General features: G+C 33.8%; 92 protein-coding genes. 44 read left to right on the top strand and 48 right to left on the bottom strand.

Translation table 11 applies throughout. The features are described 5' to 3' along the window. Positions 1–149 precede the first annotated feature (149 nt). The 4 genes from ABZP37_RS12650 to ABZP37_RS12665 all read right to left on the bottom strand — a co-directional run bounded on the left by ABZP37_RS12650 (position 150) and on the right by ABZP37_RS12665 (position 4,151). Complete coding sequence (locus ABZP37_RS12650; protein WP_366183487.1) at positions 150–695, bottom strand: lysozyme inhibitor LprI family protein; 546 nt, start codon at positions 693–695, stop codon at positions 150–152. A gap of 20 nt (positions 696–715) precedes the next feature. After that, a complete protein-coding gene (locus ABZP37_RS12655; RefSeq protein WP_366183488.1) occupies positions 716–1,579 on the bottom strand; it encodes a bestrophin family ion channel in 864 nt (287 codons plus the stop codon). A 4-nt stretch (positions 1,580–1,583) separates the two neighbouring features. Then, on the bottom strand, positions 1,584–3,689 hold the full coding sequence (gene recG, locus ABZP37_RS12660) for an ATP-dependent DNA helicase RecG (protein ID WP_366183489.1): 2,106 nt from the start codon (positions 3,687–3,689) through the stop codon (positions 1,584–1,586). 249 nt (positions 3,690–3,938) lie between these two features. Beyond that, on the bottom strand, positions 3,939–4,151 hold the full coding sequence (locus ABZP37_RS12665) for an acetate uptake transporter (RefSeq protein WP_366183490.1): 213 nt from the start codon (positions 4,149–4,151) through the stop codon (positions 3,939–3,941). Between the two features lie 248 nt (positions 4,152–4,399). Here ABZP37_RS12665 and ABZP37_RS12670 point away from each other — a divergent pair, with 248 nt between their 5' ends. Further along, complete coding sequence (locus tag ABZP37_RS12670; protein WP_366183491.1) at positions 4,400–4,948, top strand: DUF1697 domain-containing protein; 549 nt, start codon at positions 4,400–4,402, stop codon at positions 4,946–4,948. A gap of 300 nt (positions 4,949–5,248) precedes the next feature. Here ABZP37_RS12670 and ald read toward each other — a convergent pair whose 3' ends face one another. Together ald and ABZP37_RS12680 are read right to left on the bottom strand one after the other, a co-directional pair. Further along, positions 5,249–6,331: an alanine dehydrogenase gene (gene ald, locus ABZP37_RS12675; RefSeq protein WP_366183492.1), complete on the bottom strand. Its 1,083-nt coding sequence runs from the start codon at positions 6,329–6,331 to the stop codon at positions 5,249–5,251. 259 nt (positions 6,332–6,590) lie between these two features. Further along, on the bottom strand, positions 6,591–7,325 hold the full coding sequence (locus ABZP37_RS12680) for a diphthine--ammonia ligase (protein ID WP_366183493.1): 735 nt from the start codon (positions 7,323–7,325) through the stop codon (positions 6,591–6,593). Between the two features lie 336 nt (positions 7,326–7,661). Between ABZP37_RS12680 and ABZP37_RS12685 the strand changes: the two genes are divergently transcribed. Further along, positions 7,662–9,743: a M1 family metallopeptidase gene (locus ABZP37_RS12685; RefSeq protein ID WP_366183494.1), complete on the top strand. Its 2,082-nt coding sequence runs from the start codon at positions 7,662–7,664 to the stop codon at positions 9,741–9,743. Between the two features lie 2 nt (positions 9,744–9,745). On the opposite strand, the gene ABZP37_RS12690 is transcribed toward ABZP37_RS12685, so the two are convergent. Continuing rightward, a complete protein-coding gene (locus tag ABZP37_RS12690; RefSeq protein WP_366183495.1) occupies positions 9,746–10,267 on the bottom strand; it encodes a hypothetical protein in 522 nt (173 codons plus the stop codon). 109 nt (positions 10,268–10,376) lie between these two features. Here ABZP37_RS12690 and ABZP37_RS12695 point away from each other — a divergent pair, with 109 nt between their 5' ends. Next, positions 10,377–11,147 carry a TSUP family transporter gene (locus ABZP37_RS12695; RefSeq protein WP_366183496.1) on the top strand — a complete coding sequence of 257 codons (771 nt, stop codon included), beginning with the start codon at positions 10,377–10,379 and terminating at the stop codon, positions 11,145–11,147. Positions 11,148–11,224: 77 nt separating this feature from the next. Here ABZP37_RS12695 and ABZP37_RS12700 read toward each other — a convergent pair whose 3' ends face one another. The 6 genes from ABZP37_RS12700 to hxpB all read right to left on the bottom strand — a co-directional run bounded on the left by ABZP37_RS12700 (position 11,225) and on the right by hxpB (position 17,752). Continuing rightward, positions 11,225–12,385 (bottom strand): MFS transporter, encoded by a 1,161-nt coding sequence (locus ABZP37_RS12700; RefSeq protein WP_366183497.1) that lies wholly within the window; start codon positions 12,383–12,385, stop codon positions 11,225–11,227. 306 nt (positions 12,386–12,691) lie between these two features. Further along, a complete protein-coding gene (locus ABZP37_RS12705; RefSeq protein ID WP_366183498.1) occupies positions 12,692–13,528 on the bottom strand; it encodes a hypothetical protein in 837 nt (278 codons plus the stop codon). A 61-nt stretch (positions 13,529–13,589) separates the two neighbouring features. Then, complete coding sequence (locus tag ABZP37_RS12710) at positions 13,590–14,414, bottom strand: mechanosensitive ion channel domain-containing protein (protein WP_366183499.1); 825 nt, start codon at positions 14,412–14,414, stop codon at positions 13,590–13,592. Positions 14,415–14,549: 135 nt separating this feature from the next. After that, entirely contained in the window at positions 14,550–16,292 is a 1,743-nt protein-coding gene (locus tag ABZP37_RS12715; protein WP_366183500.1) for an APC family permease, read from the bottom strand. 184 nt (positions 16,293–16,476) lie between these two features. Continuing rightward, the gene (locus ABZP37_RS12720; RefSeq protein WP_366183501.1) at positions 16,477–16,965 is read right to left on the bottom strand and encodes a nuclear transport factor 2 family protein; all 489 of its coding nucleotides are present in this window, start codon (positions 16,963–16,965) and stop codon (positions 16,477–16,479) included. Positions 16,966–17,101: 136 nt separating this feature from the next. Continuing rightward, positions 17,102–17,752, bottom strand: coding sequence for a hexitol phosphatase HxpB (hxpB, locus tag ABZP37_RS12725; RefSeq protein WP_366183502.1), 651 nt, complete (start codon positions 17,750–17,752; stop codon positions 17,102–17,104). A gap of 493 nt (positions 17,753–18,245) precedes the next feature. Between hxpB and ABZP37_RS12730 the strand changes: the two genes are divergently transcribed. Both ABZP37_RS12730 and ABZP37_RS12735 read left to right on the top strand, forming a co-directional pair. Beyond that, positions 18,246–20,162 (top strand): DUF294 nucleotidyltransferase-like domain-containing protein, encoded by a 1,917-nt coding sequence (locus tag ABZP37_RS12730; RefSeq protein WP_366183503.1) that lies wholly within the window; start codon positions 18,246–18,248, stop codon positions 20,160–20,162. A gap of 23 nt (positions 20,163–20,185) precedes the next feature. Beyond that, a complete protein-coding gene (locus ABZP37_RS12735) occupies positions 20,186–20,761 on the top strand; it encodes an exonuclease domain-containing protein (protein ID WP_366183504.1) in 576 nt (191 codons plus the stop codon). On the opposite strand, the gene ABZP37_RS12740 is transcribed toward ABZP37_RS12735, so the two are convergent. The 13 genes from ABZP37_RS12740 to ABZP37_RS12800 form a co-directional block, all read right to left on the bottom strand. Continuing rightward, entirely contained in the window at positions 20,754–21,713 is a 960-nt protein-coding gene (locus ABZP37_RS12740) for a putative sulfate exporter family transporter (protein WP_366183505.1), read from the bottom strand. The genes ABZP37_RS12735 and ABZP37_RS12740 overlap by 8 nt on opposite strands. Before the next feature lie 74 nt (positions 21,714–21,787). Continuing rightward, positions 21,788–22,684, bottom strand: a complete 897-nt coding sequence (locus ABZP37_RS12745; protein WP_366183506.1) for a LysR family transcriptional regulator — start codon at positions 22,682–22,684, stop codon at positions 21,788–21,790. A gap of 30 nt (positions 22,685–22,714) precedes the next feature. Further along, positions 22,715–24,742 (bottom strand): hypothetical protein, encoded by a 2,028-nt coding sequence (locus ABZP37_RS12750; RefSeq protein WP_366183507.1) that lies wholly within the window; start codon positions 24,740–24,742, stop codon positions 22,715–22,717. Positions 24,743–24,821: 79 nt separating this feature from the next. Further along, a complete protein-coding gene (fabG, locus tag ABZP37_RS12755) occupies positions 24,822–25,568 on the bottom strand; it encodes a 3-oxoacyl-[acyl-carrier-protein] reductase (protein ID WP_366183508.1) in 747 nt (248 codons plus the stop codon). A 125-nt stretch (positions 25,569–25,693) separates the two neighbouring features. Then, entirely contained in the window at positions 25,694–26,119 is a 426-nt protein-coding gene (locus ABZP37_RS12760) for a hypothetical protein (protein WP_366183509.1), read from the bottom strand. A 217-nt stretch (positions 26,120–26,336) separates the two neighbouring features. Further along, the gene (gene sucD, locus ABZP37_RS12765; protein WP_366183510.1) at positions 26,337–27,209 is read right to left on the bottom strand and encodes a succinate--CoA ligase subunit alpha; all 873 of its coding nucleotides are present in this window, start codon (positions 27,207–27,209) and stop codon (positions 26,337–26,339) included. Positions 27,210–27,305: 96 nt separating this feature from the next. After that, positions 27,306–27,668 (bottom strand): nuclear transport factor 2 family protein, encoded by a 363-nt coding sequence (locus ABZP37_RS12770; RefSeq protein WP_366183511.1) that lies wholly within the window; start codon positions 27,666–27,668, stop codon positions 27,306–27,308. A gap of 2 nt (positions 27,669–27,670) precedes the next feature. Next, complete coding sequence (locus tag ABZP37_RS12775) at positions 27,671–28,600, bottom strand: UDP-3-O-(3-hydroxymyristoyl)glucosamine N-acyltransferase (protein ID WP_366183512.1); 930 nt, start codon at positions 28,598–28,600, stop codon at positions 27,671–27,673. 82 nt (positions 28,601–28,682) lie between these two features. Then, the gene (efp, locus tag ABZP37_RS12780) at positions 28,683–29,249 is read right to left on the bottom strand and encodes an elongation factor P (protein WP_366183513.1); all 567 of its coding nucleotides are present in this window, start codon (positions 29,247–29,249) and stop codon (positions 28,683–28,685) included. A gap of 85 nt (positions 29,250–29,334) precedes the next feature. After that, positions 29,335–30,123 carry an acyl-ACP--UDP-N-acetylglucosamine O-acyltransferase gene (lpxA, locus tag ABZP37_RS12785; RefSeq protein WP_366183514.1) on the bottom strand — a complete coding sequence of 263 codons (789 nt, stop codon included), beginning with the start codon at positions 30,121–30,123 and terminating at the stop codon, positions 29,335–29,337. Between the two features lie 52 nt (positions 30,124–30,175). Continuing rightward, entirely contained in the window at positions 30,176–31,570 is a 1,395-nt protein-coding gene (locus ABZP37_RS12790) for a bifunctional UDP-3-O-[3-hydroxymyristoyl] N-acetylglucosamine deacetylase/3-hydroxyacyl-ACP dehydratase (protein WP_366183515.1), read from the bottom strand. Continuing rightward, the gene (lpxD, locus tag ABZP37_RS12795; protein WP_366183516.1) at positions 31,563–32,606 is read right to left on the bottom strand and encodes a UDP-3-O-(3-hydroxymyristoyl)glucosamine N-acyltransferase; all 1,044 of its coding nucleotides are present in this window, start codon (positions 32,604–32,606) and stop codon (positions 31,563–31,565) included. The genes ABZP37_RS12790 and lpxD overlap by 8 nt, the downstream gene beginning before the upstream one ends. Positions 32,607–32,716: 110 nt before the next feature. Then, a complete protein-coding gene (locus ABZP37_RS12800; protein WP_366183517.1) occupies positions 32,717–33,958 on the bottom strand; it encodes an HD domain-containing protein in 1,242 nt (413 codons plus the stop codon). 189 nt (positions 33,959–34,147) lie between these two features. Here ABZP37_RS12800 and ABZP37_RS12805 point away from each other — a divergent pair, with 189 nt between their 5' ends. From ABZP37_RS12805 to ABZP37_RS12820, 4 genes are read left to right on the top strand one after another with little or no spacing between them, the layout of a single operon-like run. Next, complete coding sequence (locus ABZP37_RS12805; RefSeq protein WP_366183518.1) at positions 34,148–34,642, top strand: hypothetical protein; 495 nt, start codon at positions 34,148–34,150, stop codon at positions 34,640–34,642. Between the two features lie 9 nt (positions 34,643–34,651). Then, entirely contained in the window at positions 34,652–35,764 is a 1,113-nt protein-coding gene (locus ABZP37_RS12810; protein ID WP_366183519.1) for an efflux RND transporter periplasmic adaptor subunit, read from the top strand. Between the two features lie 20 nt (positions 35,765–35,784). Continuing rightward, positions 35,785–38,937, top strand: a complete 3,153-nt coding sequence (locus tag ABZP37_RS12815; RefSeq protein ID WP_366183520.1) for an efflux RND transporter permease subunit — start codon at positions 35,785–35,787, stop codon at positions 38,935–38,937. A 1-nt stretch (position 38,938) separates the two neighbouring features. After that, entirely contained in the window at positions 38,939–40,339 is a 1,401-nt protein-coding gene (locus tag ABZP37_RS12820) for an efflux transporter outer membrane subunit (RefSeq protein WP_366183521.1), read from the top strand. A gap of 618 nt (positions 40,340–40,957) precedes the next feature. Here the strand turns inward: ABZP37_RS12820 and ABZP37_RS12825 are convergent. From ABZP37_RS12825 to ABZP37_RS12835, 3 genes are all read right to left on the bottom strand, one after another. Beyond that, positions 40,958–42,148, bottom strand: coding sequence for a thioredoxin family protein (locus tag ABZP37_RS12825; protein WP_366183522.1), 1,191 nt, complete (start codon positions 42,146–42,148; stop codon positions 40,958–40,960). A gap of 152 nt (positions 42,149–42,300) precedes the next feature. Next, positions 42,301–42,900: a transposase gene (locus ABZP37_RS12830; RefSeq protein ID WP_366183523.1), complete on the bottom strand. Its 600-nt coding sequence runs from the start codon at positions 42,898–42,900 to the stop codon at positions 42,301–42,303. Between the two features lie 3,897 nt (positions 42,901–46,797). Further along, the gene (locus ABZP37_RS12835; RefSeq protein ID WP_366183524.1) at positions 46,798–48,213 is read right to left on the bottom strand and encodes a HEPN domain-containing protein; all 1,416 of its coding nucleotides are present in this window, start codon (positions 48,211–48,213) and stop codon (positions 46,798–46,800) included. A 525-nt stretch (positions 48,214–48,738) separates the two neighbouring features. Here ABZP37_RS12835 and ABZP37_RS12840 point away from each other — a divergent pair. The 7 genes from ABZP37_RS12840 (at position 48,739) to ABZP37_RS12870 (ending at position 56,898) form a co-directional block, all read left to right on the top strand. Next, positions 48,739–50,094: a Na(+)-translocating NADH-quinone reductase subunit A gene (locus tag ABZP37_RS12840; protein ID WP_366183525.1), complete on the top strand. Its 1,356-nt coding sequence runs from the start codon at positions 48,739–48,741 to the stop codon at positions 50,092–50,094. A gap of 1,165 nt (positions 50,095–51,259) precedes the next feature. Then, a complete protein-coding gene (locus tag ABZP37_RS12845) occupies positions 51,260–52,441 on the top strand; it encodes an NADH:ubiquinone reductase (Na(+)-transporting) subunit B (RefSeq protein WP_366183526.1) in 1,182 nt (393 codons plus the stop codon). Then, positions 52,434–53,165, top strand: coding sequence for an NADH:ubiquinone reductase (Na(+)-transporting) subunit C (gene nqrC / locus ABZP37_RS12850; RefSeq protein ID WP_366183527.1), 732 nt, complete (start codon positions 52,434–52,436; stop codon positions 53,163–53,165). The genes ABZP37_RS12845 and nqrC overlap by 8 nt, the downstream gene beginning before the upstream one ends. A gap of 11 nt (positions 53,166–53,176) precedes the next feature. Further along, positions 53,177–53,857, top strand: coding sequence for an NADH:ubiquinone reductase (Na(+)-transporting) subunit D (locus ABZP37_RS12855; RefSeq protein ID WP_366183528.1), 681 nt, complete (start codon positions 53,177–53,179; stop codon positions 53,855–53,857). Positions 53,858–53,886: 29 nt separating this feature from the next. Next, complete coding sequence (gene nqrE / locus ABZP37_RS12860) at positions 53,887–54,501, top strand: NADH:ubiquinone reductase (Na(+)-transporting) subunit E (RefSeq protein ID WP_366183529.1); 615 nt, start codon at positions 53,887–53,889, stop codon at positions 54,499–54,501. Between the two features lie 19 nt (positions 54,502–54,520). Beyond that, positions 54,521–55,786 carry an NADH:ubiquinone reductase (Na(+)-transporting) subunit F gene (gene nqrF, locus ABZP37_RS12865; RefSeq protein WP_366183530.1) on the top strand — a complete coding sequence of 422 codons (1,266 nt, stop codon included), beginning with the start codon at positions 54,521–54,523 and terminating at the stop codon, positions 55,784–55,786. Between the two features lie 116 nt (positions 55,787–55,902). After that, positions 55,903–56,898, top strand: coding sequence for an FAD:protein FMN transferase (locus ABZP37_RS12870; protein WP_366183531.1), 996 nt, complete (start codon positions 55,903–55,905; stop codon positions 56,896–56,898). Here the strand turns inward: ABZP37_RS12870 and ABZP37_RS12875 are convergent. The 6 genes from ABZP37_RS12875 to ABZP37_RS12900 all read right to left on the bottom strand — a co-directional run bounded on the left by ABZP37_RS12875 (position 56,895) and on the right by ABZP37_RS12900 (position 61,333). Further along, positions 56,895–57,080, bottom strand: a complete 186-nt coding sequence (locus ABZP37_RS12875) for a membrane or secreted protein (RefSeq protein ID WP_366183532.1) — start codon at positions 57,078–57,080, stop codon at positions 56,895–56,897. The genes ABZP37_RS12870 and ABZP37_RS12875 overlap by 4 nt on opposite strands. A gap of 34 nt (positions 57,081–57,114) precedes the next feature. Beyond that, entirely contained in the window at positions 57,115–57,552 is a 438-nt protein-coding gene (locus ABZP37_RS12880; RefSeq protein WP_366183533.1) for a CBS domain-containing protein, read from the bottom strand. A gap of 336 nt (positions 57,553–57,888) precedes the next feature. Then, positions 57,889–58,839, bottom strand: coding sequence for a hypothetical protein (locus ABZP37_RS12885; protein ID WP_366183534.1), 951 nt, complete (start codon positions 58,837–58,839; stop codon positions 57,889–57,891). A gap of 11 nt (positions 58,840–58,850) precedes the next feature. Continuing rightward, the gene (locus tag ABZP37_RS12890) at positions 58,851–59,555 is read right to left on the bottom strand and encodes a DUF3307 domain-containing protein (RefSeq protein ID WP_366183535.1); all 705 of its coding nucleotides are present in this window, start codon (positions 59,553–59,555) and stop codon (positions 58,851–58,853) included. Continuing rightward, positions 59,549–60,151: a transcriptional regulator gene (locus tag ABZP37_RS12895; protein WP_366183536.1), complete on the bottom strand. Its 603-nt coding sequence runs from the start codon at positions 60,149–60,151 to the stop codon at positions 59,549–59,551. The genes ABZP37_RS12890 and ABZP37_RS12895 overlap by 7 nt, the downstream gene beginning before the upstream one ends. Before the next feature lie 258 nt (positions 60,152–60,409). Then, the gene (locus ABZP37_RS12900; RefSeq protein WP_366183537.1) at positions 60,410–61,333 is read right to left on the bottom strand and encodes a LysR family transcriptional regulator; all 924 of its coding nucleotides are present in this window, start codon (positions 61,331–61,333) and stop codon (positions 60,410–60,412) included. 100 nt (positions 61,334–61,433) lie between these two features. On the opposite strand from ABZP37_RS12900, the gene ABZP37_RS12905 reads away from it, so the two are divergent. After that, positions 61,434–61,715, top strand: coding sequence for a hypothetical protein (locus ABZP37_RS12905; RefSeq protein WP_366183538.1), 282 nt, complete (start codon positions 61,434–61,436; stop codon positions 61,713–61,715). 61 nt (positions 61,716–61,776) lie between these two features. Then, the gene (locus tag ABZP37_RS12910) at positions 61,777–62,739 is read left to right on the top strand and encodes a sodium-dependent bicarbonate transport family permease (protein WP_366183539.1); all 963 of its coding nucleotides are present in this window, start codon (positions 61,777–61,779) and stop codon (positions 62,737–62,739) included. Positions 62,740–62,919: 180 nt separating this feature from the next. On the opposite strand, the gene ABZP37_RS12915 is transcribed toward ABZP37_RS12910, so the two are convergent. From ABZP37_RS12915 to ABZP37_RS12925, 3 genes are all read right to left on the bottom strand, one after another. Beyond that, positions 62,920–63,504: a porin family protein gene (locus ABZP37_RS12915; protein ID WP_366183540.1), complete on the bottom strand. Its 585-nt coding sequence runs from the start codon at positions 63,502–63,504 to the stop codon at positions 62,920–62,922. Positions 63,505–63,678: 174 nt separating this feature from the next. Further along, positions 63,679–64,455 (bottom strand): membrane metalloprotease, encoded by a 777-nt coding sequence (locus ABZP37_RS12920; RefSeq protein ID WP_366183541.1) that lies wholly within the window; start codon positions 64,453–64,455, stop codon positions 63,679–63,681. An 81-nt stretch (positions 64,456–64,536) separates the two neighbouring features. Continuing rightward, positions 64,537–65,574 carry a hypothetical protein gene (locus ABZP37_RS12925; protein ID WP_366183542.1) on the bottom strand — a complete coding sequence of 346 codons (1,038 nt, stop codon included), beginning with the start codon at positions 65,572–65,574 and terminating at the stop codon, positions 64,537–64,539. Between the two features lie 543 nt (positions 65,575–66,117). Between ABZP37_RS12925 and ABZP37_RS12930 the strand changes: the two genes are divergently transcribed. The 17 genes from ABZP37_RS12930 (at position 66,118) to ABZP37_RS13010 (ending at position 86,955) form a co-directional block, all read left to right on the top strand. Next, the gene (locus ABZP37_RS12930; protein WP_366183543.1) at positions 66,118–66,633 is read left to right on the top strand and encodes an RNA polymerase sigma-70 factor; all 516 of its coding nucleotides are present in this window, start codon (positions 66,118–66,120) and stop codon (positions 66,631–66,633) included. Positions 66,634–66,696: 63 nt separating this feature from the next. Further along, complete coding sequence (locus tag ABZP37_RS12935; RefSeq protein ID WP_366183544.1) at positions 66,697–67,611, top strand: FecR family protein; 915 nt, start codon at positions 66,697–66,699, stop codon at positions 67,609–67,611. After that, positions 67,598–70,108 carry a TonB-dependent receptor gene (locus ABZP37_RS12940; protein ID WP_366183545.1) on the top strand — a complete coding sequence of 837 codons (2,511 nt, stop codon included), beginning with the start codon at positions 67,598–67,600 and terminating at the stop codon, positions 70,106–70,108. Before ABZP37_RS12935 ends, ABZP37_RS12940 begins: the two co-directional genes overlap by 14 nt. A 233-nt stretch (positions 70,109–70,341) precedes the next feature. Next, entirely contained in the window at positions 70,342–71,895 is a 1,554-nt protein-coding gene (locus ABZP37_RS12945) for a bifunctional response regulator/alkaline phosphatase family protein (RefSeq protein WP_366183546.1), read from the top strand. A 105-nt stretch (positions 71,896–72,000) separates the two neighbouring features. Further along, on the top strand, positions 72,001–72,408 hold the full coding sequence (gene tsaE / locus ABZP37_RS12950) for a tRNA (adenosine(37)-N6)-threonylcarbamoyltransferase complex ATPase subunit type 1 TsaE (RefSeq protein WP_366183547.1): 408 nt from the start codon (positions 72,001–72,003) through the stop codon (positions 72,406–72,408). Between the two features lie 297 nt (positions 72,409–72,705). Continuing rightward, positions 72,706–73,911 carry an alanine dehydrogenase gene (locus tag ABZP37_RS12955; RefSeq protein WP_366183548.1) on the top strand — a complete coding sequence of 402 codons (1,206 nt, stop codon included), beginning with the start codon at positions 72,706–72,708 and terminating at the stop codon, positions 73,909–73,911. 38 nt (positions 73,912–73,949) lie between these two features. Beyond that, complete coding sequence (locus tag ABZP37_RS12960) at positions 73,950–74,327, top strand: DUF4258 domain-containing protein (RefSeq protein WP_366183549.1); 378 nt, start codon at positions 73,950–73,952, stop codon at positions 74,325–74,327. A 495-nt stretch (positions 74,328–74,822) separates the two neighbouring features. Then, a complete protein-coding gene (locus ABZP37_RS12965; RefSeq protein ID WP_366183550.1) occupies positions 74,823–75,212 on the top strand; it encodes a DUF1398 family protein in 390 nt (129 codons plus the stop codon). A gap of 161 nt (positions 75,213–75,373) precedes the next feature. Next, the gene (locus tag ABZP37_RS12970; protein WP_366183551.1) at positions 75,374–75,673 is read left to right on the top strand and encodes an HPF/RaiA family ribosome-associated protein; all 300 of its coding nucleotides are present in this window, start codon (positions 75,374–75,376) and stop codon (positions 75,671–75,673) included. A gap of 223 nt (positions 75,674–75,896) precedes the next feature. Next, positions 75,897–76,715, top strand: a complete 819-nt coding sequence (gene panB, locus ABZP37_RS12975) for a 3-methyl-2-oxobutanoate hydroxymethyltransferase (protein ID WP_366183552.1) — start codon at positions 75,897–75,899, stop codon at positions 76,713–76,715. Position 76,716: 1 nt separating this feature from the next. Further along, positions 76,717–77,406, top strand: coding sequence for an RNA pseudouridine synthase (locus ABZP37_RS12980; protein WP_366183553.1), 690 nt, complete (start codon positions 76,717–76,719; stop codon positions 77,404–77,406). 63 nt (positions 77,407–77,469) lie between these two features. Then, positions 77,470–78,837 carry a hypothetical protein gene (locus ABZP37_RS12985; RefSeq protein WP_366183554.1) on the top strand — a complete coding sequence of 456 codons (1,368 nt, stop codon included), beginning with the start codon at positions 77,470–77,472 and terminating at the stop codon, positions 78,835–78,837. 154 nt (positions 78,838–78,991) lie between these two features. After that, positions 78,992–79,729 carry a nitroreductase family protein gene (locus ABZP37_RS12990; RefSeq protein WP_366183555.1) on the top strand — a complete coding sequence of 246 codons (738 nt, stop codon included), beginning with the start codon at positions 78,992–78,994 and terminating at the stop codon, positions 79,727–79,729. A gap of 27 nt (positions 79,730–79,756) precedes the next feature. Then, positions 79,757–80,509 (top strand): hypothetical protein, encoded by a 753-nt coding sequence (locus tag ABZP37_RS12995; RefSeq protein WP_366183556.1) that lies wholly within the window; start codon positions 79,757–79,759, stop codon positions 80,507–80,509. Between the two features lie 838 nt (positions 80,510–81,347). Beyond that, entirely contained in the window at positions 81,348–84,692 is a 3,345-nt protein-coding gene (locus tag ABZP37_RS13000; protein ID WP_366183557.1) for a PAS domain S-box protein, read from the top strand. A 38-nt stretch (positions 84,693–84,730) separates the two neighbouring features. Then, positions 84,731–85,591, top strand: a complete 861-nt coding sequence (locus ABZP37_RS13005; protein WP_366183558.1) for a neutral zinc metallopeptidase — start codon at positions 84,731–84,733, stop codon at positions 85,589–85,591. A 428-nt stretch (positions 85,592–86,019) separates the two neighbouring features. After that, positions 86,020–86,955 (top strand): phosphatase PAP2 family protein, encoded by a 936-nt coding sequence (locus ABZP37_RS13010; RefSeq protein ID WP_366183559.1) that lies wholly within the window; start codon positions 86,020–86,022, stop codon positions 86,953–86,955. Between the two features lie 275 nt (positions 86,956–87,230). Here ABZP37_RS13010 and ABZP37_RS13015 read toward each other — a convergent pair whose 3' ends face one another. After that, the gene (locus ABZP37_RS13015) at positions 87,231–90,371 is read right to left on the bottom strand and encodes a DUF3427 domain-containing protein (protein WP_366183560.1); all 3,141 of its coding nucleotides are present in this window, start codon (positions 90,369–90,371) and stop codon (positions 87,231–87,233) included. Beyond that, entirely contained in the window at positions 90,368–90,754 is a 387-nt protein-coding gene (locus tag ABZP37_RS13020) for a (deoxy)nucleoside triphosphate pyrophosphohydrolase (protein WP_366183561.1), read from the bottom strand. Before ABZP37_RS13020 ends, ABZP37_RS13015 begins: the two co-directional genes overlap by 4 nt. A gap of 67 nt (positions 90,755–90,821) precedes the next feature. Here ABZP37_RS13020 and ABZP37_RS13025 point away from each other — a divergent pair, with 67 nt between their 5' ends. Beyond that, positions 90,822–91,091, top strand: coding sequence for a hypothetical protein (locus ABZP37_RS13025; protein WP_366183562.1), 270 nt, complete (start codon positions 90,822–90,824; stop codon positions 91,089–91,091). Positions 91,092–91,109: 18 nt separating this feature from the next. Here ABZP37_RS13025 and ABZP37_RS13030 read toward each other — a convergent pair whose 3' ends face one another. Beyond that, entirely contained in the window at positions 91,110–92,645 is a 1,536-nt protein-coding gene (locus ABZP37_RS13030; protein ID WP_366183563.1) for a YifB family Mg chelatase-like AAA ATPase, read from the bottom strand. A 717-nt stretch (positions 92,646–93,362) separates the two neighbouring features. Here ABZP37_RS13030 and ABZP37_RS13035 point away from each other — a divergent pair. The 7 genes from ABZP37_RS13035 to ABZP37_RS13065 all read left to right on the top strand — a co-directional run bounded on the left by ABZP37_RS13035 (position 93,363) and on the right by ABZP37_RS13065 (position 102,440). Further along, on the top strand, positions 93,363–94,835 hold the full coding sequence (locus tag ABZP37_RS13035; RefSeq protein WP_366183564.1) for a sodium:solute symporter family protein: 1,473 nt from the start codon (positions 93,363–93,365) through the stop codon (positions 94,833–94,835). Continuing rightward, positions 94,816–95,250 carry a GNAT family N-acetyltransferase gene (locus ABZP37_RS13040; protein ID WP_366183565.1) on the top strand — a complete coding sequence of 145 codons (435 nt, stop codon included), beginning with the start codon at positions 94,816–94,818 and terminating at the stop codon, positions 95,248–95,250. Before ABZP37_RS13035 ends, ABZP37_RS13040 begins: the two co-directional genes overlap by 20 nt. A gap of 7 nt (positions 95,251–95,257) precedes the next feature. After that, positions 95,258–96,412, top strand: a complete 1,155-nt coding sequence (locus tag ABZP37_RS13045) for an amidohydrolase (protein ID WP_366183566.1) — start codon at positions 95,258–95,260, stop codon at positions 96,410–96,412. Continuing rightward, positions 96,402–97,553, top strand: coding sequence for an alanine racemase (alr, locus tag ABZP37_RS13050; protein WP_366183567.1), 1,152 nt, complete (start codon positions 96,402–96,404; stop codon positions 97,551–97,553). Before ABZP37_RS13045 ends, alr begins: the two co-directional genes overlap by 11 nt. Beyond that, positions 97,553–98,626 carry an alanine/ornithine racemase family PLP-dependent enzyme gene (locus ABZP37_RS13055; protein ID WP_366183568.1) on the top strand — a complete coding sequence of 358 codons (1,074 nt, stop codon included), beginning with the start codon at positions 97,553–97,555 and terminating at the stop codon, positions 98,624–98,626. Before alr ends, ABZP37_RS13055 begins: the two co-directional genes overlap by 1 nt. A 667-nt stretch (positions 98,627–99,293) precedes the next feature. Further along, complete coding sequence (locus ABZP37_RS13060; RefSeq protein ID WP_366183569.1) at positions 99,294–100,607, top strand: ammonium transporter; 1,314 nt, start codon at positions 99,294–99,296, stop codon at positions 100,605–100,607. A gap of 678 nt (positions 100,608–101,285) precedes the next feature. Further along, a complete protein-coding gene (locus ABZP37_RS13065; RefSeq protein ID WP_366183570.1) occupies positions 101,286–102,440 on the top strand; it encodes a T9SS type A sorting domain-containing protein in 1,155 nt (384 codons plus the stop codon). An 85-nt stretch (positions 102,441–102,525) separates the two neighbouring features. Here ABZP37_RS13065 and ABZP37_RS13070 read toward each other — a convergent pair whose 3' ends face one another. The 3 genes from ABZP37_RS13070 to ABZP37_RS13080 form a co-directional block, all read right to left on the bottom strand. Beyond that, positions 102,526–104,544 (bottom strand): cytochrome c biogenesis protein CcdA, encoded by a 2,019-nt coding sequence (locus ABZP37_RS13070; RefSeq protein ID WP_366183571.1) that lies wholly within the window; start codon positions 104,542–104,544, stop codon positions 102,526–102,528. Next, positions 104,544–105,854, bottom strand: a complete 1,311-nt coding sequence (gene tilS, locus ABZP37_RS13075) for a tRNA lysidine(34) synthetase TilS (RefSeq protein ID WP_366183572.1) — start codon at positions 105,852–105,854, stop codon at positions 104,544–104,546. The genes ABZP37_RS13070 and tilS overlap by 1 nt, the downstream gene beginning before the upstream one ends. 140 nt (positions 105,855–105,994) lie before the next feature. Then, positions 105,995–107,281, bottom strand: coding sequence for an anthranilate synthase component I family protein (locus ABZP37_RS13080; protein WP_366183573.1), 1,287 nt, complete (start codon positions 107,279–107,281; stop codon positions 105,995–105,997). 210 nt (positions 107,282–107,491) lie between these two features. Between ABZP37_RS13080 and ABZP37_RS13085 the strand changes: the two genes are divergently transcribed. After that, positions 107,492–107,872, top strand: a complete 381-nt coding sequence (locus tag ABZP37_RS13085) for a DoxX family membrane protein (RefSeq protein ID WP_366183574.1) — start codon at positions 107,492–107,494, stop codon at positions 107,870–107,872. A 239-nt stretch (positions 107,873–108,111) separates the two neighbouring features. On the opposite strand, the gene lpdA is transcribed toward ABZP37_RS13085, so the two are convergent. The 4 genes from lpdA to ABZP37_RS13105 all read right to left on the bottom strand — a co-directional run bounded on the left by lpdA (position 108,112) and on the right by ABZP37_RS13105 (position 115,319). Further along, positions 108,112–109,515 carry a dihydrolipoyl dehydrogenase gene (gene lpdA, locus ABZP37_RS13090; RefSeq protein WP_366183575.1) on the bottom strand — a complete coding sequence of 468 codons (1,404 nt, stop codon included), beginning with the start codon at positions 109,513–109,515 and terminating at the stop codon, positions 108,112–108,114. An 809-nt stretch (positions 109,516–110,324) separates the two neighbouring features. Then, the gene (locus tag ABZP37_RS13095; RefSeq protein ID WP_366183576.1) at positions 110,325–110,933 is read right to left on the bottom strand and encodes an alpha-ketoglutarate-dependent dioxygenase AlkB; all 609 of its coding nucleotides are present in this window, start codon (positions 110,931–110,933) and stop codon (positions 110,325–110,327) included. Between the two features lie 483 nt (positions 110,934–111,416). Beyond that, positions 111,417–114,332, bottom strand: coding sequence for an FAD-linked oxidase C-terminal domain-containing protein (locus tag ABZP37_RS13100; RefSeq protein WP_366183577.1), 2,916 nt, complete (start codon positions 114,330–114,332; stop codon positions 111,417–111,419). A 270-nt stretch (positions 114,333–114,602) separates the two neighbouring features. Then, positions 114,603–115,319 carry a hypothetical protein gene (locus ABZP37_RS13105; RefSeq protein ID WP_366183578.1) on the bottom strand — a complete coding sequence of 239 codons (717 nt, stop codon included), beginning with the start codon at positions 115,317–115,319 and terminating at the stop codon, positions 114,603–114,605. Positions 115,320–115,343: the final 24 nt, after the last annotated feature.

Genomic DNA, 115,343 nt, shown 5'->3' on the forward strand with positions numbered 1-115,343 from the left:
AACCCTTTTTCTGAGGTGTTGCAGGAGCTTCTTTCAGTCGCTCTGCAACACCAAGAAAAAAGTGGTTTTCATCCCCTAAAGACTTTTCACGGCTGTCAGGACTAGGAGCGAGAGTTGGTATTTTTTTAAGACGATTTTTAAGTAGTGATTTATTTTTTTATTAAAGCGTCATAATAATTAAAAACCGCAATGGTTCTTTGAATTACTATATCAGAGTAAGAAGCCGTTGCGATATTTGATTGAATTGTTCCGCCACCAGAATACTGTTCTTTTGTCAAAGTGTTTATGAGTTTTGCTTCAGTATCCCGGAAAACTAACCACGATTTTTGAGCTTTAATAAGTACTTTTTTGTCGTTTACATTCAGTGACTTCAATAGTTTGTAATAATACCTATTCATCAATTTATCGTATGAATTAGTTTTCTCCATTACTGTAGTATTCATGCCAAATGTAGTGTAATCAATATCCATTCTTTTGGAAACTAATTGCTCAATACGAAAAGTATCTATCGAAAACTCGATTTGTTCAGCAGTAAATTCTTTTTTTAAAAGCATTAATTTTAAAGCAGGAACTTCTTTGTCAATTTCTGTATTTAGTTTTAGTAAAATCTGTGGTGATATTTCTTTTGGACCATTATTTTGGCTAATAAGAACAGTTATGGTAAAGAAAAATTGGAATAAAAAAACATGTTTCATAACATAAACTTATTTAAAAATTAAATCAATTCCTCCACATGCTTCTTGATATTCTCTGCTATTTTTCGAGTAGGTAAGTCATTGTCATCATGTCCAAAAGGCTCTTCGATTTCTTCGGCAATTAATTCTAAACTTGCCAAAACATAAAATATAAAAACAACGACTGGAACTACAAAATATCCCAAATTAAAAACATATCCAAAAGGCAAAGTCATCACGTAGAAAAAGATAAACTTCTTCAAGAAAACACTATAAGAATAGGGTATAGGGGTGTTTTTTATTCGCTCACAAGCACCACAAATATCGGTAAAAGATTGGATTTCGCTATTGAGAATAATCAACTGATCACCAGTTATTTTTTGCCTTTTGTATAAATCATTGATTCTCATAAACATCATTTTGGCTACTTGATTCGGACGATGTGTATGATGATTTTCCGGAAAAGAAATTTCATCGAATAATTGTTTACCTGTTTCTTCATCTTTTAAATGTTTATTTAAAATAGAAGTGTAACTCGGAATCATTTTTCTAAAAAAAGCTTTATCTTTTTCATCTTCCAAAATTGCATGTAATTTTATCGCCAAATTCCGACTGTTGTTGACCAAAGCACCCCATAATTTACGACCTTCCCACCAACGGTCGTAAGCCGTATTAGTTCTAAAGACCAATAACAACGAAATCACAAATCCCAACATGCCGTGCATCATCGAGATGTTCTTAACATGGCTATCATCTGGTAAATTCCAATATTCCAGTTCGAGATAAGCCACACTTGCTGAATACAGTCCAATGACTACCATCAATACAAACAATTGACGAAAAGTATCGGCTTTGTGGAAACGAAAAATAAAAATAATCCAGTCTTTAGGGTTGTAACTTATCATGTTTTTAACTTATATAATTCCAAATATTCTTCTTTTTGGTCAGTTCAAAATAGATGCTTTTGATAATTGCATTTTCTGGTTTTGCCAAGGGTTTATCATCAGTAAGAACACGTTGCGCATGATTACGCGCTAGAGCTAAAATATCTTTATCTCTAACAATATCAGCAATTTGCAGGTTCAAAATACCACTTTGCTGGGTTCCCATCAAGTCTCCAGGACCTCGGAGTTTCAAATCGACTTCGGCAATTTCAAAACCGTCATTCGTTCCTACCATCGTTTCCATTCGGACTTTACTGTCGGAGCTCATTTTGTGGCTTGTCATCAAGATACAATAACTTTGTTCAGCACCACGCCCCACACGGCCGCGCAATTGATGAAGTTGTGAAAGTCCAAAACGTTCCGCACTTTCAATAATCATCACGCTGGCATTGGGAACATTAACTCCAACTTCAATCACTGTTGTGGCAACCATAATATTGGTTTTTCCTTCCGAAAAACGTTTCATTTCGGCATCTTTATCAGCGGGTTTCATCTTTCCATGCAAGATCGAAATCGAGTACTGTGGTAACGGAAAATCACGAGAAATACTTTCGTATCCATCCATCAAATCCTTATAATCCATTTTCTCCGATTCTTGAATCAACGGATACACAATATAAATTTGGCGTCCCAAAGCTATTTCGTCTCTCAAAAACTTCCAGACTTTCAAGCGGTTGCTATCGTAGCGATGCACGGTTTGAATGGGTTTTCGACCTGGTGGCAATTCGTCAATCACGGAGATATCTAAATCACCGTACAAACTCATCGCCAATGTTCTCGGAATAGGAGTGGCAGTCATTACTAAAATATGAGGAGGAATCAAGTTTTTACGCCACAAACGCGCACGTTGTTCTACTCCAAAACGGTGCTGTTCATCAATTACCGCCAAACCTAAATTCTGGAATTTCACCTTGTCTTCCAACAAAGCATGTGTACCGATTAAAATTTGTAAACTACCGTTTTCAAGCTCTTCGTGAATGATTCTTCGAGCGGCAATTTTGCTAGAACCCGTTAATATTTTGATGTTTAAATTCAGCTTGTTAGCCAATTCCGAAAGTCCTATAAAGTGTTGATTAGCCAAAATCTCAGTTGGTGCCATCAAACACGCTTGAAAGCCATTATCTATAGCCAACAAAATACTCATAAACGCCACTATTGTTTTCCCAGAACCTACATCTCCTTGCAGTAAGCGGTTCATTTGGGCATTACTGCCCATATCAGTTCGAATTTCTTTTATAACTCGTTTTTGCGCTCCTGTGAGACTAAAAGGCAAGTGATTTATATAAAAATCATTGAATAGATCACCAACTTTGGTAAATGGATGCCCTTTTATTTTGTGTTTCTGAATTAAGTTTTTCAGAATCAATTGAATCTGAATATAAAACAATTCTTCAAATTTCAAACGGTATTCGGCTTTCGCCAAAGTATCCGTACTTTTAGGGAAATGAATATTGAACAAGGCTTCACGTTTAGAAATCAGCTTCAACTCTTCAATTAAGTAATCTGGTAAAGTCTCTGTAAATAAAGCTTTTGACTCGATAAAAAGTTGTTGCATCAACTTATTCACTGTTCGATTGGTTATACCACGATTAGCCATTTTCTCGGTTGAAGGATAAACAGGTTGCATGGCAGAACGCAGACTTTGCTGGTGCTCTGTGAGTAACTCAATTTCGGGATGCGCCATATTAAATGCGCCGTTAAACGAAGTACATTTTCCAAAGATCACAACCACTTCATTGAGCTTCAAAGATTCCTTAATCCATTTTTGACCTTGAAACCAAACTAATTCCATTTGCCCAGTATCATCTACAAAACTAGCCACTAAGCGTTTTTTGTTCTTGCCAAATTCGACCGTTTTTATATGGATTATTTTTCCTATAATTTGGACTTCGGCAGTAGTGTTTTGTAGTTCGTTGATTTTATAATATCGGGTGCGATCAATATATCTGTTGGGATACAAATTAATCAAATCTCCATACTTATGGATCCCTAATTCCTTCCTAAAAAGCTCACCCCTGCTAGGACCAACGCCTTTGAGGTATTCGATAGGAGTGAGGAGAAGATTGTTCATTTATTATTAACGATTTTTTATTTCAGATTTAGGAGTTGAATGACATCTTAGGAATATTCCCTGTTTTTCAAGCCATCTTACTTGTAAATCTATTAAAAAACGAAGATAGTTTTTTAATAGCGATTTTGAAAATTAGAATCTACAGAATTTATTACAGATGAAACGTAGATAATGTAAAAAAACAAAACAATAAAGCCTCGTTTGTCAACAAAATCAAACGAGGCTTTTAGTAGTTGTATAAAGTATATTTTAGTAAGGAAGTACTCTTTTATTTTTCATTTCTTCAAGTAATTCGGCACCTGCAAAGGTTTTTTCTCGTTTGAAAGCTAAAATTCCAGCAATAATTTGTGCTATACCACCATAAAATATCCCCATGGATAAGATTACAGCGCTAACAGGAAAGAATCCTAAATTGTGAAGGTTGAGTAAAATTGTTGTCATTCCAAAACCCATCAAGTACAAGGGGAGCTGGGTTTGCTAATTTGTTTTCCATAAATAGTTGATTTGGTTAGTCTTTTTCAAAATAAGTTTTATTTTGTTATTTCCTAAAAAATTACCGTAAATACTAAGAAAAAGCATGAAAAAACACGGACTAAACTTTGGTTTCGCATAGTATTAGCTTTTTAGTTCAGGAATGAAAACAAAGAAAATTAATGTCCTTATGTGTTTCGATAAAAAGTGAATATCTTTGAGCAAATAAATTTTATAAAATGACAACTCACTTAGCTTTACTTCGAGGAATTAACGTATCTGGTCACAACATGATTAAAATGGAGGCATTGAAAAGCTGTTTGGAAGCTGTTGGTTTTCAAAATGTAGTAACATATATTCAGTCTGGAAATGTTTTTGTAGACTCCGAAGAAGAAAATGCACCTAAAGTAGGTTTTCTAATCAAACAGGAAATTTTCAAGGTATTTGGTCATGAAGTACCTGTTATTGTGATTAATAAATCAGATTTGGCTGCTTGTTATACTAACAACCCTTTCTTGAAAGAGAAAGAAGCAGACACTAAAAAATTATATGTGGCTTTTATCTCTACAGCTTTACGAACAGATAGTATTAATGATTTAAGGATTAGTCAATTCAAACCTGATGAAGCGAGTATTGATGAAAATCGTATTTTTATTAAATATGCAGTTGGTGCTGGAAAAACTCGTTTTGACCAAAAGTATATCGAGAAGAAACTGAACGTTTCGGCTACGATTCGGAATTGGAATACCGTTACGCAGTTGTTAAAAATGTATGAGGAACGATTATAAAATAAAACAGATTTATAATCTTCAAAACAATAGATACTAAATTTAACAAATTACCACAAATTTTCGAAATGTATATCTATAATTTCTATGCTCTGACACGGCTTTTAAACGCAAATGAATCTGTATTTTGGCGAGTTTCAAAATAATGGCCTAATTATCTGAAAGTAATTTTTAAAAGATAATACTTATTTATATTTGTGACTACAAAGATATGAGCCCGACCCGCTCCCGACATTTCGGGATTTCAGCGGGTCACGCCCAAACTACTGTTATTCTGTTTATTGATAATGAGATTAAAACCTATTCAAAACCTTCCATTATTCCTGGGTAAATGCATTCTCCGTTCACTATATTTAATCCGAGCGAGAGGGAAGCATTTGTTTCGCAAGCTTTTTTCCATCCTTTGTTCGCAATTTGTAAAACATAAGTTAACGTAACATTTGTTAACGCCAAGGTTGATGTGTGAGGTACGGCACCGGGCATATTGGCAACACAATAGTGTACAACGTTGTCAATGATATAGATTGGGTCTTGGTGTGTGGTGGCTTTAGTAGTTTCAAAACAACCGCCTTGATCTACGGCAACATCAACCATTACTGTTCCTGGTCGCATATCTTTAAGCATGTCTCTTGTAATTAATTTTGGTGCTCTAGCTCCTTTTAACAATACGCCGCCAATGATTAAATCATGAGTTTGTATGTTTTTTCGAATGTTATACTCGTTAGAGTATTCCGTTGTGACATTATTTGCCATAATATCATTAATATAACGTAATCTCTTCATATTTACATCCATGATGGTTACGTGAGCACCTAAACCAGAGGCTTTTCGGGCAGCTTGCATTCCAACTACTCCTGCACCAAGAATCAATACTTTGGCAGGTGGAACTCCAGGAACTCCTCCTAACAATATTCCTAAACCACCGTAGGTTTTTTCTAAATATTTTGCACCTTCTTGTATGGACATCCTACCAGCGACTTCAGACATTGGTGTTAATAATGGTAAACTTCCATCAGGATCTTCTACGGTTTCGTAGGCGATGCAAATGGAATTACTTTTTAGCATTGCTCTTGTTAACGTTTCACTACCTGCAAAATGGAAGTAGGTAAATACAATTTGATCTGATTTTATTAAATTATATTCAGATTCAATTGGTTCTTTAACTTTGACAATCATTTCACTTTTCGCATAGACATCTTCAATGGTAGGGAGTATTTGTGCGCCAACGTCTATAAAATCCTGATCTGAAAAACCGCTACCTATGCCGGCAGTTTGTTGTATGTAAACGGTGTGATTGTGTTTTACTAATTCAAAGACACCTGCGGGTGTCATTCCAACGCGACTTTCATTGTTTTTAATTTCTTTGGGAACTCCTACTATCATAAATATGTTTTTAGTTATTAAATAAATTGTGAAATAAAATCACCTTTATAGGCGATATGTTGATAAATTTACAAAAAATCAACAGTAAAAACAATATTTATTGCGATAAATACATGAATTTTAACAAAAATTAAATATAAATACAGAGGTTTGTTAAATTATAAAATTTGATATAATTTACTTTTCGTATAGGAGCGAAGAGCCTTTTTGACTTAAATAAAATTCTATGTTTATATTTTTTAAAAAAGTATAGCGTAAATTATTTAGCTACCAAATCACAATACCAGAAACCAAAATCAAAAGTCGTATCAACCGTATCACAAGCTGTGTTAGACGGTTTTTGTTCTTTAGGTTTTTCGTATTTTCGATAGACAACCTCTCCAATTTTGAAATCGATAGGCTTAGAGAAAATGGGGCCAGCAAAGGTAAAAGTATGAAACTCTCCGTTTTCACCACAAACATCCACATTGTCGGGTAAATCATTGATGAAATCTTGGTCGATTATGCGACCAACAAAACTTTCGTCCAAATATTTTTCATTCACACAAACGACAATAGTCTTGAACCCTAAATCAATAAATTCGTGAATCAAGTCGGTTGTTGGGGTTTTCCAAAGCGGAAAAACACCTTTAAATCCCATTGTTGCTAGTTTATCTTCACGGTATTTACGTAGATCCTCTAAGAATATATCTCCAAAAATAGATTGGGTAATACCTTGGTTCTTTAGTTTTGTCAAAGTTTCAGTCATAACAGACTCGTAAACCTCCATAGTTGGCATTTCAGGAATTATCATAATTTCTAGTGGTAAACCGATGCTTTGGGCTTGTTGGTGCAGTAATTCAACTCGTACGCCATGCATGGATATGCGTTGGTACTGCTGATTGACGCTGGTAAGCAAACAGCTAATTTCTATTTCTGGGTTTTGTAGTGTTTTATATAAGGCTAAAGCAGAGTCTTTGCCGCTGCTCCAGTTGAATAAGGCTTTTGTTTTCAAAGAGATTAATTTGTGAGTATGATTGGTAAACTTACAAAATTTTAATGTTTTTTTGAAACACATAGAATCCTAGGGTTTTCTTTGCACTTATTTTTAGTTCTGTCGCTTAGAGAGAGAACATAGGATATCTGAATTAGACTTACGGAATTATGAGCCTTCTATTTTCTATGATTCTATGTATTTAAAATTTTAACATCCAGATAGTAATTTAAATTTCTCTAATCTGTGTTCTAAATATTAAACATCTGGCATACTAAATCTCCAATAGATTCTTCCTTACTAAATAAACATTCAAAACCTTTTGTAACTTTGGATTTTAAAAAATTAATTCAGTCTATGAAATACCTTTTTTTATTTATTTCCTATATAACTATTGCCCAGCAAATTAAATCGGTGGATTTTACAGAATCTTGTGGTAAAATAGCAATGAACACCAAAGAAAAATCTATTTCTGGAAAGGTGATTTATGAGTTTAAAGTGTTGAAAGCTATTGACACCATTAGTATTGATGCACAAAATATGATTTTTGAAAATGTACTGGTTAACGGAAAATCATTAGTTTATAGAAATACAGACAAACAATTGCAGCTAATCGCTCCGTTTAAAAAAGGAAAGTATACGTTACAATTGGATTACAAAGCAATTCCAAAACAAGCTTTGTATTTTGTAGGTAATTTTGAAGCTTCGGGAGACTCTAAAATTCCGTCACAAATTTGGACACAAGGACAAGGTCGATATACGAGTAATTGGTATCCGAGTTTTGATAATGTGAATGAAAAGGTAATTTTTAATCTTGAAATTACTTTTGACAAAGGATATCAAGTAGCCGCCAATGGTGTTTTGAAATCTAAAAAAGAGCAAAACGAAAAAACAGTTTGGCAATACCATATGAATAAACCTATGAGTTCATATTTACTAATGTTAGGAATTGGACAATATGATATTTACAAAGAAAAATCCAAAAGTGGAATTCCGTTAGAAATGTATTTAGAAAAAGTTGATGCTTCCAAGTTTGAAACTACCTACAGAGGTTCTAAAGAAATTTTTGATTTTGTAGAAAAGAAAATAGGAGTAAAGTACCCTTGGAAAGTCTATCGCCAAATTCCAGTTCATGACTTTTTATATGCGGGAATGGAAAATACTTCTTCGACCATTTTTGCAAGTCGGTATGTGGTGGATGCAATCGGTCTTGAAGATAGAAGTTACACAAATGTCAATGCACACGAATTAGCGCACCAATGGTTTGGAGACTTAATTACGGCAGAAAGCGGAAAACACCATTGGTTACAAGAAGGCTTTGCAACATATTATGCATTACTGACTGAGAAAGAATTAAAAGGCGAAGATTATTTTTATGCTAAAATGTATGAATCAGCGCAGCAGTTAAAATATGCTTCCCGAACGGATACTATTCCTGTTTTGAATGCCAAAGCAAGCTCATTGAGTTTTTATCAAAAAGGGGCTTGGGCTTTGTTTATTTTACAAGATGCTATTGGCGAACAAGCTTTTGCAAAAGCGGTACAATCGTACTTAAAAAAGCACCAATACGAGTCGGTTACAACGGCTGATTTTTTTGCTGAAATTAAAAAAGTATCTGATTATGACTTAGTTAATTTTAGTAAAGTATGGCTAGAAGACTATCGTTTTAATACACAAGAAGCCAATGAGTTATTGTTTAAAAATAAAATGATAAAAATGCTATTTGATGTGGAATCAAAAAAGAAAGTCACATTGACTGAAAAAGAAACTTTTTTTAAAAACATCTTACTATCGAATGCCAATATATTGATCAAAAAAGCTATTCTTAATCAATTGAAAACTGAAAAATGGGAAGACAAAAAGAGATTGTTTCAAGAAGCAATAAATACAAAAAATATTGAATTAAGACAGCAAATTGCTATTTTAACTCCAAAGATTCCAGAAGATTTTCGATTAGATTATGAAACCTTATTAAATGATAAATCGTATCAAACTCAAGAAATAACTTTATACTATTTGTGGAAAAATTTTCCAGAACATCGTTTTCAATATCTAGATCAGTCCAAAGAATGGATGGGTTTCAACGATTATAATTTGCGAACATTATGGCTATCTTTAGCGTTGTCAACGCCCAATTATATTACTGTCAAACAACCATTAATTGACGAATTGATTCAATATTCTAGTCCACAATATGAAGCGATTACAAGAGAAAATGCACTAGAGAAATTAATTGGATTTAAGATTATCAATGACAAAGTATTGATTAATTTGGTAAAAGCAACCACGCACCATATGTGGCAGTTTTCTAAATTTGGACGCGATACCATACGAAAAATGCTCAAAGAAGAAGATATGAAATCCTCCTTTGAGCACATTTTACTTCAATTGAACGAAACGGAAAAATTTCAGCTGAATCGTTTATTGAAAGAGTTATAGCATTACCACATTTCGCTTACTTCGTCTTTTATATATGCTATAGCGGTACTACTTGGAGCTGTTTTTTCGAATAAATCATTCAAAACTAATTCCCGTAAACCGTCAGCATCTATTACTTTTTCATTTTTGGTAGCTACTCGAATCATTTGGATTGTAGCATTTTTGGCGGTCAATAGTATGGACCAACACTTTGCTGAAACATAGATTTGTTGTGCCAAATTATGCTCAAACTCTTGTTCGATTTGGGCAATTAAATAGTTTTGATAATCGTTTTTATCTGTTGAAATAGGATGTACGCGAACTAATAATTGCGATGGATTAATACGTTCCATAAGTAAAGTCAGCCGTTCATAGGCTTGTAATCGTAATGGCAAAATTATAGGCTTGGTTTCCTTTTGCAATAACCAACGTCTCGTATTTTGTTGGTCTTTAAAATGTGCATCGAATAAGTAATATGCAACGCCTCCTGTAATTAATGAAGGAATAGTGTAGGAGAGAAGTTCTATCAAATGAGTTGAATCCATTGTAAAATCAATTTTAAGTCACAAAAATATACTTTTTTGAATAGAATATGTGTAGCATTATCAATTTTGGAATGTTATTTTTGCGAACTAAACTTTTCAAAAGTCGTTCATGGAAACCTATATTCTGATTTTGTTGTGTGTAGCGGCTTTTGTGGCTGGTTTTATTGATGCTATTGTTGGCGGAGGCGGATTGATACAAACACCAGCAGGACTAATTTTATTGCCAAATTTACCCGTTTCGACCGTTATTGGAACCTTGAAAATTCCTGCTTTTAGTGGTACTTCTTTTGCTGCTTTTCAGTATTTAAAAAAAGTTACTATGAACTGGCGGTTGTTGTTTTTGATGATGGCTATTGCAACACCATCTGCTTTTGCAGGCTCGACACTTTTAACTTATATGAGTAATGATTTCATGAAACCATTACTGTTGTTTATTCTATCGTTATTAGCGATTTATACGTATGCAAAGAAAAATTTCGGTCAACATATTGAAAAAAATCTGTCCAAACGAACTCAAATTATTAATGCTGTCCTTATTAGTTTTATAGTTGGGATGTACGACGGTTTTATTGGTCCTGGAACTGGTAGTTTTTTTGTAGTAGCATTTATTGCTTTGATGGGCTTTGATTTTTTACAGGCTTCCGCAAATGCCAAAATGGTTAATTTGGCGACCAATTTTGGTTCCATCGTATTGTTTATGATTAAAGGTAAAATCATTTGGATGATTGCGATTCCAATGGCAGTGAGCAATGCACTTGGCGGATGGTTTGGAGCAAAACTAGCAATTAACAAAGGGAATGGTTTTATCCGAATCTTCTTTTTGGTTGTGGTTGTGGGAACGTTGATTCGTTTTGCGTATGATGTTTTTTGGAATAAATGAAATTATTTATTGAATCATATCAATCTATATTAAGAGTGTAAGTGCATATAGTTTTGGGTATACTTCTTTCGAATTACTTAATTATCCTTTGTTTTAAGAAAATACAATCCAATTACCGGACCAATGGCTAAGATTGTAAACAAGTACAATTCATTACTGTCATCCATAAAATAGCTAATCAATTGGATACTTACAATCGTGATAAAAAAACCGATGCAATTGACCATTGTAATGACAGAGCCTTTCATATTTTGTGGTGCTTTTTGAGCAATTAATGTCGAAAAAAGCGGGGAATCTGCTATTACTACAAACGACCAAAAGAATAGAAATGCCAAAAACCATGCTTCTGAATTGACTTGTAAAAACAGTGGGGAGATTAAGCAGCAAAAGCCAGATAAGAACAAGATGATTTTGGAAAGTTTTTTGGTTCCAACAACTTTAGACAAATAACCACTAAAAACACAGGCTAAACTTCCAATAGCAATGACGTAAAAGCTTAGTAAAGAACTATTTGTTTCCAAGGGTTGATGGTGTCTGTAGTAATTTTGAATCATCAAGGGGACAAAAGTCCAGAACGCATACAGTTCCCACATATGGCCAAAATATCCAACAGCAGCCGAAGTTAATTCTTTGTTTTTGAAAGCGTCAAAAACTGCCATCATCCGAAAAGATTTACCGGCAGTTCTATAAGGTCCGTCTGGAACCAAAACAAACAGTAAAAGCCCGCCAATAACTGAAAACAGGGAAGTTGCATAAGTAACATATTGCCAAGGTAAATTGAGGGTAAAGCTTTTGATAAAATGAGGGAAAGCAGTTCCTAAAACTAAAGCTCCAACCAAATAGCCCAATGATTTACCTAAACCTTGTTGGTAATAATCTGCTGCAATTTTAATTCCGATGGGATAAATTCCAGCTAGAAAGAAACCGGTTAAAAAACGAACCATTAAAAGGAGCGTAGGAGTAAGCTCTGGAAGATTAACTCCCAAATTAAAAAAACCTGCTAAAAGCGCACTAATAAAAAAAACTAGTGAAGGTGAGTAGCGATCAGCAATTGAGAATAATGCATAAAACAAAGTTCCTAGAATAAATCCTAATTGAATTGCGCTAGTACTATGAGCTAAAAAATTATTAGAAACTCCTAATTTTTGTATCAATTCTGGTAAAATGGCGTTACCGGCAAACCAGAGTGAAGTACATAAAAATTGAGATAAAACAATGATGAATAATACTTTTTTCATTGGTTATAAAACAGTAGATCCCTTTTTGTTATGTGGGTATCTAAATTTAGTTGTTTTTTTATTTGAACGGGTATAATTAAAATTCACATCATTCAGATATTAAGATAAAATAGGCTAACATCTTAGATTTGTAAATATCAAAATAGTGATTTAAGGTGTGGTTTTGCGTGAGGGATAGTAGTGTAAAGCCCACAAACAAGTGGAGCGATAGCGGAACTTGCTGAGGACTTGTAACGAATAGCCCGACCCGCTTTTTCAGCGGGTCACGCCCAAATTAATTTATTTGATAAATTTAAACTTTTACAGCTATAACTTGGTATAAACTCCAAAATTTAAAGAAGGTGCTAGGGGAGCGTTATCGTTTCCAAAAGCACCAAAAACAGCAACGTTAGCACCAAATTTGTCTTGTTTGAATTCGTAATTAAATTTTGCTCCTAAGGCATTGTATGTCTGACGATCTAAATAGGATGGCCATTGTGTGGGATTGTTGTTATATGCTTTTTCGTTGGAAACTACATTTTTAGTATTTAAAGCTAAAATTAAATGTCCTTTAGGTATGATGTTGTAGCCTAGTTCAGCATCAAATTTCAAATAATCAGAGTAATCGTTACTCATATAACCATAACCAATATTTCCAAAATAGTACCATTTCCCAGAACTAGTTCCTGCAGAAACATAAGGAATCAAAGTATTCGCGGCAAATCCTGTACTTAACTTTTGGCCACCAATTCCAGACCCGGTATCAATGGTATTGGCTATATATTGTAAGCCAGAACTAATTTTCCAGTTTTGATCATAAATTTTATATTTAAGACCTAAAGTTATATTTCCTAATCCTGAAAGATTGGCGGTATTTGAGTTTAGATTTGACTCTACATTAGTAAATTTATATGGAAGTATTAATTGCGCTTCGAGTTTATTAGTAAGTCCATATTCAACATAGAGTTGGGTTGTAATATCTGAATAATCAGCATTTAAATCAACAGTTTTTCCATCAATTTCAGCTTGGTTGTAAAAGATCCCGGAAACTCCTAATTGTACATAAGCTTTTCCTTGTTCTCTTGTCCATGGGCTTTGTGCTTGTACAATTTGTGTAAAAAATGCTAAGGTAATCACGGAGAGGTATAAGGCTGTTTTTTTCATAATGTATAAATTTTACTGTTTAGTCGTTTGAAAATATAAAACCTGACACAATATACTAAATTTAATTATCACTTATTGACCCATCAAAATGAATAACGCTTTGTGGAAACGGAATCGTAATATTGTTTTCTTTGAAAAGTTTAAAAATCCTAATTCTAATTTCACTTTTGACATTTTCTACTCTAAAAACATTTTCGGACCAAAATATCACTGAAAAATCAAGTGAAGAATTCCCGAAATCCGAAAGTCGAATGAATGGTTTTGGGTCTTTTTGGACACCTTCTTGTTGCTCAACAGCTTCTTGAAGAACCTGTAAAACTAATGATACATCAGAGCTATAATCAACCCCTACATTAACTTCAAAACGGGAAGAAAGGTTACTGTGTGTCCAGTTAATAATCTGGTTACGAGTTAAATCAGTATTGGGTAGAATAATATATTTATCGTCTCGAGTCAGCACAGTTGTTGTTCTTAGATTGATTTCCTTTACGATACAAACTAATCCATTAGCATCAATGATATCATTCACTTTTACAGAGGAATCTACCAATAAAACGATACCTGAAACAAAGTCACTGAAGAGGTTTTGTAAACCTAATCCAATTCCAACTAATAAAGCTGCTGAACCTGCAACTAACACGGACAAGTTAAATCCTAAAAATTGTAATCCAAAAATGATAGCAAAAACAAGGACAAAATATTTTAATAAACTATAAATAGAATATTTTTTGGCAATATCAATTTTGTCGGTTTTGTAAATTCCTTTCTTAATTATTTTCAATAAAATTAAAGTAATAAAAACGAATACAATCAACGAAAGAATACTAGTAACGGTCATATTAAAATGTCCCGATTGGAATAGTGTGTAAGTTAAAATTTCATTCATTATAAGAAGTATTAATTCGTTTTATTGCTGTAAAATTACTGAATAAAAACACTTTATTTCGCTACGAAATAAAAATGCCACAGATTAAAATTCATAAATCATTTTAACCTGTGGCATTTTGTATAAAATCAATTATTACATAATCAATCGAACTCCACCTAATTCTGATACTCTATATGAGAAACGGTCACCAGGAGAACCGATAAACATAAAGTTTTTTGGGATATTCCATTCATTAGACAATGTATCGATTATTTCTGGACCAAAAACGCCCTCTAATTCAATAAATTCAATGTCAATTTCTGGATATGCTCTATCCAATACTTTTAAATCCGAGATAAGCAATTCATTGTTTTCGTGATCTTTATTGATGTTTACGATTTTTAACTTCTTTGTAGATTCGTTATTTTGAACATATTGCATTACTTTATTAATAATAGCAACATCATCCCCTTTAGTAAAAAACACAAACTCTTGTGATTCAATTTTTAGGTTCATTTTTAATAAATAGCGATTACTAAAAATAACCATTTTACGTAAAGGTTTGTAAAAATATTCCAAAGCATCTATTAAAAGTCTAATTAACAAAGAGCGGTTAAGCATAATAGCAACAAAACCAAAAGCAGGAATTAAATATTGTAAAAAGGTATAAAATGAATTGACATTCAGTTTTATATTTCCAATAAAGGCGGTAATGATTAATGCTACAGCAAACACTACTGCAATACCACGTGCTCTCTCTGGTCTAGGTAGTTTTCTTCTTTTAAATTTCAACAATAGATTTCCGATTCCGAATAACCCCATCACGGCCAAAAATGAAAAAGTATAAACACCTGCAAGTGCTATGATATCTCCTTTTGTTACTAGTAAAACCGAAATACAAAGGATTAAAAAGCTAATTATAATTCGGTAATTTGAACCTCTTTTATTTTGTTTTAAAAAATAATTGGGTAAAATTCTATCTAATGTCATACGATTTAATAATCCCGAAACCCCCACAAACGAAGTTAAAACCGCACCACATAATACTAAAACAGCATCAATTGAGATTAAATAAGCCAACCATGATCCTCCAGTAGTAGAACCTAAATGTGCTAAAAGCGATTCTTGATGTTCACCTACCTGAGCTAATGGAATGATACAGATAAGTAACAAAGCAATTACAGGGTTGAAAAAACTAACAATTGCCCACATGTTACGAAGTGTTTTTGGAAAAACACCTTGCTCTTGTTCTTCAACAAAGTTAGCTGAACTTTCAAAACCTGAAATCCCTAACATAGCTGCTGAAAAACCTAAAAATAAAGCATTTACAATGGTACCAGATGTAATAGGCATGCTCCAGTTCATATTAAAAACGTCTAGTCCATTCATGAAAATAAACCAAACAGAAGCTATAACCAACAGACTTAAGGTAGTTAAATGGGTAATAAAAATTACTACTGCTACAATTGCAGATTCACCGATACCAACTATAGCGAGCCCCGTAAATAATAATAAAATAATAATAGTAGCAATTGTTATATTGATACCAGGAGCTATATTGTGCAGATAATGCATCCCTTCAGATGCAGAAATTACTGCAGTAGCCATATAGGACAAAACGGTAAGCGTTGCTGCAACAGAAGCTAGTCTTTTGGAAGAAGTGTTTAAAAGTACATTGTAAGCACCTCCATTTAATGGTAAGGCCCCAACTACTTCACCATAAATTTTTCTAAATAAGAAAAGTACAACAGCAACAAATAATAATGAAATCCAGGCATATTGCCCAGCATACATAATGGTTAATGCTGATACATACAAACAGGAAGAACTAATATCATTTCCACAAATTGCTGTGGCTTGTAATTCATTTAATTTAGGGTGTAATACTTTTTTCATTATTTAATTTTTATATAAACCGACGCAAGGTAATGGTTTGTTAATTATTTCCCAATAATATTATTGTAAATTAATTAAAGGTCTTATTTCCTTCTATGGTAATATCTTTATTAGTAGATCAAATATTTTTATTCTTGTTGCATTCAATTTCTGACTTAAGGCAAATGGAATATTTATTGAAGAGTTAAATAGAATTATTATTTCTATGTAATGCTTTGTATTTATTTAATAAAAGCAAAGTTTTTTCTTGTATTTTTTCCTGCATAAAACCCGTCCATCCAAAAAGACTTCCTTTTAAACCTAAAGCTTGTCTTGACCATTTCCAAATATCAAAATCATCAGTATGTTTGATAATAAGTCCGTCTTTGAAATGAAAATTAGCAGAAATACTATTAACCACTTTTCTATTAGTTGCACTATAATAATATGTTGCAGTCCACAGAGCAGAGCCTAAAAATTCGTCAGCTTTTACATTTGATAAACTGATGTGTAAGTCTCCCTTGCTTTTTTCAATTAACATTGACCACATAGTCAAAACATCATTGCCTTTTAATAGCCCAAAAATGGGATCTCTGAATTTTACATCTGGGTGATAACATCTAAAAATAGTTGATGTATCAGAAGTAGATAAAGCGGAATAAAATTTATGAATCGTTTTCTCGTTTGGTGTCATCTTTTGGGGGCAAATTGTGTAGTAAAAATAGTTTTTTTTTTGTTTATTTTTACTTTTTTAATGTAATTTGGTAATTAATGAGTAGGAGAGGCTTATTTTATGAATTTTATTAAAAAAACATAATGACTATAAGTCCCTAATTAGAAACCTTTAAATAATCTATTACGTCAAACATGGAAGTTAAAATTTCATCAGCCAAAGTAAACCTAGGGTCTTTCGCGTTTTCAGGAATTACCAATGTTTTCATTGAAGCTGATTTAGCAGCAATCATTCCGGTTACACTGTCTTCCAAAACAAAACAATCATTAGTTGTAACTTTTAATTTTTTGGCAACATTCAAGTAAACTGCTGGATGTGGTTTACCATAATCTTCGTTGTCAGCGCTACATACTACCTTAAAATAGAAACTAATATTAAGTTTCCTAAAAACAGCGTTAATTATAGGAATACTTGAAGAAGTACCCAAAGCAATATTAAAACTATTATTGGTTAAGTAATCTAAAAGTTCATATAGACCTTCTTTTGCTTCTCCTTTTTCACCTATTAATGTAACTACAGAGTTTATAATTTCTTTTTCAATTACTTTGGGGTCTACCGATAATTGATATAGTTGGCACCATGTCAAGGCCACATCATCGATTCGTTTTCCCATGGTATATTGTATACAGTCTTGAGCAGTGATAGTTACATTTTGATTGGCCAAAACTTTAATTTGAGCATCTCGCCAAATGGGTTCAGAGTCAATAATTACTCCGTCCATATCGAATATAAAGGTGTTTTTTTTCAATTCTATATATAAATTTAGGTGTTTTTCTATATTTTACTTTGAACACAAAACTAACAAATTGCTTTTTGTCTAAAGTTAATTGTTTTGTAATTATTATTATTTGAATATGAATACGTTTTTCACGGGTACTTATTTTATATAAGTCTCAAAAGCTGGACAAGGAAATATATATAGAGGGATTGTTTTAGGTTTTGGAAACAATAAAGGTGTCAAAATAGAAAATATAACTGTTTCTATTTTGAACTATAATTTATATTATGTAAAATAGAAATTATTAAACACTATTCCATCTTAAGAACTATAGTAATCATTAAAAAATTAATGATTACTATAGTACCACACTCAATATCAATAAAAACGGCAAATTAATTTAGAAATTCTGATAAAAAACAGTGTAAAAAGCATTTTCAATAAAAGAACTATAATCATAGGTATTACTATGTTTTTTGATTGTTTAATTTATTAATTTTGCAAAACTCAATTAAATATTACTATGAATTCAATTGCTGCTCAAATTGCTGATTTTTTAAAAGAATGTGTACCATTTAATCATTTATCAATTCAAGAATTATCAGAAATCGCATCTAGCATTAGAGTGATAAATTTGGAGAAAAACAAAACGCTTTTCAAAGTAAACGAGCCTTTACAAGATTGTTTTTATGTGGTTGCTTCAGGTCTTATTAATCTTTATGCTACAGTGGATGCCGAAGAAACAATTTTAAATAAATGTCATCAGGGAACTATTTTTGGATTACGTCCATTTTTTGCTAAAAATAATTATATGATGACAGCAAAAGCACGTGAAGAAAGCATTGTTTATGCTATTCCAATTGCTGTTTTTAGACCTTTTGTGGCCAACAATCCAGATGTTTTGAATTTATTACTTGAAAATTTTGCTCTTGACAAACGTAATACAAATGACAAGGACAATTATGAAAATAATCTTATTTCTGAAAATGCTTTTTTTACAGGCCAACAATCTGGGATGCAAATTTTTCAAAATCTAACATTCAATACAACTCCTTTAATTACCTCGGGAAATAGTATTGTTAAAGATGTGGCGCAACTAATGGCCGAAATGAGAGTCAATAATGCTATTGTTGTAGAGAATAACCTTCCTGTTGGAATAGTTACTGATATGGATATGTCCTCCAAAATAGCAACTGGCCGCTACCCTATAACCGCCACAGTAGATACAATTATGACATGGCCAGTGATTACTGTATCCGAAAATGTTTCCTTGGCTGAAGCTCAATTGTTGATGTTAAAGAATAATGTAACACATTTATGTGTTACAATTGATGGTTCAGATAAGACTGAAGTTAAAGGAATTATAACCGAACATGATTTGATTTTGGCTCAAGCCAATAATCCGGGGGTATTAATCAAAGAAATAAAACGCTCCCAAACAGCAAGTGAATTAAAACAAATACGTTCTCGTTTAGGAGATATTATCCAGTCTTCTATTCAAAAAAATATTCCTTTGACGCATATTTCAAATATTGCTAGTGAGGTTAATTTTGCCATTTTGAAAAGAGCAGTAGAACAATCTATTTTGGAATTAGGCTCCCCTCCTGCTCGTTTTGCTTGGTTTAGCATTGGGAGTCAGGCTAGAAAAGAACAATTGTTGCTTACTGATCAAGATAGTTTTTTAGTCTTTGAAGATGTAGCCCCAGAAAAATATAGAGAAGTCAAAGATTATTTTTTGCAATTGGCAAAAAAATCAACTTTAAAATTAGAAAAAGTGGGGTATTCTGTATGTCCAAATGGACATGTAGCAAGTAATATGGTTTGGTGTAAATCATTGTCAGACTGGTTGAAACAATTCGATTCATGGATGAAGAATCCTGGTGAAAAGAACAATGAATTGAGTAGTATCTTTTTTGATTATGAAATTATTTTTGGAGATCAAAGGATTGAAGAAGCTTTAAATTCTATTGTTTTTGAAAATACGCTGAATAATATTCTTTTTTATGATTTTCTAGGTAATGACGCTTTGAGAAAAAATGCACCATTGAGCTTTTTTAAGAAATTCTTAGTCGAAGAAGAAGGTCCTAACAAAGATAAATTTGATATTAAAACAAGAGCGCTAATGCCGCTTATTGATGGTGCTCGTATGTTTACGTTAAGTTTTGGTATTAAAGGAATTAACAATACTTATGTGAGGTTCAAACAATTAGCTATTACAGATCCAAAACACTCTGAGGTATATCTTGATTGTGCTGACGCCTATTCAGCTTTAACAAAATTCAGAACTCTTGAAGGAATAAAAAATGATGATACGGGACAATTTATCAACATCGAGGAATTGTCAAAAAGTGATCGTGAAAAACTCAAAAATGCGCTCTTACCAATGAAAGAATTGGAAGATTTGATCAAACATAAATTTCAATTAACTCAATTTTCTTAATTATGCTAGATTGGTTAAAAACTATGAATAAAGTATATCCAGAATTCTGGAAAACATACTTAGCAACATTCAATAAAAAATCAAAAAGATATGTGGTCCTGTCTATTGAAGCTACAGGTGGAAATTTGCATAATGATGTGATTTTAACTATTGGAGCATTCTCAGTTATTGATGACAGTATTCATATTGGAGATAGTTTCGAGACGGTTTTGATGCAATACAAATATTTTCATGATAACAAACTTCCTTTTGATTTTATTGTTGAAAGTAAGTTAAAAAAAATGGGAGAACCCGATGCTATAAAAGCTTTTATTGATTATTTAGGAAATGCAATTTTAGTGGGCCATGATATCAGTTTTAGCTTAGAAATGATTAATGTAGCATTAGAACGTTTGGAATGTGGTCATTTAAAAAATGAAGCTTTGGATGTTACTATTATGCATCAAAAGTTAATTGAAATTACCGATCAAGATTTTACTTTTGATGAATTATTAAAAGTATATAAAATTCCAAATGATGAAAAAGGATCATCTCCTGATGCTGCTTATAAAACAGCTTTATTGTTTTTAAAATTAAAATCCAGATTGGGTATTAAATAAAATACATAATAGATACTAAAGACATAATAGCTATAAATAGCCATAATATAACACCATGTAATAAAGGTTTAAAACCAACTGAAACTAATACATTAAAATTTAGTCCTGAACCGATTAAAAATAAAGTTATTGTTAATCCAATTTTTGCCATCAAAACTACTTTTGGAGCAATGGTTGTAATTTCAGAAATGTACGTATTTAAAAGCATGGCGATAATAAAGAAGCCTATAAAATAAGGGATTTTAATTTTACTAGATTTATTTTTAAAGATGATTGTTGTTAATAATGCTACTGGAATTATCCACAACGCTCTTGCTAGTTTTACTGTGGTTGCAATAGCCAAAGCTTCTGTTCCATATTTATTTGCCGCTCCTACTACTGAACTTGTGTCATGAATAGCAATAGCACACCATAATCCAAATTCTTGTTGTGTAAGTTGTAACCAATGACCAATAGCTGGAAATAAAAAGAGAGCTATCGAGTTTAGTATAAAAATAACTCCCAAAGCAACAGATGTTTGCTTTTCATCTGATTTTATAATAGGTGCAATCGCAGCAATAGCACTACCTCCGCAAATTGCAGTACCACAAGATATTAAGTGTACTGTTTTCCTTTCGATTAAAAACCATTTTCCCAGTAGAACTCCAATAGTAATAGTACTTACAATTGAAATTATTGTAAATAAAAAACTTGTAGAACCTATGGCAACAGCTTGATATACATTCATCCCAAAACCCAAACCTACCACCGAGAATTGAAGTAAGTATCGAATAGCAATATGGTTAAAAGGTAAAAAGGGATGACCAGAAACATTGGCCACTACTAACCCAAGTAACAATGCTATTGGCGGCGTAATTCCTGCGGTCAAGCACAAAATTAGTAAAACAATAAAAATTAGTTTCTGAAATCTTGGATTTACTTTAATAAAAGGATGTGCATTTTCACTTTCCATTGTAACGAGTGTTAGGATTACATGTCAAAGGTGCATTGTTTATTTGGATAACAACCATTCAAAATAACGATATGCTATAACTTTAAGTTATAATGTTTAATCAGGTTTTTAATAAATAATGCTGTCAAAGCATTTTGACTTCCTTGTAGCGTAATAATATAAAAATAACGTTCAATCGCTAGATTATCAACATCAATAATCATTAATTCATTATTCTTCAGTTCTTTATTCACAGCATGAATAGACATAAAAGCAACACAATCAGAACTCGATAAATAAGATTTGATACTTTCAGTACTTCCTAGTTGCATTTCAATTGTTAACTTATTAAGTGAAATGTTTTCTTTCTTTAAACTGTGTTCAATCACTTCTAATGTACCTGAACCTACTTCTCTGGTCAAGAATTTTAGTGTTTCTAATTCAGTTATCGAAATATTCCTTTTCCGTGCTAATGGATGATTCGTTCTGCAAACCAAAACTATTTCATCTTTTAAAAATGCTGTGTATTTTATAGAAGGATTTTTAGATTGTCCTTCCACGATACCCACTTCAATTTCTTTGTTAATCAAAGCATTTTCAATATGTTCCGTATTTCCATTTCTTAAGTTTACCTTAATATCTTTTAATTTCGAATGAAAATCAGCTAACAACGGTGAAATCACATATTGAGAAATGGTAGTACTCGCGCCCAATCGAAGTGAACCTTGGCGTTCTTTTGTCAAAATACTCATATCAAAATCGATAGTACGGTAGATTTCAAAAATATTTCGGCTGTGTTTTAATAAAATTTCACCTGCTTGAGTCAGGGATATTTTAGAACCTTTTCGATCAAAAAGCTTTATTTTATAACTGTCTTCTAATTCTTGAATGTGTTTGCTTACCGCAGGTTGCGTAATATACAATTCACTTGCCGCTTTAGTAAAACTTAAGCGATTGGCAGCTGTAACAAAAACTTGAAGTCTATAATCCATTATTAAATATTAATTAAAAGAAAATCGTTCTTACAATAAGCCATTGTATTTTCTAACAAACCATTCGATAGAAAGAAAAAGAGTAATTAAAATCAATAGCCAATACCATTCAATTATAGGAGAACGACTGATAGTGTTTTTTTGGATTGCTTTATAATCTGAATCATTCAATAGAGACTGTTCTAATTGCTCCATTTGATTAGGATAATAAAGCTTCCCTCTTGTTTGGCTAGCCAGTTGATTTAGTTTTTCGGCATCGGAATTTACAAATTGTTTTTCAATGTCAAAATCCAAAATATCAAACGTACTGGTGTAATTATTATTGGTATTTAATTCCTTGACAGTAAAAGCATAGTTACCTGGTTCAAGTCCGTCCAGGTTAACTTTGTATGAACTATTTGATTTCAGTAAATCATAATTTTTAGTTTGTTTTGTCTTTGTGTTTCTAACTGCAATCGTTAAATGTGCTTTCTCATCAAACTCATAATTTTTATTAAAAAATTGAGCATTAATTTCTATCGATTCTCCCGAATTATAAAAATTTTCATGATTGACAATCAATGCTTTTTTGGAGTTGTTCAAAACTAAAAACTGAATAGTCTTGTCTATAAAAACATCATATTTATCAAATGACTGATTATTGATATTGGTTTGTAAACGCCATCTCCAACTGTTTTCTCCAAATAGAAAAGCCATACGTTTTCCTTGACTCTCTGCAAATGATAATAAAGGTGCATCGGTATCGATGTTTCTAATCTTGGAAGACAACAGAACAGAAACAGAACTTTTTGAAATAATTTTACCAAAAGGATTTTCTAAAGGAGGTAAATTTTCGAAACCAATATTTTCAATAGCAAACTGATTAAACTGCTCATTGAATTTACCAGTAAAATCTTCAGGTTGACCACTCATTTTAAACTCAAAATAATTTTGATTTTGATTCAAAAAACTAAAATCAGTGTGCATTCCTGTAATTATAAATGCATTAACTCCTGCTTTTTTAATTTGTTCAAAAACAGATTTAAAACTAATATTTGGCTGGTACAAAATACAAACAGCATAATCTTCTAATGCGTTGACTTCAATAGGCTTAATGATAGTTACTTTACGTTGTTCATTAGATTCTATAGAGCGTTTTAAAGCAGCAATATCAGGGTGAGTAATAGCTGAAATAATTGCAATATTTGTTTTTTGATTGAGAATCTCTACCGCAAAATTCTTAGTATTATTATAAGTGTTTTTTTCTTTTTCTACGGATAAAATAGTCACTTTGAATACTTGTACTCCTACTCTTTCAGCCGGTAAAAGTAAGTTGACAGTCGCACTTTTATTCGTACTTGAAAAAGAAACTTTTTGTTTTGCAATAATAGAATTTCCTTGTGAAATGGATAATTCAGCCTGAATGTTTTTATCTCCGGAATAGTTCATAAATACTTCTACAGGAAATTTATTCTTGTAAAAAGCATATTTATTCACATTGAGTTGGTTGATTTTTAAGTCTAATACTTTTGTAGTATCTCCCACCACAATTGGAAAAACTTTGTTGGTGTTGTCAAAAGTAAAAACATAATCATTACCTGAAGTTTGATTTCCATCGGTAATAATGACTGTTGGATAAATTAGATTGCGATTGTAATTTTTTAATTTTTCAGCAATTCCATCAAAATTGGTTTGAGTTCCTTTAAAATCAAAAATATCTAAATATTTAAATTCGGAATCAAATTGATAGGATTGGATATTGAATTTATCTGCTAACTTCTTACTATTACTCAAGTATTGGTAAGATTCTAAAGCTGTTTTAGAAGCATTTAAATGTACAATAGAACTAGAATTATCTACTACAATTGATAATGGAGGCTTAATTACTTCTAGTGTATTTCTTGTAATTACGGGATTTATTAATAAAATAAAAATTCCAAAAAGTGATAAAAAACGCAAAAAAGCCAAAAACAAATTCAGATTGGATTTGCTTTTGGCTTTATAATAATATTGAAAAAATGACAAACCTCCTGCTATTAGCAAAGAAAGTAAAAGTAGTAGTATTGTTGATTTATTCATATTTAGTAATACAATTTAGTCGCAGTGATCAGTTGCAGTGATCAGTTGAATACTGCAAACTGGGATTGTAAACTGTTTACTATGTTAGCATTCCTCCACACACATTAAGTGTTTGTCCTGTTATATAAGCACTCATATCCGAAGCTAAGAAAAGACAAGCATTAGCAACGTCTACAGTAGATCCACCACGTTTCAACGGAATTCCGTCTCTCCATCCTTGAACTACTTCTTCGCTTAATTTTGATGTCATTTCTGTTTCGATAAAACCTGGAGCAATTGCATTGCAACGAATGTTACGAGAGCCTAATTCTAAGGCTACAGATTTTGTAAAACCAATAACACCTGCTTTTGAAGCCGCATAATTCGTTTGTCCTGCGTTTCCTTGTACACCTACTACACTACTCATGTTGATGATAGAACCTGCACGTTTTTTCAAAAATGTTTTTTGAACCGCTTTGGTCATATTAAACACCGATTTTAAGTTAACTGCAATAACAGAGTCAAAATCAGCTTCTGAGATACGCATTAACAAATTATCTTTAGTGATTCCAGCGTTGTTGATTAAGATATCAATAGTTCCAAAATCTTCCAAAACTTTATCTACCAAAATTTGTGCTTCATTAAAATCAGCTGCATTAGATTGGTATCCTTTAGCTTTAATTCCTAAAGCGTTTAATTCATTTTCTAATTCTAAAGCTGATGCTGCGGAAGAACTGTATGTAAAAGCGACATTAGCACCATGTTTAGCAAAAACTTCTGCTACTCCTCTACCAATTCCGCGACTTGCTCCTGTTATAATGGCAACTTTTCCTTCTAGTAATTTCATATTTTTAGATGTATATTTATTGTATTTGGAAATACAAATATAGATTATTTAAGTGTTTTATAAAATTAGTTATATAAAAAAAGCCCCACAGATGCAGAGCTTTTTTATAATTTAATGGAAAATGACTAGAAAGCTACATTCCATCTTGGTAATTTCCCGTTTTTAGTTAAGAAATTTTGCAAAACTTGACCTTCTACAGAAGTTGGAATTCCTTTGTCTGCATCATTAAATGTTTCAAACCAAAGAACTTCTAGTCTTTCGATGTTTTCGATTTTCATTTGTGCTGGCCATGAATATTTTCTTCCTGTTTTAGCAAATTGATGTCCGTTTACAATTTTATCATACAAACCACCATTTTTACTTTTCAAAGAACCGTCATTTTGAACTGTTCCTGTAGAACCTACCATGATTAATTCTTTATCATCACCGTTGATTGCGTTTACAACAAATACTCCACTTCCTTCTGAAGCATTACAAGCATCTTCTAAACTGTCTTCGATAGTAAAAGTAAAACTATTGTTTTCTTTGTATTTTTCTAATTCTTTGTACATAATTGTTTGTTTATTATTTTGTGGTTTTCGACAAAAAAATACCCCACAAAATCGTGAGGATTCATCATAACCAATCGTTTATCAATCTTATAATTATTATTCGTACTGAATAATCAGTGTTTTTTAATAAAGTGCAAAGGTATTTCTTTAATTCTATTTTATACTAAAAAAGCCCCACAAAATGTGAGGCTTCTTATATTTTAATTTTAGAAAAAGATTATCCTAAAACTTCTTTTACTTTTTTACCAATTTCAGCTGGTGAATCAACAACGTAAATTCCGTTATCTCTCATGATTTGTTTTTTGGCAGCAGCAGTATCATCAGTACCTCCAACAATTGCACCAGCGTGCCCCATTGTTCTACCAGCAGGAGCAGTTTCTCCAGCGATAAAACCAATTACAGGCTTACGGTTACCATCAGCTTTGATCCATTTAGCAGCATCTGCTTCTAATTGACCACCAATTTCACCAATCATAATGATACACTCCGTTTCAGGATCGTTCATTAACAATTCAACCGCTTCTTTTGTAGTTGTTCCAATGATTGGATCTCCACCAATACCGATAGCAGTAGTAATTCCTAATCCTTGTTTTACTACTTGATCCGCAGCTTCATAAGTTAAAGTTCCAGATTTAGAAACGATTCCTACAGTTCCTTTTTTGAAAACAAAACCTGGCATAATACCAACTTTAGCTTCACCCGGAGTAATAACACCTGGACAGTTAGGACCAATTAATCTTGCATTTCTTGCCTTTACATAACCATTTGCTTTAATCATATCTGCAACAGGAATTCCTTCTGTAATAGCTATAATTACTTTGATACCTGCATCTGCAGCTTCCATAATTGCATCTGCAGCAAAAGCTGGCGGTACAAAAATGATAGTCGTATCAGCTCCAGCTTGTTCAACCGCATCTTTTACTGTATTAAAAACAGGACGGTCTAAATGTGTAGAACCACCTTTACCGGGTGTAACTCCTCCAACAACGTTAGTACCATATTCAATCATTTGAGAAGCGTGGAATGTTCCTTCACTTCCTGTAAATCCTTGAACAATTATTTTGGAATCTTTATTAACTAAAACACTCATGATATATATTTTATGTAGTTTTTAAATTTTGTGTTGCAAAAATAGAAAATAGTAGGCAGTAATCTGTATTGAAAATCCGATTTTTTAACACAAAATTCAGGGTTTTTGACTGATTTGAAACCCACGGAATAATTTATTGTCTTTTATCTCCCAAATTACCATAAAATATCCCAGTAACATATCTTCTCTAGGGTTTTCAATGGTTTTTACTAAGTGGGAATAACGAACTGAAATCGTATCTCCTTCTGCTACTATATGGCTTATTTTTACTTTTGAACGAACATATCCTTTGCTTAATTCCTTAGTAAAATTTATAATATCTTTATAATCAAATTTAGAAAATCCGCCACTATTATTCCAATCGAACGTAATTTCAGGATGTATATACTCCTTCATTATTTCACAATTGATTAAAGCATCTGATTTGTAAAAATCAACAACTAATTCTTTTGCAGTCATAACTATCGTAATTTGGTTAAGATTTCAGGGATTTTTTTAAGATTTGCTAACTGTTTAAGTTGTTCTCTTGATTCTTGAATTGGTGTCCCAAAATAGGATTTACCACCTACAACAGATTTTGTAACACCCGTTTGCCCCATGATAACGGCTTTAGCTCCTATGGTAATTCCACTAGTGGTTCCTACTTGTCCCCAAAGTGTTACTTCATCTTCAATTATCACACAACCTGCAATACCAGTTTGTGAAGCAATTAAACATTTTTCACCAATAACGGTATCGTGTCCAACGTGAACTTGATTGTCTATTTTAGTTCCTTCTCCAATAGTAGTATCTCCAGTAACTCCTTTGTCAATGGTACAAAGCGCACCAATGCCTACGTTATCCTTGATAACTACTCTTCCTCCAGAAACCAATTGGTCAAAACCTGATTCTCTTTTTTTATAATAAAAAGCATCAGCTCCTAAAATAGTTCCCGCATGAATAATTACATTATTTCCAATAACGGTATGGTCATAAATTGAAACATTTGAGTGAATCAGACAATTATCACCTATAACAACATTATTTCCAATGAAAACATTGGGTTGAATAATAGTTCCTTCACCTATTTTTGCCGAAGCAGCAATGGAAGTGGAAGAATATCGAAAAGGTTTGAAGTGATTGGTTAACTTATTAAAGTCTCTAAATGGATCATCAGAGATTAAAAGTGTTTTTCCATTTGGACAATCTACAATTTTATTAATCAATACAATAGTAGCAGCCGAATTAAGTGCTTTGTCGTAATATTTAGGATGATCCACAAAAACAATATCTCCAGATTCAACCACATGAATTTCGTTCATGCCTAGAACAGGAAAGTCCTTTGCTCCAACAAATTCGCATTGAAGCAAATTTGCAATTTCTTCTAAAGTATGTCCTTTTGGAAACTTCATATTATACTAATTGTATTTGATTAATAGTTTTACTTTTCCGTATTCAATATTAATTAGAATTGAATACGGAAAAGTATAAAAACTACTCTTTTACACGCTCCATGTAATTACCTGAAGCGGTGTCAATTTTAATTTTATCACCTTCATTAATAAATAAAGGAACGTTTACAGAAGCACCCGTTTCTACAGTTGCTGATTTTGTTGCATTTGTAGCTGTATTCCCTTTAATTCCAGGTTCTGCATAAGTTACTTCAAGTACCACTGATGAAGGCATATCTACAGAAAGAGGTAATTCGGTTTCAGTATTGATACTCACCATTACACTTTCACCTTCCTTTAATAAATCAGGAGAATCTAATATGTTTTTATTCAAAGAAATTTGTTCGAAAGATTCTACATTCATAAAATGGAATAAATCACCTTCTGGATATAAATATTGAAATTTATGGTTTTCAACACGAACTTCTTCGATTTTGTGTCCAGCCGAAAAAGTATTGTCTAAAACTTTACCATTTGATAAACTTCTAAGTTTTGTACGAACAAAAGCAGGTCCTTTCCCCGGTTTAACATGAAGAAATTCGATTATTTTATAAATATCATTATTGTATTTTATACACAATCCGTTTTTAATATCTGATGTAGATGCCATTTATTTTGCTTTTGGCTAATAGCTTTTACTATTAGCAGTTTATATTTAATTTTTCATCTTTTGGCCAAAAGCCAAAAGATATTTATTACGAAGTACTACTTGTATATCCTTTCATCACTCCTCTTGATGAGTTTCTAATAAAATCTAAAATTTCATCACGTTCTGGAGTCGCTTCCATTTCTGCTTCAATGATACCGATTGCTTGTGTAGTATTGTAATTTTTTTGGTAAAGAATGCGATAAATATCTTGAATTTCTCTGATTTTTTCAGTGGTAAATCCTCTTCTTCTCAATCCAACAGAATTGATTCCTACGTAAGATAATGGTTCTTTAGCAGCTTTGGTATATGGAGGAACGTCCTTTCTTAATAAAGAACCTCCTGAAATCATAGAATGAGCTCCAATACTAATAAATTGATGTACGGCCGATAATCCACCAATTACCGCGTAATTACCTACTGTAACATGACCTCCTAATAAAACTCCATTAACGATAATTGCATTGTCTCCAATGTGGCAATCGTGTGCAATATGGGCAGTTGCCATAATCAAACAGTTGTTTCCAATGGTAGTTTGCCCTGAAGCAATTGTACCTCTATTGATTGTAACACATTCTCTGATAGTACAATTATCACCTATAATGGCTAGAGAATCTTCTCCACCAAACTTTAAATCTTGAGGAACAGCAGAAATAACGGCACCTGGAAAGATGTTGCAATTTTTACCAATTCTAGCACCTTCCATAATGGTTACATTGGATCCAATCCAAGTACCATCACCAATAATAACATTATTATGGATGGTTGTAAAAGGTTCTATAACCACATTTTTTGCGATTTTTGCACCTGGATGAACATAAGCTAATGGTTGATTCATCTACTATTTTTTAAATTAGATTATCTACGGAGTAAAACTCCTAAAATGATTCTTAGTGTTTTGGTTTTAGAGCAATTTGAGCCATTAACTCAGCCTCTGCTACTAATTTTCCATTAGCATACGCATTAGCCTGCATGTGACAAATTCCTCTACGAATAGGTGTAATCAAATCACATTTGAATAACAAGGTATCCCCTGGTAATACTTTGTGTTTGAATTTTACATTATCCATTTTCATGAAATAAGTCAAATAATTTTCTGGATCTGGAACAGTACTTAAAACAAGAATCCCTCCTGTTTGTGCCATCGCTTCAACGATTAATACTCCAGGCATTACTGGTGCTTCTGGAAAGTGTCCTACAAAGAAATTTTCATTCATAGTTACGTTTTTCATCCCTACCACATGGTTTTCTGACATTTCGATGATTCGATCAATCAATAAAAATGGAGGTCTATGAGGTAAAACCGACATGATTTTATGAATATCCATTAATGGCTCTGCATGTAAATCAAAAGAGGGAACAAAATTACGTTGTTCTATTTTTATGATTTTTGCCATTTTTTTAGCAAATTGGGTATTTACAAAATGTCCTGGTTTATTAGCAATAACTTTTCCTTGGATTCTAGTTCCAATCAAAGCCAAATCTCCTACTACATCAAGCAATTTATGCCTAGCTGCTTCGTTTGGATAGTGCAAAGTAAGATTGTCTAATATCCCATTTGGTTTTACTTTCAAAGTTTCTTTACCAAAAGATACTTTCAATTTTTCCATAGTACTTTCAGATATGTCTTTGTCAACATAAACGATAGCATTATTTAAGTCACCTCCTTTAATCAAACCATTTTCTAATAATGATTCTAATTCATGCAGGAAGCTAAAAGTTCTAGAATTTGCGATTTCCGTTTTGAAATCATTCATGTTTTTTAGCGTAGCATTTTGAGTACCTAAGATTTTAGTACCAAAATCCACCATAGTAGTTACACTGTAGGAATCACTAGGCATCACAAGAATTTCACTTCCAGACTCTTCGTCGGTAAATGAAATTACTTCTTTGACTACATAAACGTTTCGTTTAGCATTTTGTTCTTCAACTCCTGCTTTTTCAAGAGCTTCAACAAAATATTTAGATGAACCATCCATTATAGGTAATTCTGAAGCATTTAGCTCAATGATAACATTGTCTAAATCACATCCGACTAGTGCCGCTAAAACATGCTCAGGGGTTTGAATTTTGACACCTAATTTTTCTAAATTAGTCCCTCTTTGTGTATTAACAACATAATTTGCATCTGCTTCAACAACAGGATGTCCCTCTAAATCAACTCTTACAAAAGTAAAACCATTATTTACTGGAGCAGGTTTGAAAGTCATACTAACTTCTTTACCTGTGTGTAATCCAACCCCAGTTAGGGAGATTTCTGTGTTGATGGTCTTCTGTTTAACCATTGTTTACGTTTTTTGTGTTTAAAATTTGTTTCTTTAACTCTTCTAATTCAGTAATTATTTTAGGTAAGTTCTTGAAATGAACATACGATTTACTAAAATCATTATATCCAAAAGTAGGACTACCTTGTAATACCTCATTATCTTTTATATTTCTACCAACTCCTGATTGTGCTTGAATGCGAACATTGTTTCCAATAGTCAAATGCCCCGCAATACCTACTTGTCCGCCAATCATTGCATTTTTGCCGATTTTTGTAGAACCTGCAATTCCCGTTTGTGCTGCAATTACAGTATTTTCACCAATTTCGACATTATGGGCTACTTGTACCTGATTATCTAATTTTACTCCTTTTCGAATAATAGTAGACCCCATAGTTGCTCTATCAATAGTAGTGCAAGATCCTATTTCTACATCATCTTCAATAACTACATTTCCTATTTGAGGTATCTTCTTGAAAGAACCATCAGGATTTGGTGCAAAACCAAAACCATCAGAACCAATAATAGTTCCCGAATGTATTTTACACTGATTGCCTATTTCTGTTTCAGAGTATATTTTAGCTCCTGAATATAAGGTTACGTTGTTCCCTATTTTTACATTATCTCCTATATAACAATTGGGGTAAATTTTTACATCATCCCCTATTTTTACATTGTTACCAATATAACTAAAACTACCTAAATAAAAATTATCTCCATAAGTTACACTATCCGAAATCACAGAGGGCTGTTCAATACCATCTTTTTGCCCCTTAACTTGGTCGTAAAACTCAAGTAGTTTTGTGAAAGAAAGATAAGCGTCCTCTACTTTAATTAATGTTGTTTTAATTTCGTTCTCAGGCACAAAAGTCTTATTAACAATCGTAATTGATGCTTCTGTAGTATATATATAACTGTTGTATTTAGGATTGGATAAAAAAGTTAAAGAACCGTCTTTACCTTCTTCAATTTTAGATAATTGATAAACTTCAGCATTCGGATTACCAACTACTTCTCCTTCTAAAATACCCGCTATTTGTTCTGCTGTAAATTTCATCTTGTTAAAATTATTTTTATATAGCCTTAATAAATTTTTGTATAATCATAAACAGCTATTAAAAAATGATTGTCCTTTTCCATTCCGACAAAAATATAAAAAATATGATGTTAAATCTTTATTTGTTCGAGTTGTTTTGGGAAACAAATATAGTATTTAGTTACTGATTTTGATAATGATTTTAAATTCAACTGATCTGGTGATTCAAAAACGTCTTCAACGGACCGGTCTTTTTTTAATATTCGAATGGGTTCTGCCTCCATACTGTAAGCTTGATTTTTTATTTTTCCCTTAAAAATAAAATAATTAGTATCCTGTACGCTTATATTATTTTCAATAGCAAACTTTTCCCTTAATAGCTCTAAATCAGTAATAGTAGGTTTTTCGCTAGATAATATAATTTTTAATAAATCCCGATTAATAATCATACTACTCAACGTAGATAATATAAAATCCTCGTTATTCTGCCAAGCTTTTAAGGCACTAATTACATCAAAATCATCCAATTGAGCAAATAAATCTAAATTTTTTGAATTGAAAGTTTCAAGAGTAATTCTATTTTGCATAAAATACATCAATGGCTCGCTACAAGGTAATTCGATTCCTTTGGTAGTTAACTCTTTGGCGCGTTTTAATACTTTGGTCAAAATCAACTCTGCAACTAAACTAGTTTTATGTAAATATGCTTGCCAGTACATTAATCGTCTGGACATCAAGAACTTTTCAACTGAATATATTCCTTTTTCTTCAATCACTAAAACATCATCAACCACATTCATCATCTGAATGAGACGCTCTGAGTTAACATTGCCCTCTGCAACACCTGAATAAAAACTATCTCTTTTTAGATAATCCATTCGATCCATATCCAACTGACTTGAAATCAATTGTAGCATGAACTTCCTGTGATATTCTCCTTTGAAAACCTGAATAGCTAAATCTAATTGTCCTTCGAATTCCTTATTTAAATGTTCCATGAATAAAAGAGAAATTTCTTCATGATGCACTTCTTCGACTATGGTTTTTTCCATGGTGTGTGAAAAAGGGCCGTGTCCAATGTCATGAAGTAAAATAGCGATATATAAAGCGTTTTTCTCTTCTTCACTAATAAAAACTCCTTTAAAACGCAAAACATCTACGGCTTTTTGCATCAAGTGCATGCAGCCTAAAGCGTGATGAAAACGAGTATGATTAGCTCCCGGATACACTAGATAAGACAGGCCCATTTGGGTAATTCGACGCAAACGTTGAAAATAAGGGTGCTGAATTAAGTCGTATATTAATGTATTGGGTATGGTAATAAACCCATAAATAGGGTCATTAAATATTTTTAGTTTATTAATTTCAGTCACCAGATCTTCTATTTTAGGTCCACAAATATATACAAATTAGTGTTTAAATCCGGTAGTAAACCGCTTTCGTTTCAATATTTATTCATTTATATTCATATTAATTTAGGTATTTAACCTTTAACAAAAAATTAAGTTCGTTTAGTTCGGTAATTACCGAACCAGTTGTAAATTTGCAAAAAATAATTTATAATGAATATTGAAAAAGACAGAGCAGAAATCATTGAGTTGTTTGGTGTTCATTTTGCCCAACTTTACAACATACCTCCACTTGCCTCAAGGATATTGGGTACATTAATTATAGACGGATGTAAAACAGGACTCACTTTTGAATCCTTAGTAGAGAAAATGGGTGCTAGTAAAAGTTCTATTTCTACTAATTTGAATTTACTACTTAAAATGGATAAAGTCACTTATTTTACAATTGCAGGAGATCGTAAAAAATATTTTAAACCTGCGGATTTAAGTGAACGCTTGGCAAATTACCACAAACTCATTGATTCAGAAATGGACATTATGGATCGAATGGTTAATTATAGAGAAGCAACAGCATCCTGTCCCGAAGAAATATGCAACTTAGAAAACGTGAAAGCCTATCGGACGCACGTTATCGAGGTTGGGAAATTGTTTACCAAAACAATCAATGAATTTAAAACAATTGAAAGCAATAATAAAAACAATAAATAAGCAATTACAATGAAGAAAATTTCATTAACCATTATAAGTTTAGTACTCCTAGTAGCTTGTGGAAAGAAAAACGAAGCACCTAAAGCGCCTCCAATTATGCCTTATAAAGTAGTGGAAGTCGCAGCATCTAGCACTACTCTACTAGCTGAATATCCAGCTACATTAGAAGGAATTACAGATATTGACATACGTGCAAAAGTAGACGGTTATATCGAGAAAATATATGTTCAAGAAGGTCAAGAAGTTCGAAAAGGACAACTACTTTTTAAACTAGAAACTCAAACTGCGAATCAAGAAGCGAGTGCGGCCAAAGCAAAAGTGACTGCTGCACAAGTAGAAGTTAATCGTTTGAAGCCATTAGTAGAGCGCAATATCATTAGTGATGTGCAATTGGCAACCGCTAAAGCAAATTTAGCAAGTGCAAACAGTACGTATCAAGGAATTGTTGCTAAGATCAATTATGCATCTATCAAAAGTCCTGTAAACGGAATTGTGGGAACATTGCCTTTGCGAATTGGTAGTTATGTAAGCAGTCAAACGGCTGAACCATTAACTCGTATTTCAGATGTTAGTACCATTTATGCTTATTTTTCTGTGAATGAAAAGCAACAGTTGGACATTATGATGAATGCTGCAGGAACTACTTTTCAAGATAAAATTTCCAAAATGCAAAAGGTAAACTTAATCCTAAGCAACGGAATGGAATACGAGCAAAAAGGTAAAATTGAAACTTTTAGTGGTCAAGCGAATACTCAAACCGGTTCGTTTAATGTAAGAGCCAGTTTTCCTAACGCTAACAAATTATTGCGTTCTGGAGGAAGTGGAACGATTCAAATTCCTACTGATTTAAAAGATGTGATTTTGATTCCACAAAATGCAACTTTGGAGTTACAAGACAAACGTGTCGTTCTAATTGCCGATAAAGACAACAAAGTAAAAGCCATTCCTGTAGTGGTTCGTGCAGTACCTGGAGGACAATTTTTTGTAGTTGATAAAGGATTAAATATAAAAGATAAAATTTTGATAGAAGGAGTTGGAATTGTTGCTGAGGGCACTGAAATCAAACCAGAATTAGTGAATTATGCTACTATAATCAATCCAGAAAAAAAAGCAATTAACTAACTCGAATAAAAATAAACAATATGTTTTCAAAATTCATTGACAGGCCCGTATTGTCAACGGTGATTTCTATTATCATTGTCATACTGGGAGTATTAGGATTGATCTCGCTTCCCGTTTCACAATATCCAGAAATAGCGCCACCTACAGTATCCGTTTCTGCAACTTACCAAGGAGCAAGTGCCGAAGTGGTAATGAACTCGGTAGTAATTCCATTAGAAGAACAAATTAATGGTGTAGAAGACATGACTTATATGACTTCTACTTCCAATAATGATGGTTCGGCATCGATAAACATTTATTTCAAATTGGGTACCAATCCCGATTTGGCGGCGGTAAATGTTCAAAACCGTGTTGCTCGTGCAGCTTCTTTGTTACCACAAGAAGTTACAAAAGCAGGGGTTACTACGTCAAAAAGACAAAGTGATAATATCTTGATTTTATCTTTATACAGTGAAAATCCTGAATATGATATTACTTTTCTTCAAAACTACGCCAACATAAACCTTATTCCGAAAATGAAGCGTGTACCAGGTGTTGGAGAAGCGATCATATTTGGACAAAGAGATTACTCGATGCGTATTTGGTTAAAACCAGACGTAATGGGAGCTTATGGTTTAGTACCGTCTGATATTACTGCTTTATTAGCAGAACAAAATATTGAGGCTGCTCCTGGACAATTAGGAGAAAATGCCGATCAATCTTTTCAATATACCTTAAAATACAAAGGGCGTTTACAAAGTACCCAAGAGTTTGAGGAAATCATTGTTCGCTCTACTCCAAATGGAGAAGTACTAAAATTAAGTGATGTTGCTCGAATTGAATTAGGAGCGGTAAACTACGCTAGTAATTCGTACACCAACGGAAATCAATCTATTGCGATTGCGATTGCACAAACAGCAGGTTCCAATGCGCAGGAAGTGATTGAAGGTTCATTGAAAGTATTAGAGCAGTCGTCTGCAAACTTTCCAAAAGGAGTAAAATATGCTACCTTAATTAATGCCAACGACTTCTTGGAAGAGTCGATTACCAAAGTGGTTCATACATTAATTGAAGCTTTTATATTGGTGTTTTTAGTAGTTTTCGTCTTTTTACAAGATTGGAGATCTACTTTGATTCCTGCTATCTCAGTACCCGTTGCTATTGTTGGAACGTTCTTTTTCCTAAGTTTGTTTGGCTTTACCATCAATTTATTGACACTTTTTGCCTTAGTACTCGCGGTCGGAATTGTAGTCGATGATGCCATTGTAGTCGTCGAAGCCGTGCATGCCAAAATGGAAGCTGGAGAAAACGATCCCAAAAAGGCGGCTCATAGCGCCATGGGTGATATTAGTGGTGCCATCATTTCGATAACCTTAGTAATGGCAGCGGTATTTATTCCGGTTTCGTTTATTAGTGGTTCGGCTGGGGTTTTCTACAAACAATTCGGATTAACATTGGCGATTGCCATTGTACTTTCTGCAATTAATGCCTTGACCTTATCCCCTGCTTTGTGTGCTATTTTCTTAAAACCTCATGATAAAAAGACGCATAGCGGATTTATGGACCGTTTTTATACGGCCTTTAACGTTGGTTTTGAAAGCACAACGTCGAAATACAAAAGATCGGTTGAATTTTTGGTAAAACGTAAATGGTTAGCATTCCTTGGAATTGCCGTTTTTGCTGGAATATTTGTTTTATTATTAAACATCACTCCAAAAGCCTTCGTACCTAGTGAAGATACTGGAGCAATCCTTTCAGATGTTTCATTGGCACCAGGAACTTCATTAGAAAGAACCGAAGAAATCTTGGTACAAATTCAAGATAAAGTAAAAGATATGCCAGAAGTAAAAGAAGTACTTCGTATCTCTGGACGTAGTTTGATTAGTGGAACTGGTAGTAACTACGGAATGGTTATTTTGAAATTAAAACCATGGGCAGATCGTAAAGAAGCCAATCAAGAAGCAGGTGCCTTAGTCCAAGAATTGTTCAAACGTGCTGCTACTATAAAAGATGCTAAAGTATTGTTTTTTGCTCGTCCTACTTTGACTGGTTTTGGTTATTCGAATGGTTTCGAATTCCAATTGCAAGATCAAAAAGGGGGAACGATTCAAGAACTAAACGAGGTGAAAAATAAATTCTTGGCAGACTTAAATAGTCGTCCAGAAGTGAAATATGCGGCAACGAACTTTTCACCAAATTTCCCTCAGTATCGAATTGATTTGAATGTGGCAGCGATCAAAAAATCGGGACTTACAGTGACCGATATTTTAGGAACCATGCAAGGATATTACGGTGGAGTTTATGCTTCCAATTTCAATAAATTCGGAAAACAATACCGTGTAATGTACCAATCAGAGCCTCAATTTAGAAGCGATCCAGAATCGTTGAATAAAGTAATGGTTCGAAATAATAACGGACAAATGGCGCCTATTTCGCAATTTGTTACACTAGAAAAAACTTTTGGACCTCAAGCAATTGATCGTTTCAACTTGTTTACTTCTGTTAAAGTTACGGGAGCGCCAAATGAAGGATTTAGTAGTGGAGATGCGATTAAAGCGGTTGAAGAAGTAGCTGCTCAAAGTTTACCACTTGGTTATGGATATGAGTACTCAGGAATGACCCGTGAGGAAATTAGCGCAGGTAGTCAAACCTTGTTCATTTTCTTATTGTGTTTAGTATTTGTTTATTTCTTACTAGCGGCACAATATGAGAGTTACATCTTGCCATTTGCAGTATTAATTTCGTTGCCAATTGGTTTAGCAGGAGCTTATATTTTTGCTTTTTTCTTTAATATTAGTAACAATATTTACCTCCAGATTACCTTAATCATGTTGATTGGTTTACTAGCCAAGAATGCGATTTTGATCGTAGAATTTGCTGCCGATGCACGTCGAAAAGGATTGAGCATTACCCAAGCAGCAGTGCAGGGTTCTGTAGCTCGTTTACGTCCTATTTTGATGACTTCATTTGCTTTTATCCTTGGTTTATTACCATTGATGTTGGCTCAAGGAGCAGGAGCTGTAGGAAACAAAGCGATTGGAACAGGAGCAATTGGCGGAATGTTAATCGGTACTATTTTGGGAGTATTCGTAGTTCCAATTTTGTTTATCGTTTTCCAAACGTTGCAAGAAAAGGTTTCGATCAAACCGTTACCGGTAGCTAATGAAACAGATGTTAATACTTTAGAAAATTAAAATGAAAAATAAAATATATAAAGTAGGTGTTCTCGTTGTCACGGCAACCCTAATGCAAGCGTGTTTTGTTGCCAAAGACTATCAACGACCGGATGTAAAAACATCCGATTTGTACCGCACAGAACAAGCTACAACCGATTCACTTTCGATGGCCAATCTAAGTTGGGACAAAATCTTTACAGATCCTCTTTTGCAAGGATATATCCAAAAAGGGTTAGAAAACAATCTAGATATTCGCATTGCCATGCAAAATCTCGCGGCTGCTGAGGCAACCATGAAACAAGGAAAATCAGGTTACTTCCCTACCCTAAGTGTTTCTACAGACTGGACGCATACTGAACTGTCAAAAAACAGTCAGTTTGGTGCTATTGTAAACAACACTTCGGTAGACCAATACCAACTGTATGGAAGTTTGTCTTGGGAAGCGGATATTTGGGGGAAAATAAGAAGTAACCAAAGAGGAACGCAAGCTTCCTTTTTGCAAACACAAGCAGCCAATCAAGCGATTAAAACGCAACTTATTGCTTCTATAGCTTCTACATATTATCAGTTGTTAGCCATCGATGAGCAAATTAAAATTGCCGAAAACACGTTGGTAAACAGAGAGCAAAGTATCGAAACCATTCTTGCTTTGAAAAAAGCAGGATCGGTTACGGAAGTAGGTGTCAAACAAACCGAAGCGCAAAAATTCGCAACAGAATTGATTCTAGCGGATTTAAAAAACAGCACTATTTTACTAGAAAATACGCTTAGTGTACTTTTAGGACAAGGACCTACAAAAATAGAGCGATCTACTTTTAGTGCTTATCCCCTGCAGTCAGATCTTAATGTAGGTGTGGCAGCCAGTTTATTACGTAACAGACCCGATGTTATTGCTGCAGAGTACAATTTGATCACCAATTTTGAAATGACAAATGTGGCCAAAAGCAGTTTTTATCCTTCTTTGAAAGTCAATGCAAATGTAGGTTTGCAAAGTATTGATATCCAAAAATGGTTGAGCGCCAATTCTATTTTTGCCTCTGTAATTACAGGATTAACACAACCAATTTTTAATCAAAGACAAATTAGAACCAAGCATGAAATTGCCATAGCCAATCAAGAAAAAGCTTATTTACAGTTTGAGCAATCGCTCTTAACCGCTGGTAAAGAAGTTTCAGATGCTTTAGCGCAATACAAAAACGAGTCGTACAAGATTTCTGTTAGAGAAAAACAAGTAGCCTCGTTGACAAAAGCTTCTAGCTTTTCAGAAGAATTATTGACTTACGGACTAGCCAATTATTTAGAGGTTTTAACCTCCAAAAATGATGCACTCAACGCACAATTAAATCTCGCCGACAATAAATATCAACAATACAAAGCCGTTATACAATTGTATAGAGCCTTAGGTGGCGGATGGCAATAGTAAATTCCCTGTACGGAATTAATTTTGGTTAATTTGATTCTAAAGCCACTGAGTATTCGTACTTAGTGGCTTTTTTTTGTTTAGGAGCAGAAGATTTGATTTTCAAAATACGTTCCCTCCTGCTCTGCACTGTATCTTTATGGCTTTAAAAGAAAGCCATAAAGGATGCCGTTTCGATCAGGGCTAATTAGGAAGTTTTTGTTTTCATAATTACGATGGTTTGAAGCGTAAATCCAACTCAAAGTCATTGCAAGCTAAGCTTGGTAATCACACATTGCGCTTAATTTTTTTAACCATATAAGCCATATAAGTTTTTCCTTTTTGGTTTTCTAAAATTTTTAGACCTAAGTAAAACTAAGTGCATATAAGTTATTTTATAAAAGCATAAAAAATACACAAACTTGACATGAGATAGGAATCTCAGACAATCAATTAAAAAGAAGCAAAACTATGTAGAGTATTGCGAGCGAAGCGTGGCAATCACTTTGCAAAGAGCACAGAAAGTTGAACAAAACGAAAAATTGAAGTACGACTTAACAAACGTGATTACTTTCCCTAAAAACAGGAACTGGCTGTTCATCCTAATGACGAAAAGCAAAGGAATTTTAATGTGTAAAGTTATTTTATCCCCAACTCCCCATAAAAAGCATCAATTTCTTTAGTACTCCAACCCATAGCAACAATTGTAGCTTTTGCATTTCTGGCATTTTCAATGGCTGCCTTTTTATCACCAATTTTATGGTGTAATCGTGCCAATAGTAAAATAGTTTCAGCAGAATTGTTCAATTCTACCGCTCTTTTCGCCCATGAAATGGCAGTTTTCAAGCTTTCTGTTTCATTTATATAGCTGTTGTAATTTTTGGTGATTCCGTTAAGGATAGAATAATCGCTCCAAGCGAATTTTGAAACCGATTCTAGAGTCGTTTCTTGGTATTTTTTCCAATTCTTGATTCCCTCATACATTTGTAAATCATTTCTAAAAACCAAGGAATCTACTTTGGATAATTTAATATTTTTTGCAATTATTCGAGTTTTGGAATAGTTGATCGAATCCAAACTATTCATGCTCGTAGCAAACGTTCTCTTGACCACATCTACAATCTTGGTTTCGACTCTTTTGGGAGAAGAAACTTTGGCAAAATCGGCTTGATGGTTTACCATCAAATCAAAGGATTTCGAATTCAAATCGTTTACACCATAAGCTACAATTTTCCAATTCATAGGCGTAAAAAGTTGTTCTTTGGACTGCGTTGCCAAAAATTGGCCCGTCACTTCATCGCTTTTCTCGGCATCAATGCTTTTCTTTAAAGTATATAAATAGGCAAAACATTTATCAGGATTGCTTCTGTCTTGATTGAATTGCTTTTCCAAAAAAGGCAGCTGATTGTATGGATTTAACGCTTTTTGACCTTCTATTATAAAAGCTTCAGAAGTAAATTCACCGCCCGAACTGTAAATATGTGTTTCCTTTTCGTCCAGAAATACATAAGTGGGATAGGATTTTATGTTGAATCTTTTCATGAATTCTTTTCCTTGTAAGGTTTCAGAGTCCATCATTACATTGACAAAATTGTCGTTGAAAAATGTAATAACCGCAGGATCTGTCAAAACGGTACTTTTCATTTTATTGCAATGCACACACCAACTGGCATAAACCATTACAAAAATGTTTTTTTTCGTCGCTTTGGACTCCACCACAGCTGATTGTATATCGTTTTGTATAAAATCGATGGTTGTCTTTTGTGCGTTTACCGTTGCCGTAAAAAGCAAAATAATAAAGATAAAAGTATGTTTTATTGTTGTTTTCATGTACAATTATAGGATGCTAATACTATTTGTAATAAACGGCAATTTAAGATTTTTGACTGTACTTTGAAATGATAATTAAGTAAAGAGTTTTTTTTATATGACCGATACGCAACTAAGTCCCGCTCTAATTTTATATAGCAATTTACTTCGCTCTAATATTGATTATATTTAGTAAAATTATTCAAATTCAGGACATCAACTACTGGTAAATCAGCTTTATTAATTTTTAGTAATCCATTATCAGAAACATAATTACTGGCGCTAGAATAAAGATAGTGTGATGCTTTTTCTACAATTCCTGCACGAACAGGGTTTAGGTGAATATAATCTAATTTCGACCACATGAATTTGTCACTATAAATTTCTTCAGGATGATTGCCATATTGCCAAAACTGATAATTTTTGTTTCTACTGTGAGTTTCTGTTGAATTTTTAAATCGTTCTAACATCCATTCACGTCGACTCTCTGGATCTGTTTTTATTTTTTCAATAATTTTTGTTGCAGTAAATTTTTTAAAATCACGCAACAAATCAGACAACTTTCCATCGCTAGATTGTATAACTATATGAATATGATTACTCATAATAACATAACCGTACAAAATCATACTTTTATGCTTTATACAGTGCTCAATACTTTCTATAACTATGTCCCTATAGGTTTTTCTAGTAAACACGTCTACCCAATCAACAACAGTAGCAGTAATAAAATGTGGTAACGATTGGTCTCTAATTTTATATCCTTCTTGCATTTGTTTTTTTAATCTAATTTAAGAATTTATTTAAATAAATGTACGTTTGTTTGAACATCATTACGAGTACGAAGTCTCCCGACTTCGTACACAATCCAACTGGCCGTTCCAATTTTTTAAACTTCTTGAAAATAATGTAAAAAAGCACGGTTATTTTACTAACTGTGCTAATTGAAATTTGCATACTGTTGCGGGTGCGAAGTCAGGAGACTTTGGACAGCATTCCATAATTATATTTGGTTGATACAAGCATATTTGATTATTGTAACGTTTCAGGAAATAACATCATGAAAAAGTTCGTGAGGCTGAACGAATCCGTGTTGCTGTGCGAAGTCTCCCGATTTCGTATCCAATCCAATTGATCGTTCTTGTTTTTTAAGCTTCTTTAAACTAATGTAAAAAAGCACAGTTATTTTACTAATTGTGCTAATTGAAATTTGCATACTGTTGCGGGTGCGAAGTCAGGAGACTTCGCACAGCATTCCATAATTATATTTTGTTGATACAAGCATACTTAGTTATTGTAACGTTTCGTAAAATAGCAAAATTAAAAAGTTCGTGAAGCTGATCGAATCCGTGTTGCTGTGCGAAGTCTCCCGACTTCGTACACAATCCAATTAACCGTTCTAATTTTTTAAACTTCTAGATAACTAATGTAAAAAAGCACAGCTATTTTACTAATTGTGCTAATTGAAATTTGCATACTGTTGCGGGTGCGAAGTCAGGAGACTTCGCACAGCATTCCATAATTATATTCTGTTGATACAAGCATACTTAGTTATTGTAACGTTTCGTAAAATAGCAAAATTAAAAAGTTCGTGAAGCTGATCGAATCCGTGTTGCTGTGCGAAGTCTCCCGACTTCGTACACAATCCAATTAACCGTTCTAATTTTTTAAACTTCTAGATAACTAATGTAAAAAAGCACGGTTATTTTACTAACTGTGCTAATTGAAATTTGCATACTGTTGCGGGTGCGAAGTCAGGAGACTTCGCACAGCGTTCCATAATAATATTTTGTTGATACTAGAATATTTGATTATTGTAACGTTTCACAAAATAACAAAATTAAAAAGTTCGTGAGGCTGAACGAATTCGTGTTGCTGTGCGAAGTCTCCCGACTTCGTACCCAATCCAATTGACCGTTCCAATTTTTTGAGCTTCTAGAAACTAATGTAAAAAAGCACAGCTATTTTACTAACTGTGCTAATTGAAATTTGTATACTGTTGCGGGTACGAAGTCAGGAGACTTCGCACAGCATTCCATAATAATATTTTGAAGATACAAGGATATTTGATTATTGTAACATTTCCCAAAACAACATCATTAAAAAATTCGTGAGGCTGAGCGAATCCGTGTTGCTGTGCGAAGTCTCCCGACTTCGTACCCAATCCAATTGACCGTTCCAATTTTTAAACTTCTTGAAAATAATGTAAAAAAGCACAGTTATTTTACTAACTGTACTAATTTAAATTTGAATGCTGTTGCGGGTGCGAAGTCAGGAGACTTCGCACGGCATTCCAGAATTATATTTTGTTGATACAAGCATACTTAGTTATTGTAACGTTTCGTAAAATAACAAAATTAAAAAGTTCGTGAAGCTGATCGAATCCGTGTTGCTGTGCGAAGTCTCCCGACTTCGTACACAATCCAATTGACCTTTCCAATTATTTAAGCTTCTTGAAACTAATGTAAAAAAGCACAGATTTTACTAACTGTGCTTATTGGAATTTGAATACTGTTGCGGGTGCGAGTCAGGAGACTTCGCACAGCATTCCATAATTATATTTTGTTAATACATGAATATTTGATTATTGTAACGTTTCCCAAAATAACATCATGAAAAAGTTCGTGAAGCTGAACGAATCCGTCTTGCTGTGCGAAGTCTCCCGACTTCGTACCCAATCCAATTGACCGTTCCAATTTTTTGAGCTTCTAGAAACTAATGTAAAAAGCACAGCTATTTTACGAATTGTGCTAATTGAAATTGCATACTGTTGCGGGTACGAAGTCAGGAGACTTCGCACAGCATTCCATAATAATATTTTGAAGATACAAGGATATTTAGTTATTGTATCATTTCCCAAAACAACATCATTAAAAAGTTCGTGAGGCTGAAAAAAATCGTGTTGCTGTGCGAAGTCTCCCGACTTCGTACCCAATCCAATTGACCGTTCCAATTTTTTAAGTTTATTGAAACTAATATAACAAAGCACAGCTATTATACTAACTGTGCTTATTGAAATTTGCATACTGTTGCGGGTACGAAGTCAGGAGACTTCGCACAGCTTTCCATAATACTATTTTGTTGATACCAGAATATTTAGTTATTGTAACGTTTCGCAAAATAACAAAATTAAAAAGTTCGCGAAGCTGAACGAATCCGTGTTGCTGTGCGAAGTCTCCCGACATCGTACCCAATCCAATTGACCATTCCTGTTTTTTTTAACTTCTTGAAACTATTGTAAAAAAGCACAGCTATTTTACTAACTGTGCTAATTGAAATATGTATACTGTTGCGGGTGCGAAGTCAGGAGACTTCGCACCCGCATTCCATAATAATATTTTGAGGATACTAGAATATTTAGTTATTGAAAAGTTTCCTAAAACAACATCATTAAAAAGTTCGTGAGGCTGAACGAATCCGTGTCGCTGTGCGAAGTCTCCCGACTTCGTACCCAATCCAATTGACCGTTCCAATTTTTAAGCTTCTAGAAACTAATGTAAAAAGCACAGCTATTTTACTAACTGTGCTAATTGAAATTTGAATACTGTTGCGGGTACGAAGTTAGGAGACTTCGCACAGCATTCCAGAATTATATTTTGTTGATACTAGTATATTTTTTTATTGTAACATTTCGCAAAATAACATCATTAAAAAGTTCGTGAGGCTAATCGAATCCGTGTTGCTGTGCGAAGTCTCCCGACTTCGTACCCAATCCAATTGACCGTTCCAATTCTTTAAGCTTCTTGAAACTAATGTAAAAAAGCACAGCTATTTTACTAATTGTGCTAATTGAAATTTGCATACTGTTGCGGGTGCGAAGTCAGGAGACTTCGCACAGCATTCCATAATAATATTTTGTTGATACAAGCATACTTAGTTATTGTAACGTTTCGTAAAATAACAAAATTAAAAAGTTCGTGAAGCTGATCGAATCCGTGTTGCTGTGCGAAGTCTCCCGACTTCGTACACAATCCAATTAACCGTTCTAATTTTTTAAACTTCTAGATAACTAATGTAAAAAAGCACGGTTATTTTACTAACTGTGCTAATTGAAATTTGAATACCGTTGCGGGTGCGAAGTCAGGAAACTTCGCACAGCATTCCATAATAATTTTTGGTTGATACAAGGAATTTTGATTATTGTAACATTTCGCAAAATAACATCATTAGAAAGTTCGTGAGGCTAAAAAAAATCGTGTTGCTGTGCGAAGTCTCCCGACTTCGTACACAATCCAATTAACCGTTCTAATTTTTTAAACTTCTAGATAACTAATGTAAAAAAGCACGGTTATTTTACTAACTGTGCTAATTGAAATTTGCATACTGTTGCGGGTGCGAAGTCAGGAGACTTCGCACAGCATTCCATAATTATATTTTGTTGATACTAGTATATTTTTTTATTGTAACATTTCGCAAAATAACATCATTAAAAAGTTCGTGAGGCTAATCGAATCCGTGTTGCTGTGCGAAGTCTCCCGACTTCGTACCCAATCCAATTGACTGTTCCATTTTTTTAAGCTTCTAGAAATTAATTTAAAAAGCACAGCTATTTTACTAACTATGATAAAAGAAATTTGAATACTGTTGCGGGTGCGAAGTCAGGAGACTTCGCACAGCATTCCATAATTATATTTTGTTGATACAAGGAACACCTTGTAGAGCTGGGCAACCTATTCGACTTTTAAATGATTGAAGTTATTCTTGACTTTCTCCAGTAAATGATCAACAGTTTCCTTTGGAAATCCAATTTCATGTAGCAGTCCGATTACCAAAACCAGTTTCATTCGCTCAGACAATAACATTAAATCTCGTTCAGAAATTAGGTGTTTTTCTAATCCAGTTGAATAGTGAGTATAATAGTTTCTTAAATCTTTAATTTGTTTTACGAAAGCATTCTGATCAGGAATTAACTCTTTGAGTGTTTCGTTTGAATATTTGTCTATCAACTCGTTTAACCGTTGATGCAAGTTAAGATGATTACCAAAATTAAACTGCTCATTTAACCAAGGATGATATTTCGCTGGAGTTGAATTTAAAATTTCGGTCTTCATTTCTGTATAGTCTTTTTTTGGAATTTTTGTATGGTTATAAAGTCTTGCATGCAACGTTTCTAGAGCTTGTGCTAGATTTAAGAATGTATTTTCTGAAAATTTGGATTCATTATAAAATTGCTCAAAAAGTAAACTGAATGCTGGCTTCAATTTTTCATATTTTTCGAACCAATTTTTTATGGCTATAGGAAAAAGATTTTCAATTTTTTTGTAATTAAATAGCATCTCCCAAGGATGTAGTTCATTTCGAGTTTTCCTTTTGGATGTAGTTTGGAAAAATTCTATCGGTTTCCGGTACTTTCCAGATTGTCCGTAATCATTTTTTATATTACTGTTATATAAAGTTATTGATGTTGGAAATACACTTCTGTAAATTCCCATAATCAAAAAATTTTGGAAACGCGCTAATAATTTTCTAATATCTTCTAATGGTATGTTTTCGCTTGAGCCGATTTCAATTTCAACATGTTGAGTTATAGATTCCAATTTCAGCGAACTGTACGTAGGCGAAGTACTAGAAAACACAAACTTTCCTGTGAACTTATCGTGCAATTCAAATGCAATATTTTCTGGTAGCTTATAGTCTACACGTATTGATTTTTCACTTAAGTTGTCAATGTTTTCGGAATGCTTAAATCCAGTAATATTTAACCATTCGTCAAAATTTTGCATTGAACTTTTTATCTCATTGAATTGTAAAGATTCTTCAGTTTCAAAATGATGTCCTTTTAAAATGAAGTTTACGATGTACTTCTCGAAAGCTGGACCCGATTCGTTGCCTTTCCGATAAGTTTGTCCACGTCTTGCAACGTTGAAACAATTATAGAGAGTTATATATTCGCTGTTAATAGACAAGCCCAGAATGATAAATGCTTCGGATTGATGTTTTCTATGAAGTATTCCGAAGTCGTCAAAACTTCCAATTAATTCAAGTGTTGCACCTTCAACAGGATCAAAACGCAAAGTGCCGGGAACTCGTTTTTCTTTATTTTCAGGCAAAAACCATAGGCCTTGTATCTCAAACTTTATTATCATAGACAAATGTTTCAACTACTTGCGCACAAATACCATACACTCTTAAAATAAAATAGTTTTATTCCTAATTGGCATCTTATACGTATGTTTTTGTTATTATTAATGTTATCATTTTTACCCAAATATATAAATTAATCTTACAAAACGTAAATAAAAAAACAATACGAAAATTTTAGCCCTGATCGCCGCGGCATCCTCTTGTGTAACGATAGTGGAACAAGAGATACAGCATAGAGCAGGACGACTCGTAATTTGAAAACCCAAATCCTTCTGCTCCTAAAAAAGAAGAGAAAGCGATTCTGTTGGGAATCATTTCTTTGGGATATTGCGCATTTTGAGCTGTTCTAGGTTATTCTTTAATTAAAAATGATTTTGGTGTTGTTTTTTTTGCGAAAATTGACTAAATTAGTGCATTAATCAGTTGTTTTTTAACATAATACTAATACCCATTATCCTATAGCCTACTAAAATTGCAACTGTTTACCCGAAGATCATAAGTACGACCACTAAAACCTAAGTTACTATATGAGTGCATCTATAAAGATTAAAAAGGGATTGAATCTCAAATTGATTGGTGAAGCTGAAAAGTCCCTTTTGGAACTTCCTGTTGCCGAAGTGTTTGCTCTAAAACCAAAGGACTTTGTGGGACTTACGCCCAAAATGTTGGTAAAAGTAGGTGCGAATGTGGTGGCGGGTAGTCCGTTGTTTTATGATAAAAACAATGAGGCGATTCGGTTTTGTGCTCCTGTGAGTGGCGAGGTGATCGAAATTATAAGGGGTGCCAAAAGGGTCATCCTCGAGATAAAAATCCTTGCTGACAGAGCCGTGAAATACGGCAGTTTTACCAAAGCGAATCCCAACGATCTTTCTCCAAAAGAAATCACTGACCAATTGTTGCAATCGGGTGTTTGGCCGTTTATCCGCCAACGTCCTTATGGCACGATTGCGAATCCTAGCGATAGCCCAAAAGCGATTTTTATTTCGGCTTTTGATACCAACCCGTTGGCGCCAGATAATGATTTTGTGCTATCGGGAAAAGAATCTCATTTTCAAACGGGAATTGATGCTTTGCAAAAACTCAGTACGGGAAAAATCCATTTGAATGTAAAAGCCAACAGCTCCCCTGCTCCTGCATTTAGAGGTGCGCAAAAAGTGCAAATCAATACGATTTCGGGACCGCATCCTGCGGGAAATGTAGGTGTGCAAATTCACCACATTGACCCAATTAACAAAGGCGAAATCGTTTGGTACTTGCATCCACAAGATGTGGTTATCATCGGAAAACTTTTTACAGAAGGAATTTATGATCCTTTGCGAATTATTGCCGTGACGGGTTCGCAGGTTAGTTCTCCTAAATATTATAAAACAATTGTGGGTTCGTCCCTCAAAAATATACTTACAGACGCTGGACTTAAAAAAGGCGATAACCGCATTATAAGTGGTTCGATTTTGTCGGGAACGCAAGTAGCTGCTGATGGTTATTTGGGTTTTTACGATTCGCAAGTGACGGTGATTCCAGAAGGAAATGAATATGAATTTATGGGTTGGCTGGCACCTGGATTGGATAAATTTAGCGTTTCGCGTACTTTTTTCTCTTGGTTGACACCTAACAAAAAACACGATTTGAACACCAATTTACACGGTGAGGAACGTCCGTTTGTGATGACAGGACAATATGAAAAAGTGTTTCCGATGGATATTTATCCGGTGCAATTACTGAAATCTATCTTGATTGAAGACATCGACATGATGGAGAAATTAGGAATCTATGAGGTTGCTGAGGAGGATTTTGCGCTTTGCGAGTTGGTGTGTACATCGAAGATTAAATCGCAGGAGATCATCAGGCATGGATTGGATATGGTGCGAAAGGAGTTTAGTTGATTTTTTTTTTACCATATAAGTCATATAAGTTTTTTTTGTTTGTGACAAGTTTAGATAGAAGATCATAAAAGATAGAATTATACTGTTGCTGTTTTTTAAACCATATAAGACATATAAGAATTATAAGATTTTGGTCTGTAAAAAGTTTAAGGCAAGCCTTAATTGAAGAACATATAAGCTGGAGTGATACTGTTGCTGTTTTTTAAACCATATAAGACATATAAGAATTATAAATTTTTATCTATAATAAGTTTAAGGCAAGCCTTAATTGAAGAACATATAAGCTGGAGTGATACTGTTGCTGTTTTTTTAAACCATATAAGAGATATAAGAATTATAAGATTTTGGTCTGTAAAAAGTTTAAGGCAAGCCTTAATTGAAGAACATATAAGCTGGAGTGATACTGTTGCTGTTTTTTAAACCATATAAGACATATAAGAATTATAAATTTTTATCTATAATAAGTTTAAGGCAAGCCTTAATTGATGAACATATAAGCTGGAGTGTTACTGTTGCTGTTTTTTTAAACCATATAAGACATATAAGAAATATAAAATTTTTGTCTATCAAAAGTTTAAAGCAAGCCTTAATTGAAGATCATTTAAGTCGATTTGATACAATATTAAAATTGTTGTTAATGTTGAATGTAATCGTTATTACATACGAGATTTTAATGTCATTCGTTGCCGCAGTCGAGTGTCAAATGTTTGAAGAATCCGTAAAAAGAAAAGCGGTTTGATCCGCCGCGGCGGAGGGTTCTTTTCTTTTAGGATTCGAAAACTAATTTGACCGACGAGTGAACGGAAGACTTGATTTTTTTGTTTCCGTCACCCTGAGCGAAGTCGAAGGGTTGATCAAGCAAAAAAGAAAATTATGAAAACGAGAGCATCTTGTTTAAGAAAAGCGTCAATGATAAAAAGTAAAGTTGTTTGAGTTTTAGTGATTTTTGTTTCCATCACTCTGAGCACATTCGAAGGTTGATCAAGCAAAAAAGAAAATTGTGAAAACGACAATATCTCAGTTAAAAAAATGGGCTTCGACAAGCTCAGCCTGACAAAACGAATTATTAAAGTTACACATTAGCATTTTAAACTTAAATACTATACAATCTATACTATACAATCTAACAGTTACCAAATTTAACAATTAAAAAAAACATCTGAATTTGAAGCCACTTAGAAACTTACTAAACAATCTCAAACCTAATTTTGAAAAAGGGGGAAAACTAGAGAAATTCTATCCCGCTTTTGATGCGTTTGAAACCTTCTTGTTTGTTCCCAACCATACTACCAAAAGCAAGGGTACGCACGTTCGTGATGCGATTGATTTGAAGCGCACCATGATTTTGGTGGTGCTATCTATGATTCCGTGTTTGTTGTTTGGAATGTGGAATATTGGGTACCAACATCATTTGGCTTTAGGAATGGAGAATGTTGCGCTACTGGATAATTTTATTTTTGGAGCGATTAAAGTACTTCCTTTAGTACTAGTATCTTATGGAGCTGGATTAACCACGGAATTTGTGTTTGCCATAATTCGAAAACATACAATTAACGAAGGTTTTTTGGTGTCGGGAATGTTGATTCCGCTTATTATGCCGATAGATGTACCGCTGTGGATGCTGGCGGTGGCGACGATTTTTGCTGTTATTATAGGGAAAGAAGTTTTTGGAGGTACTGGAATGAATGTTTTGAATCCGGCGCTTACGGCTAGAGCATTCTTATTTTTTGCGTATCCTACCAAGATGTCTGGTAACGAAGTTTGGATCAATACGAGCACCGAAAAAGGGCAAACGGTTGTAGATGCTTATAGTGGAGCTACCGCTTTGGGTGACGCCGCAGCAGGATATGCCGAAAAGATTCCAAGTATAATGGATTCTTTCTTGGGCTTTATTCCGGGATCGGTGGGGGAAACCTCTACCCTTGCCTGTTTGATTGGCGCCGCTATTTTATTGTACACAGGCATTGGAAGTTGGCGCATTATGACCTCGGTTTTTGCGGGTGGATTTTTGATGGCATTGATTTTTAATCTTTTTGGACTGAATACATTAATGCAAATCAGTCCACTGCATCATTTGGTATTGGGAGGATTTGCCTTTGGTGCCGTTTTTATGTCAACTGATCCCGTTAGTGCAGCACAAACCAATACTGGAAAATATATTTATGGTTTCTTAATCGGACTGCTGGCGATTCTTTTTAGGGTTTTCAATCCTGCTTACCCAGAAGGAATGATGTTGGCCATTTTATTTATGAATGTTATGGCGCCATTGATAGACCATTATGTAGTAGAAGCGAATATCAAAAAAAGACTAAAAAGAGTTTCCTCAATAAAAAATCAAAATGGATAAAGACAGCAACAAAGCCACGTTTATTTTTTCTTCCGTTATGGTGGTGGTTATCGCGATACTGCTATCAGTAACTGCGATTAGCCTTGCGCCTTTTCAGGATAAAAATATTCGCATCGAAAAGATGAAAAACATATTGACGAGTGTTTCTATTCCTACTGAAACTGCAGGTACCGAAGCCGCTTTTAACCAATACATTACCAAACAAATTGTATTGAATAATAAGGGTGAAGAAGTTGCGGGAAGTGTCGCTGCTTTTGACATCGATCTCAAAAAAGAATTGGACAAAGCCAAAACCGGAAAAGCAGATGAGCAGCTGTTTCCACTCTTTATTTGTAACAAAGACGGAAAACCATTTTACATTATTCCGATAAGAGGAAAAGGATTGTGGGGACCTATTTGGGGTTTCATTTCACTAGAAAGCGACATGAATACGGTTTATGGAGTCAGTTTTGCTCACAAAAGTGAAACACCTGGATTGGGTGCCGAGATAGCTACCGAGAAATTTCAGCAGCAATTTGTTGGTAAGAAAATACTAGATGAAACTGGGAAATTTGTTTCTATTACCGCAATCAAAGGCGGTGCAAAACCAGATGACACTCACGGTGTAGATGCGATTTCGGGAGCAACTATTACCAGTAAAGGAGTCTCTGAAATGATAAAACGAACAGTAAACAATTACATTCCTTATTTCAAAAAACAAGAAGCTGTAGCATCTACAAACTAAAATAACAGGATATGAGCAAAGAAACAATCGCAGTTCCTGCAAAACCTAAAAAGGAAAAAGAGCCTTTATTTTCACCAAAAAATAAAAGACTTTTATACGACCCACTAAATGATAACAATCCCATTACGGTTCAAGTATTGGGGATTTGTTCTGCATTGGCAGTTACCGTAAAAATGAAACCCTCAATTGTGATGGCGCTTGCAGTAATAGTTGTTTGTGCTTTTTCCAATGTTATTATTTCATTGATTCGAAATATTATTCCAAACCGAATTCGAATTATCGTTCAACTAACGGTTGTTGCGGCAATGGTAATATTGGTCGATCAATTTCTAAAAGCTTTTGTGTTCGATGTCAGTAAGCAGTTATCCGTTTTTGTTGGATTAATCATTACCAATTGCATTATCATGGGCCGCTTAGAAGCTTTTGCTATGGCCAACAAACCTTGGCGCTCCTTTTTGGACGGAATCGGTAACGGCTTTGGCTACGGTTTAATTTTAGTCATCGTTTCTATGATTCGGGAATTATTTGGTTCTGGTGAATTAATGGGTTATCGTATTATTCCAGAATCCATTTATAAATTAGGGTACTTTAACAATAGCCTTGTTATCATGCCTCCTATGGCTTTGATCATTGTGGGGATTCTTATCTGGATCCAAAGAAGCCGAAATCAAAAACTAATTGAATCGAAGTAATCAAGTGAAGAACGATTAAACTTATTCCCATGGAAAACATCAATATATTTATAAAAGCAGTCTTTATTGAGAACATGATATTTGCCTATTTTCTGGGCATGTGTTCCTATTTGGCCATTTCAAAAACGGTAAAAAGTGCTGTTGGACTAGGACTTGCAGTAACATTTGTCTTAACCATTTCGGTACCTATTTGTTATCTCCTAGAAAAATTTGTCTTAAAAGCAGGGGCACTACAATGGTTATCGTCTGACTTTGAAACCGTGGATTTAAGTTTTTTAAGTTTTATTATGTTTATTGCAACCATCGCCTCCATCGTGCAGTTAGTAGAGATGATTGTTGAGAAATTTGCTCCCGCATTATACACGTCCTTAGGAATTTTCTTGCCGCTTATTGCGGTAAACTGCTCTATTCTAGGAGGTGCATTATTTATGCAAGAAAGAGAATATGGAACGTTGGGAGAAGCTACTGTTTTTGCCTTTGGTTCTGGTGTAGGATGGTTTCTAGCGATTGTTTCTTTAGCTGCAATTCGAGAAAAATTACGATATTCTAATGTTCCTGCACCTTTGAGAGGTTTGGGGATTACGTTTATTTTGACAGGACTAATGGCTATTGCGTTTATGAGTTTTATGGGGATTTCGATATAAATCTATAATCAAATTAAAAATGATAGTATTAGATATAAATAGCACAACAATAATCAGTAGCGTAATTGTATTTTTACTCTTCATTACGCTGCTTGTATCTTTAATTCTGTATGCCAAATCAAAGCTTACTCCTTCGGGCTTAGTCAAGATAATTATAAACGAAGATGATGAAATTGAAACAGAAGCAGGTTCGTCCTTACTAACTACGTTGTCCAATAAAAAAATATTTTTACCCTCTGCCTGTGGTGGTGGTGGGACCTGTGGGACTTGTAAATGCCAAGTGCTTTCCGGTGGTGGCGAAATATTACCCACTGAAACACCGTATTTTTCTAGAAAAGAACAGCAAAATAATTGGAGATTGGGATGCCAAGTAAAGGTAAAACAGAATATGGAAATCGTTATACCTGCAAGCATTTTGGGTATCCAAAAATGGGAATGTAAAGTTATTTCTAATAACAATGTGGCTACTTACATCAAAGAATTAGTGGTTAAACTGCCCGAAGGTGAATTTTTAAACTTTGAATCAGGCTCCTACATTCAAATTGATATTCCGGAATGCGAAGTAGACTTTGAAAAGGATCTTTACAAAATTGATAGTCGTTTCAAAGAGGACTATGATAAATTTGGGATTTGGAATTTAAAAATGAAAAATACAGAATTTATTTTTAGAGCTTATTCCATGGCAAATCATCCAGCAGAAGGCAATATTGTTATGCTCAACGTTCGATTGGCGACTCCCCCATTCGATCGGAAAAATGGCGGTTTTATGAAACTAAATCCCGGTGTTGCCTCTTCTTATGTTTTTTCACTAAATCCTGGTGATAAAGTCAATGTTTCAGGGCCTTTTGGAGATTTTCATATTAAGCCCACAAAAAGAGAAATGATTTATATAGGCGGAGGAGCAGGAATGGCGCCTTTACGTTCTCATTTATTTCACATTTTTCATACTTTAAAAGAAAAAGACAGAAAAGTAAGTTTTTGGTATGGTGGAAGGTCTTCCAGGGAAGTTTTTTACACTAAAGAATATAAGGAAATAGAAGAAGAATTTCCGAATTTTGATTACAATATTGCACTTTCGGAACCATTACCGGAAGATAATTGGACAGGATATACTGGTTTTATTCATAATGTATTATTCGAAAATTATTTAAAAAATCATGAAGCTCCAGAAGACGTAGAATATTATATCTGTGGACCACCAATGATGAATGCTGCTGTACTTAAAATGCTGGACGATTTAGGAGTTCCTCAAGAGAACATTGCATTTGATGATTTTGGAGGTTAAAGAATTTATTAGACACAAAGGCGCAAAGACACAAAAAACTTCTTTATCTTTCTAATTAAGTTAAGAACGTAAAACACTAGTAAATCAGTGGCTTCGTGGCAAAACAAAATAATTTTATGACAAAAACACTTTTCCTTCTTCTCGGCACTTTACTAATGTTAACGAGTTGCAGTTCCGATAAAAATGAAACAATAAAATTAGAAGGGAATTCGCAAGGTACAACCTACCATATTACTTATTTGTCTCAGGATGGCATCCAGTACAAAAAGCAAATCGATTCCCTATTGACGGATATTGATAATTCCATGTCAACTTGGTTTCCCAATTCGATTATCTCTAGAATAAACAACAATGAAGAAAATGTTGTTGTAGATGATTATTTCAAAACTGTTTTTAATAAAGCTGTGGAAGTATCTCAAAAAACAGAAGGTAATTTTGATATTACAGTTGGCCCTTTGGTCAACGCTATGGGATTTGGACCTACAAATAAAAATGCGTTGAGTAAAACCCAAGTGGATAGTTTACTGCAATTGGTAAATTATAAAAATGTTTTTTTAAAGAATAATCAAATCATAAAAGCAAATCCAGAAATTAAAATTGACTTTAATGCCATTGCACAAGGTTATTCTGTTGACGTCCTGGCTGGTTTTTTGGAAACTAAAGGAATCAATAATTATCTAGTTGAATTGGGTGGAGAAATCAAAGCTAAAGGAAAAAAAGAAAATGAAGAATGGAAAGTTGGTATCGACCAACCTACTGAAGAAAGACAATTAGAAGCCATCATCAATTTAAACAATAGAGCACTAGCGACTTCTGGTAATTATCGAAAATTTTATATTGAAGGTAATCAAAAACTATCGCACATTGTTGATCCAAAAACGGGTTATCCTGCCAAACATAATTTACTAAGCACCACAGTAATTGCTGATGATGGAATTACAGCTGATGCCTATGCCACTGCTTTTATGGTGATGGGTTTAAACAAATCGATTGACTTTCTTGAAAAAAACAAAAGTTTAAAACTGGAGGTTTATTTTATTTATGACGAAAATGGGCAATGGAAAACCCATACTTCTGAAAGTTTAAAGGAACAAATTAAAGAATTGAATTAAGATTTACATTTTTCTTGTGGTTTAGCACCACAAATTCCGCACGCTTCTCCGTCACCTTGTACCAGAGGATTATTACTGCTACAAGTACCGGAAAAGCGTCCGTTTTTTTTAACTAGGATTTTGATGGCAATTCCAGCAATTCCTAATGCTAAAAGTAGAATAGAAAGAAAAATTGTTGCCATAAAGCATTTTTCTAAGTTATGGTAAATTTAGTAGTTATTGAGCTTTAGTCCCGTGGATGTAAGAATCAAGATGATCAATTGTGTTTTTTTGTAATTCAATTATTGATTTTACAACATCACCAATAGAGACGATTCCAATTACTTGTTCGTCTAACAAAACAGGTAAATGTCTAACTCTCTTATTGGTAATTAAATCCATACAATAATCTATATCATCAGTTGGTTTTACCGTAATAATTTCCTTATCCATGATCTCATGAACAAAGGTTTCCTTTGAAGCTTTATTCATCAATACAATTTTTCGAGCATAATCTCTTTCAGACAGTATTCCTTTCAAAATATTATCTTCAATAACGAGAACAGCACCAATATTTCTTTCCCCCATTATTCTCAAAGCTTCATAAACTGTAATGGTAGAAAGTATGGAATGAACTTCATTGCCTTTTTCGCTTAATATTTGATTTACGGTCATAATAGATGGTTTTATGTTATGCCTAAATTTAAGGAAAAAATAAGTGATAAGCTATAAATTTATATTATTTTTTTGTTCAAAACCCAATTTCAGCATCTAGTAATAGAACTTCAAAACACCTAGAAAAAGGTTAAGAAAATATAGAGGTTAACGAACCATTTGAATACTTGATTCGAATAATAAACTAAATTCTGTATCTGAAAATGTATTATGAGATGCGTTTGCGTGAGGGATAAAAGTGGAAATCCTTGTGGGGGCTGGCATTTATGCCCCCACAAGATTGCAGCGAATAGCCCGACCGGCTTTTTTCGGCCGGTCACGCCCAAATTATTCTGTTTATATTGTTTTACTTTTTAAGTGTTGTTTAATCTCCTTTTTTGACATTTCCTTTGTTATAATACTCTCATTTGTTTCGGAGGTAAAACTACTTTTGGGTACTATTTTGATTAAGCCTTCTTTGGTAAAAAAATAGGGCGTTACAAAAGCATGGGTACTTTTGGCTGTTTTTAGAGTAGCATTTGTATTGTCAACGATGCGACTTTGATCATGATAATAAATATTAAAATGCAAAACATACCGCTTATTATTGAATCTGTCAAGTACTCCTAACATTGTATTTGGATAGACAATATCTCCTAGTTTTACTTTGAAGCTATCTTTTTTAAATCCTTTATAAGCGGCATAAGTACCATCTTCATGCTCTATTAAAAGGGTGTTTTTTTTGCTGGTATAAACCATATTGGTCACTGTGTCTGTTTGGTATTCATTTTTAAGGTCTACCACAATTCCTTTGCGCATGGCAAAAATACTGTCTGCTGTCGTACTTGTGATGTGATAAGATTTCCAACTGTCTACCTTTTCAGCACCAAAGTATTCTTCATTTAAATTAGTGCTTTCATAAACAGTTACTTTTTTTCCTTTTTTGAATGGAAGTAAATATTGAAATAAGCTGTCTACTTTTGGTTTTTGGTTGCCCATACTATAGCTGTAATTATAACTATATCCAATATCCAGATTACTGTTTTGAGGTCTTAAAGTTATTAATGTTCCAGAGCCATACTGGATCACATCTTCATAATCGGACGCAAATGTATTGCTTATGTTAGAGAATTTTACTTTTATAGTATAACTACCAGGTTTGTTTTTTTGGTACTGGATGTCTACCGATTTATCCGAATTACGAATAGAGCTAACTTCTATTGCGCGTTCTTGTGCTTGTGTTTTTAAGGATGTACTGGTTGTCAATAAAGTTATTACAATAACTAAAAAAGAGTTCTTTTTTATCATATAGAGGTGAGTTATAAATATAGGTTTATGTATTGGTAACCACGTGCAATTAGCATCGCTAGTCCAAAACTAATCAAGGTACCAATTAATACATATTCTGTCAAATTACGGTCTTTGGCATTGTTTAGGTCACCAAAACGAAAAATAGATTTGGCACCCAATAAGAAGCCTATGCCTTCCCAATAATTCATGAGAACAAATGAAAAAATAAATAATCGCTCCAACATTCCGATGTACTTTCCGGCTTGATTGGGGTTCTCGTCTTTCATTTTCCATTTTGACAATAAAACCTTGATAATGATTGCCGTTACTTGCGTTTGCAGGACTAAGGCCATTATGAATAATAATATTTTTGAAATGGATAGTATTTTGGTATCAAACACAAAAGGTTCGTAACAGTAAACTACTGTCGCAATAACTACTAAATGTGATAATTGATCTGCAAAAAATAAGATAATTTCATTTTTTTTGTTTTGGCATTTTAATTTAATCCAATCGATTATAAAATGTGTGATGACTATCGTGAGCATCCCCAACCAATATTGTAATTGAAATTGCAAAGCAATCAATAACACCAAAGCATGCACTCCTACATGATACAGTAAAAATTTAGGTCGGTGTTTGGCAACCGATTTAGCTTTGACCCATTTATCCGGTTGCAGCAAAAAATCGCCTGCAAAATGCGCGAATAATAAAGGGATTAATAGTGTTAACATAATTCGCGGATGCTTTGTTGGTAATAGTTTAACAACTGATTCAGTTCATCATAACCGCCTCTTTTTAAGGCTTCGCTAATGTTTCCTTGTCTTTTATTATCAAAATTTTTGGCTATGTCTTTTTGATTCATCGTAGGGTTCTGAAATTTAAAACAAACCACTTCGGCTGTTTTAGCAGTCCATTTATCCATGGTTATAGTTGCTAAATCCAACATGATGTTTAAAGTCGTGTTCAATGGATTCCATGGTGTTTGTAGTGCCAATGTTTGCTTTTTCAAAGCATCAAAACAAGTTCCAGAATTGACAAATGCAGTTCCGTTTGATTCCGTTGCCTTATCCGTTCTATAATCAATTTCTCCAATTCCTATTGCCATTCGAACATTGATTTCCTTACTTTTCAAATATGATTTGATAATAAAACTCAAATTCAAGGCTTGTTCTGGAGTGGTTATAATCTGGAAACTATCACCACGGTAAATTTCCCAATCCTTAGGACTAGAACCGTATTGATTCAAAATGTCTTTCAATAGATTAATCCAGACTTCTACTGCCGATTGTCGTGATTGAACTATATCCCCTGTGATTACTGCAAACATAATTTTGTATTTAGTATGTAAATATATCTATTAAAAAGCAGATAATCAATAATATCTACAAAAAAGCAGATAATTAAGGATATCTATCTAAAAGCAGATATTACAACTCATTAATTCCAAAACCAATTTTAGAAATATTTTCACAGGACTAAAAGTAATTAATTTCTTAAAACAAATACTGTTTTTATAAAAAAGTTAAAACTTAAAATTTTATAGTAAAAGGGGAGTCATTGCGTTTTAAATAGATTACAATTTTAATCAGTACTGCTCGTACCAATTGAATTTCTCCTGTACAATCCTTTGCTTTTCTTCTTGTATGTACTTCAATAAAGCAGAAGATATTGGCGAATGTTTTTTTCCTTTCAGCCAAATCAAACTCCAATTGGTTGTAATTGGTAATCCTTTTACAGGAATAATTTGCAATTCATTGTTACGCAGTTCATTCTTGATACCAATTAAAGGCATGATAGAATAGCCTAAACCTGCAACCATAGCTTGTTTTACCGCTTCATTAGAGGTTAATTCCATTTTTTTAAACCCCGAAATGGAATTTTGAGCGATAAATTTTTCCATGATTTGTCTCGTACCAGAACCTTGTTCTCTATAAATCAATGGCAAATTTTTAAATACTTTTTTGATGTTTTTTTCCTCATTAAAAAGTTTTTCGGCACTCCCAACCAAATACAATTTGTTTTGAAGCAAATCCAATTGCTCCACATCTAGCGTAGTGGGAACAATGGAAACCAAAGCAAAATCAACTTCATTTTTTTTTAAACTTTCCATGACTTTACTTTTATTGGTCACATCCATCAAAAGTTCAATTCCGGTATGTTCCTTCATGAAATCGGCCAAGAAAAAAGGCATAATATACTTTCCTGTAGAAACGATAGATATTTTTAATTTACCCGAAAGTTGTCCTTTGTATGCCATCGTTTTATAATTGATGGCTTGGACTTGATTAATAATATTTTCAGCGGCTTCTGCAATTTCATAACCAAAATCAGTGATGTATATTTTTCTTCCTATAACTTCTGTTAGTGGAATTTCAAATTGATCTTGAAAATTTCGGAGTTGAATAGAAACTGCAGGCTGTGTCAAATGCAATTCTTCCGATGCCTTAGTAACACTTTGCGTTTGTACAATTTTTAAGAAAATCTGTAGTTGGTTGAGCGTATAATTCATAAAATATTTTTATGCTTTTCATTACAAATATAAATAAAAATTTATGAATTAAAAGATTCAATTTTGCACCAGGAAATTTAACCCCGTAAACTCTTTAAACATGGACTCAAAACAAGAATTAAAATTAATTGATGGTACATTTTTGCCAAACGAGGCAATCGAAATTTTATTGAATTTATACAATCAAAAAATTAAATTTCATGAATTAAAGAATTTCAGTACCCAAGAATGTACTGGAACAGCACATAGTTATTCTGTACAAAGAATTCCAGAGTTGGAAGTAGATATTGAAACTATAAAAAAAATCATCAAAGACGCCGCGGAAAAAAATCAAAAATTGATTATCAAATCTATTCTTCATATTGACTTTGTTCAAAATTAAATTGATCAAAAATACAGTCATTAGCTCGTCTTTTTTACTTTAAACTTTCTAAAAAAATAAAATGAATTTTAATCTTCTTACTGAAAATTTAACGAATCCTGCGCTGCTTTTTTTTGTTCTCGGTATCATCGCTGCTTATTTAAAAAGTGACTTAGAAATACCTCCGAATTCATCTAAATTCATTTCATTGTACCTCTTATTTGCCATTGGTTTCAAAGGAGGTCAGGAATTATCACATGAAACATTTTCTGCAGAGATAGGTTGGTCGATCTTGTTTGGAATATTTATTTCCTTATTCATTCCGCTCTACACTTTTTTTATTTTGAGAAGAAAACTCAATGTCTTTGATTCAGGTGCTATTGCGGCAGCTTATGGCTCTGTAAGTGCGGTAACATTTGTAACAGCGGTTTCATTTCTTGAAGCACAACAATTAGAACTTCATGGACACATGGTGGCCATCATGGCGTTGATGGAATCTCCAGCCATTATAATAGGACTGGTTTTAATTACTATTTTTAATAAAAAAGAATCCAATACAGTCAAAAAAAGTTCCGTTATCAAACACTCCTTAACTAATGGTAGTGTGCTGCTGATTCTAGGAAGTTTGGTTATTGGTTTTCTAGCCGATGCAAAGCAAGCCGAAGGAATTAAACCTTTTACAAATGACCTTTTCAAAGGCTTCTTAGCTATCTTTCTTTTGGATATGGGAATTACAAGTGGTAAAAAATTGAAAGCTTTCTTTTCCTTTGGATGGTTTCCCTTTTTGTTTGCCATGTTCATACCGCTTTTCAACGGTTGTCTGTTCGCAATCCTAAGTTCCTTTATCACAGATGATATAGCTAACCGATTCATATTTGCCATCTTGGCAGCGAGTGCATCCTATATAGCGGTTCCTGCGGCAATGAAAATTACTGTTCCCAAAGCAAATCCGGGATTGTTTTTACCCATGGCTTTAGCAGTTACCTTCCCTATTAATATTACCATTGGAATGCCAATCTATTTCTTGGTCATACAATCGTTTTAAATGCAATTAGCTGTTAGTGCTCTATAAAGTCTTCGACGACCTCAAACTAACATTCCAAATACCACGAAAAAGGGTTTGACTTTATACCAAGTCAAACCCTTTTGTTTTTTAATCATTCAAAAATGGAGAAACATTAAGACTTAATACTCTTAATATTTCTTTTTTTAATTAAGCAGTATGCTAAAAATCAATTCCTAATGAAAATTGCCAAACTCTATTGTAGGCACTATTGTTTTCGTATAAATCTCCTAAACCTAAGTGGTAACGAACACCAATACTCACTCCTGAATCCGATTTTAAACCAGCTCCAAAATTCATACCCCAATCTAAACTTTTTGGGTCGTATTCTTGAGAACTACTAAACAATCCACTATATTCTTCTTTGTGTGTTACGGCAAATCCAATTTGTGGACCTGCTTCTAAGAAAAAATTATCTGAAGGATACGCTTTGAACATTAAAGGCACATTGATATAATTTAATTTCTGAGTGAATTTGCCATTACCATTATCAATCACATATCCTTGTTGTGAAAACATAACTTCTGGTTGAATCGCAAAATTGTCACTCACAAATGATTCTCCGTAAAGTCCAATATGAAAACCATGTCTTTGACTGGTTTCTCCTTCTCCATCAAATTGAACGGCGGCTAAATTATAACCTCCTTTAATTCCAACATTGGATTTGTCGTTTGTCTCTTTTTGGGCAAAAAGGGTTGAAAATGAACTAATGAATAAAGTTGCTAAGATGATATATGTTGTTTTCATTTTTGTTGTTTTAAGTTAAAATATCTTGTTTGTATATATAAATTAGCCGGTGTAGATTTCATCGAAGGGAAATGTTATCCTACGACAGCTTCGACAAGCTTAGCCTGAAAATTTAAACCAAACGAAATAATAAATGATAATTTCATTAAACTGAAATCCTAGTAGTATTGCTAATTATTTTCCGCCATTGGCTTTTAAATCGGCCAAACAAGCAGTGTCTAACTTAGGAACACTTCCACCTGAAATCATAGAACTAATACCTCCACCAGTTCCTGTGGACCAATACATTAGACAGCTTTCTGTGATACAGTGTTTTTCATTTGTTGTATCTTCATGGTTACTTTGTAGTGTTGTACCTAAATTTGTCAATCCTAAGATATGGCCAAATTCATGTTCAATTACCGTAGCTTCATAAGTACTTCTATTAGGTTGATTAAAACTACCTGAAAGTCTTTGAACCGTTTTTTGAAAAATCACAAACGAAGTATTGCGATAAGCAGTTCCTAGAACTACAGATTCAGTGGTGTTTTTGGAAGATTCTCCATCAGCAAAATATGCCCAAACTGCGATTTCAGAGTCTGTATTATAAAGCGTTCTGTTTTCAACTTCAATATCGATAATCTCCTGATCGGTGAAACTCGTTTTTCCTGTTGAAGCAATCACTCTTTTAACTACTCGAATTCCGTCTGGCTTATTAATTCGTTCATTCAAAAAAGCAACAAAATTGTTTATGGCAGTGGTTGACGGTTCAAATCCCTGCACATAAGCGACTTCAATAACCATGCTTTTAAAAGCATTGTTTGCCAACATATCATTTGCTGAAGTCCCAGTGTTTTTTTGATTACTGGATTTAGGAAAACCTTCAGGACTCAATTTGCTAGTATCATCTTCTTTGGAACACGATAACAATAAAAACAGAGAGCTCAAGAGTAATACAGTAGCTTTTTTCATTTTGAATTATTTTATTCTAATTTTTAAATAAGGAACAACTCGCTCAGGCATGATTGAGTTGTTCCTTAAACTCAAATCAGATTATATTTGTTTTAAAACCAAGGTTACAGCAGCATTGGTAGAACTTTGTAACGTAATTGTTGAAGAATTGAAACTAGTTACTTTCCAGTTGTTATTCAATAAATTGAAAGTCGCGTTTCCTGAAAAAGTCATTTGAAAGAAAACATCCGTTTCTGAAGTTACTGCATACGTTCCATTCACTGTTGAAATTAGTCCGTTAGTCGCTTTAACTTTGAAATCATTCGTATAATCAATCGTATAATCTTTATAATCAGTAGCAGTATCTACTCCTAATTTAATATACGACTGCACTTTAAACGCTCCATCTACCATTATTTTTTGTAATCTAGCCACTTTTTCTTTTGCATCATCTTCTGCAGTATCTTTCGCTCTACATTCGTTTATACTTGACTGTAACTCTGCATTACTGTTTATTGATACTGTAGTATTGTCACTAAATGTAACTTTTACCGGGTAGTTCAAAGCAAACAATTCATTGTCATTAGCCTTATTCATATACGTATATAATTCTTGTTTGGATTGAATAACGATACTTCCTGTTTGTTCAAATGTCAAATTATAAGTTAAAAGTGTCATAGGAAAATTAAAGTTGATACATTTAATAGCTTCTCTACCATCACTTTCAGCTTGGGAACAAACGTCTATAATTGTATTGTATTCTGATTGATTGTTTACAGTAACTTCAGTATAGTTACTCATTTTTACTTTTAATGGAAATTGAAGCACAACAGTATCTTGGTCGTTATTAAACATTCCTAAAATAGAAATTACTTGAGCGTAATTTGCTTCAGTCAATAATGAAACTGTAGTACCATTAACAATTGCAGTAGCTGGTAAAACAATAGAAGAACATGAAGCTCCGTCTAAAAAATCATCAAATGAACCATCATACATTGAGGTACGTTTAATATTATTAGCTGTTGTCGAATTTGTTGAATTAGGATTTTCTCCTGTAACTACATCAACTTCGTTTTGACAAGATGTAAATCCAAATAAGGCTACTAATGTCATTCCTGTAATAATTCTTAACTTTTTCATAATTTTCAAATTTAATGTTTTTATATTTATTGAGTGGTATTTCAAACCGTTTCTATCAGTAAGACAACCATTGTTTATTTTACCCTACCCTAGTATTTAAAAAAAAAAATATATATTGTGTTAATTAATATATACGTCATTATTAAAGCAATAAAATGTTTAACGTTTATAGAAGTTGTATAATCCTCCGAAGTATTATTATCTCCTTGCGCTTCATTTATATTTGTTTGAGATAATGTAAAACCAAATACATTTACTAATGTTTGTCCTGTGATTGTTTTTAACTTTTTCATACTATTTAAGTTCGGAGTTGTTATTAATATGGTTTTATTCTTTAACCGCTTTCTAATAACAAGACAACCAATGCTTACTTTTCCCTACTCAATTTCATAAATAAAAAAAAATAATTAATCATTAAACACTTAATAACCAGATTATTATTATTATTTGGAAATTGTTCTAAAAGTAAAATCATTTGCTATAGCTAATTCTATTTAAAAAAAAAAGTAATTTTACCAATACCAAAAAACAAAAAGCCCCATAATGACCGAAGAAAAAAATAATCTCTGTGAAGAACTTCACTTTAATGATTTTTATCTCAAAAATGTTCAATCAGCCACGAACTTCGCTTATTATAAATGTGGAGATCGGGATTCGGCATTGGATTTAGTTCAAGATGCCTTTACTAAAATCTGGGAAAATTGCTCTCAAATTGATTTTACCAAAGTCAAGACCTATTTATTGACAACCGTAAACAATCTTTTCCTAAATACGATCAAACACAAAAAGGTCGTTTTTCAATATCAAAAGGAAGTTCCTAATTTGGATACTAATAATCAAAGTCCGGAATATCTATTAGAAGAAGAAGAATTTAAAGTCAAACTTCAAAACGCCATTAGTTCCTTAACAGAAGCGCAACGGGAAGTATTCTTAATGAATAGGATTGAAGGAAAAAAATACCGTGAGATTGCAGAACTATTAGCTATTTCACAAAAAGCAGTGGAAAAGAGAATGTCTGGCGCTTTGAAAATCCTAAAGTCGCAAATCGAAAACATATAAATTTAGTTTCAAAAGTAGGGTAATTCGAAAATGAGTTGTCCTAATAGTATAGCACTGGAAATTATGGAAAATGAGAAACAAATATTAAAATGGTTAAATGGTGAACTTTCGAGTCAAGAAATCGAGGATTTGAAACAATCCCCAGATTTTAAGACTTACGAAAAAATGGCCCATTATACGGTACATCTACAAACCCCAACACTAGATGCTCAAGAAGCTTTGTCTGCATTTCAAAAACGTAAAAAAAATAAGAATACTGGTAAATTGGTTTCTTTCAATAGAACAATTTGGTACCAAATGGCAGCTGCATTTTTAGTGTTATTAACCACAGCATATTTCTTATATTACAATAGCACTACTACTTTTGAAACTCAAATTGCACAAAATCAAACATTCCGTTTACCTGATAATTCTGAAGTGGTTTTAAATGCCGCTTCAAAAATTAGTTTCAAAGAGAATAAATGGGATGAAAATCGTGATTTGACCTTGGAAGGAGAAGCCTATTTTCAGGTGCAGAAAGGAAAAACATTTAGTGTAAATACGTCAGATGGAATCGTAAAAGTATTAGGAACACATTTCAATGTAAAACAACGCGATCATTATTTTGAAGTACGTTGTTTTGAAGGTTTGGTAAGTGTAACCCATAACGATGAAACTGTAAAATTACCTCCTGGAAAAACCTTTAGATTAATTGGTAACCAAATCGAAAATATCCCTGATTTCAATGCTAATACGCCATCTTGGTTACAGCAAGAATCAAGTTTTGAAAACATTCCTTTAGTGCAGGTTATAAGTGAATTAGAGCGTCAGTACATTCTTAAAATCAAAACGGATGGAATTGATACTGCAGTATTATTTACAGGAACTTTTACCCATAAAAACGAAAAAGTAGCACTAGATGCTATTACAATTCCATTGCAAATTAGTTATAAAATAGAAGGCAAAACCGTTATATTTTACAAAAATGGAAATCAATAAATGGCTTATTTATTTTCTATTCCTAATCAGTTTTTCCAATTATGCGCAAAAAACCGTGGGTACAATTCCATTAGAGAATTACTTAAAAGGCATTGAACAAAAGTTTGATGTGAAGTTTTCCTATGCCGTTTCTGATGTAGCCAATGTTAAGATAAATCAACCTATCCAGAAATTGACATTAGAACAAACAATTACCTACTTGAATACCAATTCACTTTTAAACTTCAAAGCATTAGACAAACGTTATATAACTGTTTCCCTAGCTGATAAAAAGGTGGCTATTTGTGGAATCATAATTGGTTATGACACACAAAATCCCCTGTCAGGAGCATCCATTTCAATGAATTCGATTTTAAAAACATCAACGAATGCTAAAGGTAATTTTAGTTTAACGAATGTTTCTTTGGAAGCAACAATTTTAGTTTCTTATTTAGGTTATGAAAGCCAACAAATTACTGTTAAAAACTTTTTTTTAAATTCGAGTTCTTGTAAAAATATAACTCTAAAACCCGTTAATGAAGAACTTAATCCAGTGTTGATAAACGTCTATTTAACGGCAGGTTTACAAAAATACATAGACGGAAATATTGTCCTTACTACAAAGAAATTTGAAATTTTACCCGGTTTAGTACAACCAGATGTTTTACAATCTATTCAAGTATTACCTGGAATAGAAAGTACAAACGAAAGTATAGCCAACATCAACGTACGTGGAGGAACTAACGACCAAAACTTAATGATTTGGGACAATATTAAAATGTATCATTCCGGACATTTTTTTGGATTAATATCCGCTTATAATCCTAATTTGACTGATAAAGTAATTATTACTAAGAACGGGACTTCGGCTGAATATAGTGATGGCGTATCCAGTACAATTGCAATGTTTACCAAAGACGACGTTAGTACTAAACTCTCTGGCGGTGCTGGTGTCAATCTTATTGATGCAGATGCTTTTCTAGAAATTCCATTGGCAAAAAAATGGTCGGTTCATGTTTCTGGACGTCGTTCTATAACAGATTATTTGGACACACCAACTTTTACAAAGTATTTCAAACGCAGTTTTCAAGATTCTGAAATTAATGCTGACCAACAAGATTCAAACTCTAAATCGGATTTTCATTTTTTTGATTATACAGCCAAACTATTGTTTGACCTGAATGAGAATCATCAGTTTAGAGCCAATATCATTGGGATACAAAACAATTTAGAGTACAGTGAAGCCGAATCCAAATCAAGTTCTTTATCTCAAAAAAACTTAGGCGCTGGTATCAACTGGAAAGGGAAATGGAACGAAAAATGGACAACTGAAGCCAATGGATATTATTCCAAATACAATATCGATGCTTCAGACTATCGTGTACAAACCAATCAATTATTGACAGAAGCGAATGAAGTTTTGGAAACAGGAGCCAAAATTAACACCAAATTCAAAGCAAAAGAGCAGCTCCATTTTCTAGCGGGTTATCAAATTACCGAAACTGGAATGTTGAATCAAACGACAGTAAGTGCGCCCTCCTACTCTAGTACTAAGAAAAACGTACTCTTGAGTCAAGCCATTTTTGCAGAAGCCGAATTTCATAACAACCATACTTTTTTAAGACTTGGAGCTCGTTTGAATTATTTTCAAAAATTCAGCAAATTTATCATTGAGCCACGCATTAATTTTCGACAAGAATTATCTAAGATTTTTGCTTTAAAAATAGAAGGAGAATTCAAAAACCAAATAGCAACTCAAATTATCGATTTTGAAGATGATTTTCTGGGTGTCGAAAAAAGACGTTGGGTTGTGGTCAACAATACTACTATTCCTATTGCAACAAGTAAACAAGCCTCGTTTGGAATGGAGTTCAAGCAAAAGAAATTCAATTTGGATATAACTGGTTTTTATAAAATAATAGAAGGGATCACAGCTTCTAATCAAGGATTTTACAATAATTTTCAATATAAAAACGCCAATGGAAGTTATACCTCCAAAGGAATTGAATTTTTGGCTAATAAAACTTCTCACAATTACAGCATTTGGACTAGCTACACTTTGAGTAAGAACGACTACCAATTTGACAGTTTTACGCCTTCTCAATTTCCTAATAATGTTGATATCAGGCATTCAATAACTTTTGGTTTTAGTTATAACTTAATGCAAAACCTAAGTATTTCTTTAGGAGGAATGTGGCGTAATGGTCATCCTTATACCGCTCCTGTAGTTGGAAATGAAACAATACAAACAGGAAATACGACTGTGGTTAATTATGATAGTCCTAACAATACAAACTTGGATAATTTCAAACGGTTGGATGTATCTCTAAGTTATAAAATTCCTTTTTCAGCTTCCGCAAAAGGAATATTGAGAGCAGGAATAATAAATCTAACGAATGAACAAAATTTGATTAATCGTTATTATAGAGTAGATCAATCCAATTCAAATAAAGCGGTTGAAGTCAATAATACTTCCTTAGGATTGACTCCAAATGTGAGTTTTAGAGTTAATTTCTAAACTGAAAATTCAGTACAAATATTTTACGCCAAAAATTAAAAAGGATGATATGATTAAATCTGAAATAATCTATGTAATCTGCGGCAAGTTTTAACAATATAGGCTTTATCTCTTCTTGATCAAATAATTGTAGTTTTTTCTGAATTTTTATAAAAAAATTAGGAACATTAGACTTCAAAAAAATGTAAATTGGCACATTCATTGCTACTTATCGCGCACAAAAACTACTATACATGGACAAAATAAAAATACTTTGGGTTGATGATGAAATTGATTATCTCAAACCCCACATCCTTTTTTTAGAGAAAAAAAATTACAGCGTAACCACTTGTAACAACGGTCGTGACGCTATAGATATATTTGAAAATGAAAACTTTGATGTTGTTTTTCTAGATGAAAATATGCCTGGGATGAGCGGATTGGAAACTCTTTCAGAAATGAAAGAGAAAAAATCTTCCGTTCCCATGATTATGATTACCAAAAGTGAAGAAGAATACATTATGGAAGAAGCCATAGGTTCTAAAATTGCTGATTATCTAATCAAGCCCGTTAATCCGCATCAAATTTTATTGAGTTTAAAGAAAATTTTAGACCACTCCCGTTTGATAACTGAAAAAACCACTCTGGATTATCAGAAAGAGTTTCGTAAGATTTCTATGGAAATGGGCATGGTCAATTCCTATGAAGATTGGATTGAATTTTACAAAAAATTGATATTTTGGGAACTGAATCTTGAAAACATCAATGACCATTCATTGACTGAAATTTTAGAATCTCAAAAACAAGAAGCCAATTCTCAATTTGGAAAATTCATCGAGCGTAATTATGAAGATTGGTTTGAACCAAAAGCAGACAAACCAGTTCAATCACACACCTTGTTCAGGGAAGTTGTGGTTCCAGAATTAGTCAAAAAAGACAAACCAGTGCTATTTGTAGTCATTGATAATTTACGCTATGACCAGTGGAAAGTTTTTGAAGATGTGGTCGCTAAACATTACAAACTGGAAAAAGAAGTACCCTATTACTCTATTCTACCAACTGCAACTCAATACGCTAGAAATGCCATTTTCTCAGGATTATTGCCTGTTGATATGGAGAAAAAATTTCCGCAATACTGGAAGAACGACCCGGAAGAAGGAGGTAAAAACCTTTATGAAGCTGAGTTTTTGACAGCACATTTAAAACGTTTAGGATTAAACATTAAAGAGGATTATTTCAAAATAACCAATTTAGCTGCTGGAAAAAAACTGGTTGAAAACTTTAAAGGTTTAAAGAACAACGACCTAGTTACTATAGTCTATAACTTTGTAGACATGCTTTCACATGCCAAAACGGAGATGGATGTAGTTAAAGAATTAGCATCAGATGATAAGGCTTATCGTTCTTTAACGTTAAGTTGGTTCAAAAATTCCCCTTTGTTAGAAATCATTCAACAAGCGCAAGCTTTAGGTTTCAAATTGGTGCTTACAACAGATCACGGGACCATCAATGTACGAAATCCATCAAAAGTGGTTGGAGATAAAAACACCAGTTTAAACTTAAGATACAAGACAGGCCGAAGCCTTACTTATGAACATAAAGATGTTTATGCGGTCAAAGACCCAAAAAAAATTGGTTTACCGATCATAAATATGACCAGTTCTTATATTTTTGCTAAAAATGATTTATTCTTGGCTTATGTCAACAATTTCAATCATTATGTGGGTTATTACAAAAACACCTATCAACACGGTGGAATTTCATTAGAAGAAATGATTATTCCTTGTTTGGTGTTTAATCCAAAATAAATTTAAAAAAAATTGGAAGTTATGAGTTATGAAGTAGGAGTTTTGGAGAATATTAGATCCAATTAACTCATAACTCATAACTCCTAATTCATAACTAGCTGTAAAATGGAATTTATATTTTCTTTAAACGAAATTGAGTCAATAGCTCAAAAAGTATTGGACACCAAGCCTAATGAAGTCATTATTTTTCATGGGGAAATGGGGGCTGGAAAAACAACATTTATCAAAGCATTGGCTAAAAAACTAGGAGTTACGGGCTCAACAAGCAGTCCTACTTTCTCTTTAGTTAATGAATACGAAGCGGCTAATAATCAGTTGGTTTATCACTTTGATTTTTATCGTTTAAAAAATGAAATAGAAGCCTTAGATATGGGAGTCGATGAATACTTATATTCTGGTAATTGGTGTTTTATCGAATGGGCTGAAAACATTCCAAACTTAATCCCTGAATTACATTCTGTGATCACTATTAAAGCACTACCTGATGGAAAAAGGATTTTAGAATTGAGATAAAACACTCTAATCTTCTTATTTATTTTTCACCAATTTATGTGATAAAAAAGGAGAAAACAGATTTTAGAAATATTAAAAATTTGATTAATCTTTTTGTGAATTTAGAGAAATCTATACCTCTATGTATCATAGCAAAGCACCTTATCAAATGTTCTTAGTATTTCTTATATGGTTAAAAAAAGCTATGTGTTTCAAAAAAAAAACACACTCAACAAAAACAATTGGTTAATAATAGAAACGGAAATCGCTTATTTTAATCTTTTTACGTAATTTTACTTTCAAATTATCACATTTACAATGTCAATAACCGTAGCAATTACACCATTTACGAAAGAACAGTTACTCCCACAAGAAGAAAAACTGGAAGTAGCTAAACGAAAGAGCGAACTTTTTATCGGTGTTCCTAGCGAAACCAGTTACCAAGAACGACGAATTTGTTTAACTCCTGATGCTGTAAATTCACTTACGCATCACGGTCATCGTGTGATGATTGAATCCGGTGCTGGCGAAAGTTCCAGTTATACAGACAAAGAATACAGTGATGCAGGAGCCGAAATCACCCATGACACCCGCAAAGTTTTTGGCTGTCCGATGATTCTCAAAGTCGGTGCTCCTACCATAGATGAAATTGAAATGATGAACAATAAGTCCATCCTTATCTCTTCAATTCAGTTAAAAACCAAAAGTAAAGCCTATTTTGAAGCTTTAAGTAAGAAAAAAATAACCGCTTTGGCATTTGAGTATATCAAAGATCAAGACGGCTCTTATCCAGCTGTACGTTCTTCAAGCGAAATCGCAGGAACCGCTTCCATACTAATTGCCGCCGAATTAATGATCACCAATGATTTTGGAAAAGGGTTATTGTTTGGCAATATTACAGGAGTTCCTCCTACTGATGTAGTGATTATCGGAGCTGGTACTGTGGCTGAATTTGCTGCCAAAACAGCCTTAGGATTAGGAGCTAATATAAAAATATTTGACAACTCCATAACTAAGCTAAGACGACTACAAAACACACTGGACCAAAGAGTATTCACCTCTACCATTCAAACCAAAGCATTAACCAAAGCCTTACGTCGTTGTGACGTCGCTATTGGCGCATTGCGTGGAGCGCAACGTTGTCCAGTAGTAGTTTCTGAAACTATGGTCGAACACATGAAAAAAGGAGCTGTCATTGTTGATGTTAGTATCGATACCGGAGGATGTTTTGAAACCTCAGAAGTGACAACCCACGAAAAACCAACCTTTATCAAAAGTAATGTCCTGCACTATTGTGTGCCTAATATTGCTTCACGATACTCCAAAACCGCATCACTTTCCATCAGTAACATCATTACCCCTTACTTGATGCAAATTGCTGACGATGGTGGAATCGAATCGGCGATTCGTTGTGATGCAGGATTAAAAAACGGCGTTTACCTCTACCACGGAATCTTAACCAACAAAGCCATTGGCGATTGGTTCAATTTACCCAATAACGACATCAATTTAATTGTATTTTAAAGAATCTTTATTTTACCTTTGCAACAAAATTAAAACACATGAAATTCTTTCACCGATTTGCCTACTATTTGGTTGGCTTAACAATAGGTTTATTCTTTGTCGCAATGGTTTTTAGCGGAAAAGACACGCGATGCAACTACTTTCCAAACGCTAGAGTCCTAAATGACTTGCGTACCAAACCCTTCGAATATTCTCCAAAAGCCTCTTCCGTATTGGCAGAAACTTGGATCGATACCATAGATATCAAAAACACTTTGGAATTTGGTGACGTAGACTTTGACGAAAGTAAAACAGAGTTTGGACAAAATACTAAACTATACGTGATAGAAGGAAAAACCATGAAAAACCAACCCATCATCCTAAAGGTGAGCAATAGAGCCGATAAAGCAATATTAGAAGAAATCATCAAAAAATAATAACAACATACGACTGGGTTCGTCCTTCGGACCCGACACCATTACTAAAACGGGCTCCTCACTGCAAAGTAAGGAGCCCGTTTTAGTAATGGTGTCGGGCGATACGCACTACTTCGGTAGTATTGTTTCTCTGCTCCAATTATTAAGACTCCAAATAACTCTTAAATTCACCATCGTAACAGCTGAACGGTAGTAATCATTGAGTCTATTTTAACATCGTGCAATATCCCTAAATCACGATTTAAATAACTATTTTATGATTAATTTGTGTTTTTAATTTTCCTTTTGGTTTTGTTTTTACAGTTTTTCTTTGAATATTTATGTATAGTCTTATTAGGTTCTATGCTTCGCTTAAATAAGTTTTGTAAATGCAATAATATAGCTTCAGTGGCTTGAATCAAAAACAGTTTTACAATTTCATTTTCATGCTACCAATTATTCTAATCTTCAATATATTTGTGTAATACAGTATATTTGTTTAAAAAAATTAAAACTATGTTTACCCTATCTCAAATTCAAGCAGCTCATGACAAAGTACAATCAGGTGCCGATTTTTCCAGTTATATTCAAGATTTAATTCAATTGGGTGTCAAAGGATACGATACAATTGTCGCCGACGGTCGTGTTTCTTACTACGGAGACAACGACTATACAACGAGTACTGATAAAAAATACGACACGCTAGCCACTGCTTCAATGCTAAACAAAGAACGATTTATTGAGTTTTTAGTCATGCATCAAGGGGGGCAAACGGATTATTTTACTTTTTGTCAACATGCCGTTCAATGTGGTATTGCTAAATGGCGTGTGGATATTATTGAGATGACTTGTACCTATTCTGATATTTTAGGAAATGCTATTTTAATTGAAAAAATCCCTGATTAATTAATTAACTAAAGTTTTAGAAAATTAAAATAAATACGTAAATTTGAAGAAAGCCCTCCAGTATTAATTTCTTAAATTCATTCTGTTTTTATATAAATTGAAAAATCACTATTCAATTTAACTTTCTTACTCCTATTTATTAACTTAAAAATATATTTTTTATGGAATCAACTATTCAATTTGTACATTCTGAAAGAAACAAAACCGCCGAACATATTGTAACAAAAAAACTAGACTCTTTAACCAACCATTTTGAATGGGTCATACGAGCTAGTGTTATTTTCAAAGAGGAAAAAAATTCCCACGGTAAAGGAAAAATATGTGAAATTACAATGAGTTGCCCTGGACCACGAATATTTGCTACTTCTAACGAAAGTACTTTTGAAATCGCAGCTGCAGAAACAGTAAAAGATATAGAAACCCAATTAAACAAAAGGAAAAGCGAAATAAAAACACATTAATACAGTATTCCTTTTTTATAAAAAAGACTAACAAAGTTACTATTCAAGCGCTTTACAAAGCGAATAGTACCTTTCAAAAAGTGACCTTCATTAAATTATGATAATTTAATGAAGGTCATTTGCATTTAGGATTAGGCTCACTTTAAATTATTTGCTTAATTTTACGCACTAAACGACACAGTTTACCTTAATTCCATAAGGTTTCTATTAAAAATAAAACAGAATGTCCGTAGCAAAAAAAGATTACAAAAGAATTACAACAAAGTCCTTGATTGATATGAAAGAACATGGAGAAAAAATCTCTATGCTTACTGCATATGATTACACCATGGCTAAAATTGTTGACACAGCTGGCGTTGATGTAATCCTTGTAGGTGATTCGGCTTCCAATGTGATGGCAGGACACGAAACAACCTTACCAATTACTTTGGATCAAATGATTTATCATGCATCTTCAGTGGTACGAGCTATTGAAAGATCACTAGTTGTTGTAGATTTGCCTTTTGGAAGCTACCAATCAGACCCAAAAGAAGCTTTGCGTTCCGCTATCAGAATCATGAAAGAAAGTGGTGGACATGCCGTAAAACTCGAAGGTGGTAAAGAAATCAAAGACTCAATCAAAAAAATCCTAAACGCAGGAATTCCTGTCATGGGACATTTGGGTTTAACACCGCAATCGATCTATAAGTTTGGAACCTATACCGTGCGTGCTAAAGAAGATCAAGAAGCCGATAAATTAATGGATGATGCAAAACTATTAGAAAAACTAGGTTGTTTTGCGATTGTTGTAGAAAAAATTCCTGCACATTTAGCCGAAAAGGTTGCTAAAAGTATTTCTATTCCTGTAATTGGAATTGGTGCTGGTGGTAATGTGGACGGACAAGTATTAGTCATTCATGATATGCTAGGAATGAACAACGAATTTAGTCCTCGTTTTTTACGCCGCTATATGAACTTATTTGAAGGTATGACTAGCGCTATTGGTCAATATGTATCAGATGTAAAGTCTCAAGATTTCCCTAACGAAAAAGAACAGTATTAATTTGAAAATAGTATCAACCAAAGATAATTTACAAGTAATTCACGAAGATAATCACCTTATTGTAGTGAATAAGCGTGTGGGAGACCTTGTGCAAGGAGATAAAACTGGCGACAAACCTTTGTCTGAAATTGTCAAAGAATACATTAAAGACAAGTACAATAAACCTGGCGAAGTTTTTTTAGGAGTTGTACATCGTTTGGACAGGCCTACAACTGGAATTGTAGTTTTTGCTAGAACCAGCAAAGCACTCACTCGACTAAACGAACTTTTTAAAAACAGAGAAACTCAAAAAACCTATTGGGCTGTAGTAAAAAATAAACCACCCAAACAAGAGGATAAATTAGTTCATTTTTTAAAAAGAAACGAAAAAAACAACACTTCAAAAGCGCATTTAAAAGAAGTGCCAGATAGTAAATTAGCTAGTTTAGACTACGTTATCATTAAGGAACTCAATAATTACTTTGGTTTAGAAATCAATTTACACACTGGGAGACACCACCAAATTAGAGCGCAGCTTTCAGCCATTGGATGCCCTATTAAAGGGGATCTAAAATATGGCTTTGACAGAAGCAATCCTGATGGTGGAATCCATTTACATGCTCGCAAGTTAATTTTTATTCATCCTGTTAGTAAAGAAAACTTAACATTAATAGCACAAATACCTAATGACATTATTTGGAATATTATTTAAAAAAAAAGTGTAAATTCGCCTACAAATAAAAACATAAAAAAAAATTAATTAAAATTCATCACTATGAGAAACAAATTCCTCTTATTTTTCGGATTATGTGCTTTAAGTATGTCTGCACAAGACCATTTTTCAGGATTACGAAATTCCAATAAAATTGGGGTTTTAAGTGCTAGTACCAATCCTGCAGAACTTATTAACTTGGGTTCTAAATATGATATTAATTTATTTTCATTCAGTATTAGTGCCTCAAATAACAAATTAGGATTTTCAGATCTTGTAGGTTCAAGTAGCGATATTGAGTCAAAGATTTTTGCAGGTAATGAACCAATCAATTTACGTGTAGATGCGGAAGTTTATGGTCCTGGTTTTGCTATGAAAGTAAACAAATGGGCTTTTGGAGTTACCACAAAGTCTTATGTTAAAGCTAACATTGTTGATATAGACTCTAAATTAGGAAAAGCCATTATTGATGGTAATGATAGTGCATTAGTTAGTAATACAATTTTAAAAAGTGACTATAATCAACGTTTGAATGCTACCACATGGGGTGAATTAGGTTTTACTGTTGCAAGAAACTTAATTGACACTGAAAAACATAAAATTAGTGGTGGTGCATCTATTAAATTATTGTTTCCTGGAGCATATGCTAACGTAGGTATCGATAAGTTTCAAGGAAATATAGATTATAAACTTAATGGAGCTATTCCTCCTGCTCCTACTGCATATTTGAATGATGTGAATACAAAACTAAATATTGCTTATTCAGGAAATATTGCAAATTCTAGTGATGTAGCAAGTTCTATTATAGGGAAAATGAATGGAGTTGCTCTTGATTTAGGAGTAAATTACCAATTGAAAGACACAAAAAATAAAGGATATTTATTGAATACTGGTCTTGCCTTTAAAAACATGGGATCAATGACATTTAAGGATCAAAGTAACTCTTCAACTAATTACACCTTAAATATCCCTACAGGAACTACTTTTAATCCTGGACTTGATTTACAATCATTTGAAAACGCTGATGGTCTAAAAGATGTAGAAAAAATTTTAAAAGACAAAAATTATCTAACAACTAATAAAACTGAATCAGATATTAAAGTAAAACTTCCTGCTGTTTTCTCTGCTTATGCTGATATTAAAGTAGTTTCTAAACTTTTCGTTTCTCTTTACACACAACAAAAATTAGGAAATGATAATGACAACGACCAAATTACAACACAAAATGTGGTATCTGTAACCCCTCGTTTTTCATTAAATAACTTTGAACTTTTCTCTTCATGGGCTACTAATGAAATTTCAGGAACTACTGGAGGTGTTGGATTTCGTTTGTACGGTTTTTACATGGGATCAAGTTCTATCATAACTGCTTTAGCTTCTGACACAAAACAAGCGGATTTCTATATGGGCTACCGTTTAGCATTACGCTAATCCATTTCCATTAAGCATACTATTGCTTAAATACTATATTTACCCTCAAATTGATTTTCATTGGTTTCCCAAATAAAATCAGTTTGAGGGTTTTTATTTAAAAATCCTTTAGATTACTTTTACAGTCCTAAAAAAAAGGCAAAACGATATAAACATGGATAGGTACAATGAAAAGAAAGTAAGTGAGGCTATAAAATACAGACGCTCCATTCGAGTTTTTAAAAAAGAAGACTTAGATACAGACAAAGTCAAAGAATGTATTCACCTTGCGTCCTTAGCGCCTACTAGCAGTAACATGCAACTTTGGGAGTTTTATCATATTTGTTCACCTGAAATATTAGCTCAAATTACGGAAGCCAGTTTTTATCAAAATGCGGCTAAAACTGCCAATCAAATGGTGGTAATAGTTGCTAGAAAAGATTTATGGAAAAAAAGAGTCGCTTCAAATATTCGTTTTTTAAAAGAATCCTTTGGAGACAAACAGGAATCAGATTACAGTAAAAGAGAAAAATTTGCTTTACATTATTACCAAAAAATAGTCCCTTCACTCTATTTTGATTTTATTGGTATTTTAGGATACTTTAAATACCTTTATTTCCATATTTTAGGAATATTCAAACCTACTTATAAAGAGTCCAGACGAAGTGATATGCGTATTGTTGCACAAAAAAGCGCTGCCTTGGCAGCCCAAAACTTTATGATTAGTATGGCGGCCATTAATTACGACACCTGTCCTATGGAAGGTTTTGATTCGAAAAGAATTAAAAAAATTCTAAATATTAACAGCACTTCAGAAATTAATATGATTGTTGCTTGTGGGATTCGCGAAGAAAACGGTGTTTATGGAGAACAATTCCGCATTCCAATGGACGAAATTTATTTTAAACTATAATTGTACTCAGAACAAAACACCCCCAAAATGACACAAATTAAAGATCGAATTGAATTTATAAAAACAAACGGTTACCAACTAGATTTTGAAACTATTTTTGCCAAAGTATTTGAAAATTATAAAAAGATCGCTATCTATGCTGGTTTAATGCTTTTTGTATTCGGAATTCTATTAATTGCCATAATCTACGGTGGTTTACTATCGTATTTTGGTATTGAAAAGGTCACAGATATGATCAAACCCGAAAATTTAGAGCCTAAAAATTTCTCCAAAGAGTTTATCATTATCTATTCTGGAGCTGCAATTGTATTTACAGCTATAATCAGCCCTTTTACAGCTGGATTCATAAAAATGGCGTACTGTGCGGAACAAAATGAAGAATTTCATATCTCCACAATTTTTGAATATTACAAACTTCCTTACTTCTTTCAACTTTTTGCTGCCACTTTTATAATTACGCTGTTTAATACTGGTATCTCCACAGGATTAGAACTTATTGGAATTCCATTTATAGGTTCTTTGTTAACTATGGCTGTATCTTTTTTCACCTTATTAACGATCCCTTTAATCATTTTTGGAGAGTTAAAAGTAATAGATGCAATAAGTAGCAGCATTACAATCACATCGAAACAACCTTTTACTATAATCAGTTTAATCGTAGTTTCTATCCTTGCATCGTTAGTTGGGTTAATCGGTTTTTGCATAGGAGTAATTTTCACTATTCCTTTCATTTATTCCCTATATTACATTCTTTACAAGGAGATTATTGGTTTTGAATAACAAATCTATTTTATATTACTATAGTAGTATCCAGCAATATTTTAAATCAGTAAATGAAGATTAGATGATTTTTTTTCTTAAATTTCAATCTTTATAATGGAAAATCATTGAAACCAAAATACCACTTATGTTTTTTTGCTATTCTTTTTTGAGTCATTTCGTTACTAATTTATTCCATTTTTATTGGAGAGTTATCCCTATGGATATTAGTTATTTTTCGCCTATAGACACAATATCTATTGAAAAAAGTTTTTTTAGAACTATGGCCGTTTTTATTACCGTTTTATTTTTTGTGCTACTTTATATTTATTTTAGACCAAAATCAATCTTTAAATCCCGATTTTCTGAAAACTACGTTAGTTTAGATGTAAAAAACAAGGAATACCAAATCTACTTTTTGTACATCGGTATTTTTTTTATTGTATTTGAAACAATATTAGAAACCTTCAAAGTACGACCAAATAGTTTTCTTGTAACCAATATATCGATTGGATTTTTTTTTATATTCATCCATTTTATTAGCAAAAAATATTCTCAATTATTCAATAAAATTCATTTACTGTTTAAATTAATATTTTGTCTCTTTTTTCTAAATGTAACTATTAACATTGTTAATCACCCTACCGATAGTATTCCTTATGTAGGTTTCGTAATTATTTTCCTTTTATCTTATGCAGTTTTCAAACCTATTCGTTACTATTGGTATTTTGTTGGTTATGTTTTTATAATTTTATCCGTACTTTATGCTTTTGCATTAGTTCCGCAAAAATCATTTATTTTATTAATAAACTACTGTTTAATAATACTTTGTGTTAACTTCATAAGACACATCACTTATTTGAATATTAGAAATGAATTTCGATTTTCTAATGATATTGTTCACAAAGGAAATTCCTTAACTATTGCAATCAATCGAAATAAAGAAGTTGTATTTTGTAGTAATAGTATACTTCCTTTATTAGGGTACAGTAGTAATGAAGTAATGGGGCTAAAATTTTTAGAGCTAACAAACAGTATTGAATTTATTGATGAAATGTTCCGTTCAACTTCTTTAGACAATAAATTATTTCTCAAAAATGTAAAATGCAAAGACGATAGTTTCAAGTACATACAATGGAATTGCCAAAAACATTCTGAGGATTTATTTATTATTGTAGGGCAAGATGTTACAGAACAAATTACGATTCAAAAATCATATAAAAATCTAGTTGAAACCGCTAATGACATCATTTTTGAATTAGACCGTTTTGGTAATTATATTTTTATCAATAAATACTCAGAAGTCCTAACAGGCTACAGTTTAAAAGAATTATTTAATTGTAATTTTAAAAAATTAATTCGTCACGATTATAAAGATACCGTTGATAACTTCTACAAGCATCCAACAGATGATATGATTAGTTATCCTGTATTAGAATTTCCTTTTATAAAAAAAGATGGAGAGGAAATTTGGGTCTCCCAAAATGTGGCGATTAACCGCAATGAATCTGGCAAAATCATTGGCTTTTTTGGAATTGCTCGTGATATTACTTTCATTAAAAATAATGAAAAAGAAAAAAGTCTCCAAAATATTAAGAATCAAAAATACAGCTCTGCTCTTAAAGTTTTCACTGAAAAATGTTATTCTCCCACTGAAGATTTAAACACGAAATTAAAAATAATATTAGAACTAACATCTCAAACAGCTAATGTTGAAAGAGTCAGTTACTGGGTCTATAATCATACTCAAATCGATTGCTTATATCTTTATAAGAAAAAAGAAAAAAGTTTCACGAAGGAATCTCCCATTATCAAAAGTAAGTACCCAAACTACTTTTCGATTATTGAAAAAAAACTACAAGTAGTAGCTTCAGATGTCTATACGACTCAAATACCTTTTGAATTTTGTAATGATTACTTTCCTAAAAATAAAATTGTCTCATTATTAGACACCCCAGTTATTATTGATGGAGAATTAAAAGGAATTATTTGTTTTGAATCAACTGAAAAAATTCACAATTGGGATAATCTTGATATTAATTTTGCTCGTTCTGTATCTGATATAGTCGCGATTGTTTTTGAATCAAAAATAAGGATTGATGTTGAAGAAAAATTAAGACATAAAAGTAATCTGCTAGCTGCGATGACCCTTTGTACTGAGAAATTTCTAATCAGCAAGGACATTGACGATATTTTTTCAAATATTCTGATTTTAATGGGTAAATCGACAAAAGCTAATCGTGCTTACTATTATACCTCAAATCTAAAGAACAAAACCATCAGTCAAAAATACCGATGGATTAACAATAATTCTACTTTAACGGATAACAACCCTAACTTACAAAACCTTCCTTTTGAATATTTTGAAGAATTATTAGAACCTCTGTTAGAGAATAAAATTTACAGGGCCACAGTATCTGAAATTGAAAACAGTTCCCTTAAAAACAAACTGCAAAATTTAGAGGTCATTTCATTGATTCTTTTTCCTGTTTTTGTTAAAAATGAATTTCATGGTTTCTTAGGTTTTGACGATACTTCTATAGAAAGGTCTTGGTCTGAGGACGAAATCAATATCTTGCAAACACTAGCTAGACATATTTCAGCTTCATTAGAACGAATAGATTCCGAAACTGTTATTTATGAGAGTGAAGAAAAATTCAGATTATTAGCCAATAATATACCAGGGACAGTATATCTTTCAGAAAACGATCATAACTTCACTAAAATTTATCTAAATGATGAAATAACAAAATTAACGGGCTATAACAAAACTGATTTCCTAGAAAAAAGAATTGCCTTTACGGACTTAATTCATCCTGATGATGTTAAGGACGTATTGCGTGAATCTACTAATAAATTAGCTAAATCAGAAGCTTTTCATTTTAGTTATCGAATCATTAAGAAAAACAAAGAAATTGCTTGGGTAGAAGAATTTGGTGATACCGTGATCAAAAACGGTGAAATTGCTTATATCGAAGGAATTATGCTAGACATAACCAAAAGAAAAGAAGCAGAAAAGGCTTTAGAAAGACAGAAATATGCCGAGGCAGCCAATATAGCCAAATCCGAATTTCTAGCTAATATGAGCCATGAAATCCGAACTCCTCTCAATGGTATCATAGGCTTTACGGATTTATTAATGAAGACCCAACTAAGTGACAACCAACTCAAGCACATGGTTACGGTCAATCAATCTGCAATTTCACTATTAGGAATTGTAAATGATATCTTGGATTTCTCCAAAATTGAAGCCGGAAAACTCGAATTATATATTGAAAAAACGGAAATTAAAGAGTTACTCATTCAAATTATTGATTTAATATCCTATGAGTCCAATCTAAAAAAACTCGATTTACAACTCCAATTAGCGCCAGATGTTCCTAAATATTTTTGGATTGATGTGGTACGAGTGAAACAAATATTAATTAACCTTTTGTCAAATGCTGTAAAATTCACCAATAAAGGTTTTGTTAAATTGGAAATAATCAATCTCAGTGAAATTTCAGATTCTCAAAATCAAATTCGTTTTGCAGTAATAGATTCTGGAATTGGAATTTTAGAAAAAAATAAAAAACGTATTTTCAATGCCTTCTCACAAGAAGATAATTCTACCACCAAAAAATTTGGAGGTACTGGATTAGGACTTACCATTTCAAACAAACTACTAAGTTTGATGAATAGTCAATTAGAAGTGAAAAGCGAAATCAATAAGGGAAGTACCTTTTATTTTGATTTAGAAATAAAAACCTCTAATCAAAATGCAAAAACCGATCTTATTCTTATAAATGAAATTGAAAATGATTATTTAAATAGTTTATCAGAACTCAAAAATAATAAACCAACCATAATGCTTGTTGAAGATAACAAAATCAACATGCTCTTGCTAAAAACAATTCTAAAAAATATTATTCCAAAAGCTTTAATTTTCGAAGTTCAAAATGGTTTAGAATGCATTGAACAGTTTGAAACAATAAGTCCAGATATTATTTTTATGGACATTCAAATGCCTATAATGAATGGATATGAGGCAACCAAAACCATCCGTCAACTTCCATTAGGAAAAAATACTCCAATTATTGCCATTACAGCTGGTGCCGAGAAAGAAGAAAAAGACAAATGCCTCTCTGTAGGGATGAATGATTATATTGCAAAACCAATAGTAAAAGGAATTATTGAAGAAAAATTAGCCTTCTGGTTAAGTTAATGCACCAATAAACCATATAACAGTTAAACATAAAAACCATGAAATGGAAAGGTAGAAGACAAAGTGACAATGTTGAAGATAGAAGAGGAATGTCAGGCGGTGGAAAAGCCGTTGTAGGTGGTGGAATTATTGGAATTGTCATTTTATTATTAAATGTTTTTGGTGGTGAAAACGCCCAAATGATTACTCCCATCCTAGAGCAAATGAATCAAGGTCAATCTGCTCCTACTGAACAACGGGACTTAACTGCAGCTGAAATCGAAGAGCAACAATTTGTAAAAACCATTCTGGCAGATAGTGAAGATGTTTGGTCCAAAGTATTTGCCGAAAATAATATTACCTACAAAAAACCAAAAATAATCCTATTTGCAGGAGGCGTAAATACAGCTTGTGGATCTGCAACCTCTGCATCTGGTCCATTTTACTGTCCTGGAGATCAAAAAATCTATATGGATTTAGCTTTTTTTGAAGAACTAAAAACCAAATTTGGCGCACAAGGTGGTGACTTTGCCACCGCTTATGTAATAGCGCACGAAATAGGTCATCACGTACAAACCTTACTAGGGACATCCGCTAAAATGAGAGAAATGCAACAAGGAAAAAGCAAAACCGAAGCTAACAAACTCTCCGTCGCTCTGGAACTACAAGCCGATTTTTATGCCGGTTTATGGACACATTATAACCAAAAAATGAATCATGTTTTAGAGGTTGGCGATATTGAAGAAGCCTTGAGTGCTGCTCATGCCGTAGGTGATGATGCCATTCAAGCCAAAATGCAAGGACATATCGTTCCGGAATCCTTTACGCACGGAACCTCAGAACAACGCAAATATTGGTTTATGAAAGGTTACAATTCAGGCGATATTCAACAAGGAAATACCTTTGCCGAAATTCGATAGTAAAACACTATGTTATTGAAAAAGTAAAAATTAAAGTTACCACAAATTCACACGAATAAAACTAAACCACTCCTATGGACTTAAAATCCATAGATTTGGTTGGCAGACTTAAAGTCAGCAAGGATGAATTACACAAAAAAAAAATTAGCCACTGATTAAATTGATTTCTACAGATTAAATCCTTCTAATCCAAATAATCTTCGGCAAAAAGTTTTTAGAAGCTAAAGCGAAATGCACTAAAGTACATAGTTTTAACTATAATTTGAGACCAATAAAGTAGTCAAAAAAAATAAAAATCGTCCTATTATTCCATTTTAAGTTTAAAAATTTGTTCAATTCGTAGCCGAAAATATCGTTCAACTCTTAATTTTATTTAATTCTAATAAACTGTACATTTGCCACAACAAACAAAATCGCACTAATTTCTTATGACAAAAATTACCCTATTCATTTTCTTATTAGCATCAATGAGCAGTTTTGCACAGGTTGACAGTTTATCAATCCAAAAAGAAAATCGTTTTAAAGTAGCTTCAACAGTTCTAAAAAACAGCATATTGACTGTTCCAGGAGATTTTACCGAAATGGGACATACTCTTTCCAGCAATTGGAAACGCACAGCCCTATATGCCGGAGGAATTGTTGGATTAATAGCCACCGATAAAATTACAACAGGCTATTTACATGATCAAATAGAACCCTCAATAAAGTATTCTCTTCCAAAAATTGATATCCTTAAATCCGGGGTTGACTGGTCTCAAGGAAATAATGCATATATCATCTACCCTATTTTAGGATTGTATGCTGGCTCATTTGCTGCCAACCATGAAAAAGGACAAGTTGTTGCCGTAAATGCCATAAAATCCATCACTTACTCATTTGTAATTTCACATTTACTTTTAAAAACAATCACTGCCAGAAACAGGCCTCATCGTCCTATAAACGGGGATGATCCTGCAATTGCTCCTTGGACAAAAGACAATTGGGATTTTGGAAATTTCCACAAACCTTATGTAAGTTCACAAACAGACGGAACATCCTTTCCTTCCTTTCACGCCACCTTTTATTTTTCGGTGGCTAAAGTGTTCCAAATGGAATACAATAACTATTGGATTCCTTATACAATTGCCACTGGCGTATTTCTATCAGATATAAAAACTCATAACCATTGGGTTTCTGATTTATTAGTCGCTGGATTAGTGGGAACCATCATCGGAAGATCCGTAGTTAATAGTAGCCGCAAACAAATCGCCAAAAACAACAATACAGCCGTAATTCAAGACCCACAAAAATTCAAAATGACCAAAAAACTCGTACCTCAAGTATCCAGTTCCATGATAGGATTGCATTTTGTAGGCAGTTTTTAAGAACATACAACCATATCCAAACGTCCGTTAGAGTTTCATAACCCTAACGGACGTTTTCTTTATATCCAAACTTCATTTTTTTTCAGGAGCCACTTCCTGCCCTACGCGCCACTCTTATTTATAGTCTTGTTTTTTTCTAAGGCCAAAAAGGAGCTTCTTTCAGTCGCTCTTTTTGTCCAAGAAAAAATGCAAGCCTATTGCATAAGGAGTTCTGCTGCGGTCAGGGCTAGGGGAATTTGGGGGAATGATGACGATTATTTTAAATGAAGTATATGTTAACCGACAGACATTTTAGCAGATTCTTTCCACAGATAGTTTGGTATCGGCTCACTAAGTTCCCATTTTATATTCATTGGTTTAGCACCTTCCGTTTCAATAAAATTTGCATCCCCAATAAAAACATACCCCATTGTATTTCCATTTTCATCAGTTGCTTTTTCTCGTACAAAAAGTAGTATTTTTTTATTGTTTTCTTGATGCTTGATATATGATAATCCTTTTGTAGTCTCAGGACCGTACGCGTTATGAGATTGCCAGTGAAATAAAGTTTCACTTATTGCATAATCATCATACATTGTAGTTGGTGAGAAATTTTCATCAGATTTAATCAAATTAATGAAAAGTATTTCCGTATTCAAACTTTTACTGCTAGCAGCTCCTTCTCTATTGGATGATTTTTTTTCAAAAGTACTTAATCCAAATGCTGTTAGAATTTGATCTCTAGTATAGCGTGCGTGTAATTTCAATGGCTGTAAATAAGGAAGTTCTATTTCAATTTCCTTGAAATCAATTCTATCAATTAAGATTTCTAAAATTTCAATTATTTCTTTAACTAATACCTTATTCTTACCAATTTCGTTTATACTATCTTCTAATGAATTAAAACCTCCAGCATTTTGCCAAACGTCATAATGTAGCATTAAAAGCATTATTTGTTCGTTTTCAGAAAAATCAACAATATTTACATTAAAACCTTGTTTGGCAATCCTTAAAATAAAATTGAAATAACTTGTTGATTTTGTCGCTAGCCATTTTTTACTAATAGCAGACAAAATTTGCTTTTCATTTACATTCTCGAAATTTTCTATAACTCCTGCTCTTTCACAAAGTCTTGACCAGCTATCTTTTTTATAGATGGATTCCAATTGAATATTATTTAACTCAATGAAATTTTGCAAAGTTAACGGTAGAGTTGTTTGATGCTGAAAATTTGTAATCTTAATAATGAGTTGATTCACGTTTAATGACGTAGCTTTTTTAATATTTTCTAATATCGTTTCTTTAGCTTTCTTCTCCAAAACAATTGAACATCCTAAAGGCAAATGAGGAAAATCATCTTCAATTTCTTTAAGAACAGAAGTATTTGTTTTTCCGATCAACGCTCTAAACTTATTTTCAAAATCATATTCAGGTCTAGAATTACCTACAAAATCTAAAACAGTAAGACAGTCTTTTCCTTCTGCTAAACGTAGTCCACGCCCTAACTGTTGCAGAAAAACAGTTAAGCTTTCCGTTGGGCGCAGAAACAAAACCGTATCAATTTCTGGAATATCAACTCCTTCATTAAAAATATCTACAACAAATAAATAATTGAATTCTTTTTTCTTGAATTCATTCCTGATTATTTCTCTATCCTTAGAATTATTACTAGTTAAGTATGCCGATTTCAATCCCGCTAAATTGAACTTTTCACTCATAAAAACAGCGTGTTCAACTGTAACACAAAATCCAATGGCTCGAACTTCGTTGATATCGTTCAAATATTTATTAAGATTTGCAATTATCTCACCAATACGAACATTATTCTTAGTGTAGAGACTTGTTAATTCACTCGCTACATATTTTCCCTTTTCCCATTTTACAGTAGTCAAGTCTATACTATCTGTAATTCCAAAATATTGAAATGGTGACAATAGTTTTTTATTTAATGCTTCCGGAAGCCTAATTTCAGCTGCAATACGACCACAAAAGTCATCTAAAATATTTTCACCATCCATTCTTTCAGGTGTTGCAGTTAAACCTAGTAAAATTTTAGGCTTAAAATAGTTTAATATCGGTCGATAAGTTGAAGCTGAAATATGGTGAACTTCGTCTACTATAATAAAATCATAATATTCTGGAGAAAGTTTAATATCTTTTAAACTATTATTTAAAGTTTGAACTGATGCAAAAACATATTCATTACTCGAAGGAGATAATCCATCAACCCATAAATCCCCAAAATTATTATCTTTTAAAACGCCTTGAAAAGTTGCTTTAGCTTGTTGCAAAATTTCTTTTCTATGTGCTACAAAAAGTAACCGAGATGACTTATTACTAGTTTTAAATCTTTTATAATCAAATGCAGAAACCACAGTTTTTCCAGTACCAGTAGCTGCAACTAATAAATTTTTAAATCTATTGTGAACTGATCTTTCAACTTCTAATTTTTCAAGTATTTCAAGTTGGTAATGGAAAGGTTTAATATCAAAGAAATTCGTATTAGCAATATATTCTTTTGAAAACTTACCGTCTCTCAATGCTTTAACTAACTTTTCAGAATGAATATTTTTATCAAATAATTCAAATTCTGCATTTTGCCAATAGGATTCAAAAGTCTTTTTAAACTTATCAATTATATGACTAACCTCCTTCGTTGTAACCTTTAAATTCCATTCTAAACCATCAGTTAAAGCCGAACGAGAAAAGTTAGAAGAACCTATGTAACCTGTGTGAAAACCAGTATTCCTTTGAAATAAATAAGCTTTTGCATGAAGTCTTTCATTTCCTGTGTTATATGAAACTTTAACTTCTGTATTATCTAATGAGGCTAAAAGCTCAACTGCTTTTGCATCAGTTGCACCTATATAAGTAGTGGTTATCACTCTTAGCTTACCACCTCTACTTGTAAATTCTCTAAGTTCTTTTTCTAGAATTCTAATTCCTTTCCATTTAATAAAAGAAACCAACAAATCAATTTTATCAGATGATAAAATTTCTTTTCTCAATTCACTTTCAAGAGTAGTTCCTGAATTTCCGCCTGTAAAAAGTTCACTGTGAATTAACCTAGTATATGGTGTAATTTCTTTTAGATGTAAATCTAAATCAGTAAAGTGAGCGTCAATTTTGGTAAAAACTGCTTTTAACAACTTTCCTTCGGTCTCTATTAAATCGTCTTCAAACTCTTCTTTTTTTAATTCTTCTTTCAAAAACAAAATAATCTTATTGGCTATTTCTATTTGATGGTCTATAACATTATCTCCTTTAATTAAAGTAAATGCATGTCGAATAGTTTTACCAATATGTTCAGATAATAATTGTGCCGCTTCTGCCTTATCAATTAAACTTGTTTTAACTTGAAATGAATCTTTTTCTAATTCGTTTAATTTTACTTGTACTAGCTTAGTCACTAACTGTTCGTATAGACCTTGAATCATAGGTATTTATTTATTAGTTCTTCAACAATTGGCAAATCGGCTTCAGCCCAATCTAAATTTCTTAATTCAGACTTATCTAGTAATTTATATTCTTTGTGTTCTAAAAGTTTAATCTCGCCTGAAAGATAATTTGCTACAAATGGAATTAACTTTATTTCAAAAGTACCATAACTATGAATACTTTCATTTAGCTTTTTTACAATTTCTATATCAATATTGATTTCTTCTTTTATTTCACGAATAATGCATTCTTCTTCAGTTTCTTTATTTTCTAATTTTCCACCTGGAAATTCCCATTTTAGTGGTAATTTCATTTTTTCACTTCTTTGTGTAACCAAAATTTTATTATCAAAAAATATTATAGCGCATGTAACGTTAATCATAACCCTTTTTATTAATTTTAATTTTTATAATATATCAATCTTTAAATTCCAAAACAACTAAAAAACAATGTATTTAAACGAAAAAATATTATTTTTAGAACAAATTCTTAGTTTACCCGAAGATAATTTCGCAGATAGTTTTAAAACAGACATCGCGTTTTACTTCGACGAAGATTTCTCAATTGAAAACACCAATTTATCATTTCTAGAAAATTTTCAATCAAAAACTGAAATAGAAAATTGGGTCAGTAAACTCACTTCGAGATTTGTATTAAAATTTGATGCCGATTTTGAATCAGAAAATGACTTTATCTACGATTACCTCACTAACGGATAACCTCAACACAACACCACTCTACCCCAACCAACCGTCACGGTCCAAGCTTCGGTACTGGATGGCTTCGGATATGTGCATGGCTTCTACCTTTGGTGCTGCTTCGAGGTCGGCTATGGTTCTGGCTACTTTCAGGATTCGGTCGTAAGCACGTGCCGAAAGGTTGAGACGTTCCATGGCGGTTTTGAGTAATAGCTTGGAGGCATCGTCTAGGGCGCAATACTCCCGAATCAGTTTACTGCTCATTTGGGCGTTGTAGTGTACGTTTTCTAGGGCTTCAAAACGCAGGGACTGAAACTCACGCGCCGCCGTCACCCGTTTGCGAATGTCGACACTGGCTTCGGCTTTGCGGTCATCGGATAGTTTTTCGAAAGGCACCGGCGTGACTTCGATATGAATGTCGATTCGGTCCAACAACGGACCGGATATTTTACTCAAATAGCGTTGCATTTCGTGTGGGGACGAAGTTTGTGGCGCATCGGGATCGTTAAAAAAACCACTCGGACTCGGGTTCATACTCGCCACCAACATAAACGACGACGGATAAGTCACAGTAAACTTGGCTCTGGAGATGGTGACTTCACGGTCTTCAAGCGGTTGACGCATGACTTCGAGCACATCACGCTTGAACTCGGGCAACTCGTCTAGGAACAAAACCCCGTTGTGCGCCATCGAGATTTCGCCCGGTTGTGGGTAACTCCCGCCTCCGACAAGGGCCACGTTCGAGATCGTGTGATGGGGACTACGAAACGGCCGTTGGTTCATCAATCCTCCTTCTTTCAGCTTACCTGCTACCGAATGGATTTTGGTGGTTTCTAAGGCTTCCCGCAAGGTCATAGGCGGTAAAATACTCGGCAAACGCTTGGCCAACATGGTTTTTCCGGCGCCAGGTGGTCCAATGAGAATTATATTATGACCACCGGCAGCCGCAATTTCCATACAGCGCTTAATAGACTCCTGTCCTTTGACGTCACTGAAATCAAATTCTGGAAAATCTAAATCTTTATAGAACTCGGCCCTCGTATCAATTATAGTCGGTTCTAAAGTGCCTTTGCCTTCAAAAAAATCAATGACTTCGCATACATTTTCGATTCCGTAGACATCCAATCCTGCTACGATTGCGGCTTCTTTGACGTTTTGGATTGGCAGAAAAAAACCTTTTAACCCCTCTTCTTTGGCTTTGATAGCAATAGGCAAAGCCCCTTTGATGGGTTGCAAACTACCGTCAAGCGACAATTCGCCCATGATGATGTATTTATCTACTTCCTCTGCTTTAATTTGTCCTGAAGCCACCAAAATTCCAATTGCCAAGGTCAAATCATAGGCCGAACCTTCTTTTCGCAAATCGGCAGGCGCCATGTTGATGGTGATTTTTTTACCAGGCAGATTGTAACCATTATTTTTGAGGGCTGCTGCAATTCGGTAACTACTTTCCTTGATGGCGTTGTCGGGCAAACCCACTAAGTGATAGCCAATTCCTTTGTCTATATTTACTTCTACGGTGATGGTGGTCGCTTCGACTCCAAAAACGGCACTTCCAAAAACTTTAACTAGCATGGCGGGTATATTTTATCAAGATTTTACAATTATAAAAATATAGAATTATCTTATAAAAAAAACATGGACTAGAAAATAAATAATAGACGGTGTTTTAACAACAAATGTGCTTAGTTTTAAGCTAGTTTTTACCGGAAAGGCGAAAAGGGAAAAGCGTAACGTTCGCTAAGGATTTGAGTGATATAGAAATAAACTTTGGGTATATTGAATAAATAAGTTGTGTTGCTACTTAATCTATTACTGGCTCGCAGATTTTGCAGATTCAGCAGATTTCTCATCTACTTCATCTGCTAGAATCTGTGAAATCTGCGTGCTGTTTTTTTTTATATTTAAGCATGTATTGTAAAAGCATTTCGACAACACTCACTGTGACGCAAAGTTGTTTTATATCACCTATCATTCTGTCAGATCTAGCGAAGTAGAGAACCGTTAAAACCTACAGTTTCTCTTAACAAAAAAGCATCTCCATTGCACTCAATCCAGTAGCAACAGTTCCATTTTTACTAGCTTTTTAGATATAAATCCTTACCTTTGCGGGAGTTTATTCGGTTTTCAGGGCTAAAAAGTGATTTTTATTCAATATTTCACCATCGCTATTCTATGATTTCAATTGATCGAAATCAGACTGAAACACCATCATTATGTGCAGGGTACTGCATTCATTGCCTTTGGAAAAATTCCTTATACAGGCTAATAAATAATCTGAAATATCAAACAATGCAAGTAATAGATTATCTAATCTTTGTCGTTTATATGCTAGCTATGCTAGGAGTTGGCTATTACTTTTTCAAAAAAAACAAAACTGCAGAGGATTTTTACGTCAGCGGACGGAATATGAGCAGTTGGCACATTGGTTTGTCGGTTGTGGCTACTGATGTGGGGGGAGGTTTTTCTATCGGTCTTGGAGGATTGGGTTTCACCATGGGATTATCGGGCTCTTGGATGCTTTTCACAGGATTAATAGGTGCTTGGTTGAGTGCCGTATTTTTAATTCCGAAAGTCAGCGAACTGGGACACAAACATAAATTCTTTACTTTTCCACAGATTTTTGAACACTTTTATTCGGCCAAAGTAGCTTTGTTGGCAGGGATTATTTCTGCGATAGGTTACATTGGTTTTACAAGTTCACAGGTTTTGGCTGGAGCCAAATTAGCTTCCGCTACGATTGAAGGATTAAATCTACAAACTGCCTTGATAGTCATGGGGTTAATTGCAGTTATCTATACTGCTATTGGAGGTTTAAAAGCCGTGATTTATACTGATACCATACAATGGACGATTCTAATTTGTGGCTTGGTGTTCATCGGAATTCCAATAGCTTATAACGCTGTTGGTGGATATGATGTAATAAAAAGTTCCCTTGCTCCTGAGTATTTATCATTGACCAATATTTCGGGTTACCAAATCTTCAATTGGTCTATAACCATCATTCCGATTTGGTTTGTGGGAATGACTTTATACCAGCGTATATACGCAAGTAAAGGCGAAAAAGAAGCCAAGAAAGCGTGGTTGATTGCTGGAGTTTTTGAATGGCCTATTATGGCATTTATGGGCGTTAGTTTAGGCCTTTTAGCCAAAGTAGCTGCCAACCAAGGAATGTTTGCAGGAATTACAGACGCTTCGGGTATGGATAGCGAAATGGGATTGCCTATTTTACTAGCCACTATTTTACCTGTTGGATTAATGGGACTGATGCTTTCTTCTTATTTTTCGGCAATACTTTCTACCGCTGATAGTTGCTTGATGGCTGCCTCAGGAAATATTGTCACTGATATTATTGCCAAGTTTTCGAAAAAAGAATTAACCCATAAAAAAGAACTGCAATTGTCTCAAATCGTGACTTTACTAGTCGGTGTTTTTGCAATTTTGTTGGCTTCGCAAATGCAAAACGTGCTTGAACTCATGCTTTACTCCTATGCCTTTATGGTTTCGGGTTTGTTTGTTCCGGTATTGGGCGCATTATTTTGGAAAAAAAGCCATCCTATAGCCGCATTTTGGAGTATGTTACTAGGTGGAAGCACCACTATTGTTCTGATATTAACCAAAAATAAATTACCTTTAGGAATACAACTGCCACAAAATTTAGACGCAAACGCTTACGGCATTAGCGTGTCATTAATCGTTTTTGTCGCATTATCAATTTATCACACTAATAAAAAAGAAAAACAGCATGGAATTCAAGATATTTAATAGCACTACAGGAGAAGATAAAACATTGACCAATCAAGTTATTGCTCAATTCCTTTTCACTCACCTTGAAGAATACGGAGATAAAATAGATGACATTTTAAAATGCATTGCCTACGCCATGAATCCTCATAAAGGAGGAAATGTTGTGGTGGCTAAGGATGAAGGTAAAATTGTTGGGATTACGGTTATTAACAATACTGGAATGAAAGGTTTTATTCCTGAAAATATCTTGGTCTATATCGCGGTTGACAATAGCCAACGTGGAAAAGGATACGGAAAACAGTTGATGCAAAAAGCAATTGACATCACTGATGGTGATATCGCTTTGCATGTTGAACCCAATAATCCTGCTAAAATTCTATACGAAAAACTAGGTTTCACGAACAAATACCTAGAAATGCGTCTTATCAAATAAACTAAAAATGGAGAAATTGAATTTGAATACCACTGAATTAATTACTTTACGTAAAGATTTACATAAACATCCAGAAGTAGCTTTAAATGAAAACAATACAGCACAAAGAATTTGTTCTTTCCTCGAAAAATACCCTCCCGATGAACTCATCACTGAAGTTGGAGAAACAGGAATTCTTGCCATTTACAACGGAAAGGCAAAAGGTAAAACTGTAGTCTTTAGAGCAGAACTAGACGGATTGCCAATTACTGAAATCAATACCTTTGACCATAAATCAATTTTCGAAGGTGTGTCTCATAAATGCGGACACGACGGACACATGGCTATACTTTGCGGATTAGCATCTCAATTACACGCTAACAGACCTGAAACAGGAAAGGTAGTTCTATTATTCCAACCTGCCGAAGAAGATGGTCAAGGGGCTGTAAAAATTGCTCCTGATCCTCGTTTTAAAGCCTTAGAACCTGATTACATTTTTGCTTTACACAATTTACCTGGTTATCCAAAAAATCAAATTTTGGTCAAAAACCATACTTTTACTTGTGCCGTGAATAGTATTATTATCAAATTAAATGGTAAAACATCTCACGCAGGCGAACCAGAGAAAGGAATCAATCCTGCTTTGGCTTTAGCCGAAATCACGACGCAGTTTCTAGGACAAATTCAAGCAGATATCTCGAAAGACAACTTTTGTTTGATTACGCCCATTTATTCGAAAATGGGTAAAAAAGCTTATGGTGTATCAGCAGGAAGCGGACAAACACATTTTACAGTAAGAAGCGACAGCAATGACCAAATGAAAATAATTGAAACTACACTTGAAAATATAGCCCAGTCAATTGCCGAGAAATACCACCTAGAAATAAAAATACGATGGACACAAAGTTTTCACGCCAATGAAAACAATATAGAAGCGGTAGATTACGTACGTCAATCAGCCAAAATAAACGGATTTGAAAAAGTCGAAAAAGAGTTCCCGTTTACCTGGGGCGAAGATTTTGGAATTTTCACTCAACAATATTCCGGTGCCATGTTCGGATTGGGTTCTGGACTAGAGACTCCTGCCCTTCACAATCCTGATTACGATTTCCCCGATGAAATTATTGGAACTGGAGTCGCTATCTTTCATCAAATTGCCAAACAAATTACTGATGCACACTAATTCAATTATAGAGCTTAGCCAATCTGCTTTAGAAAAAAACATAGCTTTTTTGCGAAAAACATTTGGCAAAAAAGTTATCCTTTCCTCTGTTGTCAAAGGAAATGCTTATGGTCATGGACTAGCCGAATTTGTAACCATGGCAAATGATTGTGGAATAACTCATTTTTCAGTTTTTGATGTCGAAGAAGCTAAAATAGTTCATACTACTCTGCAAGACAAAGTTACCATTATGGTCATGGGATTGGTTTCTGATGAAGATATGGAATGGGTAGTCACCAAGGGTGTTGAATTTTTTGTTTTCGAAAAAAACCGTCTCAACAAAGCCATCAAAACAGCTAAGATTTTGCGAAAAAAAGCAAAAATTCATGTTGAAATAGAAACAGGAATGAACCGAACTGGTTTTGACAAAAAAGAATTAACTAGCGTCATTGCTATTCTTAAAAAAGAAAGTGAACAGCTTACTTTCAAAGGACTTTGTACCCATTATGCTGGAGCAGAAAGCATCGCTAACTACTACCGAATTGATAGGCAAATCAAGAAATTTGAAGAAGCGTATCAATACGTTTGCGCCAATAATATAAAACCTGAAATCAAACACTCCGCTTGTTCTGCCGCTTCGATGATGTTTCCACAAACAAGAATGGATTTGGTTCGTATTGGAATCATGCAATATGGTTTATGGCCAAGTCCAGAAGTCTTTGTCAATTACCTAAATACCAAAAAAAGCAAAATCGATCCTTTGAATCGCGTGATTACTTGGAAAAGTAAAATCATGAACATTAAAACGGTGAATGCTGGTGAATTTATTGGGTATGGAAATAGTTTTTTGGCCGAAAAAAAAATGACAATCGCAGTAATTCCTATTGGTTATTCTCATGGATATAGTCGTTCTTTGAGTAATCAAGGACGTGTTTTAATTAACGGTCACCGTTGTGTAGTGGTGGGGTCTGTTAATATGAATATGATGACGGTAGACATAACCGATATTGGAAACGTAAAAAAAGAAGACGAAGTAATACTCATAGGAAAACAAGATGAAGTCTCTGTTTCTATAGCTTCTTTCAGCGATTTAAGCAACCAACTTAATTATGAATTGCTCACCCGAATTTCCAAAACAATACCCAGAAAAATAATAGAATAATGGCTTTTATAAAATTATACCGCAACAAACTGCAAGAAAATTTCACATTCTTAGACGAGATTTTTAAATCCCGTAATATAGATTGGGGAGTTGTTTCTAAACTTTTATGTGGCAACACCATATACATTAAGGAAATTATTGCTTTGGGAGTGAAAGAAATTCATGATTCCCGAGTAAGCAACTTGAAGAAAATAAAAGAAATTAATCCTGATATTCAGACGGTTTACATCAAACCTCCTGCAAAAAGAAGTATAGAGCGCATTGTTCGCTATGCTGACGTGAGCTTCAACACCGAAAAATATACCATTCAATTACTTTCAGAAGAAGCACAAAAACAGAATAAAATCCATAAAATCATTATTATGATCGAAATGGGGGATTTACGTGAAGGTGTGATGGGTGAAGAATTAATTGCCTTTTACGGCGAAATTCTAAAATTACCCAATATAGAAATCAGAGGTATAGGAACCAATCTCAACTGCTTGAGCGGTGTCATGCCTACCCAAGACAAACTGATCCAACTGAGTTTGTACAAACAATTGATTGAAGCCAAATTTAATATCAGCATTCCATGGGTTTCTGGCGGAACATCCGTAGCTGTACCTTTGATATTAAAAAATGCTCGACCGATGGCAGTCAATCATTTTAGAATTGGAGAAGCATTATTTTTCGGAAAAGACCTTTTTACAGGCGAAACTATGAATGGCATGCATAACGATGTTTTCAAACTTTTTGCAGAAATTATCGAAATCACCGAAAAACCCAATACTCCAACAGGAGAACTCGGAGAAAACGTTGCTGGAAATACTCTTACCGTAGATGAAAATGTTGATTTCGGTAAAACTTCCTTACGAGCCATACTTGACATAGGGCTACTAGACATGCAACCCCAGTATTTACAAGCCGAAGATGATAAAATAACTATTGTAGATGCCAGTTCAGATATGTTAGTGATTGACATTTCTAAATCGGACAAGAGGTACAAAATTGGAGACTTAGTAAGTTTTAAACTCCAATATATGGGAGCACTATATCTTTTGAACTCTGATTATATTGAAAAAAAAACAGAATAACTTGTTAAACACATGTAGTTTAACCTTGTAACCGTTTTTGTTTTGTTATTGAATTAAAGTTTAAATCATATTGTTATTGAAGGTTTTTATTGGAGATGTTTGATCCGTGTCTAAAAGTACAAAGTATTTCAGATGGAAAAACCCAATCAAAAATTAAAGATTTTATGTCTATCAACGTAAAATCTGAAATATCATCCTGTAAGGAAATGGTAGTTAAACCCATCAACTAACACTCAGAACAAGCTTTAATCTATATTATTTATAACTCCTGAATAACGTTTCCACCGATCTCAACCTGACAAATGAGTATCATTATTCCTGATAAATTTGGAGTATAAACACTCTGGTTTTTACTTCTCTGTTCAAGTCAATGAACTTAGCTAAGTAATTTTAATCTAATTATATCGAAGATTCTACAAACAACTACCGCCCTGCATAAATTCCACAAGAGAATAATTATTAGATGGCAAAAAAAGGGTCAACAACAATGAAAATATTTCATTTTCTCCATAAATCTCACGTTAAATGATATTAACCCCAAAAATAAGGGGTGCAAACTGTTTAATTTACAAAAATCAAACAAACACCCCTCATATCAAGACGGGTTGTATATATTTTTATACATTTGCAAAAAAAATACCATTCAAACTAAACCTAACTATTAATTATGAGAAAAATTATTCTTAGCGTGATATTAATCGCACTTTTGGTTTTTACCTTCTTTTCAAATTTTCTTTTAACCCCACATACTACCGCTTCTGAAGCAGTTGTTTTTGACACTGGAGACACCGCTTGGATGATTGTAGCGACCGCCTTAGTCCTAATTATGACTCCTGGATTGGGATTCTTTTACGGAGGTATGGTTGGCAAAAAAAATGTCATCAGTACCATGCTTCAAAGTTTTATGGCCATGATTATTGTGAGCGTACTTTGGATCGTAATTGGTTTTAGTTTATCATTCGGTACTAGTATTGGAGGAGTTATAGGAAACCCAATGGATTATTTCATGTTTCAAGGAGTAGGAACCAACACCGCTTGGAACCTTGCCCCTACGATTCCTTTTATGTTATTTGCTTTATTTCAAGCTAAATTTGCGATCATCACACCTGCCTTAATTACAGGTGCATTTGCCGAGAGAATTCGTTTTTGGGCTTATATGTTATTCATGGTTTTGTTTATCCTTTTAATTTATGCTCCATTGTGTCATATGACTTGGCATCCTGATGGATTGTTCTTTCAAATGGGCGTATTGGATTTCGCAGGAGGAACTGTAGTTCACATGAGCGCTGGATGGGCAGCCTTAGCGGGCGCGATGTTCTTAGGAAAAAGAAAAGTTCAAAAAGTAAGTCCTGCTCGTATTACTTATGTATTATTAGGAACAGGATTATTATGGTTTGGATGGTTTGGTTTCAACGCAGGATCTGCCATGGGTGCTAACGGATTAGCCGTACAAGCATTAGGAACTACAACCGTTGCCGCAGCTGCTGCTGGTATGGCTTGGGTTTTCATTGACAAAATCCTAGGACACAAACTATCCGCTATGGGAGCTTGTATCGGAACTGTAGTAGGATTAGTAGCTATCACCCCTGCTGCAGGATTTGTAAGTATTCCACACGCAATTTTCATTGGAGTATTCAGTAGTTTAGTAAGTAATTATATGGTGAGTTTATTTCCAAAAGGAAAAATTGACGATGCCCTTGACGTATTTGCTTGTCACGGTGTAGGTGGTATGACAGGAATGTTGCTAACAGGAGTTTTTGCTTCCTCAGCAGTAAACCCTGGAGTAGTTGATCAAGGATTAATCTTTGGAGAAACAACTCTTTTCTTTCACCAAACTACTGCCTTAATAATGGTATCCCTATTCGCATTCGTTGGCTCATATGCATTATTCTTCATTGTAAACAAAATTACACCACTACGTGTAAGCGAAGACAAAGAAGAGCTAGGATTAGATATCTCTCAACACGGAGAATACCTTTAAAAACTAATTTCACACACATAATCAAACACTCTAAAGATTCGTCTTTAGAGTGTTTTTTTTGCTAAATATTTTGGAATGCCTCCATTATAAAAGGAGTTTGACACCCTTTGCGCTCATAAAGCTTCTTACTATAATGCCATCTAGCTATCCGACACTTCAATCCCTCATCTGAAACAACCAGATAATTAGACGGCTTAATACTGTTTTCAAACCAACTGTAGCATACTTTTTTTTAAGGCAGTTGACCTAATCTCATTTACATTAAATACACTCTGCATCTATGTAGTTTTCATACTTGGTAGTCAATTTGATAATTATTGACCAGAATCTAATAGCAATATACCTACTAATAGGTATTGCCTACAATTCAACAAGTTACTATCTTACAAAAAACTTAATTATGAAAATAAAGTCCCTCTTTACGTTTTTAATTATAGCTTTTTACCCAATTACTCTAGTCCTTTCTTTTTTTCTGAATAAAATTAGCACACCAAGCCTTCTAAAAGCTGATATCCGCATTATTCATACTACAGAAACCGATAAAACAGCAAAAATAAACCTTTCAAATTTACCGCCTTAACCAATATACCATAGACTAATAGCCCAAAATATTGTCTAGTAATGGATAATCATTTATTTAAAACATAAGCTTAATTTATAACCTAAAAGTCAATTAATATGAAAAAAGAACTACTATTTATCGTAACAGTATTTACAATCTCATTACAAAGTCAACCCAAAATTAAATCTGCTATTGAAGAAAATTTTGATGGAACTAATTGGTACAATAGCCAAGGTTACAATTACGAATATGACATTGATAACAATCTCAAAACAGAGACATCCTATAGCTGGAATGGCTCGAGCTGGACACAAAGCTATAAATCTACTTATATTTATAATGCAAACAATAAAGCTACAGTACATACTGAACAACAATGGGATGCAATCAATCAGTATGTAAATTCGATTAAGACCACTTACACCTACGATTCCGAAGGTATCCTTGAAGAAATTTTAGACCAAAACTGGGATGGAATACAATGGGTAAATGCCTATCAAACATTTATAACTAACGTTAATATGGCACCATCATCCGTGATAGATTATAAATGGAATGGTTCAGACTGGGTCAATGATTATAGAATTACATTGACTTACACAGGAAATAATCCGACTCAAATTATAAATGAAGAATGGGATGGAACGCAATTTAATATATCAGACAGAGACCTTTTTACCTATAACACAAACAATTACATAGTTACATACGTCAATGAAATAGGGAATGGTACTGCATGGTCAGAAGATCAAAGAATCACTTACGAACTAGATACTAATGGAAATCGCATAAGAGAAACTGAGACTTATCAAGCAAGCAATACAAAAACTGAATATCATTATGATTTATCAGCTCAATTATCAACCTTCCTTCATCCATTTAAAGAGAAAACAGGAGTAGATTATTTCTTTGAAGATTTTCCTTATGTAAATAAAATATTAGATCAAGTGAATTACAACTACGATAGTTTTTCAAGCACTTATAAAAATTCGAGCAGAACTACCTATAATTACGACAGCACTCTTACTCTAAATACTGAAAATTTTGAACAAACCCCAAAAATTAAACTTTATCCAAATCCTGCAAACAGTTATATTGAAATAAAAGGATTAACAAATCCAGAAACTGTCAATGTTTATAGTATTCTAGGTGTAAAAGTTCTTGAAAAGACAATCAACGTTGATGATAAAATTATTATCAAAAACTTCTCTAATGGTTTATATTTCTTGAAATTTAAAAACGGAAATACGTTAAAGTTTTTAAAAAATTAAGCTAAATTAGTGAATTGTTATACCTAAAAAGACCTCGTTTTAAATCCTTAAAACGAGGTCTTTTTATATCTCAAAACTAGAATCCCTAAAATGCAGAAATCCCAGCTTTCAACCAATTTTCATATACTTCAATACCAACATAACTTATCGTGGGTTGCGATGTATTCAAACTATTCCCTTCCAAATCTGTCAACACATACAAAGGTTGCGTATTCGTTTTATAGCGCGAAATCATAAAATCGGTCCATTTATCACCAATGGTTTCAATGTCGGCACCGGTTATTTTAGAAACCGTTTGCTCGCTTTCTGGCAAAGCTCTTTTATCATCTACATAAAGCGAAATCAATACGACTTCTTTTTTCAAAATAGACAACACTTTCGAATCAGACCAAACATTGTTTTCCATTTTTCGACAATTCACACAAGCATAGCCTGTAAAATCCAATAGAATCGGTTTGTTGACTGTTTTGGCATAAGCCAAACCTTTGTCGTAATCTTCAAAAATAGTCAAGCCATGCACGCCTATTTTAGCTCCTTCAGGTAAATCAGTCGTAGCTAAAGTTGCCGAACCTCCTACCCCATGTGGACTTTCACTATATTCCATGGGTGGCGGAAAAGCACTAATCAATTTCAAAGGCGCTCCCCACAATCCTGGAATCATATAAATCGTAAACGTCAACACTAATAATCCCATCATCGTTCTACCAACCGAAATATGCGTGATTGGACTATCGTGTGGTAAACTTATTTTTCCAAATAAATAGAAAGCCAAAACTCCAAATATCGCAATCCAAATTGCCAAGAATACTTCTCTTTCTAACAAATGCAATTGCAAAACCAAATCGGCATTCGATAAAAACTTAAACGCCAAAGCCAATTCTAAGAATCCTAAAAACACTTTAACGGTATTCAACCAACCACCTGATTTTGGTAACGATTGTAAAAAACCCGGAAATAAAGCGAAAAACATAAAAGGCAATGCCAAAGCCAACGAAAAGCCAAACATACCTACAATCGGCGCAATACCCCCTTTAGAAGCCGCTTCAACGAGCAATGTCCCAACAATAGGACCAGTACATGAAAAAGAAACAATTGCCAAAGCCAAGGCCATGAACAAAATCCCAATTATGCCACCTCTATCCGCTTGCGAATCGACTTTGTTTGCCCAAGAATTTGGTAATACAATTTCGAAAGCCCCCATAAAGGAAATGGCAAAAAAGACCAACAATACAAAGAATATCAAGTTAAACCAAACATTGGTCGATAGGGCGTTTAAAGCTCCTGCACCAAAAATGGTCGTGACTATTAATCCCAAAACTACATAAATCACGATAATCGAAATTCCGTAAAAAATGGCGTTGCGAATTCCGGCTGCTCTCGTTTTACTTTGTTTGGTAAAAAAACTAACCGTCATGGGGATTAAAGGAAACACACAAGGCGTCAATAAAGCCGCAAAACCAGATAAAAACGCAATAAAAAAGATGGACCAAAGTCCTTTTTGAGTTTCCTTTTGTAGTAAAGGGTTTGATTCAATAACGGCTTCTGCATTGTTAATTACCCGTACATTAGCTTCTCCTAAACTTGGAACTAAAGAATCAGTCATAGTAGAATCGACTATCTTTTTTTCAACTACTGGAATCACCGTTTCATTTGCAGAAGCCGGAATCGTAAAACTAAATTTCTTCTCTTGATTGATGCAAACTTCTTTACAAACTTGGTAGTTTAATACTGCATCAACTTTTGTGAGTTTAGGATTTACCAACTTAATTTCTTGCTGAATTTGTACTTTGCCTTCGAAAAAAGTCTCGTTGACTTCAAAAATATCATTGAAAACTGTTTTGGTTTTACTTTCTTTAGCTTTACCAATAAGCGTATAATTTCCTTTTTGAGATTTAAATTCCACTTCCAAAGCCAATGGACCGCCATCAGGCGTGAATTGCGAATACAAATGCCAACCTTTTTCAATTACAGCATTAAAGGTCAACACATACGTTTTGTCAGTTTTCTTTTCAATAGAAGTCGTCCACTTAGCTGGATCTAAAATTTGAGCATTTACATTGGCGAAAGCCAAAATAGTAAGTAGTAAAAAGTATATCTTCTTCATTATACCAATTGAATATTTATTATGTTTTTTGTTTTCGTTTGCACTTTAAAGCGTTCGTCTGCCCTCCTGCCAATAATCCAAACCACTGAATCGCCAGACCAAAGAACCCAAGTATTTTCTTTTTCTAATAAAGACAATTTTTCGTCTTTGAAAAACTTACTCAGCTTTTTAGTTTTCCCGCCCATTCCTTGCGGTTGAAAAATATCGCCTTCTTTCCATTTTTTTAAAACTAAAGGGAATTCTAACACCTCTTCATCGACAAATATACTGGTATTACAAGGATTGGTAATCGCATTCACTTTTCTTAAAGACAGTTTTAAGGGAACATTAACGTCTTGTTCATTTTGATTTATAAAATACTGTACATCCTCTTCATCAAGAACAATCGGACTCAATATCAACTGTTCCCTATCCTTTAGCAATCTAAAATGAGACGAGTAAATTTGCTTTCCTGACAAACTATCCACCAAGTCGTAAATATCTTCCCAAGAATGAAATCCAAAATCCTTCAACCATTGGTACAAATAAGACTTGTAATTTGGTAATTTTAAAAGCTGCAACAAATCAATATAAAAAATCTCATCCTCTTGACTCACCACTTGCTGATACACCATTATAGAAGCATCTTCAACCATGACCGAAGCATCTTGTAAATAGGATTGTGTCTTTTGAAAAGTATCCATAAACTGAGGGTTCAGCTCTTTCAACAAGGGAACCAAATCATGGCGGATTTTATTTCGTAAGTATTTATCAGATGCATTGCTGCTATCTTCCCTCCAAGCTATGTTTTTCGATTGTGCATATTCCAAAATATCTTGACGCGTAAAAGCTAACAATGGACGAACTATATCACCATTATGCTCTGGAATACCGGTAAGACCTTCCAGTCCTGTCCCACGACTCAAATTAATCAAAAAGGTTTCTAGGTTATCATCGGCATGATGTGCAGTCAAAATATAATCGTATTCTTCGGTTTCTAGCAATTCGTAAAACCAGTTGTATCGCAACTCTCGTGCCGCTACTTGGGTCGAAAGCTTGAAGTCTTTGGCGAAAGCCGTGGTATCAAATTGCGTTACAAAAATGGGAACTCCACTATTATCCGCATATTCCTGAATAAAATTTTGATCTCCAAAACTCTCCAAACCGCGTAATTGAAAGTTGCAATGCGCAATGGCTATATCATGGCCTGATTTTTGAAATAAATCGAGCATCACCATACTGTCCAAACCACCGCTAGTAGCAAGCAATAGTTTTTTGGTTTCCAAAAACGGAAATTTATTAGAAAGCTGTTTTTTAAAAAGTTCAAACATTTTGATTTATTTTTACAACTATAATCATTTAACCTACTGTCACACTCAGCTTGTCGAAGTGCAATTTATAATATGAATTTCGTTTTAAAAAGGTCTTCGACAAGCTCAGACTGATAATTAGCAATTCATTAAAGTAATTATTACTCCAAAACCTGGCGCATGGCCTTGGCTTTAAGTAAACATTCTTCGTATTCGTTTTCCGGATCTGAAAGCGCTGTAATGGCACTCCCAACCGAAAAGGAAACATATTCCTTTTCTTGATTATACAAAATACTTCGTATCACTACATTGAAATCAAAGTCGCCTTCGGGAGTAAAATACCCAACTGCTCCGCTATACAAACCTCGTTTGGTTTCTTCCATTTCCTCAATGATTTTCATAGCCGAAATTTTGGGCGCCCCCGTCATACTTCCCATTGGAAAACTATTTCTAATCACATCTATTACAGTGTGGTTACAATCTAGTTTTGAAGTAACAGTTGAAATCATTTGATGCACTTGCAAAAAGCTTTTGATCTCACACAATGCCGTTACTTTTACCGAACCACGTTGTGCAGTATGCGATAAATCGTTACGAACTAAGTCGGTTATCATGATATTCTCGGCGCGTTCTTTTGGGTTGTTTTCTAAATCTCTTTTAGATTTTTCATCTGCTTCTGGATCTTCAAAACGTTTCGCTGTTCCTTTAATCGGTTGTGAAATAATGTCTTCTCCTGTCTTTTTCAAATACCGTTCAGGCGAAGCGGACAATAAATACTGCTTGTGATTTTTGAAGAAAACAGAAAAAGGTGGTTTCGAAATTTGGTTTAATTTCGAATAAGTTTCTAAAGGATTAATCTGAACATTCTCTGCATAAAACTCCATGCAAAAATTGGCTTCATATATATTTCCTTGATGAATATGTTTTAACAATGTTGTTGCTTTTTGCAGATAATCCACCTTCGAAATTCGTTGTTGAATATCCAAAGATGTTTCGGCTACATTCGACCAAAGTGGCGTGTTTAAAATCTCCTGAAAATCATCCTCCAGTTCATCATCGCAAAAATGCAAATACTGCATTTCGACCGTCTCCCCTTTTATCAAAAACAACTTCTTAGGCTGAAAGAAAAACAAATCAGGAAATTGCAAACCATCAAAATTGGTTGATTTTAAATCTTCAGTATCATTTTTTAAATCATAAGACAAGTACCCAAAAAGCCAATCTCTAGTCGTTTGCTGATATTGCTTTAAATCTTCAAAGGCATTATGATAATCTGTTTTTATAGACGTAAAAGCATCCACAGCAAGTACACAATCATAAGTGGAATATTCTTGCGGATAATCATTACTGTCTAAAAAAGTGATTTCTCGATAGTGTTGCGACCAAGTCAAAAGTTGTTTTTTAAACAATTTTAGGTCGGCAACAGTCTTATTTACTATTAATCTCAATTGATTTTTGCTTTAAAACTCAAAATTACAACAAAAAACATCCTTATAATTAGTCTATTTAAGAAAAATCCGTTCCTTTTTTTGTAATTTTACAGTAAGACGCTGGCTTTAATACGATTATACTCTAAAACCAACCCTTATATTTATACTTGATTGATGCCGATAGGATATATTGTGAATTTTACATTGTAACCACTAAAACTCTATATTATGAAAATTGCAACCATTATCATTCGTACGATGCTTGGGCTTTTGTTTCTCTATACCTCAATTAGTTATTTTTTTCACTTGAGTCCTGAACCAGTGTCGTCAGGGGAATTCAAAGCATTCCAAGTGGGACTAATCGCTTCGACTTATTTAATTCCTTTGGCTAAAGTCACAGAGCTACTTAGTGGCTTAGCCTTTGTCACAGGGAAATTTGTCACTTTGGCTAATTTGGTTATTCTTCCCGTTTCTCTCAATATCTTATTAATCAATTATTTCTTAACTCCTGAGAATCTTCCTCTTGCTGTTTTTGCCTTTGGAGGTAATATATTCTTGATTTACACCCATTGGAAAAACTACAAAAAATTGTTTAAAATGAACGAATAAATCATTTTACGCCAAAAACCAATACAATATAATATAATCCAATCTAATTTTTGTCAGATCGACTGCAATCGAGATGTAATAGCGGTTCTCGACTACACTCGAACTGACAATTGAACTGTTTTATAAATATTATTAGTATTACATGTTTCTTCACTTTTGCTTAAAAACAAAACACATATAAAAAATAAAACCCTGCTCATTGCTGAGCAGGGTTTGTAATTTATACAAAAACGTTTAAATTAAACGTGTAATGCTCTATTATCAGTTGCAGCCAATGCCGCTTCTTTGATTGCTTCTGCAAACGTTGGGTGAGCATGTGACATTCTAGAAATATCTTCAGCAGACGCTTTGTATTCCATTGCAACCACCGCTTCAGCAATTAAATCAGCTGTTCTTGCTCCAATCATGTGAACACCAAGAACCTCATCCGTTTTAGCATCCGCAAGGATTTTTACAAATCCGTCCAAATCAGCACTTGCTCTCGCACGTCCTAAAGCTTTGAAAGGGAAGCTTCCCGATTTGTAAGCGATACCAGCCGCTTTCAACTGCTCTTCCGTTTGTCCTACTGCAGCCACTTCTGGCCAAGTATAAACAACCCCTGGAATCAAATTGTAATCGATATGTGGTTTTTGTCCTGCCAAGATTTCAGCAACCATAGTTCCTTCTTCTTCCGCTTTATGCGCCAACATCGCTCCACGAACAACATCACCAATTGCATAAATATTAGAAGCCGAAGTTTGTAAATGATCATTTACCTCAACTTGACCTCTTTCAGCCATTTTTACACCTGCATTTTCAGCTTTTAATCCATCTGTATAAGGACGACGACCAACAGAAACCAAAGAGTAATCACCTTCAAGAGTGATTGTTTCACCTTTAGCGTTTTCCGCTTTTACAGTTACTACATCACCAGCTCTTTCAACCGACTGTACTTTGTGAGACGTATAAAACTTCATTCCTTGTTTTTTCAACACTTTCGTTAATTCTTTAGACAAAGAAGCATCCATTCCTGGAATAATTCGATCCATATATTCCACCACAGAAACTTGCGCTCCCAAACGTAAATACACTTGTCCTAATTCGATTCCGATTACTCCACCACCAATAATTACAAGGTGTTTAGGTACTTCTTTCAAAGCCAAAGCCTCAGTAGAAGTAATTACTCTTTCTTTATCGAGTTTTATAAAAGGCAAAGAAGATGGTTTAGAACCTGTTGCTATAATTATATTTTTACCTTCAATCGTTTCTGACGAACCATCCGCTTTAGTAACGGCAACATGAGTCGCATCTATAAACGAACCCAAACCATTGAAAACCGTAATTTTATTTTTATCCATCAAGTAGTTGATTCCACCTGAAGTTTGATCTACCACCGCTTGTTTGCGAGCAATCATTTTCTCTAGGTTCACTTTTACTTCTCCAGAAATTTCGATTCCGTGATCTTCAAAATGCTTAATTTCAGCATAATGATGAGACGAAGACAACAATGCTTTCGAAGGAATACATCCTACATTTAAGCAAGTACCTCCAAGAGCAGAATATTTCTCCACAATAGCAGTTTTAAAACCCAATTGTGCACAACGAATAGCTGATACATATCCGCCTGGTCCAGAACCAATGATGACTACGTCAAATGAACTCATAGTATATTTTTTATAATGTATATTAATTTTTGCGATTACAAAATTAAGGAATTAAGTTTTGTTTAAACTTTAAAGTTTGAGGTTTTTTGTTAAGAATTTGCGACTAATATTGGAGTTATTTAAACACAAAGTACATAAAGAAGCCGCAAAGACCACCAATCTTTTACGGAAAATGTAAAAAATAGAGACACAATACTACTCCCACAGACTGTAAACTGAATACCGAGACTGAATACTAAAAATAAGTGCCTATTTCCAGCTCTCCGCTCTAGCCCTCTTTCAAAACGCTTTTTTTACTAGGTCGCTGCAGTAGCTTCCTCCGGTCGCTCTGCCTCTCCCGTAAAAAACAGCGTTTTTCAGTCGGGGCTGCCGCTGCTATCTGGGGCAGGGATTTGGGATTTTATTACATATTATAATAGATTGATGATTTGGGAATCAATTAAAACCACACCCCCCCACCCCCTCTCAAGAGGGGAATTCGTAATGTTAAAAATGAAAATTATTGAACAAAAATAAATTGCGGAAATTAATCTAATTTGAGCTTCTGTTTAAATTCACGTAAAAATTAAAATTCCTCTCTTCAAACAAAAAAATATCCCCAGCCCCTATAACTCTAGTTTATATTTGTTTTTTTTGAATCGTTGAACCTTAAACGGTTTCAAGAGGGGAATTCGTAACGTCAAAAATGAAAATTATCGAACAAAAATAAATTGCGGAAATTAAAAGCTGAAATATTCTTATAACCTACTCGCAACTGAACACTGAGACTGAGACTGGAAACTAAAAAGCTGCCACTGAACTACTTTATTCTATCGAACAATTGTCCTAAAAGTCAAATTCACTCTGGGTTTTAATACTTTTTTAGTTGGAGGCAATCGGTGTTGCCAATGCGTTTGAGTTTCGTCTTTCATGACTAACAAACTGCCATTTTCTAAAATTATCGAAACGGTTTCTTTAGTTTCTTTATGCTTGAAAGCAAATTTTCGAGCTACTCCAAAACTCAATGAAGCAATTACGCCATTCTTTTTCAAGTCTTTTTCTCCGTCACTATGCCAAGCCATGCCTTCATCACCCGAATGGTATAAATTAAGTAAACAAGAATTGAAGGTTTCTCCCGTTTTTTCCTCTACCCGTGCTTTGAGTTCTAATAAAGTAGGTGTCCAAAGCATTGCTTTTTTGGTTCTATTAGAATAAGTGTATTCAAAAGCACTATCGCCATACCAAGCTACTTTGCGTTTGGTGACAATTAGTTTCCCCATGATGATGGCTTCGTCGTGTTTCCAGTCTATTCCGTTTAACAAAATATCCAAATAGTGATTTGCCTCCTGTTGCGAAAACAAGAATCCATAATAATTGACTGTTCCGTCTTTGGGTAAAAGATTGTGGTTTGTGTCTAAGTCTGGAGTGAATAAGTCCATGTTTTGTTTTTTATTTCACAAAGATACGCAGAGAAAAATACAACGATTGGCATTTTTTAAACCATATAAGACATATAAGTTTTTCATTGCCTTTAAACTTTTATAGCTACGTATGAATGACTACATTTTGTAACTAGCCGCAAAAAAATTTAAACCATATGAGACATATAAGTTTTTCTTTGTCTATAAATGTATAGAAACTCTCTAAATAAATAAAAGTTCATATAAGTTATGGCGCTTAAAAGCACCAAACTATGCGTAATGTAAACCGACAAACGGTACCGTTCAGTCTTTGCGAGGAACAGCCTGTCCCGATTTTTCGGGAAAGCAATCACGTAAAACACCTCACTTGTTGACGAGCAACAACTGCCTTTTTTTTACATAAACCCAATCTACTTCGACAAAGTTTGTCTATCTGAAAGAATCACTAAACACGTTAATTCACTAAGGACTAAAGACTAAGGACTAAGAACTTCAAAAAACCTACTTCAAACACCCTCTCAAAATACTCACCGGATGTTGTGCCTTTCTACTCGTTCCGTCAAAAATTTGGTGGCGGCAACTGGTTCCTGCGGCGGCGATTTCGGTGGTTTCGGCTGTGGAACGAATTTTCGGAAACAGGGTGTCTTCACCCATTTGCATACTGATGTCGTAATGCTCTTTTTCGTATCCAAAAGAACCTGCCATTCCGCAACAACCGGAATTGTAAATGGTCACGGTATTATTTTTGGGGATATTCAGCATGGCGAAAGTTGCTTCTACGGTGCTCAATGCTTTTTGGTGGCAATGGCCGTGGATTTTTATTTCTTTGGCTTGGTCTGAGAATTGTTCGGCTTTGATGTTGCCTTTTGTTATTTCGTTTTTGAAAAATTCTTCGATGGTAAATACATTTTTGGCCAATTTTTCGGCTTTTGGCTTGTCCACCGCCAAGCGTAGGTATTCATCTCTGAACGATAAAATTGCTGAAGGCTCGATCCCGATAAGTGGCGCTTTGTCTGTGATTACGTCTGCGAATATTTCGATATTGATGTTGGCTATTTCTTTAGCTTCTTCTAGAAAACCTTTCGATAAATAAGCTCTACCACTTTCTTCATGATTGAGAATTACGACTTCGTATCCAAGCGTCGTCAACAATTCGAATGCATCGATTCCTACCGAAACATCATAATAATTGGTGAATTCATCGCAAAATAAATAGACCTTATTGTTGATTAAAGTATCCTGAATCACCGATTCTTTTTGCTTTTCATACCAATCTCTAAAAGTGATTTTAGCCAAGTGAGGGACTTCTCGTTTTTGTGCTATACCCATCATGCTCTTGACTATAGACAAATTGGAAACCCAATTGGTAAATGACGGAAAACCGCTTCCAAGGTGATTCAGCTTCGCATTGTTAGCGAAAATTCGGGAACGAAGCGAAAACCCATTGGCTTTTTGGTATTGGAATAAGAACTCGGCTTTTAGGGAGGCGATATCGACATTACTCGGACATTCGCTGGCACAAGCCTTACAGCTTACGCACAAATCAAATACTTGATAGAGCTCTTCGTGATCGAATTTATTGCTTTTTTCAGAATTGGTCAAATAATCCCTTAAGGCATTGGCGCGGGCGCGGGTGGTATCTTTTTCATTTCGGGTGGCGCGGTAACTTGGGCAAAGTGTCCCTCCTGCCGATGGTAATTTGCGGCAATCGCCAGAACCATTACACTTTTCGGCGGCACGTAAAACTCCCATACTATCTGAGAAATCCTGAATTGTCTGTATCTCTGGTTCTACTCTTCCGGGTTCAAAACGGAGGTTTTCATCCATTTTTAAGGCATTGACAATTTTCCCCATATTCAAAACCGAATATGGGTCGAAAGCCAATTTGATGCGTTTGAGCAATTCGTAGTTTTGTTCCCCAATCATAAACGGTAAGAACTCGCCACGTACGATTCCGTCACCATGTTCTCCACTCAACGAACCTCTGTACTTTTTGACCAAAACGGCTACTTCGGTTGCAATGTTTCTAAATTGGTAAATACCTTCTTTTGTTTTTAAATTCAAAACGGGGCGCAAGTGAATTTCTCCTGCTCCCGCGTGAGCGTAATAAATCGCACTTTGTCCGTGACGCTCCATCATGGCTGAAAAATCGGCAATATAATTGGGTAAATCACTCAGTTCAACTGCGGTATCTTCGATAGAATCGGCTGCTTTGTTGTCTCCTACAATACTACCCAAAAGCCCCAAACCAGCTTTGCGAAGTTCGTTGATTTTGTCAATATCGGTTCCATATATTTTTGGTAAGGCATAGCCAAAATTGTTTTTCTCCAAATCGGTTACCAAGGCATCGGCTTGTTGTTGTGCATCTTCCATGCTTTCGTACGAACCTACTTCAAGCATCATAACGGCTTTGGGTTCGCCCACGATAAAAAATCGGTTTTTAGCTTGTTCCCTATTCGTTTTGGTACAATCTAGAATCGTGTCGTCCATCATTTCGCAAGTGTACAAATGATGTTTCATAGCAACTACAACGGCTTCTAAACTTTCTTGAATCGTATGAAAATGTGCCACCACCATCACGTTATTAGAAGGAGGTAAAACATCTACTTTCAAAGTTACTTCGGTTGTAAATCCTAATGTACCTTCGCTTCCGCACAACAATTTCCCAACGTTTATGGTCGGTTCTGTTCCGCCAAACAAATCGGATTTTAATAAAATATCTACGGCATAACCGGTATTTCTTCTATGAATTTCTGGTTTCGGAAATTCTTTTATGATTTCGTCTTGAGTTGCTTTAACGGCTAACTCTTCGTATAATTTTCTGTAAATCTGATTTTCTAAGGTATCGCCTTTGGTTTTTTCGATAAACTCAGCTGAAGTTAAATCGGTAAAAACTACTTTCGAACCATCACTCAAAACGGCTTTTATTTCTATAATTTTATCACGCGTCACCCCATAACGAATCGAAGTTGTTCCCGAAGAGTTGTTCCCTACCATTCCGCCAATCATGCAACGATTGGATGTTGAAGTATTGGGTCCAAAAAACAATCCGTGTGGTTTCAGGAAGATATTCAGTTCGTCTCGAATCACTCCTGGTTGCACGGTTACTGTTTTCTTTTCTTTATCGAAAGACACAATTTTAGTAAAATGCTTGGAAACATCGACTATAATTCCGTTTCCTACCGTTTGTCCAGCAAGCGAAGTTCCCGCTGTTCTAGGTGTAATCGACAACTGATTATCCTTAGCAAAACACATTATTTTCACAATATCGTCCACCGATTTTGGCAAAGCAACTGCCTCGGGTGTTAACTTATAGGCCGAAGCATCTGTGGAATATAGTATTTTATGAAGTTCATCGTATAGAAGTGTTCCGTCTAACTTTTTAGATAGAGAGTCAAATTTAGATTTCGAAGACATGAAAAATCGTGTTTAATGAGAATAGCAAATATAAAGATAATACAGCTGTATCTGTCATTAAAAGACAAAGTTTCAACCGTAAATTATTGTTAATTAAAAAAAAACAATTCTAGAAATCCTGTAAAGAAGTGAACCACAAATCACATCAATCGCGACAAAATAATTTGTGTGATTTGTGTAATTTATGGTTCTATTTTTGTGTGTAAAATGAGTAGTTTTTTTCACGAAGTCTCCGAAAAAATCAGGCTTGCGATAGTAACTAAAAAAAGTTTACAATTTTGAAAAAATAGCTGAGTCAAACTCAGACTTAACAACTACATTTCTAGGGCCATTTGCTCCTTTGGAACGATTATAAGATAACAAAATGTTACCCGCTTTTTGATAATTATCCCAAGCCAAAGTAAATTTTGGTTCTAGGTCATTAAAACTCTTGAAGTAAGACCATTGTTTAATCAACTGCTCTTTCTGATCTACATAAACCCAGTATTTATTTTCTGGCGTAACTCCAACTGCACTGAATGTCATTTGCAAAACATCAGCAGTATTCCCGTCAGGCAATTGCTCAGTTTTCACGTATGTAAGTGTTACTCCTGGATCTTGTAATTTCCAAGGCATCACTAACCAATACGAATCATTAATCCACCAATTTTTAGCTTTTTTCAATAAACTATTCGCTTTTTTATCATCTTCTACCAAGGAACCATTTTCATACACTTTCCCTTTTAAGGTATTCACATTTACAAAAATAATCTGATTGTCTTCTGGATTTTCAACGCGCACATCTCCTGTCCATTTATTCCAAAAAAGTTTTCGTTTTCCAAAATCCCATTGTATAAATTTGGTGTTATTATAATTAGTAACGCCTCCCATTGCAACCTGCATTTCCTTGACTATATCATCAACATTCACATCCTCTTGTGCGGAAACTGAATTAGTACTAAAAAGAACAAAAAACAATGCAAAAACGAAAGTGGTAACTCGGCTCATAAGTTTCGATTTTAATTAAACTGA

The sequence above is a fragment of the Flavobacterium ovatum genome (genome assembly GCF_040703125.1).
In the GTDB taxonomy this organism is placed as follows: domain Bacteria; phylum Bacteroidota; class Bacteroidia; order Flavobacteriales; family Flavobacteriaceae; genus Flavobacterium; species Flavobacterium ovatum.

Coding starts and splice junctions, on each gene's coding strand:
- ABZP37_RS12650 (WP_366183487.1), bottom strand. CDS start 695: ATGAAACATGTTTTTTTATTCCAATTTTTCTTTACCATAACTGTTCTT.
- ABZP37_RS12655 (WP_366183488.1), bottom strand. CDS start 1,579: ATGATAAGTTACAACCCTAAAGACTGGATTATTTTTATTTTTCGTTTC.
- recG (WP_366183489.1), bottom strand. CDS start 3,689: ATGAACAATCTTCTCCTCACTCCTATCGAATACCTCAAAGGCGTTGGT.
- ABZP37_RS12670 (WP_366183491.1), top strand. CDS start 4,400: ATGACAACTCACTTAGCTTTACTTCGAGGAATTAACGTATCTGGTCAC.
- ald (WP_366183492.1), bottom strand. CDS start 6,331: ATGATAGTAGGAGTTCCCAAAGAAATTAAAAACAATGAAAGTCGCGTT.
- ABZP37_RS12685 (WP_366183494.1), top strand. CDS start 7,662: ATGAAATACCTTTTTTTATTTATTTCCTATATAACTATTGCCCAGCAA.
- ABZP37_RS12690 (WP_366183495.1), bottom strand. CDS start 10,267: ATGGATTCAACTCATTTGATAGAACTTCTCTCCTACACTATTCCTTCA.
- ABZP37_RS12695 (WP_366183496.1), top strand. CDS start 10,377: ATGGAAACCTATATTCTGATTTTGTTGTGTGTAGCGGCTTTTGTGGCT.
- ABZP37_RS12700 (WP_366183497.1), bottom strand. CDS start 12,385: ATGAAAAAAGTATTATTCATCATTGTTTTATCTCAATTTTTATGTACT.
- ABZP37_RS12705 (WP_366183498.1), bottom strand. CDS start 13,528: ATGAAAAAAACAGCCTTATACCTCTCCGTGATTACCTTAGCATTTTTT.
- ABZP37_RS12710 (WP_366183499.1), bottom strand. CDS start 14,414: ATGAATGAAATTTTAACTTACACACTATTCCAATCGGGACATTTTAAT.
- ABZP37_RS12715 (WP_366183500.1), bottom strand. CDS start 16,292: ATGAAAAAAGTATTACACCCTAAATTAAATGAATTACAAGCCACAGCA.
- ABZP37_RS12720 (WP_366183501.1), bottom strand. CDS start 16,965: ATGACACCAAACGAGAAAACGATTCATAAATTTTATTCCGCTTTATCT.
- ABZP37_RS12730 (WP_366183503.1), top strand. CDS start 18,246: ATGAATTCAATTGCTGCTCAAATTGCTGATTTTTTAAAAGAATGTGTA.
- ABZP37_RS12735 (WP_366183504.1), top strand. CDS start 20,186: ATGAATAAAGTATATCCAGAATTCTGGAAAACATACTTAGCAACATTC.
- ABZP37_RS12740 (WP_366183505.1), bottom strand. CDS start 21,713: ATGGAAAGTGAAAATGCACATCCTTTTATTAAAGTAAATCCAAGATTT.
- ABZP37_RS12745 (WP_366183506.1), bottom strand. CDS start 22,684: ATGGATTATAGACTTCAAGTTTTTGTTACAGCTGCCAATCGCTTAAGT.
- ABZP37_RS12750 (WP_366183507.1), bottom strand. CDS start 24,742: ATGAATAAATCAACAATACTACTACTTTTACTTTCTTTGCTAATAGCA.
- fabG (WP_366183508.1), bottom strand. CDS start 25,568: ATGAAATTACTAGAAGGAAAAGTTGCCATTATAACAGGAGCAAGTCGC.
- ABZP37_RS12760 (WP_366183509.1), bottom strand. CDS start 26,119: ATGTACAAAGAATTAGAAAAATACAAAGAAAACAATAGTTTTACTTTT.
- sucD (WP_366183510.1), bottom strand. CDS start 27,209: ATGAGTGTTTTAGTTAATAAAGATTCCAAAATAATTGTTCAAGGATTT.
- ABZP37_RS12770 (WP_366183511.1), bottom strand. CDS start 27,668: ATGACTGCAAAAGAATTAGTTGTTGATTTTTACAAATCAGATGCTTTA.
- ABZP37_RS12775 (WP_366183512.1), bottom strand. CDS start 28,600: ATGAAGTTTCCAAAAGGACATACTTTAGAAGAAATTGCAAATTTGCTT.
- efp (WP_366183513.1), bottom strand. CDS start 29,249: ATGGCATCTACATCAGATATTAAAAACGGATTGTGTATAAAATACAAT.
- lpxA (WP_366183514.1), bottom strand. CDS start 30,123: ATGAATCAACCATTAGCTTATGTTCATCCAGGTGCAAAAATCGCAAAA.
- ABZP37_RS12790 (WP_366183515.1), bottom strand. CDS start 31,570: ATGGTTAAACAGAAGACCATCAACACAGAAATCTCCCTAACTGGGGTT.
- lpxD (WP_366183516.1), bottom strand. CDS start 32,606: ATGAAATTTACAGCAGAACAAATAGCGGGTATTTTAGAAGGAGAAGTA.
- ABZP37_RS12805 (WP_366183518.1), top strand. CDS start 34,148: ATGAATATTGAAAAAGACAGAGCAGAAATCATTGAGTTGTTTGGTGTT.
- ABZP37_RS12810 (WP_366183519.1), top strand. CDS start 34,652: ATGAAGAAAATTTCATTAACCATTATAAGTTTAGTACTCCTAGTAGCT.
- ABZP37_RS12815 (WP_366183520.1), top strand. CDS start 35,785: ATGTTTTCAAAATTCATTGACAGGCCCGTATTGTCAACGGTGATTTCT.
- ABZP37_RS12820 (WP_366183521.1), top strand. CDS start 38,939: ATGAAAAATAAAATATATAAAGTAGGTGTTCTCGTTGTCACGGCAACC.
- ABZP37_RS12825 (WP_366183522.1), bottom strand. CDS start 42,148: ATGAAAACAACAATAAAACATACTTTTATCTTTATTATTTTGCTTTTT.
- ABZP37_RS12830 (WP_366183523.1), bottom strand. CDS start 42,900: ATGCAAGAAGGATATAAAATTAGAGACCAATCGTTACCACATTTTATT.
- ABZP37_RS12835 (WP_366183524.1), bottom strand. CDS start 48,213: ATGATAATAAAGTTTGAGATACAAGGCCTATGGTTTTTGCCTGAAAAT.
- ABZP37_RS12840 (WP_366183525.1), top strand. CDS start 48,739: ATGAGTGCATCTATAAAGATTAAAAAGGGATTGAATCTCAAATTGATT.
- nqrC (WP_366183527.1), top strand. CDS start 52,434: ATGGATAAAGACAGCAACAAAGCCACGTTTATTTTTTCTTCCGTTATG.
- ABZP37_RS12855 (WP_366183528.1), top strand. CDS start 53,177: ATGAGCAAAGAAACAATCGCAGTTCCTGCAAAACCTAAAAAGGAAAAA.
- nqrE (WP_366183529.1), top strand. CDS start 53,887: ATGGAAAACATCAATATATTTATAAAAGCAGTCTTTATTGAGAACATG.
- nqrF (WP_366183530.1), top strand. CDS start 54,521: ATGATAGTATTAGATATAAATAGCACAACAATAATCAGTAGCGTAATT.
- ABZP37_RS12870 (WP_366183531.1), top strand. CDS start 55,903: ATGACAAAAACACTTTTCCTTCTTCTCGGCACTTTACTAATGTTAACG.
- ABZP37_RS12875 (WP_366183532.1), bottom strand. CDS start 57,080: ATGGCAACAATTTTTCTTTCTATTCTACTTTTAGCATTAGGAATTGCT.
- ABZP37_RS12880 (WP_366183533.1), bottom strand. CDS start 57,552: ATGACCGTAAATCAAATATTAAGCGAAAAAGGCAATGAAGTTCATTCC.
- ABZP37_RS12885 (WP_366183534.1), bottom strand. CDS start 58,839: ATGATAAAAAAGAACTCTTTTTTAGTTATTGTAATAACTTTATTGACA.
- ABZP37_RS12890 (WP_366183535.1), bottom strand. CDS start 59,555: ATGTTAACACTATTAATCCCTTTATTATTCGCGCATTTTGCAGGCGAT.
- ABZP37_RS12895 (WP_366183536.1), bottom strand. CDS start 60,151: ATGTTTGCAGTAATCACAGGGGATATAGTTCAATCACGACAATCGGCA.
- ABZP37_RS12900 (WP_366183537.1), bottom strand. CDS start 61,333: ATGAATTATACGCTCAACCAACTACAGATTTTCTTAAAAATTGTACAA.
- ABZP37_RS12905 (WP_366183538.1), top strand. CDS start 61,434: ATGGACTCAAAACAAGAATTAAAATTAATTGATGGTACATTTTTGCCA.
- ABZP37_RS12910 (WP_366183539.1), top strand. CDS start 61,777: ATGAATTTTAATCTTCTTACTGAAAATTTAACGAATCCTGCGCTGCTT.
- ABZP37_RS12915 (WP_366183540.1), bottom strand. CDS start 63,504: ATGAAAACAACATATATCATCTTAGCAACTTTATTCATTAGTTCATTT.
- ABZP37_RS12920 (WP_366183541.1), bottom strand. CDS start 64,455: ATGAAAAAAGCTACTGTATTACTCTTGAGCTCTCTGTTTTTATTGTTA.
- ABZP37_RS12925 (WP_366183542.1), bottom strand. CDS start 65,574: ATGAAAAAGTTAAGAATTATTACAGGAATGACATTAGTAGCCTTATTT.
- ABZP37_RS12930 (WP_366183543.1), top strand. CDS start 66,118: ATGACCGAAGAAAAAAATAATCTCTGTGAAGAACTTCACTTTAATGAT.
- ABZP37_RS12935 (WP_366183544.1), top strand. CDS start 66,697: ATGGAAAATGAGAAACAAATATTAAAATGGTTAAATGGTGAACTTTCG.
- ABZP37_RS12940 (WP_366183545.1), top strand. CDS start 67,598: ATGGAAATCAATAAATGGCTTATTTATTTTCTATTCCTAATCAGTTTT.
- ABZP37_RS12945 (WP_366183546.1), top strand. CDS start 70,342: ATGGACAAAATAAAAATACTTTGGGTTGATGATGAAATTGATTATCTC.
- tsaE (WP_366183547.1), top strand. CDS start 72,001: ATGGAATTTATATTTTCTTTAAACGAAATTGAGTCAATAGCTCAAAAA.
- ABZP37_RS12955 (WP_366183548.1), top strand. CDS start 72,706: ATGTCAATAACCGTAGCAATTACACCATTTACGAAAGAACAGTTACTC.
- ABZP37_RS12960 (WP_366183549.1), top strand. CDS start 73,950: ATGAAATTCTTTCACCGATTTGCCTACTATTTGGTTGGCTTAACAATA.
- ABZP37_RS12965 (WP_366183550.1), top strand. CDS start 74,823: ATGTTTACCCTATCTCAAATTCAAGCAGCTCATGACAAAGTACAATCA.
- ABZP37_RS12970 (WP_366183551.1), top strand. CDS start 75,374: ATGGAATCAACTATTCAATTTGTACATTCTGAAAGAAACAAAACCGCC.
- panB (WP_366183552.1), top strand. CDS start 75,897: ATGTCCGTAGCAAAAAAAGATTACAAAAGAATTACAACAAAGTCCTTG.
- ABZP37_RS12985 (WP_366183554.1), top strand. CDS start 77,470: ATGAGAAACAAATTCCTCTTATTTTTCGGATTATGTGCTTTAAGTATG.
- ABZP37_RS12990 (WP_366183555.1), top strand. CDS start 78,992: ATGGATAGGTACAATGAAAAGAAAGTAAGTGAGGCTATAAAATACAGA.
- ABZP37_RS12995 (WP_366183556.1), top strand. CDS start 79,757: ATGACACAAATTAAAGATCGAATTGAATTTATAAAAACAAACGGTTAC.
- ABZP37_RS13005 (WP_366183558.1), top strand. CDS start 84,731: ATGAAATGGAAAGGTAGAAGACAAAGTGACAATGTTGAAGATAGAAGA.
- ABZP37_RS13010 (WP_366183559.1), top strand. CDS start 86,020: ATGACAAAAATTACCCTATTCATTTTCTTATTAGCATCAATGAGCAGT.
- ABZP37_RS13015 (WP_366183560.1), bottom strand. CDS start 90,371: ATGATTCAAGGTCTATACGAACAGTTAGTGACTAAGCTAGTACAAGTA.
- ABZP37_RS13020 (WP_366183561.1), bottom strand. CDS start 90,754: ATGATTAACGTTACATGCGCTATAATATTTTTTGATAATAAAATTTTG.
- ABZP37_RS13025 (WP_366183562.1), top strand. CDS start 90,822: ATGTATTTAAACGAAAAAATATTATTTTTAGAACAAATTCTTAGTTTA.
- ABZP37_RS13030 (WP_366183563.1), bottom strand. CDS start 92,645: ATGCTAGTTAAAGTTTTTGGAAGTGCCGTTTTTGGAGTCGAAGCGACC.
- ABZP37_RS13035 (WP_366183564.1), top strand. CDS start 93,363: ATGCAAGTAATAGATTATCTAATCTTTGTCGTTTATATGCTAGCTATG.
- ABZP37_RS13040 (WP_366183565.1), top strand. CDS start 94,816: ATGGAATTCAAGATATTTAATAGCACTACAGGAGAAGATAAAACATTG.
- ABZP37_RS13045 (WP_366183566.1), top strand. CDS start 95,258: ATGGAGAAATTGAATTTGAATACCACTGAATTAATTACTTTACGTAAA.
- alr (WP_366183567.1), top strand. CDS start 96,402: ATGCACACTAATTCAATTATAGAGCTTAGCCAATCTGCTTTAGAAAAA.
- ABZP37_RS13055 (WP_366183568.1), top strand. CDS start 97,553: ATGGCTTTTATAAAATTATACCGCAACAAACTGCAAGAAAATTTCACA.
- ABZP37_RS13060 (WP_366183569.1), top strand. CDS start 99,294: ATGAGAAAAATTATTCTTAGCGTGATATTAATCGCACTTTTGGTTTTT.
- ABZP37_RS13065 (WP_366183570.1), top strand. CDS start 101,286: ATGAAAAAAGAACTACTATTTATCGTAACAGTATTTACAATCTCATTA.
- ABZP37_RS13070 (WP_366183571.1), bottom strand. CDS start 104,544: ATGAAGAAGATATACTTTTTACTACTTACTATTTTGGCTTTCGCCAAT.
- tilS (WP_366183572.1), bottom strand. CDS start 105,854: ATGTTTGAACTTTTTAAAAAACAGCTTTCTAATAAATTTCCGTTTTTG.
- ABZP37_RS13085 (WP_366183574.1), top strand. CDS start 107,492: ATGAAAATTGCAACCATTATCATTCGTACGATGCTTGGGCTTTTGTTT.
- lpdA (WP_366183575.1), bottom strand. CDS start 109,515: ATGAGTTCATTTGACGTAGTCATCATTGGTTCTGGACCAGGCGGATAT.
- ABZP37_RS13095 (WP_366183576.1), bottom strand. CDS start 110,933: ATGGACTTATTCACTCCAGACTTAGACACAAACCACAATCTTTTACCC.
- ABZP37_RS13100 (WP_366183577.1), bottom strand. CDS start 114,332: ATGTCTTCGAAATCTAAATTTGACTCTCTATCTAAAAAGTTAGACGGA.
- ABZP37_RS13105 (WP_366183578.1), bottom strand. CDS start 115,319: ATGAGCCGAGTTACCACTTTCGTTTTTGCATTGTTTTTTGTTCTTTTT.